Source organism: Endozoicomonas sp. ALD040, from assembly GCF_049275945.1.
Taxonomy (GTDB): Bacteria; Pseudomonadota; Gammaproteobacteria; order Pseudomonadales; family Endozoicomonadaceae; genus Endozoicomonas_A.
Genome location: NZ_CP184829.1, coordinates 6,831,922 through 6,947,264 on the forward strand (window position 1 = coordinate 6,831,922; position 115,343 = coordinate 6,947,264).

The 115,343-nt window shown below is 48.4% G+C and carries 35 protein-coding genes (2 of these 35 only partly in view); all 35 read left to right on the forward strand.

Translation table 11 applies throughout. From position 1 onward, the window contains the following. Nucleotides 1-787, forward strand: the end of a protein-coding gene (locus ACOJUN_RS25230; protein WP_422134585.1) for a hypothetical protein. Its footprint begins 1,349 nt before the window's first position; only the last 787 of its 2,136 coding nucleotides appear in the window; its start codon lies off the left edge, out of view; it ends in the stop codon at nucleotides 785-787. Between the two features lie 56 nt (nucleotides 788-843). After that, complete coding sequence (locus tag ACOJUN_RS25235; protein WP_422134586.1) at nucleotides 844-2,964, forward strand: hypothetical protein; 2,121 nt, start codon at nucleotides 844-846, stop codon at nucleotides 2,962-2,964. 62 nt (nucleotides 2,965-3,026) lie between these two features. Next, complete coding sequence (locus ACOJUN_RS25240) at nucleotides 3,027-5,717, forward strand: tetratricopeptide repeat protein (protein WP_422134587.1); 2,691 nt, start codon at nucleotides 3,027-3,029, stop codon at nucleotides 5,715-5,717. A 67-nt stretch (nucleotides 5,718-5,784) separates the two neighbouring features. Then, nucleotides 5,785-7,776: a hypothetical protein gene (locus ACOJUN_RS25245; protein ID WP_422134588.1), complete on the forward strand. Its 1,992-nt coding sequence runs from the start codon at nucleotides 5,785-5,787 to the stop codon at nucleotides 7,774-7,776. 94 nt (nucleotides 7,777-7,870) lie between these two features. Beyond that, nucleotides 7,871-10,294: a hypothetical protein gene (locus ACOJUN_RS25250; protein WP_422134589.1), complete on the forward strand. Its 2,424-nt coding sequence runs from the start codon at nucleotides 7,871-7,873 to the stop codon at nucleotides 10,292-10,294. Nucleotides 10,295-10,391: 97 nt separating this feature from the next. Beyond that, nucleotides 10,392-11,375 carry a transposase gene (locus ACOJUN_RS25255; protein ID WP_422134590.1) on the forward strand — a complete coding sequence of 328 codons (984 nt, stop codon included), beginning with the start codon at nucleotides 10,392-10,394 and terminating at the stop codon, nucleotides 11,373-11,375. A gap of 525 nt (nucleotides 11,376-11,900) precedes the next feature. Then, a complete protein-coding gene (locus tag ACOJUN_RS25260) occupies nucleotides 11,901-14,198 on the forward strand; it encodes a hypothetical protein (RefSeq protein WP_422134591.1) in 2,298 nt (765 codons plus the stop codon). Nucleotides 14,199-14,306: 108 nt separating this feature from the next. Next, a complete protein-coding gene (locus ACOJUN_RS25265) occupies nucleotides 14,307-16,457 on the forward strand; it encodes a tetratricopeptide repeat protein (protein WP_422134592.1) in 2,151 nt (716 codons plus the stop codon). Nucleotides 16,458-16,523: 66 nt separating this feature from the next. Further along, nucleotides 16,524-18,656 carry a tetratricopeptide repeat protein gene (locus ACOJUN_RS25270; protein ID WP_422134593.1) on the forward strand — a complete coding sequence of 711 codons (2,133 nt, stop codon included), beginning with the start codon at nucleotides 16,524-16,526 and terminating at the stop codon, nucleotides 18,654-18,656. Nucleotides 18,657-18,719: 63 nt separating this feature from the next. Beyond that, the gene (locus tag ACOJUN_RS25275; RefSeq protein ID WP_422134594.1) at nucleotides 18,720-21,020 is read left to right on the forward strand and encodes a hypothetical protein; all 2,301 of its coding nucleotides are present in this window, start codon (nucleotides 18,720-18,722) and stop codon (nucleotides 21,018-21,020) included. A 49-nt stretch (nucleotides 21,021-21,069) separates the two neighbouring features. Beyond that, nucleotides 21,070-23,184: a hypothetical protein gene (locus ACOJUN_RS25280; protein ID WP_422134595.1), complete on the forward strand. Its 2,115-nt coding sequence runs from the start codon at nucleotides 21,070-21,072 to the stop codon at nucleotides 23,182-23,184. Nucleotides 23,185-23,254: 70 nt separating this feature from the next. Further along, nucleotides 23,255-25,171 (forward strand): hypothetical protein, encoded by a 1,917-nt coding sequence (locus tag ACOJUN_RS25285; protein ID WP_422134596.1) that lies wholly within the window; start codon nucleotides 23,255-23,257, stop codon nucleotides 25,169-25,171. Nucleotides 25,172-25,190: 19 nt separating this feature from the next. Continuing rightward, a complete protein-coding gene (locus tag ACOJUN_RS25290; protein WP_422134597.1) occupies nucleotides 25,191-27,314 on the forward strand; it encodes a hypothetical protein in 2,124 nt (707 codons plus the stop codon). 512 nt (nucleotides 27,315-27,826) lie between these two features. After that, nucleotides 27,827-28,828, forward strand: coding sequence for an ornithine carbamoyltransferase (argF, locus tag ACOJUN_RS25295; protein WP_422134598.1), 1,002 nt, complete (start codon nucleotides 27,827-27,829; stop codon nucleotides 28,826-28,828). Nucleotides 28,829-29,365: 537 nt separating this feature from the next. Beyond that, a complete protein-coding gene (locus ACOJUN_RS25300) occupies nucleotides 29,366-30,769 on the forward strand; it encodes a V-type ATP synthase subunit B (RefSeq protein ID WP_422134599.1) in 1,404 nt (467 codons plus the stop codon). 3 nt (nucleotides 30,770-30,772) lie between these two features. Continuing rightward, on the forward strand, nucleotides 30,773-31,429 hold the full coding sequence (locus ACOJUN_RS25305) for a V-type ATP synthase subunit D (protein WP_422134600.1): 657 nt from the start codon (nucleotides 30,773-30,775) through the stop codon (nucleotides 31,427-31,429). After that, the gene (locus ACOJUN_RS25310) at nucleotides 31,419-33,227 is read left to right on the forward strand and encodes a V-type ATP synthase subunit I (protein ID WP_422134601.1); all 1,809 of its coding nucleotides are present in this window, start codon (nucleotides 31,419-31,421) and stop codon (nucleotides 33,225-33,227) included. Before ACOJUN_RS25305 ends, ACOJUN_RS25310 begins: the two co-directional genes overlap by 11 nt. A 2-nt stretch (nucleotides 33,228-33,229) precedes the next feature. Next, a complete protein-coding gene (locus tag ACOJUN_RS25315; RefSeq protein WP_317145793.1) occupies nucleotides 33,230-33,679 on the forward strand; it encodes an ATP synthase subunit C in 450 nt (149 codons plus the stop codon). 51 nt (nucleotides 33,680-33,730) lie between these two features. Next, a complete protein-coding gene (locus ACOJUN_RS25320) occupies nucleotides 33,731-34,417 on the forward strand; it encodes an ATPase (protein ID WP_422134602.1) in 687 nt (228 codons plus the stop codon). Nucleotides 34,418-34,479: 62 nt separating this feature from the next. Next, on the forward strand, nucleotides 34,480-35,181 hold the full coding sequence (locus ACOJUN_RS25325) for a DUF2764 family protein (RefSeq protein ID WP_422134603.1): 702 nt from the start codon (nucleotides 34,480-34,482) through the stop codon (nucleotides 35,179-35,181). A gap of 90 nt (nucleotides 35,182-35,271) precedes the next feature. Continuing rightward, on the forward strand, nucleotides 35,272-37,131 hold the full coding sequence (locus tag ACOJUN_RS25330; RefSeq protein WP_422134604.1) for a V-type ATP synthase subunit A: 1,860 nt from the start codon (nucleotides 35,272-35,274) through the stop codon (nucleotides 37,129-37,131). A gap of 477 nt (nucleotides 37,132-37,608) precedes the next feature. Further along, a complete protein-coding gene (locus ACOJUN_RS25335; RefSeq protein WP_422134605.1) occupies nucleotides 37,609-45,639 on the forward strand; it encodes a hypothetical protein in 8,031 nt (2,676 codons plus the stop codon). A 152-nt stretch (nucleotides 45,640-45,791) separates the two neighbouring features. Continuing rightward, nucleotides 45,792-51,554 carry a hypothetical protein gene (locus tag ACOJUN_RS25340; RefSeq protein WP_422134606.1) on the forward strand — a complete coding sequence of 1,921 codons (5,763 nt, stop codon included), beginning with the start codon at nucleotides 45,792-45,794 and terminating at the stop codon, nucleotides 51,552-51,554. 324 nt (nucleotides 51,555-51,878) lie between these two features. Next, entirely contained in the window at nucleotides 51,879-60,353 is an 8,475-nt protein-coding gene (locus ACOJUN_RS25345) for a hypothetical protein (RefSeq protein WP_422134607.1), read from the forward strand. A 121-nt stretch (nucleotides 60,354-60,474) separates the two neighbouring features. Next, nucleotides 60,475-60,855: a hypothetical protein gene (locus ACOJUN_RS25350; protein WP_422134608.1), complete on the forward strand. Its 381-nt coding sequence runs from the start codon at nucleotides 60,475-60,477 to the stop codon at nucleotides 60,853-60,855. A gap of 180 nt (nucleotides 60,856-61,035) precedes the next feature. After that, entirely contained in the window at nucleotides 61,036-65,832 is a 4,797-nt protein-coding gene (locus ACOJUN_RS25355; protein WP_422134609.1) for a hypothetical protein, read from the forward strand. A 71-nt stretch (nucleotides 65,833-65,903) separates the two neighbouring features. Then, entirely contained in the window at nucleotides 65,904-72,800 is a 6,897-nt protein-coding gene (locus ACOJUN_RS25360; protein WP_422134610.1) for a hypothetical protein, read from the forward strand. 290 nt (nucleotides 72,801-73,090) lie between these two features. Then, complete coding sequence (locus ACOJUN_RS25365; RefSeq protein WP_422134611.1) at nucleotides 73,091-79,327, forward strand: hypothetical protein; 6,237 nt, start codon at nucleotides 73,091-73,093, stop codon at nucleotides 79,325-79,327. An 89-nt stretch (nucleotides 79,328-79,416) separates the two neighbouring features. Continuing rightward, a complete protein-coding gene (locus ACOJUN_RS25370) occupies nucleotides 79,417-85,326 on the forward strand; it encodes a hypothetical protein (protein ID WP_422134612.1) in 5,910 nt (1,969 codons plus the stop codon). A gap of 88 nt (nucleotides 85,327-85,414) precedes the next feature. Then, the gene (locus ACOJUN_RS25375; RefSeq protein WP_422134613.1) at nucleotides 85,415-90,778 is read left to right on the forward strand and encodes a hypothetical protein; all 5,364 of its coding nucleotides are present in this window, start codon (nucleotides 85,415-85,417) and stop codon (nucleotides 90,776-90,778) included. 87 nt (nucleotides 90,779-90,865) lie between these two features. Beyond that, the gene (locus ACOJUN_RS25380) at nucleotides 90,866-97,474 is read left to right on the forward strand and encodes a hypothetical protein (RefSeq protein WP_422134614.1); all 6,609 of its coding nucleotides are present in this window, start codon (nucleotides 90,866-90,868) and stop codon (nucleotides 97,472-97,474) included. Between the two features lie 248 nt (nucleotides 97,475-97,722). Continuing rightward, on the forward strand, nucleotides 97,723-103,053 hold the full coding sequence (locus tag ACOJUN_RS25385; RefSeq protein WP_422134615.1) for a hypothetical protein: 5,331 nt from the start codon (nucleotides 97,723-97,725) through the stop codon (nucleotides 103,051-103,053). Between the two features lie 9 nt (nucleotides 103,054-103,062). Beyond that, nucleotides 103,063-108,327 (forward strand): hypothetical protein, encoded by a 5,265-nt coding sequence (locus ACOJUN_RS25390; protein ID WP_422134616.1) that lies wholly within the window; start codon nucleotides 103,063-103,065, stop codon nucleotides 108,325-108,327. A 9-nt stretch (nucleotides 108,328-108,336) separates the two neighbouring features. Continuing rightward, on the forward strand, nucleotides 108,337-112,737 hold the full coding sequence (locus ACOJUN_RS25395; RefSeq protein ID WP_422134617.1) for a hypothetical protein: 4,401 nt from the start codon (nucleotides 108,337-108,339) through the stop codon (nucleotides 112,735-112,737). Nucleotides 112,738-112,905: 168 nt separating this feature from the next. Further along, nucleotides 112,906-115,343, forward strand: partial view of a hypothetical protein gene (locus ACOJUN_RS25400; protein ID WP_422134619.1) — the beginning only. The gene runs 3,889 nt beyond the window's last position; 2,438 of the gene's 6,327 nt are visible here — the first part of the coding sequence; its start codon is at nucleotides 112,906-112,908; its stop codon lies off the right edge, out of view.

Sequence of the window (115,343 nt, forward strand, 5' to 3'; positions counted from 1 at the left end):
GCCCTGTGGGCATCATGACATTGACCTGACCCTCGCTCGACTCTGGCAGAAGTTGAACAAACATAAACAAGCAGGAATACTGCTGCTAAACATGAGTGGCAAGCGCCCCGATGCCGCTATGGAAGAACTTTGCAGGCCCTGTGGCAACCGTGACATTGACCTGGCTCTGGCGCTGCATTGGGAGATAGTGAATAAACATCATCTAACTGAAGGGCTGCTGCTGAACATGAGCAACAAGGACCTCAACGACAGTGAGGACAGTCTGTGCATGCCTTGCGGGAATCATGATATTGATCTGGCTCTGGTACGCCTCTGGGAGCTAATCGACAAAGGTAAACAGGCTGAAAGACTGATTGAGCGTTGCTGTGAATTATACCATTCGGATGAATGTGAATTATCCTATCTGTCCTCATCTGCCGGGAAAGCAAAGTTTATGGAGGTGATTAACGGGTATTCGGAAAGTGCCAATAAGTTGCTGGTTATCTCAATCCATTATTTTGTAATGGCGTGTAAGCAGATATCAGAAGCCAGTCCGAAGTCAGGAGAGGAAAACCTCATTAAGGCGCTTGAGCATGTGCAATTAGCACTTGAGAGGTACCCCCCGACTGCGGGAGCTTATTCACAAAAAGCGCACTGTCTCAGAATGCTGGGCGCCAATGAGCAAGAATGGAGGAAATGCTTCCAAAAAGCCCAAGCCCTTGACTCCAACCGAAAACAGAAGGGTAAATCGGATACCTGGCGAAGCAACGAATACGCGGCTCTTCAAAAAGTACTGGCTCAGACATAAGCATGAACTTTTATATCCATTGACTGTCCAATGGCACAAGTTTCAGAGGAAGTTTCATGACTATGAATGACGGATTACCACCAACCTACAACTGCGCATCCGGTACGACATCGCAACCGGCGCAAAATCGCTTTACTGACTCCAATGAGGAAGCAAAGCCTCCATTTAAATTAAACCCGAAAGCTCCACCGTTTATTCCTCGTGCTTCTGGTGTTGATCGACTTTCGAACACACCCACAACTATTAATCGCCGACAAACAACTGCGTGCCTGACACTTTCTTCCCAGACATTGCACCCATCGGTGAAGAGGACATCTCCTGAAGCGGCCAGTGAAAAGATCAATAGCGCTTTCGATTTATTGATGAACCAAAATTTCATTGACGCGGAAAACACATTCCGGGCCATCTTGCAAGAATACGCGGACTTACTGAGAACATCCGACTACCAAAGATCAATCATAGGGCTGGCAAGATCACTCAGAGAGCAAACCTGTGAAAAGCAAAAAGAAGCCTGTTTTCATCTGGAAAAACTAAGGTTGACTGGAGAGTTAAACGAATTCGGGGCTTCAACCATTCGTAACCTTGATCTGACCCTGAGTCTCTGTGAACAGACACTTGGGAAGAACCCTGATGCTGAAGCACGACTTTTGAAACTGAGAGACAAAAAGCCCGGTGCTGATGAAGAAACCCTTTGCCAGCATTCTAATTATTTTGATGCTGACATGGCTAATGCACGACTATGGCAGTTTATGAGGAAATACCAGCTGACTGAAAAACTGCTGCACAGCATGAAATACGGGCTCATTGTCAGGCTGCAGTGGAACCTGCACGCAGCGCTTGCAGAAAAACTGCAAGATTTCCTCCATAAAGTCAATATAGCTCTGGCGCGATGCTGGCAAGAGACAGGCCAATATGAATGGGCTGAAGATCTGCTGCTCAACATGAGTGGCAAGTACCCCGGTAACAGTATCGAGCTCCTGTGCAAGCCCTCCCGTCATAATGACGTGAACCTGGCCCTGGTGCGACTCTGGGAAGTAAAGGGTAAACATGAGCTGGCTGAAAGACTAATGCTGGCCATGAGTGGCAAGTGCCTCGATGACAATGAGGAGACCCTGTGCACGCCTTTTGGAAAACATGAAATTGATCTGACTCTGGCACAATTCTGGCAGGTGACAGGCAAACATCAACTGAGTGAAAAACTGTTGCTCAACCTGATTGACAAGCACCCCGATGACGCTGAGGAGATCCTGTTCACGCCCTCTGGAAAACATGATATTGATCTGGCTCTTGCACGACTCTGGGAGGTAACGGGCCAATATCAACGGTCCGAAAAACTGCTGTTGAGCATGAGTGTCAGGCACCCCGATGTGAATGAGGAGACCTTGTGTCAGCCCTGTGGACATAATGACATTGACCTGACTCTGGTTCGACTCTGGCAGAAGTTGAACAAACATAAACAAGCAGAAATACTGCTGCTGAACATGAGTAACAAGCGCCCCGATGCCGCTATAGAAGAACTTTGCAGGCCCTGTGGAAACCATGATATTGACCTGGCTCTGGCGCTGCATTGGGAGATAGAGAACAAACATCATCTAACTGAAGGGCTGCTGCTGAACATGAGCAACAAGCACCTCTTCGACAGTGAGGACAGCCTGTGCATGCCTTGCGGGAATCATGATATTGATCTGGCTCTGGTACGCCTCTGGCAGATGATCGACAAAGATAAACAGGCTGAAAAACTGATTGAGCGTTGCTGTGACTTATACCATTCCGATGAATGTGAATTATCACATTTGTCCTTATCTGTCGGGAAAGCAAGCTTTATGGAGGTGATTAACAGGTATCCGGAAAGTGCCAATCAGTTGTTGGTTATCTCAATCCATTATTTTGCACTGGCGTGTAAGGAGATATCAGAAGCCGGTCCCAAGTCAGGAGAGGAAAACCTCATTAAGGCGCTTGAGCATGTGGAATTAACACTTGAGAGGTACCCCCCGACTGCTGGAGCTTATTCACAAAAAGCGCACTGTCTCAGAATGATGGGGAAAAATGAGCAAGAATGGGGGGAATACTTCCAAAAAGCCAATGCCCTTGACTCCGCCCGAAAATATAAGGGTAAAACGGACGCCTGGCGAAGCAACGAATACGCGGCTCTTCAAAAAGTATTTGCTCAGACATAAGCATGAACTTTTATGTCTATTGACTGTCCAAGAGCGTAAGTTCCCAGGAAGGTCATTTGGCCATGAGCTACGGATTACCCACAAAAATTGCCTCGACCAGTTCTAAAAGCACCACGACATCACAGCCGTCAGAGTATTCTGCATCAGGTTCAGATACCGGTGCGTCAAAAGGGCGAAAATTTACCTTGAATCCGAACGCTGAAACATTTATCCCACGTTCGCAACTTCCTCATGGAGATCATCGTGGTCATCAGCATTCGAACAGACCCTTAAATATTCCAGACCGGTCAGCAACTGCATGCCAGAGACCTACTCCCCGGACGTTTCAACCAGAGGCGAAGACCTACCCTCCTGACGCTCTTAAAAAAGAGATCAGTAGCGCTTACACAATGCTCAACAATAAAAATTTCATAGATGCAGAAAAAGCATTCCGGGTCATCTTACACGGCAAGCATGACATACCGGATCCGTTCGACAAGCATAACGTGATCATAGGACTTGCAAGATCGCTAAAAGAGCAAACCTGCGAAAAACAGCTGGAAGCCTGCTCTATTCTGGAAGAACTCAGGTTAGATGGAAAATTCACCAGGTTTGGGGCTTCGATCATTTATAACCTTGATCTTACCCTGAGCCTCTGTGAAGAGGCACTTGGAAGACTCTTTGATGCCGAAACCCGACTGTTGAGACTGAGAAAAAAAAGCCGCAATGCCGATGAGAAAACCCTGTGCGAACCTACTTGCTATTATAACGCAGATATTAATAATGCCCGACTGTGGCAGTCTATGGGCAAATACACTCTGGCTGAAACACTGTTCCTGAACATAAAAAAAGAACTGATCAAAAAGCTGCAGTCAAATCCCTATTCTCCTGATACATCAAAACTGCGTAAATACCTCGATACCGTCAATTTGGCTCTGGGGCGAATCTGGCAGTTGATGGACAAACATCAAATGGCTGAAGAAGTGCTGCTGGAGATGGTTGGCAAACACTCCGGTGACAGTGAAGACACGCTCTGCAAGCACTCTGGTCATAAAGACATTGACCTGGCTCTGGTGCGAGTCTGGCAAGCAAAGGGTAAATATGAACAGGCTGAGAGACTGCTGCTGAGCATGAGCCAAAAGCATCCCGATGACAGTGAGGAGACTCTGTGCAACTCCACCAGCCACAACGACATTGACTTGGCTCTGGTGCGAATCTGGCAAGTGAGGGGTAACTATCAACGGGCTGAGAGACTGCTGCTGAACATGAGTCGCAAGCGTCCCGATGACAGTGAGGAGATTCTGTGCAACCCCATTGACCATCGTGACATTGACCTGGCTCTGGTGCGACTCTGGGAAGTAATGAACAAACAAGAGCTAGCAGAAAAACTGCTTCTGAACATGAGTGGAAAGCGCCCCGGTGACAGCGAGGAAGAACTGTGCAAGCTCTCTGGGAATCTTGAAATTGATATGGCTCTGGCACGACATTGGGAGCTGACGGGCAAATATAAACTGACTGAAAAGCTGCTGCTGAACATGAGTGGAAAGCGCCCCGGTGACAGCGAGGAAGAACTGTGCAAGCTCTGTGGGAATCGTGAAATTGATATGGCTCTGGTGCGACTCTGGGAAGTAATGAACAAACAAGAGCTGGCAGAAAAACTGCTGCTGAACATGAGTGGAAAGTGCCCCGGTGACAGCGAGGAAGAACTGTGCAAGCTCTCTGGGAATCGTGGAATTGATATGGCTCTGGCACGACATTATGAACTGACGGGCAACTATAAACTGGCTGAAAAGCTGCTGCTGAACATGAGTGGAAAGCGCCCCGGTGACAGCGAGGAAGAACTGTGCAAGTTCTGTGGGAATCGTGAAATTGATTTGACTCTGACACGACATTGGGAGCTGGCGGGCAAATATAAACTGGCTGAAAAGCTGCTGCTGAACATGTCTGGCAAGCACCCCAATGCCAATATACACAGCCTGTGCAGCTCCTGTGGGGACATGGAAATTGACCTGGCTCTGGTGAGACTCTGGGAAATGATGGGCAAACATGAATGGTCTGAAAAGCTGATGCTGAACATGATTGGCATGCCCCCCGGAGCTATTGCAGAAGAGCTGTGCAAACCATTTGGGCATCATGACATTGACCTGACTCGGGCGCGACTCTGGCAGAAAATGAACAAATTTGAACTGTCTGAAAGGCTGCTGCTGAACATGAGTGGCAAGCACTTCAATGCCGATGAAGACAGCCTGTGCAAACCTTCCGGGAATCAACAGATTGACCTGACTTTGGTAAGACTATGGGACACTACGGGCAAATGTGAAGAGGCTGAAAGACTGACCAGGCGTTGCTGTGAGTTATATCATTCGAATGAATGTCAATTAACCCTGTTGTGCTTATCTACCGGGAAAGCGGGATTTCTGGAAATGATCAGCCGCTGTCCGGAAAGTGTCAATACTCTGGTGGCTACCTCGATCCATTATTTCACCCTGGCTTGTGACCAGATAAAAAAAGACGGCCCGGAGTCTGCAAAGGATAACCTTGAAAAGGCGTTTGAGCAGGTTGAATCAGCGTTGCAAAAGTACCCTCCGAATGCCGGAGCTTATTCACAAAAAGCCCATTGTCTCAGGATGCTGGGTCGAAGTAAGCAAGAATGGACAGAATGTTTTGCTAGAGCGCAAGCCCTTGACTACAGCCGAACCCAAAAGGGGAAAGCTGATTTCTGGCGGAGGAATGAATACATTGCTCTTGAGATAGTACGAGGTCTCACAGGTTAGATGGCCTTGTACTTTATTACATCCACTGCCTGTCAAAAAGTGTAAGTTTCAGGGAATTAATGAGGCTATGAATTACGGATTACCAACAACAACCAGTTTCGCGACCCGTTCGTGCACCGCAACCGTTGCCACACCTCAACCGCTGCAATATTGTGCCTCAAGTTCAAATGCCACCACTGAAACAACAAAGCCTCCGTTTAAATTAAACCCGAAAGCGCCAGCGTTTGTTCCACGGATGCAACCTGTTCAGGAAGATCCGGGCGCACCCTCAAATATCCTGGACCGGCGAGCAAAGGCATACCAGAGGCCGTCTCCCGGGACGTTCCACCAAAGGGTGAATAAATCCTGTCCTGAAACGGCTAAAAGGATCAATAGCGCTTTCAAACTATTAAAAAAACAAGATTACATAAATGCAGAAGCAGCATTCCAGACCATCTTGCAAGATGAACCATTGAATGAATTCGACCACCAGAGAACCGTCATAGGGCTTGCAAGATCGCTGAAAGAACAAACCTCGGAAAAGAAGAAAGAAGCCCTTACTCGTCTGGAAGAACTCAGGGTGAATGGTACGTTCACCGAGTCTGGAGCTTCAACCATTCGTAACCTTGATCTGACCATGAGCCTCTGCGAACAGGCACTTGGACGGTTCCATGATGCGCAAGCACGACTTTTAAGGTTGAGAAACAAAGAGCCCGATGCAAACGAGGAGACACTTTGCCAGCACTCTGGCTATTTTGACGCTGATATCGCTAATGCACGACTATGGGAGCATATGAGAAAATACCAGCTGGCAGAAAAACTACTGTTGGGCATGAAAGCAGGACTGATTAATAAGCTGCAGTCGAATCCACACGCTGCCATAGTAGAAAAACTGCATAATTACCTCGATAGCGTAAATATAACCCTGGTACGGCACTGGCAAGAGCAGTGCCAATATGATCGGGCTGAAGATCTGTTGCTGAACATGGGTGGCAAGCACCTCGATGAAAGTATCGAGACCCTTTGCAAACCCTCTGGGCATCATGACATAGACCTGGTACGACACTGGCAGGTGATGGGTAAATATGAATGGGCTGAAAAACTGCTGCTCAACATGAGTGGCAAAGACTCCAAAGACGGTATCGAGAGCCTCTGTACACCCTCTGTGCACCCCGAATTCAATCTGGCTCTGGCGCTTCTCTGGCAGGAGACAGGCAAACATCAACTGAGTGAAAAACTCTTGCTCAATGTCATTTACAAGCACCCCGATGACACTGAGGAGATCCTGTGCAAGCCCTCTGGAAAACATGAGATTGATCTGGCTCTTGCACGACTCTGGGAGCTAATGGGCCAATATCAACGGGCCGAAAAACTGCTGTTGAGCATGAGTAACAAGCGCCCCGATGCCGCTATAGAAGAACTTTGCAGGCCCTGTGGAAACCATGACATTGACCTGGTTCTGGCGCTGCATTGGGAGATAGAGAACAAACATCATCTAACTGAAGGGCTGCTGCTGAACATGAGCAACAAGCACCTCAACGACAGTGAGGACAGTCTGTGCATGCCTTGCGGGAATCATGATATTGACCTGGCTCTGGTACGCCTCTGGCAGATGATCGACAAAGATAAACAGGCTGAAAAACTGATTGAGCGTTGCTGTGACTTATACCATTCCGATGAATGTGAATTATCACATTTGTCCTTATCTGTCGGGAAAGCAAGCTTTATGGAGGTGATTAACAGGTATCCGGAAAGTGCCAATCAGTTGTTGGTTATCTCAATCCATTATTTTGCACTGGCGTGTAAGGAGATATCAGAAGCCAGTCCCAAGTCAGGAGAGGAAAACCTCATTAAGGCGCTTGAGCATGTGGAATTAACACTTGAGAGGTACCCCCCGACTGCTGGAGCTTATTCACAAAAAGCGCACTGTCTCAGAATGATGGGGAAAAATGAGCAAGAATGGGGGGAATACTTCCAAAAAGCCAATGCCCTTGACTCCGCCCGCAAATATAAGGGTAAAACGGACGCCTGGCGAAGCAACGAATACGCGGCTCTTCAAAAGGTACTGGTTCAGACATGAGCGTGAACTTTTATGTCCATTGATTGTCCAACCATTACCCCACTGCCTGAACTTGTTACATTCAGACAGGTGTACCGCTTTCCAGAGAGTTTAAATGGCTATGAATTACGGATTAACAACAACCAGTGCCGCCGCAAGTTCGGGCACCTCGACCACTACGGCATCACAACCGAAACAGGATTGTGCGTCAGGTACTGATACCCCTGCGACAACAGAGACTGGATTTACCTTTAACAGGAGAACTCGAACGTTTATTCCAAGTGCTCCGCATCATCATGGTGTTCACAAACGTTCGAACAGGGCTGCAAATATTTCAGAACGACAAGTAACTGCAAACCGGAAGTCTACTTCCCGTCCGTTTCAACCAGCTGTCAGGGAAGCCTCTTCACAACTGATTGCAAAAGAGATCGATAGTGCTTACGCAATACTCAATAATCAAAATTTCATAGGTGCAGAAAAAGCATTCCGGATCATCTTAACCGACAATTGGGGCGAACTGACTACGTTCGAAAAGGAGAACACAACCGTAGGGCTTGCAAGATCACTAAAAGAGCAAACCCGCGAAAAACAGATAGAAGCCTGCTCTCTTCTGGAAGAACTCAGGTTGGAAGGTAAACTCAGCTGGTTTGGGGCTTCGACCATTTGTAACCTTGACCTGACCCTGAGTCTTTGCGAAGAGGCCCTCGGAAAGCAACTTGAGGCTGAAACACGACTTTTGAAACTGAGAAGAGTAAGTCCCAATGCCGATGAGAGAGCCTTGTGCAAGTCTTCTCGCTATTATCCCGCAGATATTAATAATGCCCGACTGTGGCAGTCTATGGGCAAAAACACTCAGGCTGAAAGGCTCCTGCTGAACGTCAAAGCAGATCTGATCGAAAGGCTGCAGTCAGAACCCTCCGCTGCAATTGCACCAAAGCTGCAGAAATACCTCGACAGCGTAAATATGGCGCTGGTGCGACTCTGGGAAGTGATGAATAAACATGAATCGGCTGAAAAACTGCTGCTGATCATGAGTCGCAAGCATCCCAATGACAGTGAGGAGGCTCTGTGCAAGCCCTGTGGGCATCTTGACACTGACCTGACCCTCGTACGACTGTGGCAGATAAAAGGCAAAAATAACCGTGCTGAAAAGCTGCTGCTGAACATGAGTGGTAAGCGCCCCGGTGCCAGCGAGGAAGAACTGTGCAAACCCTGCCGTAAGCATGACATTGATCTGACTCTGGTAAGGCATTGGGAACTGACAGGCAAAAATAAATTGGCTGAAAAGCTGCTGCTGAAAATGAGTGGCAAACATCCCGATGCCAGTGAAGAGATTCTCTGCAAGCCCTGCTGGCAGCCTAAAATTGACCTGACACTGGTGCGACATTGGGCGGCAAATGGCAAACATAGCCTGAGTGAAAGACTGCTGTTGAACATGATTCACAAGCACCCCGATGACGATGAGGACATCCTGTGTGAGCCCAGCGGACATCATGATATTGACTTGGCTCGGGCGAAAATCTGGCAGGATATGGATAAAACTGAACGAGCTGAAAGACTGCTGCTGAACATGAGTGCCAAGCCCCTCAATGACAGTGAGGAAAGCCTGTGCAAACCCTCTGGTCATCATGACATTGATCTGGCTCTGGCACGACTATGGCAGATAATGGGCAAACATGAACGGGCTGAAAGACTACTGCTGAACATGAGTGGCAAGCAACCCGGTGCCAGTGAAGAGATTCTGTTTCAGCCTTGCTGGAAAAATGTCATTGATCTGACCCTGGTGCGACAATGGGATGTCATGGGCAAATATAAATGGTCTGAAAAACTGCTGTTGAACATGAGTGGCAAGTCCTCCTGTGCCAGTGAACAAGAACTATGCAGGGCCTGTGGCCATAACGACATTGACCTGGCTCTGGTGCTACTCTGGGAAAAACTGGAAAAACATGAGCTGGCTGAAAAACTGCTACTGAACATGAGTGGCAAGTCCGCCAATGACAGTGAAGAAAGCCTTTGCATACCCTTTGGCCAACATGACATTGACCTGGCTCTGGTACGACTCTGGGAGATGATGGGCAAACATGAATGGGCTGGAAGGCTGCTCAGGCGTTGCTGTGACTTGTATCATACGAACGAATGTGAATATACGCTGTTATGTTTTTCTGCGGGGCAAGCAGGATTTATGGAAATGATTGGCAACTATCCAGAAACTGCCAATACCTTGCTGGTCACCTCGATCCACTATTTCAACCTGGCTTGTAAGCAGATAACAAATGACGACCCGGAGTCAGGAAAGGATAGCCTTGAAAAGGCGCTTGAGATTGTTGAGTCAATACTGAAAAAGTACCCTCTATACACGGGAGCTTATTCGCAAAAAGCGCATTGTCTCAGGATGCTGGGCAGAGGTGAGCAAGAATGGAGGGAATGGTTTGAAAAAGCAGCATCCCTTGACCCCGGTCGGCTTTATAAAGAGAAAACTGATTTGTGGCGAAACAACGAAGCCACCGCTCTGCTGAAGTTGCGCAGTCTCAAAGTTTAAAAAAAGAAAAGAAAAAAAGACACCCATAAATTTGCTTTACCATCCACCTGGTCTACTTTTCACCTACAACTGATTTTTTGTCCAGACAGGTGAGTTCATGGCCCAAGCTCGCAGTACCCTGATTGATCCCGGCTCAACGCCTTATTACCACTGCATGGCAAGATGTGTTCGTCAGGCTTACCTCTGTGGAGAGAACCACCTGACTGGCAAGAGTTACGAGCATCGCCGCCAGTGGGTGGTGGATAAACTTCGGGAACTGGTTTCAGTCTTTGCTATCGAAGTCTGCGCTTACGCTGTCATGTCGAATCATTATCATGTGGTTTTGCACATCAATCAGTCATCTGCCAGAGGCTGGTCACGGAATGAAGTGCTTCATCGTTGGACGACCTTGTTCGCAGGCCCGCTTCTGGTGCAAAGGCACCTGGCCGCTGACAAACTGGGCAGCGCTGAATTGGCCCGTATTGATGAATATGCTGAGGAATACCGGCGTCGTTTAACAGATATCAGCTGGTTTATGCGATGTCTGAATGAATACCTTGCTCGTGAGGCCAACAAAGAAGACGAGTGTAAAGGACGCTTCTGGGAAGGACGCTTTAAAAGCCAGGCATTGCTGGACGAAGCAGCGTTACTGACCTGCATGACCTACGTTGACTTGAATCCGATTCGGGCTGGTAAGGTAGAAACACCGGAAGCATTAGACTACACGTCGATTCAGGAACGCGTGGAGCAGGTTACACATTCTGAGACTAAAAAACAGCCGCTGACCCTGAAACCTTTTTGTTCGCAGGGCCAGAATACGGACGTTGCCCTTCCCTACCTTCTTCACGACTATCTGGAACTGGTTGACTGGAGTGGCCGCATTGTCAGAACAGATAAGAAAGGTTCCATCCCGTCGTGTACCCCTCCTATTCTTGAAAGATTGGACATTGATCCGGATGAGTGGCTGAAAACCATGCAATGGAATAATCGTTTTTATCGGGCAGTTGGCCGTCTGGAAGCGATGAAGGCCTTTGCACTTGAAGTTGGACAGAAGTGGCTTCGAGGGTTAAACGCCTGCAGTCGTTTGTACCTGACAGGTTAGCGTAGAAGTCAGTTAAGGAATTAAACACTTTCTCTTTATCCTTCCTCGACTTTAAGTCGGAATAAGTTTGTGTTGTCTGAATCATGGCCTGAGCAGCCTCTGTTCGTGGGATGCTCCTGTGTGGCTCGCTGATAGGCTATTCGAAGATAGGTTTTCAGATCCTTTTTTGGGAATACAGTTTTTAAATATCTTATTTATTGAATGGGTGTCTTATTTTCTTTTTTTTCAGATCCTTTTTTGGGAATACAGTTTTTAAATGTCTTATTTATTTAATGGGTGTCTTATTTTTTTTTTATTTATTTAATGGGTGTCTTATTTTTTTTAACCCCGGACGGGCACACAGGGGTAAAACTGATTTTTGGCGAAGCAACGAAACCACCGCTCTTCAAAAGGTGCAGGCCTCACAGGTTAAATAGATAACCCTGAACTTTTTTGTCCGTTGACTGTCCAAAAACTACCTCTTCTGTCTACAGGCAACACATTCAGGCAAACGGGGTACCCATTTTCCAGAGAGTTTCAATGGCTATGAGTTACGGATTACCAACAACAACCAGTGCTGCCGCGAGTTCGGGCACCACGACCAGTCCGGGCACTGTGACATCGCAACCGTCTCAGTATTGTGCGTCAGGTTCATATGCTGATGCGGTAAAAAAACAACCATCTACCTCAGACCGGGAAGCTAAATCTCTTGCTCCGCGAGCCCAACTTCTAAAAGATGTTCATCAACCGTCGAACAGATCCTCAAATATTTCAGGCCGGCAAGCAACTGCATACCGGGGGCGTACTCCCCGGACGTTTCAACCAGTGGCGAAAAGACCCTCTTCTAAAGCTATTGAGAAAAATATCAATGAGGCTTACGCAATATTCAATAATAAAGATTTCATAGAGGCAGAAAAAGCATTCCGACTCATCTTACACAAATACCAGGGCCTACTGAGTTCATCCGAGAAGCAGGACATAACCATAGGTCTTGCAAAATCGTTAAAAGAGCAAACCTTCGAAAAACGGAAAGAAGCCTGCTCTATTCTGGAAGAACTCCGGCTAGATGGAAGATTCACCAGGTTCGGGGCTTCAACCATTCATAACCTTGATCTGGCCCTGAGCCGCTGTGAAGAGGCACTTGGAAGGAACTTTGCAGCCGAAAGACGACTTTTGAGACTGAGAAGAAAAAATCGCAATGCCGATGAGAACCAGCTGTGCAAGTCTTCTCGCTACTATGCCGCAGATATTTCCAATGCCCGACTCTGGCAGTCTATGGGCAAACACACGCTGGCTGAAACACTCTTACTGAACATAAAGACAGAGCTGATTAACGAGCTGCAGAAAACACTATACGCGCCTAAAGCAGCAAGATTGCGTAAATACCTTGATACCGTCAATTTGGCTCTGGGAAGGATCTGGCCGTTGATGAACAAGCAACAACAATCTGAAGAGCTTCTTCTCGAAATGATTGGCAAGCGCTCCGATGACAATGAGGACAAGCTCTGCAAGCACTCCGATCGTAAAGACATTGACCTGGCTCTGGTTATTATCTGGCTGGATTTTGACAAGCGTGAACGGGCTGAGAGACTGCTGCTGAGCATGAGTCGCAAGCATCCCGATGACAGTGAGGAGATTCTGTGCAGGCCCACTGGCCATCAAGGCATTGACTTGGCTCTGGTGCGAACCTGGGAACAGACAGACAAAAATAAGCTGGCTGAAAAACTGCTGTTAAACATGAGTTGTAAGCACCTCAATGACGATGAGGAGGTCCTGTGTAAGCCCTCTGGGCATCATGACACTGATCTCATTCTGGTGCGACTCTGGCAGAAGTTATACAAACATCAAAGAGCTGAAAAGCTGCTGCTAAACATGAGTAAAAAGCACTCTTGTGCCAGCGAGGATGAACTGTGCAAGCTCACTGGGAATCATGAAATTGACCTGGCTCTGGTTCGACATTGGGAGCTGACGGGCAAATATAAATTAGCTGAAAAGCTGCTGTTGAACATGAGTGGGAAGCATCCCGTTGCCAGTGAAGAGATTCTGTGCAAGCCCTGCTGGAATTATGTCATTGATCTGACTCTGGTGCGATTTTGGGAGGTTGTGGGCAAATATCACCTGAGTGAAAGACTGTTGTTGAACATGATTGGCATGCAACCCAATAACACTGAAGAGATCCTGTGTGAGCCCAGTGGACATAATGATCTTGACCTGACTCGGGCGCGACTCTGGCAGATCATGGATAAACCTGAACGGACTGAAAGGCTATTGCTAAACATGAGTAGCAAGTCCCTCAATGTCAGTGAAGAAAGCCTCTGCAAGCCCACTGGTCATCATGACATTGATCTGGCTCTGGTATGTGTCTGGGCAAAGACAGGCAAACATAAATGGGCTGAAATACTGCTCAGGCGTTGCCGTGATATGTATCAAACGAATGAATGTGAATATACGCTGTTAGCTTTATCTGCAGGGCAGGCAGGATTTATGGAAATGATTAGCAACTATCCGGAAAGTGCCAATACCTTGCTGGTTACCTCGATCCATTATTTCAGCCTGGCGTGTGAACAGATAGCAGAAAAAGGTCCGAAGTCAGGAAACGATAACCTGATGAAGGCACTTGAGATTATTGAATCGGCACTGGAAAAATACCCTTTCAATGCGGGAGCTTATTCACAAAAAGCGCATTGTCTCAGAATGCTGGGAAGCAGTGAGCAAGAATGGAGGGAATGGTTTAACAGAGCAGAAATGATCGACCCCGGCCGGGCATATAAGGTTAAAACTGATTTTTGGCGAAGCAACGAAACCACTGCTCTGCAAAAGTTACTGGCCTCACAGGTTAAGTAGATAGCCATGAACTTTTTTGTCCATTGACTGTCCAACGACTACCCCGTCTGCCTGAAGGTGTCACCTTCAGGCAGACGGGGTAATGTTTTCCAGAGAGTTTAAATGGCTATGAGTTACGGATTACCAACAACCAGTGCTACCACAAGTTCGAACTCAACGACCACTTTGGCATCGCAACGGTCACAGTATGGTGCGTCAGGTTCAGATGCGGCTGCAGCAACAGGGCGCAGGCTTACCTTAAATCCGGAAGCGCCAACGTTTATTCCAGGCAGGCGACTTCATCAAGGTGTACAAGAACGTTCGAACATACTCTCAACTCTTTCAGACCGTCAGGCCTCTGAATACCAGGGGGTTACTCCCCGGACCTTTCACCCGGGCACTAAGAGCTCATCTCCTGAAGCTATTGAGGAAGAGGTCAGTGATGCTTTCGCAATACTCAATAACAAAAATTTCACAGAGGCAGAAAAAGCATTCCGGATCATCTTACACAAAAACCAGGGCATACTGAGTTCATTCGATAAGCAAAACATAACCATCGGTCTTGCAAGATCGCTAAAAGAGCAAACCTTCGAAAAACAGATAGAAGCCTGCTCTATTCTGGAAGAACTGAGGTTAGATGGAACATTCACCAGCTTCGGGGCTTCGACCACTTATCACCTTGATCTGACCCTGAGCCTCTGTGAAGAGGCACTTGGAAGGCACTTTGACGCCGAACTACGACTTTTGAGACTGAGAGAGAAAAGGTGCAATGCCAATGAGGAGGTCCTGTGCAAACCTTCTCGCCATTATGCTGCAGACATTACTAATGCCCGACTATGGCAGTCTATGGGCAAACACAGGCTGGCTGAAGCACTCCTGATGAACATACAAGCAGAGCTGATTAACGAGCTGCAGTCAAAACCATACATTCCTGATACATCAAAACTGCGTAAATACCTCGATACCGTCAATGTGGCTCTGGGACGAATCTGGCAGTTGATGGACAAACATCACCAGTCTGAAGAGCTGCTACTGAAAACAAGTCACAAGCGTCCCGATGACCCTGAGGAGATTCTGTGCAAACCCACTGGCCAGCGAAGCATTGATCTGGCTCTGGTGCGAATCTGGGAAACGATGGACAAAAATGAGCTGGCCGAAAAACTGTTGCTGAATATAAGTGGCAAGAACCCCAATGACAACGAGGAGACCCTCTGCGGGTCGTGTGGAGATCATGACCTTGATCTGACTCTGGCACGGCTCTGGCAGATAATTGGCAGACATAAACGAGCTGAAAGACTGCTGTTGAACATGAGTGGCAAGCATCCAGGTGCCAACAGGGAGACCCTTTGCAAGCCTTGTGGGAATGGTCAAACAGACCTGGCTCTGGTGCGATATTGGGAGCAGATCGGCAAAAATAAATTGGCTGAAAAACTGCTGCTGAACATGAGTGGCAAGCATCCCGATGCCAGAGAAGAGATCCTGTGCGTGCCCTGCTGGCGGCATGTCATTGATCTGAGTCTGGTACGACACTGGCAGAATACAGGCAAATATAAACGAGCTGAAAAACTGCTGTTGAACATGATTGGCACGCACCCCAGTGACATTGAGGAGATCCTGTATGGGCCCAGTGGAAATTATGATATTGACATGGCTCGGGCGCGACTCTGGCAGGTGATGGGTAAACCTGAACAAACTGAAAGACTGTTGCTGAATATTTGTAACAAATCTCTCAATGACAGTGAGGAAAGCCTGTGCAGACCCTGTGGTCATCATGACATTGATCTGGCTCTGGTATGCTCCTGGGAAATGATAGGCAGAAATAAATGGGCTCAAAGGCTGCTCAGGCGTTGCCGTGATTTGTATCAGACGAATGAATGTGAGTATATGCTCTTAACCCTATCTTCCGGGTGGCCCGAATTTATGGAAATGATTAGTCACTATCCGGAAAGTGCCAACACCCTGCTGGCTACCTCAATCCACTATTTCAAACTGGCTTGTGAGCAGATAATAAAAGAAGGTCCGGAGGCAGGAAACGATAACCTTAATAAGTCGCTTGAGATTCTTGAATCGTTACTGGAAAAGTACCCTTCCAATGCGGCAGCTTATTCGCAAAAAGCGCATTGTCTCAGAATGCAGGGCAGAAGTGAGCAAGAATGGCTAGAATGCTTTGGCAGAGCAGAAGCTATTGACCCCGCTCGGGTATATAAGGTTAAAAGTCATTTTTGGCGAAGCAACGAATCTACCGCTCTTCAAAAGGTGCTGGCCTCACAGGTCAGATAGATATCAGTGAACTTTCAGACCCGTTTGCCGTCCAAGAGCATAAGTTTCCAATCATTTTAGATTGCTATGAGTTACGGACTACCTCCAATCACCAACCCTGCGACCAGTGCGACACCGCAACCACCACAGAATGCAGATTCTGTAACAACAGAACGTCGATTTACCTTAAACCCGGAAGCCGCTCCGTTTGTTCCTCGTAATCAGGGTGCTGATCAATGGAACACCCCCTCAAATATCAGAGACCGACAAGCCACTGAACGCAAAACCGATGTACTTCAGAAGTTTCATCGATGGAGAGAGAAACCAACATACCCTGATGATACGGTAAAAAGGATAAATGACGCTTACGATGCACTGAAAACACAAAAATTCAGAAGTGCAGAAGTGGCATTTCAATCCATCTTATGCATAGACCAGGACGTACTGAGCCAATACGACTACCAAAAGATGCACATAGGGCTTGCCAGGTCTCTGAATGAACAAACCCGGGCTAAACAGGAGGAAGCATGTTCCCTTCTGAAAGAGCTCAGATCGAAGGCACCGCTCAATGAGTTCGGGGCCTCGATCATTCATAACCTTGACCTGACCCTGAGCCGAAGTGAACTGGCACTGGGACGATACCTTGATGCAGAAACACGACTTTTAAGAATGAGAAACAAAAAGCCCGATGCCGATGTGAAAGCACTGTGCGAGCCTTCTGACGATTTTGACGCTGATATGACTATTACACGAGTTTGGCAGTTTGTGGAAAAACACACGCTGACTGAAACACTCCTGCTAAATATGAAAACAAGGCTGACTGAAAAGCTGCAGCAGAAGCAATCCGCTGCAGCTGTTGAAAAACTGCATCAAAAACTCCGTACCGTAAATATTGTTTTGGTGCGACAGTGGGAGCAGACGGGCCAATATAAATTGGCTGAAGAGCTGTTGCTGAACGTGAGTGGCAAGAACCCCAATAACAGTGAAGAAGAACTGTGTAAACCCTCTGGGCAGTTCGACCTTGATCTGACCCTGGCGCGACTTTGGCAGACTGTCGGCAAACATAAACGAACTGAAAAACTGCTGCTGAACATGAGTAACAAGCCCCCTGATGCCAACGAGGAGACCCTTTGCACCCCCTGTGGGAATTATCTGACTGACCTGGCTCTGATGCGGTATTGGGAGCAGGTAGGCAACAATCAATTGGCTGAAAAGCTGCTGCTGAAAATGAGTGGCAAGCATCTTGATGCCAGCGAGGAAGAACTTTGCAAGCCTTGCTGGCACCATGAGATTGATCTGACTCTGGTGCGATATTGGGAGGTTGTTGGCAAATATACACTCGCTGAAAAACTCCTGCTGAACATGACTGGCAAGCATCCCGGTGCCAGTATAGACAGCCTGTGCAGCCCCTGTGGGAACCTGGAAATTGACCTGGCTCGGGTGAGACTCTGGCAAATGATGGGCAAATATCAATGGTCTGAACAGCTGATGCTGAAGATGATTGGCAAGCCCCCTGGAGCTATTGCGAAAGAGTTGTGCAAGCCATTCGGGCATCATAACATTGACCTGACCCGGGCACGACTCTGGCAGAATATGAACAAATTTGAACTGTCTGAAAGTCTGCTGCTGAACATGAGTGGCAAGCACCTCAATGCCGATGAAGACAGCCTGTTCAAGCCTTCCGGGAATCAACAGATTGACCTGGCTTTGATAAGACTATGGACCGTTATGGGCAAATTTGAAGAGGCTGAAAGACTATCCAGGCGTTGCTGTGAGTTATATCATTCGGATGAATGTCAATTAACCCTGTTGGGCTTGTCTGCCGGGAAAGCGGGATTTCTGGAAATGATCAGCCGCTATCCGGAAAGTGCCAATACCTTGCTGGTTACCTCAATCCATTATTTCAGTCTGGCTTGTAAGCATATAACAAATGATGACCCAAAGGCAGGCAGCGATCACCTTATGAAGGCGCTTGAGATTGTTGAATCGGCACTGGAAAAATACCCTGTCAATTCGGGAGCTTATTCACAAAAAGGGCATTGTCTCAGAATGCTGGGTAGAAGTGAGCAAGAATGGAGGGAATGGTTTAACAGAGCAGAATCCCTTGACCCCGGACGGGCCTACAGGAGTAAAACTGATTTTTGGCGAGGCAACGAAGCCACTGCTCTTCAGAAGTTAAGGGGTCTCACTAAAAAATTACCTGATCAGGTACCTGGGTAAGCATGAACTTTTTTGTTCGTTTGCTGTCCAAAGGCATAACTTTACAAGTATGTTGTGTGACTTATGAGCTACGGATTAACAGCAACCACCGGCACCACGGACAGTTCGACAATACAACCGCCAGGGTATCGTGCGTCAGGTTCAGATCGGGATGCGACCGAAAAGAGCCAATCTTCCGCACGCACGAACGTTCCAACGTTTATTCCGCGTTGTCCGCATGCTCAACGTGGTCACCAATATCCTGACAGATCAAATATCAGGGACCGGCAAACAAAGGCAAGCCAAAACCCTTCACTACAAACGTTTCAGCAAAGCGATAGTGCGACACCACCCAAGAGTGTTAAAAGAGCAAAAATCAATGACGCCTTTAAAGAGCTGAGCAAACAAAAATTCAGCAATGCAGAAGAAGCATTTCGGACCATCTTGAAGGAAGACAAGAATAAACTGAGTGATCGCGAATGGAAAAACCTGACGATAGGACTTGCAAGGTCGCTCAAAGAGCAAACCCACGAAAAACAGAAAGAAGCCTGCTCTCTTCTGAAAGAGCTCAGGTTGAAGGGAAGGTTCACTGCGCACGGGGCTTCGACCATTCCTGATCTTGATCTGACCCTGAGTCTCTGTGAACAGGCACTTCGACATTACGCTGATGCTGATGCACGACTTACAGCATTGAGAAACATCAAGCCGGATGCCGATGAGGAGACCCTGTGCAAGCCTTCTGACAATTTTAACGCTGACATCGCCAGTACACGACTATGGCAGCTTATGAAAAAACACACACTGGCTGAAACACTCCTGCTGAACATGGAAAAACAGCTGATAACTGAGCTGAAGTTGAGACAATCCACTGTAACTTCCACTGAAACTACCGAAAGACTGGATAAATACCTCCATATCGTAAAAATTGCTCTGGTGCGACTCTGGCAGGGGAAAAGCCATTATGAAAAGGCTGAAGGTCTGCTGCTGAACATGAGTGGCAAACACCCGGGTGCCAGCGTAGAGGTGCTCTGCAAGCCTTGTGAAAATCGCAACGTGAATCTGACTCTGGCAATAGTCTGGCAGGAAATGGGCAAATATCAACTGGTTGAAAAGCTGCTTCTGAACATGAGCGGTAAGCCCCTCAATGCAAGCGAGGACATACTGTGCAAACCCTGCAGGCATCATGACATTAACATGGCTCTGGCTGTGCACTGGGTGGTGTCGGGCAAAAATCACCTGGCTGAAAAACTGCTATTGAACATGAGTAACAAGCCCTCCAATGCCAGTGACAGCGCCCTGTGCAGACCCACTGGACAGCTTGATATTGATCTGACTCAGGCACGAAATTGGGAGGTAACAGGAAAACATCATCTGACTGAAAAACTGCTACTGAACCTGAGTGGCAAGGACCCCAAAGCCAGTGAATATCTCCTTTGCCAGGCTTGTGGGCATTACAAAATTGACATAACTCTGGCGTATCACTGGGAACATGGGGGCAAACACAGATTGGCCGAAAGGCTGCTGTTGAGTATGTGTGGCAGACACCCCAATAACCTTGAGGAAATTCTGTGCAAACCCTCCGGGCACTCTGAGATTGACCTGTCCCTAGTGATACTCTGGCAGGAGTCGGACCAACACGAACGGGCTGGAAAGCTGCTGCTGAACATGAGTAACAAGCATCCCGATGCCAGTGAGGATATTCTGTGCCAACCCTCTGGCCATGATGCTGTCGATCTGGCCCTGGTGAGATATTGGCAGACAACAAAAAAATATCATCTCGCTGAGAAGCTACTGCTGAAGGTGAGTGGCAAGCATCCCGATGCCAGTGAGGACATTCTCTGCAAACCTTGCGGACGTCATGACATTGATCTGGCTCTGGTTCGCGTCTGGGAGATGATTGACAAACATTGGCTGGCAGAGAGGCTGATTAAAAATTGCAGTGAGTTATATCAATCCAAGGAGTGTCAGCTCACACTCCTGGTCTCATCTTGCGAGCAACCGGGATTTATGGAACTGGTTAGCCGCTATCCGGAAGGTGAAAGTAGATTGCTGGCCACTTCAATCCATTATTTCACTCTGGCTTGTGGACAGATAACAAATGATGAACCGGAGTCAGGAAATAAAAACCTGAGTAAAGCCCTTGAGACTGTGGAATCACTCCTGGAAAAGTACCCCACCAGTGCGGCCGGTCTTTCACAAAAAGCGCATTGTCTCAGAATGATGGGTGCCACCGTTGAGGAATGGAAGAAATACTTCAAAAAAGCCACTTCCCTCGCCATCAACCGTGGGCATGTGCGTAAAACTGAATTTTGGCGAAGAAACGAAGCTACTGCTCTTCAGAAGCTGCAGGGGCTCAAAGCGCAAATGGATCACAAGGAACTTTAATATCCGTTAACTGTCCAAGAGCCTAGTTTTCCCGGAAGTTTTGATTGCCATGAGTTACGGATTTACAGCAACAGCCAGCGCCACAAGCAATACGACATCACAACCGTCACAGAATCGTGCGACAGGTTCAGAGCATACCTCTAACCTTAACCCTGAAGCTCCAGTGTTCATTCCACGTGCTGAACGCGTTCAACGTATTGATGATCGTTCCAACAGGCTCCCAACTATTTCTGGCAGGCGGGTCACTGCAGATGAAACCTTTGCTTCCCGGACATTTCAGCAAAGGACGAATGTTTCCTGTCCTGATGCCATTACAGAAGCGATCAACAAGGCTTTCGAAGCACTGACAAATAAAAAATTCATAGATGCAGAAGCAGCTTTCCGGCTCATCCTGGACAAAAACGAGAGCAGCTTAAGTACATTCGAGCACCAGAACTTAGTCATTGGACTTGCAAGGTCTCTAAAAGAGCAAACCTACTCAAAACAGAAAGAGGCCTGCTCTTGTCTGGAAGAACTCAGGTCGAAAGCACCGCTCAATGACTTCGGGGCCTCGACCATTCATAACCTTGACCTGACCTTGAGCCGATGTGAAGAGGCGCTGGGACAGTATATTGATGCTGAAAAACGACTTTCGAGACTGAGAAACAAAAAGCCTGATGCCGATGAGCTGTCCCTGTGTGAACCTTCTGACAATTTTGACGCTGATATTGCTAATGAACGACTATGGCAGCTTATGGAAAAGCACACACTGGCTGAAACACTGCTGATAAAACTGAGAGCAAAGCTGATGTCCCGGTTGCAATTGACCTCACTAGCTCCCACTGTCAAGGCACTGCGTAGAAACCTTCATACCGTAAATCTCGCTCTGGCAAGACACTGGCAGGTAATGGGCAAATACAAATGGGCTGAAAGCATGCTGCTGTGCATGACTCGCAAGCACCCCGATGACAGTGAGGAGATCCTCTGCAGGCCCTCTGGAAAAAATGATATTGATCTGGCTCTGGCACTACTCTGGGAATTGATGGGTCAATACGAACGGGCTGAAAGACTGCTGCTGAACCTGATTGGCAAGCACCCTGATAACGGTGAGGATATCCCGTTAAAGCCCTCTGGAAAATATGATTTTTATCTGGCTCTGGCACGACTCTGGCAGATAATGAGCCAAGATAAACGGACTGAAAGGCTGCTGCTGAAGATGAGTGGCAAGCGTCTCGATAACAGTGAAGAGATCCTGTGCAAGCCTTGTGGGAATTATTACACTGACATGGCTCTGGTGCGACACTGGCAGATATCAGGCCAACATGAACGAGCTGAAAGACTGCTGCTAAACATGACTGGCATGAATCCCGGTGACGACGAGGAGACCCTGTGCGAGCCCAGTGGGCATTGTAATATTGATCTGACTCTGGTGCGACACTGGCAGCTGATCGGCAAACAAGGACTGGCTGAAAAACTGCTGCTGAACATGAGTGGTAAGTGCCCCGCCGACAGTGAGGAGAATCTGTGCAAGACCACTGGCAGAAATGCTATTGATCTGGCGCTGGCAATACTCTGGCAAGTCACGGGTAATCATGAACGGAGTGAAAGACTGCTGCTGAGTATGAGTGGCAAGTCCATCAATGACAGTGAGGACAACTTGTTCAGACCTTCCGGGAATCAAGAGCTCGACCTGGCCCTGGCTCGAACCTGGCAAAAGGCTGGCAACTATGAGTCAGCAGAAAAACTGCTTAGTCGTTGCTTCGCCTTGTATCGTTCGGATGAATGTGCATCAGCACTGTTGTGTTTATCGATTGGACAATCAGTGTTTATAGAAAGGATGGCCCTGTATCCGGACAGCGCCAATAAACTGCTGGCAGCTTCCTTACACTATTTCAATCTGGCTTGTCGGCAAATAATAAAGGATGGCCCGAAGTCAGGAGACGATAACCTTAACAAGGCTCTTGCGCTTGTTGAATCAGCATTGGAGAAGTACCCTCCGAGTGCAGGCGCTTTTTCGCAAAAAGCACACTGCCTGAGAATGATGGGTGCAGCAGAGCCTGTATGGCGGGAGCTGTTCCTAAAATCAACATTCCTTGAACCCTTTCGTGCAGTGAAGGACAAAAACGACTGCTGGCGAATCATGGAATCAGCTGCCCTCCAGAAGATAAGGGACCTCACAGACTGAATGGATCAAGATGAACTTTTATCTCCATTAACTGTCCAAGAGCATAGTTTTTCAGCAGAGTTTGATTGCTATGAGTTACGGATTACCGCCAGTCAGGAGCAACGCAGCCCATTCGAGCGCTGCCGTTGGTTCGGCTGCTGCCGCCAGTTCGACAACAACCTGTTCGACAACAACCCGTTCGACAACAAAAAGCAAATACACCTTAAACCCTGAAGCTTCAGTATTTATTCCGCATGCTCAGCGTGTTCATGAGCATTCGGTCAAACTTTCAGACATTAAAGACCGACAGGCAGCGGCATGCCAAACGCTTTTACCCCAGACACTTTCGCAATGGACGGAGCCAAAAGACTCTGCGGATATTAAAGGCAGAATCAATGATGCATTCAAAGAACTGACAAAACGAAAATTCATCGATGCAGAAACAGCATTCCGGAACATTTTAAACGAAAACCAGCAGATACTAAGTACATTTGACTACCAGAACGCTACCATAGGGCTTGCAAGGTCGCTAAAAGAGCAAACCCGAAAAAAACAGCTGGAAGCCTGCTCTCTTCTGGAAAAACTCAGGTTGACTGGATCGTTTACCGAGTTCAGGGCTTCGACCATCCATCACCTTGATCTGACCCTGAGCCGATGTGAACAGGTACTGGGAAAATACCTTGAAGCTGAAACACGACTTATAGCGCTGAGGAACCTGAAGTCCGATGCCGATGTTCAGGCACTGTGCACGCCTTCTGGCAATTTTGACGCAGATATTACTAATGCCCGACTGTGGCAGTTGATGAAAAAAAACACGCTGACTGAAGCACTTCTGATGAACATGGGAAAAGCACTGTTTACAGAGCTGCATTCAAACCGGTCCGCTGTCACTTCACAAAAACGGCACAGCTATCTCCATACCGTAAACCTGGCTCTGGCTCGAAACTGGCAATTGACGGGTAAATATGAATGGGCTGAAAACCTGCTGCTTAGCATGATTGTTAAACATCCCAATGCCAGTGAGGAGGTACTGTGCAGCCCCTCTGAGCATCGTGACATTGACCTGGCTCTGGCGCGCGTCTGGCAGATGATGGGCAAATCTGAACGCACTGAAAGACTGCTGCTGAACATGAGTGGCAAGCACCCTGATGGCAGCGAAGAAAGCCTGTGTAAGCCCTGTCCACAGCATGAGATTAATTTGGCTCTGGCAATACTCTGGCAAGAGATGGACAAACATGAAATGACCGGAAAGTTGCTGCTGAACATGAGCAACAAGCATCCCGATGACAGTGAAGAAAACCTATGCAAACCTTGTGCGCATCATAACACTGACCTCGCTCTGGCAAGACACTGGGAGGTAATAGGCAAACATACACTGACTGAAAAGCTGCTGCTGAACATCAGTGGCAGGGACCCCCATGACAGTGAAGACATCCTGTGCAAGCCCTCTGGGCAACATGACATTGACCTGGCCCTGGCATGCATCTGGCAGGTGACGGGCAAAAATGAACTGGCTGAAAGACTGCTCTGGCGTTGCAGCAAATTTTATCATTCGGATGAATTTCAATTATCTCTGTTATGTCTGTACGCCGGGCAAACAGGATTTATGGAGATGATTAGCCATTATCCTGAAAGTGCCAACACATTGCTGGTTACCTCGATCCATCATTTCAATCTGGCTTGTGAACAGATCATCAATGATGACCTGAAATCAGGAAAGGATAATCTCAATAAAGCTCTTCAATATGTGGAATCAACTTTGGAGAAGTACCCCCTGAATGCAAGCGCTCATTCACAAAAAGCCCACTGTCTCAGAATGATGGGCGCCAGTGAGGAGGTATGGCGAGCCAGTTTCAATAAAGCCAACTTACTTGACTCCAGCCGGACATATAAGAATAAAAATTCGTCCTGGCGAAGCTGCGAATCTGCTGCTCTTCAGAAAATGTTAAGCCCCACAGAGCAAGCAAATAAACATGAACCTTTATGCCCATCAGATTCAGAGGCATAGCCAGAGAGATTAGATTGCTATGAATTACGGATTACCACCAACAATCAGCGCTGCGACCGGAACAATATCGCAACCTTTACAGCATCGTGCCTCAGGTTCTGACCATAATGCAACAAAGCGTCCATCTGCCATAGACCCGAAAGCTTTAGTGTTTAATCAACCTGCTCAGTGTGCCTGGGAACATTGGAACAGACCCTCCAATATCAGGAACCGGCAAACAACTGTATTCCAATCGCGCTTTCCCCGGGAGTTTCAAACAAGGGCGAATGCCCGTTGTCCTGAAGCTATTCAAAAACAGATCGATAGCGCTTTCGATGAACTAATAAAAGAAAAAAATTTTATCAATGTTGAAAGAATGTTCCGAAGGATCATACAAAATGGCAGGGCCGTACTGGGTGAATTCCACTACCAAAGCTCAGTCATAGGGCTTGCAAGATCGTTGAAAGAACAAACCTACGAAAAGCTGAAAGAGGCCTGTTATCTTCTGGAAGAACTCAGATTGACCGGAACCTTCACTGAGTACGGGGCGTCAACCATTCATAACCTTGATCTAACCCTGAGCCGCTGTGAACAGCTACTTGGAAGAAACCTCCACGCTGAAGCACGACTTTTAGCTCTCAGTAACAAAAAGCCCAATGCTAATGTGCAGACGCTGTGCAAACCTTCCCGCAATTACGAAGTTGATATTTGCCTGACCAGGCAGTGGCAGCTGTTGTACAAATATGAGCTGGTTGAACCGCTACTTCAGAACTTAAAGTCAGAGCTGACTGAAAAGCTGCGGTTATCGACGTTTCCTCGCACCATAAAGAAACTAAGTAAATACCTTCATACCGTCAATATTTCTCTGGTAAGACTCTGGCAGTGTAAGGGTGAGCATAAACCGGCTGAAAGTCTGCTGCTGCAAATGAGTGGCAAGCCCCTCAATGCCTCTGAGGAAATCCTTTGTACTCCCTGTGAGCACCATGACATTAACCTTTGCCTGTCGCGACACTGGCAGATAATGGGCAAACATCAATTGACTGAAAAGCTGCTGTTAAACATGAGCAACAAACGCCCCGATGACACCGAGGATGCCCTGTGTAAGCCCTGTGCTTATCATGATGTCAACCTCTGTCTGGCGCGGCACTGGCAGCTGATGGGCAAATATAAAATGACTGAAAGACTCCTGCTGAACATGAGTGGCAAGCATCCTGATGCCAGTGTCGAGGCCCTCTGCAAGCTCTGTGGGAATTATGACACTGACCTGACTCTGGTGCGACACTGGCAGGTAATGGAGAAGCATGAACTGGCTGAAAGACTGCTGCTGAATATGAGCGGCAAGCACCCCAATGCCAGTGAGCTGTCTCTGTGCCTGCCCTGCGGGCACCACGAAATTGACCTGACTCTGGTACGACACTGGCAGGGAAGAAGCAAATTTGCGTGGGCTGAAAGGCTGCTGCTGAACATGACTGGCAAGCACCCTGATGCCGGTGAAGAAGTCCTTTGCAAGCCCTTTGGGCATTATGAAATTGACCTGGCTCTGGTGCGACTCTGGCAGTCGCTTGGCAAATATGAACTGGCTGAAAGACTGCTGCTGAACATGACTGGCAAACACCCCGATAATAGTGAAGAGAGCCTGTGGCAACCTTCCGGGCATCATGACATTGACCTGGCTCTGGCGCGACTCTGGCAAACGGCTGGCAAAACGGAACCGGCTATAAGACTGCTTCAGCATTGCTATACAAGATATCGTTCGGATGAATGTGAATCGGCACTGTTTAAATTATTCATTGGGCAAGTAGGGTTTATGGAAATGATTGCCGGGTATCCGAAAAGTGCCAACACATTGCTGGCGACCTCGATCCACTATTATGCTCTGGCTTGTAAGCAGATAAGCAAAGATGGCGCGGCGGCAGGAAAAGATAACCTTAACAAGGCGCTTGAGTTTGTGGAATCCGTCATAAAAAATTACCCTCCAAATGCTGGAGCTTATTCGCAAAAAGCCCATTGTCTCAGGATGATGGGGGCCAGTGATCAAGAATGGAATAAATGGTTCTCAAGAGCACGATCTGTCGACCCCTTCCGTGTACCGACAGAAAAAAACGGATACTGGCGATGCATCGAATTTGATGCCCTTGACAAGGTACGAGCTTCCAAAGAGTAACCAAGACTGAAAAAAGCCTGAAGAACTGAGGGTTTAGTTGCGTATATTCTGGTGACGACACGATCTCTGAAGGGGACAATTTCGTAACGAACCTTGATATAAAAGAGTGAGTGTTTACTCGCCAGCAGGTATGACTGCAAGCTTGTTAACTCGAGCTGAATGATTCCCGCCTTTGCGACAGCCTCCTTCGCGGAAATAACGACCTCCTACTCTTTAGCACATAGCGGTAGTTTGCATTTTGTGGTGCGCAATATTGCTCGTGAAGAAATAGAAGCTCTTGGGTTTTAATCCTTTAGATGAAAAACATAACGTAAGTACTTACTGATTACGAGAGCCTTATCTACTTTGAGCAGCAACATTAATAGTAATTCTACGTAGTGTCATCCGGTTTTTGCGCATATACTCTATTGCCTCCCGGAATCGTGTACCTTTACGTCTGGAGTGCCACCGGAAGATACGACCAGTGCATTTAGCATGTAACCATGCGCCTACCAAAAAGCAAGAGTAAAACGATGGATTTCAGACTGCCCAACCACCATTTCCTGAAACTGCTTGATTTCACTAAAGAGGATATTGCTTCGCTGCTCGATCTGTCAGCGCAGCTGAAGCAGGCCAAAAAAAGCGGTAACGAGCCCCGTTTTCTTGAGGGTCGCAACATCGCATTGATTTTTGAAAAAGCGTCCACCCGAACCCGCTGTGCCTTTGAAGTAGCCAGCTTTGATCAGGGTGCCAATGTGACTTACATTTCCGGTGGCTCACAGATGGGCAGTAAAGAATCTGTGAAAGACACTGCCAGGGTTCTGGGAAGAATGTACGACGGCATTGAGTTTCGTGGCCACTCCCAGCAGCATGTTGAAGAACTGGCAGAATACTCAGGCGTCCCGGTTTGGAATGGCCTGACCGATGACTGGCACCCGACTCAGATTCTGGCAGATTTTCTGACCATGCTGGAACATGGCAAAGGGCGCCCCCTGAACAAACTTAAGCTTTGTTATGCAGGCGATGGCCGGAATAATGTGGCGAACTCACTTCTGGTAGGTTGTGCCAAAATGGGCGTTGACTTCAGAATTGCCGCACCAGAAGGTTATACCCCTGCCCAGGAACTGCTCGAACGCTGCCAGTCATTAGCAGAAAAATCAGGAGCCAGAATCACCGTCACACAGTCCGTAGAAGAAGCGGTGCATGAATGTGACTTTATCTATACCGATGTCTGGGTCTCCATGGGTGAACCGGTAGCGGCCTGGGATGAGCGTGTACGTCTGATGACGCCCTATCAGGTGAATGCCTCTATGCTTGAAAAAACGGGCAATCCTGACGCCCGATTCCTGCATTGCCTGCCTGCTTTTCATAACGATGAAACGACTATTGGCCTTGAGATTGCCAGTAAATACGGCATGTCGGGCCTGGAAGTAACGGAAGATGTTTTTGAGTCTGAACACTCCATCGTTTTTGATCAGGCAGAAAACCGTATGCACACCATCAAGGCCGTTATGGTGGCTACACTGGGAGCCTGACCGAGAATAGCGCCCGTAGCGAGGACGGCAGAAAATTGAGGATGAAAATTCGGTTTTGTAAGGAGAATAGCGAGCTATTTGACGAACAAAAGCGGATTTTCAGACCAATTTGCTGCCGCCGCAGTAGGGCAGTCTATTCTCGGTCAGGCTCCTAGGAGCCTGACCGGTCAGAGCAAAACGACGGTAATCGAAGAGAGATATTTATTGTGCCAAGAGTGAACCTGACAAAGTCTCGAGACTGAAACGTCCGGAATTGTCTACTATTGAGTAAATTTTGCAATGCAACCCGGCTGCTGCAGAAACTGCGGAGCTATCACTCCAAAACCTTCTGCAGCCCGGTAGTATCTGATCGCCAGCCCCTCAAGTTTATAGGCGACAGATAACTTATGATTAACCAGAGGCCCTTTGATCCTGACCTGAACCGCCATGACCATGAGTTTCTTTTTTTAGGTTAAGAGAGGCACATGGTGATTAAGTTCCGGCTTTCCGGTCAATCGTCCCGATTTTTCAGTTCCCAAGCCGTATAGAGGAGCAGAAATGCCCCAGAGTCTATTGCGATACACCAACATTCTCAGCATTGTTGGTGACTTGATTCGCGTTCAAGTGCCTAACCTGACGGCAGGCAATGCCCGGGCCAGCTATGGCGATCTGGCGATGATCGAACAAAACGGACAGGTTTATTCCCTGGCCCAGATCATCAAGATTGATCACGAAGAAGTTTCCCTGCAGGTATTTGCCGGCACCAAGGGTCTCTCTACTGATGCCTCCGTCTGCTTCCTGGGCGAGCCTATGAAGGCCACCTATTCTCCCAACATCCTGGGCCGCATTTTTAACGGTGCCGGTGAACCTATTGATGGTGGTCCGGCTCTGGAGCAAGACCCCAAGGTTGAAATTGACGGCCCGTCGGTAAACCCAGTCCGTCGTGTACTGGCGTCAAGAATGGTACGAACCAATGTTCCAATGATTGACGTATTCAACACTCTGGTTGAATCACAGAAGATCCCCATTTTCTCGGTGGCCGGTGAACCTTACAACCGGTTCCTCGCCCGTATTGCTATTCAGGCTGAAGCTGACGTGGTCGTGTTTGCTGGCATGGGCCTGATCTTCGACGATTACCACTTCTTCCGTACAACCTTTGAAGAAGCCGGTGTATCTTCCCGAACCGTCATGTTTACCAACCAGGCCTCTGATCCGACCGTTGAACGTCTTCTGACGCCTGATATGGCGCTGGCAGTGGCAGAGCACTTTGCCGTGAACGAAAGCAAGAAGGTTCTGGTTCTGCTAACCGATATGACCTCCTACGCTGACGCCATGAAAGAGATCGGCGTAGCAATGGACAAGATCCCGGCTAACCGGGGTTACATGGGTGACCTCTACTCCCAGCTGGCCAAGCGTTATGAAAAAGCCTGTGATTACAAGGGTGCAGGCTCTGTCACCATCCTCGCGGTAACCACCATGCCGGGCAACGATGTCACTCACCCGGTGCCGGATAACACCGGTTACATCACCGAAGGTCAGTTCTACCTGCACAATGGCGTCATTGATCCATTCGGTTCTCTGTCCCGTTTGAAACAGATGATTCAGGGCAAAGAAACCCGCGACGACCATGCTCACATCATGAACACCATGATCCGTTTCTACTCCGACTCTGTGAATGCCCAGCAGAAACAGGCCATGGCCTTTGAATTGTCCAGCTACGACCTGAAAGCGATCGCCTTCGGTGAAAAATTCAAAAGTCGCTTCATGGTTCTTGAAGCCCGGATGGGTCTGGAAGAAGCCCTGGATCTTTGCTGGCAGACACTGGCTGAATGTTTTGAACCCGAAGAAACCCTGCTCAAACAGAGCCTGCTGGACAAGTACTGGCCTGGTCTTGACGAAGCCAGAGAATCCGCCGGGGCCACTGAAAAGTCTGGCTCGGAAACAGCTGCGACAGAGGCTTAAACCATGGCCAAGGTAGCCCTCAATAAAAGCTCGCTGAACAAAGAAAAACGCAGCCTCAAAACCTACAACCGTTATCTGCCGGCACTGGAATTGAAGCGCCAACAGTTGATGGTTGAACGGAAAAAGGCTGAAGAGGCGCTGGCAGAAACCCGGTCTCATCTGGCGGACGTTGAGCGTCTGGTCAGGGAACAGCTCCCGATGCTGGCCCGGGAAGACGTGCCTCTGGAAGGATTGGTCAAGGTAACCAGAGTCACATTGATCGATGAGAATATCGTGGGTACAGCAGTACCCAGGGTAGAGAACATCGCCATTAGCCTGAAAGCCTACAGTGACCTGGCCAAGCCGGTCTGGGTCGACTTTCTGGTTGAACTGCTTCAGCAGATGGTGCGTCTGCGCATTGAGTACCAGGTGCGCGAGCTGCGTCATAAAGAGCTGGACAAGGCCACCCGGACAACATCCCAAAGGGTAAATCTGTTTTCCAAGGTACTGATTCCGCAAACCCGCAAGAGTATCCAGAAAATCCAGATCTACCTGTCTGACCAGGATCGTGCCAACGTCATGAACGCCAAGCTCTCCAAGGGTAAAGTGCTGGCTCAGGAAGCCAGGTTGGCCAGAGCCCGTGAACTGGAATCACTGGAGGCAGACGTCAATGGCCATTAAACGGCTGAATAAAATTACCCTATACGGGCCCGGAGAAGACAAAAGCCGGATTCTTCAGGGACTCCAGACTCTGGGATGCATGCACCTGATTCCACTGTCCGATAACAACGTGGATCAGAGCCTGCGCATGCAACCGGCACAGGCCAGTGAAGCTATAGCCTGGCTGGAGCGCTCACCACGAACACGTCGACAGCTCAAAGACAAAAACCATGTCTGCATTGATCAGGTCGTTGCCGAGGTTCTGGACAACAAGACCTCTGTTCGGGAAGTGTCCGATGCCCGTGACAAACTGGTTGAGCGAATCCGTGAAGTTCGTCAGTGGGGAGAGTTCAGCTTGCCCAGCCTGTCCGACCTGAATGGCCAGCGCTTCTGGTTTTATGTCGTTCCTTTGGGTGAAATGGAGGCTCTCTCCGAAGTCCTGAAGGAAGATGACCTGCCCTGGGAGGAAATTCACAGGGACCATCGCCAGGCCTATGTGATTGTCATCTCTACCAGTGAACCGGCAGAAGACCTGCTGCCAGTACCACGCTCCCATGTAGGTATGGTGCCTCTTTCCAGACTTGAAACGGAACTGGAAGAGTCTGAGCATCTGCTGGAAGAACTGCTGGCAGAGCGTGAAGCTCTGACCCGCTGGCACTATCTGCTGGGTCAGACGGTGGCAGCCAGATTGGACCAGGCTGCCCTGGAAGAAGCCAGCAGTGGCACTCAGGATGAGGGAACTTTCTTCCTGGTTCAGGGCTGGGTAGCGGTATCGGAGAAAAAAGCGGTGGAGGCTTTTTGTCTAGAAAACGGCGTTGCGGCGATCTTCGAGGAGCCCTCTGAAGAAGACAATCCGCCTACCCTGCTGGCAAAATCCGACAGCATTGGCGGTGGCTCAGATGCATTGGGCTTCTTCCAGACACCCAACTATCGTACCTGGGACCCGGGCAATCTGGTCTTTTACTCGTTTTCACTGTTCTTCGCCATGATCATGAGTGACGCCATGTACAGCCTGCTGTTTGGTGGCATCGTGTTCATGTTCCGCAAGAACCTGAAAAAAACCGAGGCCGGTTCACGCCTCATGAATCTGGCTTACTTCATGTCAGCGGCCGGCGTTGTCTGGGGTGTTCTGATTGGCAGTTACTTTGGTGTGGCACCAGAATCGGGGGGGATTCTCGGTCATCTGGCCGTCATCAACCTGAACAACTACAGTGCCATGATGAAACTGTCGGTCTTTGTCGGTGTGACACATTTGATCATTGCCAACATCATGACGGCAGTGGTCAACCGGGGTAGCAGTCATGCGCTCGCCCCGGTTGGCTGGGCAATTATTATGGCCTCGGGTTTGTCAATGTGGCTGGGCACGACTGGTACTCTGCCGACTGTTTTTGCCGACAAGGTTGGACCTGCCGGGCTGATCACAGGTGCTTTACTGGTGTTCCTGTTTACCAGCACCCGTCCGGTTCGCTCCATCGGCAGTCTTTGCCTGAGAGGTCTGGACGGCCTGAAAGGTATTTATAACATCACCTCCGCTTTCGGTGACGTGCTGAGTTACATGCGTCTGTTTGCCCTGGGTCTTTCCGGTGCCTCCCTGGCAATGACCTTCAACACCCTGGCTATGGACGCCCTGGATTCCAGTCCGGTCATTGGCGTGCTGTTCAGCGGCCTGATTCTGCTGCTGGGACACATACTCAACTTTTCCCTTTGCATCATGAGCGGTGTCGTACATGGCATGCGTCTCAACGTGATTGAATTCGTTAACTGGGGACTGTCCGACGAGGGCTACCCATTCAAATCTTTTAGAAAACAAGAGGATTAAACATGGAAAATCTGATCTTGGCCCTGGGCTGGATAGGCGTATTTGCACCGGTTGCACTGGGGGCAGTGGGTTCAGCCATTGGCTGTTCAGTCGCTGGTCAGGCGGCCTGTGGTGCCATGCTGGATGTTGAAAGTGGCTACGGTAAATTTATCGGCCTGTCGGCAATGCCTTCATCACAGGTTATATACGGCATTGTAATCATGTTCACCCTCAGCGGTATCGGTGTTTCCGATAACAGCGCCCCGGGCCTGCTGGGTATTGGTCTGCTGACCGGTATTGCCCTGATGTACTCTGCTATCTACCAGGGTCAGGCAGTTGCCGCTTGTATCAATGCCTCCAAGAACAAACCGGAAGTCTTTGGCCTTTCCATTGCGCCTGCTGCAATTGTTGAGGGCTTTTCGGTATTCGCATTCGTATTTGCTCTGGTGCTGGGTCAGCAGATCACGGCCTGATCAGAAGACTGTGAACAATAGACGGTGGACTGTTAACCAGAGGAATAAATTATGACAGCAGCAATGAATCCTGGCGGCCAGAACGTCTCTGTTGGCGTCCAGGAGCTGATCGAAAAACTGCGCAATCAGGGCGTACAGGACGGTCGTGAGCGGGCTGACCGGATTGTCAGCGAGGCCCAGAGCCATGCCGCCGAGCTGGTCCGGGAAGCTCAGGCGAAAGCCGACATGATTGTCAGCAAAGCCCGTGAAGAGGCGGACTTTATCACCCAATCCGGTCAGGAAGCCCTGCAACTCGCGGAGCGTAATGCCGTTCTGGAGCTGAAAGATTACCTGTTGGAAAAATTCTCCGGACAGATCAGCGCCCTGGTCAGCGGCTCCCTCGAGAAAGAAGAAGTGCTCAAGCAGATGATTCTTGAAGTGGCGGGCGAAAATAACCTGCATGGCGAGAAAAACCTGGAAGTGGTCCTGCCTCGCAAGGTCATTGGTCTTGATGAGCTGCGCAAAAACCCGGACCTGGTTAAAAAAGGTCCTCTGTTGGACTTCGTCACTGGTCAGGCTGCTGAAATGCTTCAGGAGGGGGTGACTTTCTCGGTAGGCAAGACCAGTCAGAGCGGTATCAAATTCCGTCTTCAGGACAAGGAGATCGAAGTAGAACTGAGTGACCAAACCGTCACTGCTGTCTTACTGAGGCACCTTCAGCCTCGTTTCCGGGCGCTGCTGGAAGGTATCGTCAAATAATGAGTTAAGAGTCGGAAGTTGACAGTCAAGACTGAAAACGCCGGACTTTTTGGGAGCATGAAATGGCAGAAAACGCCTATTACACCCTGGTGACTTCGCTGCCTCACATCGATTCACTGTTTGACAGCAAGATCACTCCGATCTCCCGTCTGCAACTGGATCGACGCCTCTCCATGTTGAATCAGGAAGACAAGGATACCCTGATCAAGGTCGAGCAGCTTATGCACTGGAGCCACCTGGGTGAAGATGTAGACGAGGCAGCCCTGATCAAGCTGGCTGCCCGTCTGCATGGAGAACTTCCCAGCCAGACTCTGCGTGATCTGATCAACTGGCGGCTGGACATGAGAACGGTCATGGCAGCACTGCGTCGTAAAATGCAGGGCAAGCAGGCACCGGGCGATCCCCAGTGGAGCTTCGGTACCCGCTATGCTTACATTCGTCGCAACTGGAGCAACCCGACACTGGGCCTTCAGCATGCCTTCCCATGGATTCCACAGGCTATTGATTGCCTGAACAAGCAGGACTATCTGACACTGGAGAAAACCCTGCTGGAAGCCGTGTGGCGCCGACTGGACGACGCTGGCAGACAACACAGCTTCGACTTTGAAGCGGTTGTGATCTATCTTCTGCGCTGGAACCTGGTCGCCCGCTGGACAGCCTACGACGGTGACCAGGCAGTGGAACGTTTTAACGAATTGACCGACCTGGCGCTGGGCGAATTTGTCCACCCACTATCTGGAACCAGTACCTGGGGGACAGCCTGATATAAGCAGCCATGAAAAGATACAGCATCCCTCTGATGCCTGAGGACTCTATCGTCATGGCAAGCAGTAAACAGCTTTTGGAAAACGCCAATGAGTGAACAGACAAACACAGAACCGGAACAGCAGGCACTGGCCCACGGAGCCTCTGCCCAAGTCGTTGCCGTAATGGGTGATATCATCACCATCAAGAGTCTGGGCAGTAAGCCACTGACCAAAAACGAAGTCGTTTATGTGATGCCCGGCCGTCGTTCCAATGAACAGGTTGAAGAGCAACTGATGGCGGAAGTCCTGAGGGTTCGCGGTGATATCGCAGATATTCAGGTTTACGAAGACACCCGGGGTGTCGCGGTAGGTGATGCTATCATCCAAACGGGGCAGCTGCTCTCACTGGAACTGGGTCCCGGCATTCTTTCCATGATCTACGATGGTCTGCAGAACCCTCTGGAAAGACTGGCGTCTCTGCACGGCAAGTTCTTGCAGCGTGGTGTTCAGATTGATGCGCTTGATCGCAGTCAGACATGGGCATTCACAGCTGTGGCCAAGATTGGCGACAAACTTCACGCGGGTGAAACCTTTGGTACGGTCCCGGAAGGTCGCTTTACCCACAAAATCATGATTCCTTTCAACACCGAAGGTGAAGTGGAAGTGATCTGGATTCAGGAAGGCTCCTTCAGCGTTGATACCGTTGTTGCCAAAGTGCGCAATCAGATGGGAGACGAGGTTGCCCTGACCATGGTTCAAAAGTGGCCAGTGCGTCACTCCATTTCTGAAACCCTGTCCAGAAAAGGTAAAACTGAACGTCAGTATCCTGATACTCCCCTGGTCACCACCCAGAGAATCGTGGACACTTTCTTCCCCATTGCCCGTGGTGGCACCGGTTGTATCCCCGGTCCATTCGGTTCCGGAAAAACGGTACTCCAGCACTCTTTCTCCCGTTACTGCGATGCCGACATCGTCATTGTAACAGCCTGTGGTGAACGTGCCGGTGAGGTGGTGGAAACCATTGAAGAATTCCCGCACCTGCAAGATCCAACAACAGGCGGCTCTCTCATCGACCGCACCGTCATCATCTGTAATACCTCATCCATGCCGGTAGCTGCCCGTGAGGCTTCTATCTACACGGGTCTGACACTGGGTGAGTACTATCGTCAGATGGGATACAACGTCCTCGCTCTGGCAGACTCAACTTCCCGCTGGGCCCAGGCCATGCGTGAGACCTCCAACCGTCTGGAAGAAATTCCGGGTGAAGAAGGCTTCCCTGCTTACATGGACTCCGCCATTAAAGGTGTATACGAGCGTTGTGGTGTGATTCGTAACGAAGAAGGAAACGAAGGTTCCCTGACTCTGGTAGGCTCCGTATCTCCTGCCGGTGGTAACTTCGAGGAGCCTGTCACCCAGGCCACTCTGAGTACGGTCAAAACTTTTCTGGGGCTGTCTTACGACCGCGCCTACAAGCGTTTCTACCCTGCCATAGATCCACTGATCTCCTGGTCCCGTTATCTTGATCAGTTGTCCGATTGGTACAGCAAAAACCTGTCCCCTGACTGGGTCGATACCGTCAAGGCAATGCAGGCTCTGCTTGTCAAAGGTGACAGCATTAACCAGATGATGCAGGTGACCGGTGAAGAAGGTATTACTCTGGAAGATTACGTTACTTTCCAGAAGTCTTTCTTCCTGGATATGGTTTACCTCCAGCAGGACGCCTTTGATGACGTCGACAGCAGTTGCCCACTGAGTCGCCAGCAGGCCTGCTTCGAGCTGGTTGTGAGCCTGATCAGTCAGCAGTACGCCTTCAAGGATAAAGAAGTTGCCCGTGACTACTTCGTCAAGCTGACCGGCCTGCTCAAGAACCTGAACTATTCACACGACGGTTCCCCTGAATACAACGGCTATCTGCAGAAGATCGAAGAGTTAAGGAGTCAGTACATTAGTACCGCAGCCGCAGCCTGATTCTGAGTGGCTCACCAGTTAGGCTGAGGCTACCGCCTCAGCCCACTTTCCCTTTTGACACTTTCCCTTTTGACACCCACCAGACGACGGGGATTACTGTTAGTCACCTGACAGGTTCCTGTTTCGCAGTTCGTTGCTCAGAGAACACAACAAACCGTGACTGGCTCCCATCAGACCTTCCCAATAATGATCTTCTGAAACAGCTGAAACAGGTCTCATATCTTTACCTGCTCATTGGCCAGAATTTGGATATTTAGACACTTGAACTTGCAGCTCTCCATTTAACTGCTAAAAGTTTTGGGTACTTACAAATTCTCTCAACCGCTTACCGGGACAGCCATGAGCGATTGACAGCCATGAGCGATTAACAGCCATACGCGATTAACAGCCATGAGCTACTGACCGGAATCTGCATCCTTGGCTGGTATGGAAATCACTTTTCGCAGTATCAGAAGTACTCCGCTCTGAGGTATTAGAATGACAAATACTCACCCCAATGCACTAAGCCTTGCTGTGACCTTTGCAATCTGCTCTTCCATCACTGGCACACAGGCACTGGCCGATCGCAAGCTGCAGACAAAATCTGCCGATATTCTGGGCAATGGACATGTGGAGTTCACTCAGAGTGTGGTCAGGGTTCAGCCAACTTCAGGTGATGACCAACAGCCAATACCCAAATCCATTACAACCACCTACCCTTATGAGCCTGCAGTAAATGAGGACCTTCTCTATCCTTCTATAAGCTTTTCAGAAATTTTTTATAATACTCGTTGCACAGTTTCCAGTGTTGATCAGTTTGAGACAGACGAGAATAATGTTGCCAGGAAATACACCAAAGTCCTGAAGGCGGGTAATGAGGGCGTATTCAGGATCACCCATAACCTTGAAGAAAACGAACTGCTCATTGAAGTCAGAGGCGGAATGACCGATCAGGATTCAATTGAGGTTATTCGTAAAGGATGGCAATCGCATGGCATCAAATCACTGGAACCGTCAACAAAAATCGCCACCCCCATACAACTGGCTGATGTGCTGGACGCCGCCAACGACAGAGCAGGAAACCTCGGCTCAAGTGATCACTATGTTGCCCTTGCCACCATAGAAGTAGAAAAAGTTGAGGTCAATGGGCGCACCTTCATGCGTCTTGTCGCTTCGGGCGTTCAGCCCCCTGAACTGGATCGTCTGGGGCAATCGCTCTTTGTCAATGACGATGCTCTCCTGGCAGCCGCCGCCTCTGCCTATATTCAGGTTCATGTTCTGGAAGAGGATTTACAACAGCAGGCTCTTAATGAACTCCTGGCACACAGCAAACCCGTCGGCTACGTTGTAAAGGCCGAAGATGACACAGAGGTTTATCCTGTGCCTGCGGGCTATCCGAAGCTGGAAGTATCAGAAGCTTCGGAGGGAGTGATTGTTTTCCATGGCCAGAGGCTGAATCCGCAAGATGTCGCTTTTGTAGAAAACCTCCATAAACTCTGGGTAGAAACAGAGGCAAACAAACCCGCTCCAGCAACAGTGGTCAATAAACATAAGGTCGGAAGCTACCAGTTCGCCATTCGATGCAGGCAGATGGCACTGCTGGAGGAGCTTGTAGCGACGCACTCTACCGGAGCTGACAAAGATCAACCGGTGACGTATACAGAGGAAGATCTGCAGGCGTTTCGTGCGCTTTCACACTACGAATATCTCCAGCAGGCATTGGCCAGTGCTGCTGCAGCAGCTCCAGCAGATGAATTTGAATTCTCAATGGAACAGGTCAGAGTTGCTTCGTCTGTCATCACGCCAACCTGGATGCAGATTCAACTCGCCAGACACTTCAGTTTCAAACCCGCACTAAGACACCATCTAATCATTAAGAGTTTTGCTAAGGGTATTTTGAGTAATCTACTCACCGCCGACTCATTAATGCTCGATGCTTTAGCTCACAACGAAGAGTTTGCTTCCAGAGTCTTGAGCGACATCGCCAACCAAATGGTTCAGATGGAAATGAAGCTGACAAAGCATATGGCCTTAGAGGGTAAGCTGGCTCAGATTACAAACGAGCTGAAACTCCTGTCGGAGAAAGCCGCTATCAGTGAGGAAGAAAAACTCTATGCAGTTCAACTCAAGCAAAAAGTTGAGAGTCAGCTTGCAGAGAATCGTGAAGTGATTGAACAGCTGCAAGAGCATTCAGATCAACTTAAGCAGGAAGTCAAACGAATTCCAGAGCTGGAACAACAAGTTAGTCATGCCAGAGAAGAGGCCATAAAAAATTACAACACTCAACTGGCAGCAGAACTGGGTATTGACAACTGGGATAATACCCAGCCATCCGAAGAACAAATCAGACTCATTATAAAAAAAATTCATAAAATGAACCTGGCGGTGGCCGCAACATTCGCTGCAACAGGAGAGTCTTATGAAGAAGCTCCAGAGGCAAAACTGGCGGCGATTGAAAGCGTGTTAGGAATTACTCCGGACGATGAAAGCGATCTGGGTTCCCGCTTTGCGTTTATTCAAGAGTATATGGAGCAACGGGCAGAACTCGCCGAAGAAGAAGCGCTGGCTGTTATAGAAGATCAACTCGGGCTGATGCCGATTAACAAAGATGACCTGAAGGCCCGTCACCAGGCCATTCAGAAACATCTTGAGCATCAGCAGGGGCTGGAAATACAGAAAAAACAGTTGACAGATCTTCGGAAGGAAGTCGATCAAACTCTGAATAAGAGAAAAGACTATCACATAACATTAACAGCACACATAGACAAATATAACATCCAGCTGGCAGAAGAGCTTGGTATTGATAGCACGCCATCAGAAGAGCAAGCCAGACTCATCAGAGAGAAAATTAACGAAATCGAGAGTTCAGCTGCCGCAACAGAACAACAGCGGGCTGAAGCTTTAAAAGTAAAAATGGCGGAGATTGAAAAAGGGCTCAAACTGACTCCAGACAATGAAAACGATCTGATTAGCCGCTTTGATTCCATTCACAAGGCCGCCCAATACTTCAAGCAACTGCAGATAGAAGTAACCGATGATGTCGTAAAAAACAGGCTGACAGACATTGAAATACAGCTCGGCCTTTTCCCGGTTGACGATAAAAATCTGGAAGCCCGTTTCCAGACTGTTCAGCTGCACCTGAAACAGCAGGCAGCTCAGATAGATCGAGAACGCTTTCTGCAGCAGAACATCAGAAAAGATTCGAAAGTAGTCGCTGAAATCAAACCTCGCTATGCAACCATTGCCGCACATCTGAACATTCAGAATTTTGATAGCGATGCAGATATTGATGAACAGCAAGAAAGCCTGCTTAAAAAAATCAAGATGATGGAGAATTCAAAACAGTACCTGATTCAAAGACTTTCGGCACTGGAAGACCATCCGGAACGGCTGCATCATAAAGTTGAGGCTGATCGACAGGATGCAGAGAATTCTTACACCGAGGCCAGAAAAGGCGCTTTAGAAGCGGTTCTTGGTATTAAGCTGAATGAGGAAGACCCCGTCACTCTGGAGTCAACCGTCCATGAGAAGCTCTCCAGACTTGCAGAACTGGAACAAGAACTGGAAGACGTCAGAACTCCGGGCCATCCCAAAGCCAAGCCTGAAGTAATTGAGAAACTGAGTGCCGTGGAAAATGCCATGGAGATGACTCTCCCCGGTGGAGAAGAAGACGTTTATCTCCGGCGCGAGGCTATTTCTGATGACATAAAGACATACATCACGGAAGCCGAAAAAAGGTCAGAGGAAGAGGCTCTGAACATACTGGAAGCACTGGAAGAAATATTCCACCTCGAAATCGACAAATATGCTGGCAAAGAAGCAAGACTTGAAACAGTTCGTTCAAAGTTTAACGGCGATGATATATCAGAATACCAGCTGGACGAGATGGTTAAGATCCTCACGGACGACATAACGCTGGTGGATCCGGAGAAAGGAGATATACGGCTCGACAGGCTTCGTGAGCATCTGACCTCTCGAGTCGAAGAATCCGATCTGCGAGCCAGAGAACACCAGCTTAACTATCTTACTGCTATTGAGAAAAAGCTGGGTATCAACCCTCAGAAAAACCCTGCTGCCAATAAAAGACACGAGGCTTTCACTGACAAGCTGGCCAGTGATATGAAGTTAGAGTTTGAAAAGGATCTCAGCCTGTCTGACCGGATGTATGCTCTGGGTGCCGTACTTCGCAAAATGATGGATGAATTACACAAAAGCTATTGGAATGATGCTGCCAAAAGAATCTGGAACAATAATTTGGCTCATCAACTCAACGTTAAGGAGTATAAAGATGATGCCGCTATCCACGACCAGATCGAGCTGATTAACGGCAAACTCCAGCAACTGACCCAGCAACTGGATCAAGAAGCGATGAATGCAGGCCAGCCTGAAGTTGAAGAGCGTGTCGCAGCCATTGAAGATGAGCTTGACAGGCAATTGGGCCGCCTTGGACCTAAACCCCGATTCGTTCTTGAACGTGATGTCGCCACAGCCAGGCAAGTCATAGAAAGAGCTAACACTGAGCTGGCAGGTGCTCATCGCAAGCTGAATGATCTTCGTCGCAAACAATTAGTGCTGGTAAATCGCGATGGCATTGAACCTATCTCGGATGAAGATAACAGCGCTCTCAATCAGGCAATGGAAAAAATACAGACCGAACTGGGTCTGCCTGCAGGTGACGAACAAACCCCTGAAGAACGAGTAGACGACATCAACCGCTTTATGCAGAGAGACGGTGCAGAGAGACGAGATGAAATCATTGATAAACTGGAGGCTGCCACAAAAAACCTGAACATCCAGATAAAAGATCACCTCCGATTACCGAAACAAGCTGATTATTTTGCCATTACAGCCTTCGCAAAAATTCATGGCCGGGACGAAATCAATGAAGTCGATGAGACATTAGGTGAACTGCCTTTAACCAGAAAAAAATACACTCAGGTCACGGAATTCCTGAGTGTACACGACAGAAAAGGCATGGACATAGAATCTGCACGGCATCAAAAGGCGCTTGCACAAGAGAATCTGGATCGTAAAAAAGAGGAGATTAACAAAGCCGGAGGCATCGAACAAAAAGTTAAAACCGAACATGAGAACGAATTTGAATCGCAGAGTACAGACCCTGAGCAGACCGACCTGAAGCAAACCCCGGAGCAGAAAAGTGACGCTGAATCAGAAGCATCGAAAGTTCCGGAGGCTCATAAAGCGAATATTGAAGCCACTGAGAAAGCCACAGGCTCTGAATCAGACTCTACTGATATTGAGAAACGGGATTCCCTGAGATGTTTGATCGCCAACGATGCATCGGTAGTGGCTCGTCGGCTTGCTGTGCAAGAGAACCTGGATCGAAGAAAAGAGGCTATTGCAGCCACTGAGAAAGCCACAGGTCCTGAACCAGACTCTACCGATATCGAGAAACGGGATGCCCTGAGATGTTTGATCGCCAACGATGAATCGGAAGTGGTTCGTCGGCTTGCTGTGCAAGAGAACCTGGATCGAAGAAAAGAGGCTATTGCAGCCACTGAGAAAGCCACAGGTCCTGAACCAGACTCTACTGATATTGAGAAACGGGATTCCCTGAGATGTTTGGTCGAGAACGATGTATCGGCAGTGGCTCGCGGGCTAGCTGTCCAAGAGGATATGGATCGAAAAAAAGAGGCGATTGAGAACGAGATAGAGCTGCTGGATCTGGCCCTGAAGCAGAAAAGTGATGCTTTATCAAAAGCAGAAATCGCTCTGGCGGAACATCACAAAACGGCTCTTGAGGCCATTGAAGAAGCTGTGGGTCTTAAACCAGACTCTTCTGAGACCAGTGAACAGCGGATCAGTGCCCTGAGAAAAAAACAGCTGCAACTGGGCGGGGAAGATGGCACTGGCGGCAGGATCGAGCGACTGATTCAGGAACAGGGCCGCCTGGAAGGTGAGATAGAAACCAGAAAAGCAGACATTGAGAGAATGAAGGAGAACCTGAAGACTGCAGAGCAAACCGCCGAAAACGACGGCGGCCCCTTCCAGTACACACCGAGACAGGTAAAAGTTCTGGCTGATATTTACGATTTCACGCAGCAGCACTCTCTCTGGAAACAAGCTCTGGAAGCCGCAATAGGTCTGGCAGCCTCTTCAGAAAAGAGCAGAAAGGCAATACCTTGCCTTGCGACCTTCGATTTTGACGATGAGTTTGCGCCCATTCGCTTACAGGCAATGGCCGGACAAGATCTGACGTTTGATCAGGCCGGTCGGATGCTGGAAGTTTTCAGAAGCCTCAAGGCAGACTTCCCCTCCCCCCCTCCTCCTTTCGAGCCTGAGAGAGATCAGCCCCAGACCCTCATTGAACAAGTCCAGATTCTGGCGCACCGAGCCAGGAATGAGATAGGAAGAGGTGCTAAATATTACGACGAAATCATTAACGGCATGGGTGAAACAGCCATTTACTTCGTCGAACATGAATCAGGGCACCTGAAAAGCTTCTCGGAATACTTCGAGATCCATTCTGCCAGTGGTAACAAGATCATAACACTGCTGCGTGAAGGTCTGATCAGCAAGGTTGAACTTGAGAACTACATAAAGGCCGTCAGAGGTGTCGACGGTTATCAGACAGTGGATGAGTTTGAACACTTCCTTGGCTACAACCAGGGCGTCAAGGTGCCTGAGTTCAGGAAGGTTGTTCAGATGCTGTCCGACAAGGGGGCTGAGGAACTTATGCGCAGTGCCTTTACTCCTGTGGCCGTCACCGGCTCTGGCCCAGCCGGTATGAAAGAGTCTGTTGCCGGCATGAAAGACTACGCAGCTGCGGTCATCGCCAATTACGTTCTTGACGATATTGCCTTTGAAAACGGCCGCAAGACGGCGGCATTTCTGGCTAATGTTCAGGATACCCTGACACCTTATGCCCACATTGCTGGCCTGCCTGAATCCGACCTGATCAAGATTATCAACAGCACATTGATGCAGGCTCATGCTGCAGCGGTTGAGCAACAGCTCAATGAGTACTGGGTCAGACCTTCAGCCTTCCTGGTACAGGCTGTCACCTGGTACTTCTCAAGCTACAAACCACTACTGGTGGCCCATACCGCCTGCCAGGCTGCCAGGCTGTCACTCTCAAACATGTCATTCCTCTATCTGCTGGACCTGACCAACAGGGGTGATTACGCACACAGAATGATCACACCTTTCGAGCACTGGCTGGAACGCTATGGTGTTGATTCTCAACGAGCCGGCCAATACGCCTACCATAATCAAATTGAGCAAGTCTCCGAAGTGGGCGGGCTGGCCATGCCATTGGGTAAAGCTGCTTCCTCCGTCATTCTGCTGAAAACCGGCTCCATGCTGTTTGCCCGGCAGCACAATGCCAACCCCCATATGTATCGCAGTATTTCCCGTCTGGTGCCCGAAATAGTGAAATCCATGGGTTCCGCGCAAGGGGTTCAGGTACCGCTGCTGCGCCGGGTGACACCACAAAAAGTGAAAAGTCTGGCCTCTGCCACCGCCGGCCTCATGCTAGGTCCGGTAGCTACTGTTGGAGCCTACGCCCATGGGCTGATCTCCGGTTTTACCTATGCTCAAACATTTGGATTTGCCCTGGCGTCGAGCCTCACTTTCGACTTCTTTATGAACGACAATAAAATACTCACTCAGTGGCTCGGTGGCCCCCTGGGCCGAAGTCTTGACAAAATTAATCGCTGGCGAGGCGTGGGCGAATCGGATCATGAATATGTGAGACGTACGGCCATTGCCACACCTCAACGCTCCGGTGAAAGCGACGGGGAGTATGCAAATCGTGTTAAAACGGGCAACATGATGCTTGGCTGGACAAGACATGAAAATTATCTGCAGTTCCGCGAACGCCGTGATCGCACCATAAAACTCTTTGAGCATGGCTGGGAGAAATACTTCAAAGAAAATGTGCCCAAATGGTCATTCTCCCATTCAGAGAGTGTGCCCTACTCTTACACTCTGGGTACCTTCTTCGAAGGGCAAAAGCGCGATGATAAGCAACTTTCTGCCCACGATAGCCCCTCCTCTCAATCAAGCTTTCTGCCCGGAGCCGTGGGCGATCAGCTTGATGGTAATGAGGAGTGGTATATGACTCCCGATGCAGAGCTGCTTTCTGAGCCCACAGAGACCAGTTCGGTGAAAGAGCCTGATCAAGCTGCTGAAATGGACGACCTCGAAAAAGACGATACATGGAAAAATACTGAATCTGCACTGGTAACTCCTGCAGCCACAACTACAACCACAACCGCTGAAGTACCAATAATGCCGACCACTACAACATCACCAACCAGTGCGACGCTGGTGGTCACTGCGGGTGTAACGGTTGCTTCTGACACCGTGGAGGCAACTCCCCTGCCAGAGCCTGAAGCAACTCCAGCTGCTTCCTCCACACCGGCCACCACAGGGACTTTAGCGCCTGATGACACCTTGGCAGCCAAGGCTGATCCTGAAGACAATCTTGATATTGAGGCTGTGATTAAGGATTTCGAACTTGATGAAGATTGGGGTGACAATAAAAATCCCCGCGACGAACTTTAATATCAGAAACCAGTGGATGACCTCTTCATAGCCACCCAAAAGAAACCGGCATAAAAGGATACATACCGGTTTCTTTCTGATTGGGCTACCGATTAACACCTGTAAGAAACCACTTTCCACACTAATCGGGTACTCATCTCCGAGGAAGTAGAATGACAAATGCTTGCCCCAATGCTTTAAGCCTTGCTGTAATCGCTGTGATCGGCTCGTCCTTCACTGGCACACAGGCACTGGCTAATCGATGGCTGCATACCAAATCTATCCATATTCAGGCCAGTGGACATGAGGAGTTTCCCCACAGTGACGTTATGATTCGACCAACTCCAGGTCCTGACCAGCAGCCAATACCCAACTCCTTTACAACCACCTACCCTTATACTATCGACAGAGAACACTACTATCACCTTCCCTCTGCAAGCTTTACACAAAGAATTTCTAATGTTGGTGGCAAAGTTTCCAGTGTTGACCTGTTTCAAACAGGCGACAATGGCGTTGCTCAAAAATACACCAAAGTCCTGAAGTTAGATGATGAGGAAGTCTTCAGGTTCACCCATAACCTTGAAGAAACGAAACTGTTCATTGAAGTCAGAGCCGGAATGACCGATGAGGATTCAATTAATGCTTTTCGTGCATTTCATGACGAGAAGCCATTAGAACCATTGACGAAAATCGCCGCCCCCCAGCAACTGGATGAGTTACTGGCAGCTGTCTACGACAGAAAAGGAAAGCTGGGCGCCAATGATCACTTTATTGCCCTTGCCACCCTTGAAGTAGAAAAAGTTGAAGTGGATGGACGTACTTTCATGCGTCTTATCGCTTCGGGGGATCAGCCCCCTGAACTGCAGCGTCTGGGTCAATCACTCTTTATCAATGAGGAGGCTCTTCTGGCAGCAGCCACCTCTGCCTATATCCAGGTTCATGTCCTGGGAGAGGACTTACAACAGCAGGCTCTTAATGAACTCATGGCCCACAGCAAACCCGTCGGTTACGTTGTACACGTCGACGATGACACAAAGTTTTATCCTGTGCCTGCGGGTTATCCAAAACTTGAAGTAGCAGAAGCTTCGGGGAAAGAGATTGTTTTCCATGGTCAGAGGCTGAGTCCGAATGATATAGCCTTTGTAGAAAAGCTCTCTAACCTCTATTACCTCTGGGAAGAAGTTGAGGGTAATAACCCCGTCCCTGCAGTGTTAGCAAAGGTTGAAAAACATAAGGTCAAAAACTACCAGCACGTCATTCGAAGCAGGCAGATGGCAATACTTGAGGAGTATGTTGCGCGGCACGATGCTGTCGTTCACGAAGATCAACCGACGACGCTCACAAACGAAGATAAACTGGCAATAGATGCACTTGCTCACTATGAATATCTCCAGCAGGCGTTGGCCAGTAATGCTCCAGCTCGTTCGATTCAGGTCCCTGAATTTGAATTCACCCTGGAACACATCAGGGTTGCTTCGTCGGTCATCACGCCAGAATGGCTGCATTCTCAACTCATAGAACACTTCAATTTCAAACCCGTATTCAGAAATCTTCTGATTAACCCGCATTTTGTCCAGGATATTCAGAATGTTATACCCATTAACAACCATGACAGCCAGGTGCAAACCGGTCATCATGAGAAGGACAAAAAGTTTGCTGCCAGAGTCATAGGAGACATGAACAGACAGCTGCTTAAAAAACTGGACAAGCTGTATGCAAAAGAAAGTGACCTCTTAGGACTTCATGACTACTTAAAGTCCAGAATCGGAGTAGCCAGTCCCAGTCGCAAGGAAAAGCTGGGTGAGCTGCAACAACGCTATTGGGAAGTTAAGGATGAGCTTGTAAAGATTCATGTCGAACTGGAATACCTGGAAAATATGGAACTGAAACTTCTGCTGGATGCTCAACGAATCCCGGAGCTGGAAACACAAGTTCGTACTATCAGAACAGATGTCACAAAAGCCCTTAACGCTGAAAGAGAAGCAGAAGTCAAAGCACACCATGCAACCATTGCCAGTCATTTAAACACCATGAATTTTGATAGCAATAAAGATGGAGTGCTTGGGAAACTGACCGCCGTGGAAAGAACCCTGTACATGGATGACCCCGATAGCGTTGATGACGTGTATCACCGTCGTCAAGCCATTTCTGATGAAATTCAGACATACATCATAAAAATCAGACAGCAGGCAGAGGAAGATGCTCTAAAAATACTGCAAACAGTAGAAGAAATATTCAAAATCCAAGTCAACAAAGACGATCACAAAGTGGCAAGGCTTGAAAGGGTTCGTACAAAACTTGACAGCAATAATGTCTCAGAAGACATGCTGAATACGATAAAAGATGCTCTCTCAAAAGGAAAGATGATACCAGCGAGCGTAAAAAAGGCATCAAAACTCAGGAAGATTCAAGGGTATCTTACCTACTATGTCGAAAACACGGATGCGCGAGTCTTTGATCATCAGAAAGACCTGCTTGAAGTGATAGAGCACGTTCTGCTTATCTCCTCCGATATAAACTATAGGGCTATAGAAAGAGGCAAAGCTTTCGTTGCCAAGCTGGCCAATGAGCTGGGATTAACTATTGAAAACGATGACTACCTGTACAACAGCAAGTATGTTGTTGGAGACAAAATTCAGGCATTAATAACAGAAGTAAACGAAGCCAATGGCGATGAAGATGTCAGAAGACGCAGAAACAATGAAATGGCTTCTCAACTCAACATTGCGGCCTATAAAGATGATGCCAGCATTGACGACCAGAACTTTCTAATTAAAAGAACACTCCAACAGCTGAATGAAGAAGTTTCCAAAGCAGGTATTGTCAGCATTAATGAGCATATCACAGCCATTGATACAGAGCTTGACAGGCAATTGGCCTGCCTGGGACCCAAACCCCGATACGTTCTTGATCGTGAGCTAGCCAGAGCCAGACAAGCAATACAAAAAGCTGAAACAGAGCTAACAGATGTTCATCGAAAACTGAACAGGCTTAGTGGCAAAAACGTGTTATTTGCCGGGAGTCGTGCTGACCTCCGACATATCTCAGATAAATACGACACAGCAATCAATCAGGTAATGAAAGAATCTCAGACCGACTTGGCGCTGGATGCAGGTAACGAACAACACCCTCAAGAGATAATGGAGGATGTCAAAGATTTCCTGTCGGGACACAGCAAAGAGAAGCAGGATTTAATCGTTGAGCAACGGGTAGGCAAAACAAATACCAACATCCAGATAAAAGAAAATGACGAAATTTTACCGGAAGAGGCTGATTACTTTATTGTCATTCGGAGCAGAAGAGATAATCACGATCAAGACAAAACCCATGAATTCGATGAACTATTGGGTGAACTGCCTTCAGTCAGGAAAAAGTACTTTCGGGTCAGGCAACTACTGCGTATTCACGACAAGAAAAATAGGGAGTTGACCAATGCACGGCTTGAAGAGAGGAACGCACAAGAGAGCCTTGATCTTAAAAAAGAGGAGATCAAGCGTTTTGGAAACACCGGTGAAAAGGCCGAAACCGAACAGAAGAACGAAATAACCCGCCTGAACACAGCCCTGGAGCAGAGAAGTGAAGCGGTATCAAAAGCAGAAGAGGACCTGATCGATTTTCATAAAACGTTTCTTGACCCCATGGAAAAAACCATGGGTCTTGAACCAGACGCCACTGACACCAATGAACACCGGGTTAATGCCCTGAGAAACAGGCTGGTAAAACTGGGCGGTGATGATGGTTCTGGCGGCAGGATTCAGCAACTGAGTCAGGAGCAGGCCCGTCTGGAAAGAGAGATTGAAGTCAGGAAAGCAAACATTGAGAGAATGAAGGAAGTCCTGAGGGCCGCAGAGGAAGCCGTCGAAAATGACGGCGGTCCCTTCCAGTTCACACCTAGACAGGCAAAAGTTCTGACCGATATGGACACCTTCACAGAGCAGCACCCTCTCAGGCAACAGGCTCTGGATGCCGCACTGGACCTGGCAGAATCAGCCGTCAAAAACGGTAAAACAATACCCGGCCTTGCGACGTTTGATTTTAACGATGAATTTGCACCGATTCGCCTGCAGGCAATGGTCGGAGACGATCTGCCCTTTGATCAGGCCAGTCGGATGGTGGAGGTCTTCAAGAGCCTGAAGACGAGCTTGCCTTTCGGGCATTCAGAAGATCAATCTCAGAATGTCATTGAGGAAGTCCAGAATCTGGCGCTAAGGGCCAGGAATGAGATAGAAACCGGGGCTCAACAATACGACGATGGAATACGCGGCATGGGCAAAAGAGCCACTCACTTCGTCGAGCATAAACCAGGGGACCTGAAAGACTTTTCGGAATACTTCGCTGCCCACTCTGTCAGTGGTGGCAGGATCATTGCTTTGCTGCGGGAAGGACTGATCAGCAAGATCGAGCTTGGAAACTACATGAAGGCCATCAGAGGTGTCGATGGTTATCAGACTGTGGATGAATTTGAACACTTCCTCGGCTACAAACACGACGTCCATATACCCAACTTCAAGAAGGTTGCCCGGATGCTGTCCGACAAGGCTGTTGAGGAATTCATGCAAAGTGCCTTTGATCCAGTAGCTGTCACAGCCACTGGCCCGACGGGTATGAAAGAGTCTGTTACTGGCATGAAAGAGTACGCAGCTGCGGTCATCGCCAACTACGTTCTTGATGATATTGCCTTTGACAATGGTCGCAGGACAGCAGCATTCCTGGCCAATGTTCAGGATACCCTGGCACCTTATGCCCGTGCTGCCGGAATATCTGAATCAGACCTGATCGAAACTGTTCATGGCACATTAATGCAGGCTCATGCCGCAGCGGTTGAACGACAGCTACTGGATTACTGGGTCAAGCCTTCAGCCTCTCTGGTACAGGCTGTCACCTGGTACTTCTCCAGCTACAAACCTCTGCTGGCTACCCACACCACCTGGCAGGCTGCTGAGCTATCCCTCTCGAACCTGTCGTTCCTCTATCTTCTGGATCTGACCAGCAGAGGAGATTACCTGCATCGGATGCTGATACCTTTCCAGCACTGGCTGGAATCTTATGGTGTTGATCCTGATCGAACCGGGCAATATGCTTATCACCGTGGCATTGAACAAATCTCCGAATTGGGCGGGCTGGCCATGCCATGGGGTAAAGCCGCTTCCTCGGTCATTCTGCTGAAAACCGGCTCTATGCTGTTTGCCCGACAGTACAACGCCAACCCGCAGATGTATCGCAGCATTTCCCGTCTGGTGCCGGAAATAGTACAATCCATGGGCTCCGGACAGGGAGTTCAGATACCGCTGCTGCACAGGGTGACACCACAAAAAGTGAAAACCCTGGCCTCTACCACAACCGGTCTGCTGCTGGGCCCGGTAGCCACCTTCGGAACATACGCCCACGGTCTTTTATCCGGGTTTACCTACGCCCAAACATTCGGATTCGCGCTGGCGTCCAGCCTCACTTACGACTTCTTTATGAACGACAACAGGATGCTCACTCAATGGCTGGGTGGACCTTTGGGCCGTAGTCTTGACAAAATTAATCGCTGGCTGGGCGTGGGTGAAACGCAAGATAACTATGTGAAACGTACGACTGTTGCTTCACCTCAACGCGTCAGTGAAACCGATAAAGACTATACAAACCGTGTTAAAGCCAACGGCACCCTGTATGGCTGGACACGACACGAAAATTACCTTCAGTTCCGTGAGCGTCGGGATCGCACCATGAAGCTATTCGAGAATGGCTGGGAGAAATACTTCAGGGAAAATGTGCCTAGATGGTCATTCTCCCACGCAGAAAGCATTCCTTACTCTTACACTCTGGGTGCCTTCTATGCATTGCAACAGGACGATAGCAAGACAGCTACTTTTTATGATAAGAGAAATGCTCTTCAAGCCACATCAACTCCCGAAAGTAGTGCAGCGTCTGGAAAAAAACTGCAGCCGTGAAACCTTCAGCTGAACCCTTCATAGCCATCCAAAAGAAACCAGTATAAAGCGATACGTACTGGTTTCTTTGACACCCGTCTGTCGATTAAGTTCTGCTAAAAGGTATTAATGCATTCCTTCCCTGAAAAATCACTCAATTATACTGCCACTGCCTTTTATCACTGTGAACTAAATTTGCTCAGCAGCTAACCGGATTAGCCACTGTGAACTAAATTCTCTCAACAGCTTACCGAAACTGCCATGAGCGATTGAAAGTTGCCCCCCTCGCCCGGTTTGGCAGTCAATTTTCACGGTAATCAAAGCATTCAACTTTGAGGTAGTAGAATGACAAAGACTCGCCCCAATGCATTAAGCCTTGCAGTGGCCGTTGCGATCGGTTCTTCCATCGTTGGTACACAGGCACTCGCCGAACGCAAGCTACAGACGAAATCGATCGATATACCAGACAATGGACATGCGGAATTCACGCGTAGCGAGGTTATAGTTCAGCCAACGTTAGATGATGACCTGCAGCCAATCCCCAATTCCTTTACTACCACCTACCCTGATCAGGCTCAGGTCAGAGGAGGCTTCGACGTTCCTTCTGAAGGCTTCACAGAGGTTCTTTCCGGCATCGAGGGTGGCGTTTCCAATATTGATCTGTTTGAAACAGACGAGAATGACATTGCCCAAAAATACACAAAAGTCCTCAAGGTTGGCAATGAAGGAGTCTTCAGATTCACCCATAATCTTGCAGAAAAGGAGCTGCTCATTGAAGTCAGAGAAGGAATGACTGATCAGAATTCAATTGCAGCTGTTCGAACTCAATTAGACGACACCCAACCATTAGAACCATTAACGAAAGTTGCAGGCCCAGAACAGTTAACCGCAATACTGAAAGGCGCCAATGAAAGATCGGGAAACCTTGGCGAAGTTGATAACTTCGTTGCCCTTGCCACCATTGAAGTAGACGAAGTGGACGTAGAAGGGCGCACCTTCATGCGACTTATCGCAGCAGGCGATCAGCCTACTAAGCTTCAGCGCCTGGGTCTATCGCTCTTTGTTAATGATGAGGCGCTTTTTGCAGCAGCCACCTCTGCCTATACCCAGGTTCATGTTCTGGGGGAAGACTTACAAAAGGAAGCCCTGAATGATCTGTTGTCATACCATCAACCCGTCGGCTACGTTCTCCATTTTGAGGACGAATCACAGTCTTATCGTTTGCCAGCCGGTTATCCAAAGCTGGAAGTGGAAGAGGTCCGGGGGGGCGTTATTGTTTTCCGATCTCAGAAACAAAATCCGGCCGACATCGCTTTTGTGGAAAGCCTCTACAACCTCTGGCGAGAAGATGACGCTAACAACCCCACTCCAGTAACAGCAAAGGTAAAAAAAGATAAGGTCAAAAGCTACCAGTACGTCATCCGAAACAGGCAAATGGAACTGCTGGAGGAGTTGGCTGAACAGTACGATACTGTAGTTGGCAGAGCTGAACTGATTACGCTTACATACTATGAATCTCTCCAGCAGGCGTTGACCAATGCCAGCCCGGATCAAGCCGATGACTTTGAATTAACGATAGAAGACATCAGACAGGCTTCGTCAGGGGTGACGACAACCTGGGTGCAGAATCAACTCGAAAAACACTTCGGCTTTAAACCCATAGTTAAAGATCTTCTGGCTAATCAGCTCTTTATTCAGGATATTCAGAAAGTGGTAACCGCTATCAACCAGGCCCACAACGGTGCTCCCGGGGTCGAGGGAAAGTTTGCCAGCAGCATTTCCAAACAGCTGGTTAAGATAGAAAGCATGCAGGAAGAGCTGCAAACAGAAGCAAGGAGACTCACCCGGCTTAGAGACCAGTTAAAGCTCACATTGAAGGCCACTACCAGTGTAGAGAAACAACTCAGAGCACTTCAACTCAAGCGACAAGTTGAGGATGCGCTTGCAGAAAATCGTAAATTGAGGGATGAACTGCAAAACCCGTCAGGAGAAATTCAGCAGGAGGTCAAAGGAGTTCTCAGCCTGGAGCAACAAATTCGTAATGCCAGAGCAGGTGCCCTGCCAATAGAAGAACGACTCATTAAAGAAAAAATTCGCGCAATCTACAGACCGTTCGCTGCAACAGCAAAGTCTTACGAAGAAGCTTTAAAAGCAGAACCGGGGGCCATTGGTGGCGAGCCCAATATAGCTTCAGTGGATGAGGACAATCTGAGTGCCCTGCAATTCGTTCAACAGCAGCTGAAAAAAAACAGTGAGGAATTCCGAAAAAATCTGGCAATCTTTGAAGTTCAACTCGGTCTGGTTACGAACAATGAAGATGACCTTCAAGCCCGCTACCAGGCCATTCTACAGCACCTTCAGGAGCAGAGACTTGAGGCCGTAAAACAACATGGTCAGAATCAACAAGAGCAGGAAGAACTGAAAAACTGGTTAGAGAAACTTCAGCAGGAAGCCAAACGAATTCAGCAGCTGGAAAAAAATGTTGGTATTGCCAGAGCCATTGTAGAAGAACACAACACTAAAGAGGCAGCAAAGCCTGGTATTGATAACCGGGACAATAGCCAGCCACTGGAAGAACAAGTATATGATGCCAGAGCAGACGCCACAAAAGATCGCAACGCTCAAACGGCAGCAGAACTTGGTATTGATAACTGGGACGATACTCTGCCACTCGAACAACAAGCCAGACTCATCAGAAAAAAAATTCAGGAAATCAAACCACCGGACTTCGTAACAGAACAGACTGATGAAAAAACGGTCAAAGCACAACTGGCGGGCATTGGAAACAAGCGTCGTCTTATTTCGGCCAATGAAGACCAGCTGGAAACCCGTCAGCAGAGCATTCCTGAACACTTCGAGCAGAATGAACAGAAAGACTGGATAGAGAAACTTCAGAAGAAAGCCGATCTGGTTCCATTGCTGAAAAAGCTGGTTCATACTCTCAGTAGAAATGGCAGAAAAGCTAAGTACGCTCTTTCAGCATTAAATCTTGGTATTGATGACTGGGATGATAACCTGCCACTCGATAAACAATTCGGACTCATAGTAAAAAAATTTAGTGAAATATACGCATCGATGGCGGCAGCAGGGCAGTCTGATGAAGGAGCTCTAACAGCAGAACCAGCCGCCATTGGTGGCTGGCGCGGTATTGCTTCGGTCAATCAATACAATCCGAACACCCTTCTGTTCATTCAACAACGGCTACAACAAAATGAAATAACACTACCCAAATCGGAAGTACGGAAAAAGCTGACTATCTTTGAGAATTATCTTGGTCTGGTTCCGGAAAACAAAGATGATCTTGAAGCCCGACATCAGGCCATTCACCAGCACCTTAAGCAGCAGGCAGCCGAGATCGCTCGACAGCCTGTTCAAAATCAACTTGAGCATGAAACCGATCGAATTCAAGAGCTGGAACAACAAGTTCGTGATGCCAGAGCAGATGCCACAAAAGCTCGTAACGCTCAACTGGCAGCGGAGCTTGCCATTGATGACTGGGATGATTCTCAGCCACCCGAAGAACAAGCCAGACTTATTAGAAAAAAAATTGCTGAAATGAAACCATCGGTTGCGGCAACAGGAAAGCCTGATGAAGCAGCTGCAACAGCAAAACCGGCCGCTATTGGCGGCAAACGCAGTATGACTACGATCAATGGAGACGATCTGGATACCCTTGAGTTCGTTCAACAGCGAGAGCTACTGCCACAAAACGAAGGACTAACCGATCAGGAAATACGGGAAAACCTCTCTTTTTGTGAAGGCAAGCTCGGCCTGGTTCCGGACAATGAAGATGACCTTGAAACCCGTCACCGGGGTCTTCAGCAGCGCATTCAGGAGCAGTCACTTGAGATCGAACAACAATTTATGAACTTTCTAGATGAGCACGATGGACGCAAAACATGGTTACAGCTTATTAAGAAGCAAGTCGATCGAATTCCAATTCTGAAAAAAGAAGCTCGTGCAGCAGTTCCAATAAAAACTCAAAAATACAACGCTCAACTGGCAGCAGTGCTTGGTATCGATGGCTGGGATGATACCCAGCCAATCGAAGAACAATTCAGGCTCATCAGAGAGAAAATTCAAGAAATCAAGCAACCGGTTACCGCAACATCAATTGCCCCAACACCGGTTACTGGTGATACCGGCGAAGAGGTCGGAAAAACTGACAACACCCGACGGGCATCAGAACCAGGTACCGATGATCGGGATGATACCCAGGCACTAGAAAAAAAAACCAGACTTATCAGCCATAAAATTCATAAAATCAAGCAATCGGTTAGCGCAATATCCATTGCCACTACACCGCTTAGCGCAACGCCTCTTGCAACAGCATCAATTGCCCCAACACCGGTTAGCGCAACGCCTCTTGCCACAACACCGGTTATCGCAACAGGAGCCGCAGCACTACATTCTCGGGAAGAAACTTTAAAGGAAAAACCAGCGGCCATTGAAAGAAAGCAAGCTATGACTCCAGAGGATGAAAACGATCCGGATGCCCGCTATCGGCTCCTTCAACCGCACCTGCAGAATATGCTGAAACTAACCGATCAGGCAATCCTGAATAAAGACACCGCACTGGAAAATCGTGCCAAACCGCAGTCAACATTACAAGACCGGCTCTTAAGGCTTTCAGAGTTGGAAAAAGAACTGCAAACAGAGCTGGAAGACATCAGAACACCAGGCCACCCCAGAGCCATGCCTGAAGTATTTGGGACACTTCGCGCCGTGGAAAGAGTCCTGGAGCAGGAGGTGATTTACCGTAAAGAGGACGATGTATACTTCCATCGTCTGGCTGTTTCTGAAGGTATACGGATGTTCATCACAGAAGCCAAAGAGCGGTCAGAGGAAAATGCCCTGATATCACTGTATTTCCTGGAAAAAATATTAGACCTCCAAAGCAATGAAGGTGATGACAAAGCAGCAAGACTGGAAAGGGTTCGTACAAGGCTTGATGGCGGTGATATATCAAATTACAAGCTGGTTGAAATGATCGAGCTCCTCTGGTGTGAGCTGGACAGACATGACCTGGAGGCACTGAAGGGGGATCTGCCAGAGACGAATCTCAAACTCTTCACAATTCGTGAGCGTCTTGCCTTTGCAATCGAAGAGTCTGATCAGCGAGCCATAGAAAAGCAGGCAGAATACCTTTTGGCTATAGAAGACCAGCTGGCGATCAACCCTCATAAAAACCCTGCTGCTATAGAAAGAGGCAAAGCTTTCACGGCTAAACTGGCCGGTGATCTGCAGTTAGAGTTTGAACAGGATGACAACCTGTCTGACCAGAAGGATGCTCTAAAAGACAAAATTCAGGCATTAAGAGAAGAAGTAAACGAAATCTATCACGATGAAGGCGGCAAAAGAATCAGTAACAATCAAATTGCTGATCGACTTAACATTGAGAACTATGGATATCACGCCAGTATAAACGAACAAAAGAGTCTAATTGGCGCAAAACTTGATCAGCTGGATGAAGAAGTTTTCAAAGCGGGTCAGTCTGGCGTTAATGAGCGTATCGCAACTATTGAAAATGAGCTTGACAAGCAAATGGCTCGTCTGGGACCTAAACCCCGATACGTTCTTGATCGTGATGTTGCCAGGGCCAGATGGGCAATAAAGTTAGCCGAGAATGACCTGGACTCAGCTCATCGCAAGCTACATAAGATTGGTGACAAACACCTGGTATTTGCGTGGAGCCTTGCCAGCCAGCAACACCTTTCGGATGAAGAAAAAACGGTTATAAACCGGGCAATGAAAGAATTCCATACCCATCTGGGTCTGGATTCGGGTGACTCACAGCCCCCTCAAGAACGAATGGAGAACGTCAAACATTACCTGCGGGGATGCAGTCAGGAACAACGGGATAACATCGTTAAGGAACTGAGAGCCAAAACAAACAGGAACATTGAGATAAAAGGAAATGTCCTCAGTTTTACGGAAGAACATGAAGAGTTTATTGTCGATCTGCACAAAAAAATTCCTGGTTTGTACGGGACCGGTAAATTCGGTGGATCATTGGGTGAACTGGCTTCAACCCGGATAAAGAACTCTCTGGTCAGGCAATTTCTGGTTGATCACGACAGGAAAAACTTAAAAGTGACCAATGCGTGGTTTGAAAAGAGGAATGCACAACAGAAGCTGGACCTTAAAAAAGAGGAGATCAAGCGTTGTAGAAACACTGATGACATGGCTGAAACCATACATAAGAACGAAATAGCGCGGCTGAATTTGGCCCTGAAACTGAAAAGTAAAGAGGTATCAAAAGCAGAAGAGGACCTGACGGATTTTCATAAAACGTCTCTTGCCCCCTTGGAAAAAACGGTGGGACTTAAACCAGACGCCACTGACACCAGTGAACACCGGGTTAATGCCCTGAGACACAAACAGGTACAACTTGGCGGGCACGACGGCACCGGCGGCAGGATCCGGCAACTGATTCAGGAACAGGCCCGTCTCAAAGGCGAGATTAAAGCCGGGAAGGCAAAAATTGAGAGAAGGAAGGAAATCCTGAAGACTGCAGAGAAAGCCGTCGAAGAAGAGGACGGTCCCTTCCAGTACACGCCGAGACAGGTAAAGGCTCTGGACGCTATCCACAAATTCTCGAAGGAACACCCTCTCAAAAAACAAGCTATTCAGGCCGCCATTGGCCTGCAGGAAGCAGCAGCCTATAGCGGTAAGACCCCCCCCGACTTTATAGGTTTCGATTATGACGATGAATTTGCACCGATTCGCTTGCGGGCAAAAGTCGGAAACAAACTGAGGATTCAACAGGCCGGTCAGATTGTGGAAATGTTCAGAAGCCTGAAAACAGCTTTCCCGCTCCCCCTGCTTTCAGAAGATCGATCTCGAAATGTTCTCAGGGAAATCCAAACACTCACGACCAGGGCATGGATTGAGAGAAACATTGGAGCAAAAGAATTCGGCGACGAAATTCGTAGCATAGGCTCAGCGGTTATTCACTGCATCGAACACCAGCAAAGGGACTTGAAAGACTTCTCGGAATACTTCGCTGCCCACTCTGCCAGTGGTGGCAAGATCATAGCTTTGCTGCGTGATGGTCTGATCAACAAGGTTGAACTTGAGAACTACATGAAAGCTGTCAGAGGTATCGATGGCTGTCTGCCAGCAGATGAATTTGAACACGCTCTTGGCTACAGGCACAAAGTCAATGTGCCCCGCTTCAGAGCTGTTGTCCAAAGGCTGGACAATGAGGTTGCTGAGGAATTCATGCAGAGTGCCTTTGCTAATGTGGCTGTGACTGCCGCTGGCCCGACAGGTATGACAGAGTCTGTTGTCGGCATGAAAGAGTACGCCGCTGCAGTTATCGCCAACTATGTTCTTGACGATATTGCCTTTGAAAACGGCCGCAAAACGACCGCATTCCTGGCCAATGTTCAGGATACCCTGACACCTTATGCCAATGCAGCTGGCCTGGCTGAATCAGAGCTGATCAAGATTATCAATAGCACATTGGTGCTGGCACATGCTGCAGCGGTTGAACAGCAGCTAAATGAATACTGGCTCAAACCTTCAGCCTATCTGGTTCAGGCTGTCACCTGGTACTACACCAGCTACAAACCTCTACTGATGACCTACACTGCCTGGCATGCAGCCGACCTGGCCCTCTCAAGTATTTCGTTCCTCTATCTTATGGATCTGACCAACAGAGGTGATTACACGCACAGGATGCTCACCCCTTTCCAGCACTGGTTGGAACGCTACGGTGTTGATCTTGACCGAATCGGGCAATATGCCTACCACAGAGAAATTGAAAAATTCTCTGAAGTAGGCGGGCTGGCAATGCCATTGGGCAAGGCCACTTCCTCAGCCATTCTGCTCAGAACCGGCTCCATGCTCTTTGCCAGACAGTACAACGCCAACCCCCATAGGTATCGCAGCATTCATCGCCTGATGCCTGAGATAGTAAAATCCATGGGTTCCGGACAAGGCGTTCAGGTGCCGCTGCTGCACCGGGTGACACCACAAGCAGTGAAAGGTCTGGCCTCTGTCACAGCCGGCCTCGTGCTGGGGCCGATTTCCACTGCCGGAGCATACGCCCAGGGTCTGTTATCAGGATTTACCTATGCTCAAACCTTTGGGTTCGCTCTGGCATCGAGCCTTGCTTTCGACTTCTTCATGAACGACAACAAGATGCTCACTCAATGGCTGGGTGGTCCTCTGGGGCGTGGTATTGACAGGATTAATCGCTGGCGAGGTGTGGGTGAAACGGACGCTGAATATGTGAAACGCACGGCTGTTGCCACGCCACAACGCTTCAATGAAACCGGTGAGGATTATGTAAACCGTGTTAAGGCAAGCAACAGCATGCCTGGCTGGACGCGTCATGAAAATTATCTGCATTTCCGTGAACGCCGGGATCGCACCATGAAGATGTTTGAGAATGGCTGGGAGAAATACTTCAGGGAAAATGTACCTAAATGGTCATTCTCCCATGCAGAAAGTGTTCCTTACTCTTACACTTTAGGTGTCTTCTATGAATGGCAAAAGGTCGGTGAATCAACCAGGCAACAAGCAACCACCGGCAGTGCCACGCCAGTGCCCCGTGAAACACCGGTGATGACTTCAGTGGAAGCGCTTCTTTCCGAGTCCACGAAGACTTCTCCGGTGACAAAGACTGAAGTTATTCCACCCATTATACTGGATGAATTCAGGGAAAGCTCTGAACCTGTGCCGATAACAACCGCGACACCCACTGCAGCGCCTGAGAAATCCCCGGCAGCTGTAAATCCAGCAATGGCTGGTCTTGCGTTCAATCTTGATGAAGATCGGGGAGACGATAAAAATCCCCGCGACGAACTCTGATATCAGAAACCAGCAGATGCTCACTTCATAGCCATCAAGAAGAAGCCGGTATAAAGAAATTCATACTGCTTTCTCTCTCTGATTGGGCTACCGATTCACCCCTATGAAGAGGTACGAAACAATGTATTCCATTCCTGAAAAAACAGCTCAAATGAATGCCCCCCGGGTCAATTCAGAAAAAGAGACATTTAATTGCAAGGCTTATGCTTCCTTCGCTCCCGGGAAACCCGAGCCAATAAACTGGCTTTCTGTCAAAAGGCTCCGGGCTTTTGCAATTTCGGGGGCCTCGTTCCTGACCATTCTATTGGCATTGGGCTTTGCCTCTGTGAACCATGCAGACTTGAGCGGACTAGAGGACGACGATGATCAACCCGACACTGAACAGTTCATGCTTGATGATGATGACTCCGGTACTCCGGAACCGGCTCCCTATGAACCGAATCTTGATGAAATGGAAGATCAGGGAGAGTTGGAAGGTTATGATCCCGATGAGGCAGATTAGCTCGTGCTCTGACTCGGAGATTTTTAAAAGAACTAAAAACCACCATTTATCCCGACGAGGGTAGAAACACATTGTCGCTTTCTGGAAAACGACAGCCACGAGCGATTAAAAGTCGCTTCCTTGCCACATGTGGCAAACACTTTTCACGGTAATTAAAGTAATCAGTCCTGAGGTAACAGAATGACAAATGCTCGTCCCAATGCATTGCACCTTGCTGTGGCCGTTGCAATCGGTTCTTCCATCTTTGGTACACAGGCGTTGGCCGATCGCAGGCTGCAGACAAAATCTGTCGATATTCTGGGCAGTGGACACGTGGAGTTTATCCAGAGTGAGATCATAGTTCAGCCAACTTTAGGTGATGACCAGCAACCCATACCTAAATCCTTTACAACCACCTACCCTGATCAGACTGAAGTCAGAGCGGGCTATGACGTTCCTTCTGAAGGCTTCACAGACGTACTTTCTGGCATAGAGGGTGGCGTTGCCAGTGTAGATCTGTTTGAAACAGACGAGAATGACGTTGCTCAGAAATATACCAGAGTCCTGAAGGTAGGTGATGAAGGAGTCTTCAAGTTCACCCATAATCTTGCAGAAAAAAAACTGGTCATTGAAGTCAGAAAAGGGATGACCGATCAGAACTCAATTGACGCCGTTCGAGCTCAGTCAGGTGACATCCAACCAATAGATCCGTTAACAAAAGTCGCCGGCCCCGAACAGCTGGCCGCAACACTGAAAGGTGCCCAACTAAGAGCGGGAAACCTTGGTGCAAGGGATGACTATGTTGCCCTTGCCACCATTAGAGTAAAAAAAGTTGAAGTGAACGGACGCACTTTTATGCGTCCAGTGGTTGCGGGCGATCAACTCCCTGAATTGCAGCGCCTGGGGCAATCGCTCTTTGTTAATGATGAAGCTCTTTTAGCAGCAGCCAACTCTGCCTATGCCCAGGTTCATGTTCTGGGGGAAAAACTACAACGGAGAGTTCTCCACAAACTACTGTCGTACCATAGACCTGTTGGCTATGTTGTCCACGTCGAGGATGACACACAGGCTTATCCTGTGCCCGAGGGTTATCCAAAGCTGGAAGTGGATCAGGCCTCGGAGGAGATAATTGTTTTTCGTGGTCAGAAACAGAACCCGACCGATATTGCTTTTGTGAAAAGCCAGCTTGACATCTGGGAAGAATATACAGTTAAAGAACTCACTGCAGAGGTTAAAAAAGACAAGATCAAAAGCTACCAGTACATTATTAGAAGCAGGCAGATGGCACTGCTGGAGGAGTTGGCTGCAGAGTTGGCTGAAAACTACGATGCCAAACTTAACGAAGATAACCTGTCAGAGCTTACCTATTATGAGTCTTTTCAACAGGCATTAAACAGTGCTATTGCCGATGGAACCGATGAATTTGAGTTCACAACAGGACACATCAGAATCGCTTCATTGGTCATCACGCCAATCTGGATGCAGTTTCAACTCATAAAAAACTTCAGCTTCAAACCCGTACTTAAAAATCTTCTGATTAGCCATAATTTTAATCACAATATTCAAAAATTTATATCCTCTATTAACACAGCGATGAAGCGCTTTGCTGATGGCGAAGGCAAAAAGTTTTCCTCCTTTTCCCCCAAAGTTATGGGTGACATTAACCAACAGATGCTCGAGATGGCAAGCACGACGGAAGTGCTGCGGGCAGGAGAGGCCGAACTCGCCGGGCAACTCGCCGGTACAGCCAAAACATTAGGCCACGGCACAATGGCAATGGCCGCTGCCAACGGTGAGGAAAAAATGAAACCAGAACGACTCAGTGAGAAATTTGAGGCTGGGCTTAAAGAGCTTCGTCAAACGTTCGAGGTGATCAAAAACACGGTTTATGAACTTCGGGAGGATGCCAAACGAATCCCGGAGCTGGAAAAAAAAGCCGATGATGTCGCAGCAGAAGCCACAAAAGTTCGCAACGCTCAAATGGCAGCAGGGCTTGGTATTGATGACTGGGATGATACCCGGCCACCCGAAGAACAAACCAGACTCATCATAGATAAAATTGATGAGATCAAGCAACGGATTACCGTAACAAGACAGCCTGATGAAGAAGCTGAAAAAGCAAAACCGGAGGTCATTGGCCGCAAGCGAGATATTACTTCGGTTAATGAAGAGGATCTGGGTATCCTTCAGTCCATTAAACAGCACCTGCAACGAAAGAGAGAGCTAACTGATCGGATAATCCAGAATAATCTGGCTTACATTGATTGTCAGCAAGGTGTGCTCCCGGAAGAATTAACCGATCGGATAATCCTGAATAATATGGCTTACATTGAAGGTCAGCTCGGCCTTATCCCGGTTGAAGGCAGGGATCTGGAAGTCCGTTGCCAGACCATTCAGCAACACATCTGGGAGCAGGACGCTGAGATCGAAAAAGAGCTGGCAGAACGGAATAACTGGATTCAGAATCTTCAGGAGGAAGTCGATCGAATTCCAATCCTGAAAAAAAAAGTTCTTGAAGCAACAGCAGCAGCCAGGCGAGATTACAACATTCAAATAGCAGCAGAACTTGGTATTGATAACTGGGATGATACCCAGCCACCAGAAAAACAAGCCAGACTCATCAGTCAGAAAATTCATGAAATCAAGCAACCGGTTATCACAACATTGATTACCCCAACATCGGTTGCCGCAACATCGATTACCCCAACAACGATTTCCGCAGCATCAATTACACCATCATCAATTGCACCAACATCAATTGCACCATCATCAATTGCACCATCATCAATTGCACCATCATCAATTGCACCAACATCAATTGCACCAACATCAATTGCACCAACATCGACTGCTGCGGCATCAATGGCCTCAACATCGGTTGCTGCAACGGGACAGCCTCGGGAAGAAGCTTTAAAAGAAAAACTGGCGGCCATTGAAAGCAAACACGATATTACTCCAGACAATGAAAACGATCTGAATGACCGCTATCAGTCTCTTCAACAGCACCTGGAGCGACTAAAAGCAGAACAGGCCGATCGGGTACAGGCAGCTGAGAATCATTTGGCTGACATTGAAGGTCAGCTGGGTCTGATCCCGGATAACGAAAAGGACCCGGAAATCCGTTGTCAGGCCATCAGGCAACACCTTAATGAGCAGGTCGCTCAGATCACTGAACAAAAGCAACAGCTTCAGCAAGAGAGCACCAGAACATTGGGTCTGCCTGCAGGCGATGCCCCTGCCCCTGCCCCTGAAGAGCAATTTGACACTGTAGAAATCGGTCAGGCGCTTGAAAAACTCGAAGCTGTCATAAAAGCTATGGACACCTGGGTGGAAAATGGCAACGATTTATCGTCTTTCTCTACTGCACTTAAAGCCTATTTAGATGCTTATGGCCGTGACAAAACCAATGAAGTCGAGGGCGAGCTGACTTTAACCTGGAAAAAGTACACTCCGGTCGCAAAACTTCTGGCTGAGCACGACAGAGAAAGTACGGAACTGACCAAGGCAGTGGTCGAAGAAAATATTGCACAAAATAATCTGGATCTCAGAAAAAAGGAGATTCCTGATTCTGGAGAGATCGATGAAAAGACTAAAACCTTCCATGAGCACGAAGTATCTCGACTGAATTTAGACCTGAAAGATAAAAAAGCAGCTGTGGCGGTGACTGGCCCGACGGGTATGAAAGAGTCTGTTGCCGGCATGAAAGAGTACGCAATTGCTGTCATCGCAAATTATGCTCTAGACGATATTGCCTTTGACAATGGCCGCAGGACAGTTGCGTTTCTGGCCAACGTTCAGGATACCCTGACACCTTACGCCAATGCTGCCGGACTCTCTGAATCAGAACTGATCAAGGCTATCCATGACACAGTGATGCTGGCTCATGCCGCAGCGGTTGAGCAGCAGCTCAATGATTACTGGGTCAAACCTTCAGCCTGTCTGGTACAGGCTGTCACCTGGTACTTCTCCAGCTACAAACCCCTGCTGGTAGTCCTTAGCACCTTTCAGGCTGCCAAACTGTCCCTCTCAAACATGGCATTCCTCTATCTTCTGGATCTGACCAACAGAGGTGATTACACCCACAGGATGCTGATACCTTTCCAGCATTGGTTGGGGCACTATGGTGTTGATCTTGACCGAACCGGTCAATATGCCTACCACAGTGGAATTGAACAAATCTCTGAACTGGGTGGGTTGGCCATGCCATTGGGTAAAGCCGCTTCCTCCGTCATTTTGCTGAAAACCGGCTCCATGCTGTTTACCCGACAGCACAACGCCAACCTGCAGATGTATCGCGGCATGTCCCGCCTGGTACCCGAAATAGTCAAATCCATGGGTTCCGGGCAAGGGGTTCAGGTACCCCTGCTGCACAGGGTGACACCACAAAAAGTAAAAACTCTGGCCTCTGCCACAGCCGGTCTGGTGCTGGGTCCGGTAGCCAACTTCGGAACATACGCCCACGGTCTTTTATCCGGTTTTACCTACGCTCAAACCCTCGGATTCGCCCTGGCATCGAGTCTCACTTTCGACTTCTTTATGAACGACAACAAGATGCTAACTCAATGGCTGGGTGGACCTCTGGGTCGAAGCCTTGACAGGATTAATCGCTGGCTGGGCATGGGTGAAACCCAGGATGAATATTTCAAACGTACGGCCATTGCTACGCCTCAGCGCTTCAGTGAAAACGATGAAGCCTATGCAAACCGTATTAAAGCAAGTGACATGATGCATGGCTGGACGCGGCACGAAAATTACCTGCATTTCCGTGAACGCCGTGATCGCACCATGAAGATGTCTGCGAATGGCTGGGAGAAATACTTTAAGGAAAATGTACCTAAATGGTCGTTTTCCCATGCAGAAAGCATTCCATACTCCTACACTCTTGGAGCCTTTTACAAATGGCAAAAGGGTGGTGATCAGACAATTCACGGTCATGAAAAGAGGTATGCCCCCCAATCGAGTTTTCGACCTGCAGCTTCAGCAGACAGCCTTAAATAAAAGCTACTTCCTCGCCTGGTGCTGCAGTCACTTCTCACGGTAATACAAGTACCCTGCTCTGAGGTAGTAGAATGACAAATGTCCGCCACAATGCATTAAGCCTTGCAGTGACCGTTGCGATCGGTTCTTCCATCATCAGTACACAGGCACTGGCCGACCGCAGGCTGCAGATAAAATCTTTCGATATTCATGACAGTGGACATGCGGAGTTTACCCATAGTGAAGTCATCGTTCAGCCAACTTTAGGTGATGACCAGCAGCCAATACCCAAATCCTTCACAACCATCTACCCTGATGAGGCTCATGACAGGGCAAGCTACCGCGTTCATTCAGCAGGCTTTACAGAAATTCTTTCTGATGTTGATGGTGGCGCTTCCAGTGTTGATGTATTTGAAACCGACGAGAGTAATGTTGCTCAGAGGTACACAAAAGTACTGAAGGCAGGTGATGAGGGAGTCTTCAGGTTCACCCATAACCTTGCAGAAAAGCAAATGGTCATTGAAGTCAGAAAAGGAATGACCGATCAGGATTCTATCAGGGCTGTTCGCGCCCGGCCTGAAGGCACTGAATCACAATCATTACAACAGTTGACGAAAGTTGCCTGTCCCGAACAACTGGCTGCAATACTGAACGGTGCGAATAAAAGAGCAGGCAACCTCGGCGAAGTTGATGACTACGTTGCCCTTGCCACCATTAAAGTAGACAAAGTTGAAGTGAACGGGCGCACCTTCATGCGTCTTATCGCAGCGAGCGATCAGCCTCCTGAACTGCAAAGTCTGGGTCAATCGCTCTTTATCAATGATGAGGCTCTTTTTGCAGCAGCCACCTCTGCCTATGCTCAGGTCCATATCCAGGGAGAGAGTTTAAAACAGGAGGCGCTGAATAAACTCTTATCACATCAGAAGCCCATCGGATATGTTGTCTACGTTGAGGATGATACACAAGCCCGTCCTGTACCTGATGGTTATCCGAGAATGGAAGTGACACAGGCTCCGGGGGAGACGATTGTTTTTCATGGTCAGATACAGAATCCAGCCGACAGCGCTTTTGTGGAAGGCCTTTATAGTCTCTATGCAGGCGGTGACGCCGATTACCCCAACCTTGAATTAACCATACCGGTAAAAAAAGATAAGCTAAAAAGCTACCAGTACATCATTCAAAGCAGGCAAATGGCACTATTGCAGGAGTTAGCCGAACAGCAGGATGCTGAACCTGACCAGGATAAAATGGTTATGCTTGCGTATTATGAATCTCTGCAGCAGGCATTGACCAGCTCCACTCCGGATCAGGCAGAGGAATTCGAATTCGTGATAGGACACATCCGGAGTGCTTTGTCGGTCGCCACACCAACCTGGGTGCATGAGCAACTCATAAAACACTTCAGCTTCAAACCCATAATCAGAAATCTTCTGACTAACGAGCTGTTTATTCAGAAGATTCAGAAAACGACAATCATTTTAAGCAGTATCAACGGGGCGCAGGGCGCTGCTCTTGGGGACAACGAACAGTTTGCTTCCAAGGTCAAGAGCGACATCATCACACAGCTCATTGAGGTGTATAGCAAACTGGACAAGCTGCAGAGAAAAGAATTCGAACTCATCCGGGTTATAAACCATTTACAGATCACATCGAATAAAGCTATCACCAGCGAAAAGGAAAAAAAACTCAGAGCACTTCAACTCAAACAAGAGGCTGAGGATGAACTTTCAAAGGCTCTTAAAGAGCTGTTCAGACTGCAAGACCAGTCACGGAAACTGCAACAGGAAGTCGATCGAATTCCGGCGCTAAAACAACAATTTCGTGACGCCAGAGAAGAAGCCAGAAAAGCTTACAACACTGAACTGGCAAAGGATCTGGGTATTGATCACTGGGATGATACCCGGCCACCAGAAGAACAGGTCAGACTCATCCGACAGAAAATTCATGAAATGAACAAAGCGGTTGTCGAAACAGGACGGCTCAGGGTTGCGACTGCACAGGCAAAGCTAGCGACTACTGAACGTCAGTTCGTTCTGGCTTCCGATGAAAAAGATAACCAGGAAGTCCCTCAACAGCTCAAGAAACTGGAGACTCTGATCGGCGAACATCGTCTTCAGCAGAATAAAGAGCGGGAAGTGGAGCTGCAAAAACACAAAAACTATGTGCGAAGAGTTAGGTATAACATCGCTCAAATGCCAATGCTTAAAAAAGAGGTTCTTGAATCCGTAGATGCAGCCAGAAGGGATCACAACGCTCAACTGGCAGAATACCTTGGCATTGATAACTGGGATAACACCAGACCAATGGAAGAACAGGTCAGACTCATCAGAGACAAACTTCTTGAAATCAACAGCCTGGATGCCGGAACAGAACAGCCTCCGGTAGAAGCTATAAAAGAAAAGCTGGCGGCCATTGAAAAAAAGCTCGATATCACTCCATACAATGAAAACGATCTGGATTTCCGCTTTCAGTCTATTCAACAGTACCTGTATCAAGAGCTGGAACGGGCTAATCAGATAAGACTGAACCAACTGACCCACTATGAAGAAGAATTTGGCCTGGTCGTACATAATAAAAACGACCTGGAAGCCCGTTGCAAGGCCGTTCAACAACACCTTAAGAGTCATGAAGCTCAGATTGCTCTGAAACAGTTTCAAAAACAAGACATCAGAATGGATGCTAAACAAGAAGCTGAAATCAGATCCATCTATGCAACCATTGCCACCTATTTAAACATCCGGGATTTTGACAGTCATGAAGACATTGGCGTTCAACAAGGACGCCTAATTCAAAAGCTCAGGGAAATAAGTACGCATCAAGAAAGTCTTCGTCAACAACTCAAGGCAATGAGTCGTCAGATCGATATGGAAGATTCTTACACCAGGGCCAGAAAAGAAGCTCTGGCATTGGTTCTTGGTATTGACCTGAGCGAAAACCCCGGTCCTGATAACCGCGCCAGACTGGAATCAACGGTATATGACAAACTGTTCGAGCTTTCAAAGCTGGAACAGGAACTGGAAGACATCAGAACACCGGGCCACCCCATGACCGGGCCTGTAGTATTTGTGAAACTGACCAACGTGGAAAAAGCTCTGAAGATGGCTACCTGTCCTGGAGAGCACGATGAGTATCTCCGTCGCCAGCACATTTCCACGCACATGCAGAAATACATCACACAAGCCAGACAACGTTCAGAGGAAGAGGCCCTGAAAATACTGAAAACCCTGGAAGGATTACTGAAACTCGAAATCAATGAAGAGGACGACAAAGCAGCAAGACTTGACAGGGTCCTCACAAGACTTGACAGGGTTACTATACAGCGTGATGGCGAGGATATCTCGGAATACCTGCTCAATGAGATGGATAAGTTCCTCTGGAAAGATGAAAGTGCATCTCTGGAGACCCCAGAGGGGAGTGATATCAGACGCGACAGAATCCGTGCCCGTCTTGCCCTGATAGTCGAAGAATCGGATCAGCGAGCCAGGGAAAAACAGGCAGAATATCTTTTAGCTGTAGAACACGAGATGAATATTGACCCTCATAAAAACCCTGCAGCCATGGAAAAGCGCAAAGCTTTCATAGCTAAACTGGCCAGTGATCTGCAGGTTAGGTTTGAAGACGATGTCAGCCTTTCTGACCGGCAGCATACTCTAGGAGACATAATTCAGGAATTACGGGTTAAAGAAGCAGGCGAAATTTATGAAGATGAAGATCACAGGAGAGCGTGGAACAATAAAATTGCTCATCAACTCAACGTTGAAGATTATAAAGACGACGCCACTTTAGACGTCCAAAGCCGTCTGATTAAAGCAAAACTCGAACAGCTGGATGAAGAAGTTTTCAAAGTGCCTCAGCCTGACGTTGCTGAGCGTATTGCAGCCATTGAGAATGCGCTTGACAGGCAAATGGCTCGGCTGGGACCCAAACCCCGATACGTTCTTGATCGTGAGCTAGCCATAGCCAGGCAGGCGGTAAAAGACGCTGAAGGTGAGCTGGAGATGACTAATCACAACCTGGATGCTATCCGTCACAAACAACCGTTATTTTTGCGCACAACTGACAATACCCCTGTTGCCATGGAAGAACACGAAAAGGTTTTCAATCAGGCAATAAAAAAAATTCAGATCAGGTTTGGTCTTACCACAGATGATGAGCAAACCCCTGAAGAGCGATTAGACGACATCAGACATTTCCTGCGCCGGAACTCTGCAGTAACAGAGGATGAAGCCCTTGAGAAACTGAGAGCTGCCACAAAAACTCTCAGCACCGCGAACATTGATTCTATGGAAGAAGCTCTTGATGAAATGGGAGCTGCCACGAAAGCTTTCCGGATCGCGACGTTTAGTGACCTCAATTTACTGGAAGCATCGGATTACTTTACTCGCATTGCAATCTATGCAATCACTCGTGGTCGTTACGAAACCGATAAAGTCGAGGGTGAACTGCCTTTAACCAGGAAAAAGTACAATCTGGTCACAAGATTTCTGCGTGAGCACGACAGAAAAAGTTTGGAACTGAGCAATGCAGTGGTCCAAGAGGACATTGCACAAATTAATCTGTATGTCAGAGAAGAGGAGATTCTTGAATCTGGAGAGATCGATGAAAAGACTAAAACCTTACATGAGCACGAAATAGCTCGGCTGAATTCAGAGCTTATGGATAAAAAAGCAGCTTTATCGGAAGCAGCAGACGCTCTCGGCATTCATCACCAATCGATTCTTGACGCCACTGAAGATGCCCTGGGTCTCAAACCAGAACCTGCTGATACCGATAAACAACGGGTTAACGCCCTGAGAAACCATAAGCTACTACTGGGCGGGGAAGATGGGACTGGCGGCAAGATCCGGCAACTGCTTCAGGAACAGGCTCGTCTGGAAGCTGAGGTTGAAACCAGACAAGCAAACCTTGAGAGAAGGAAGGAAGCCCTGCAGACTGCCCGGAAAGCCGTCGAAATGGACGATGGTCCCTTCCAGTACACGCCGATACAGGCGGAGGTTCGGGCCGCAATCGAAGACTTCGTGCAGCAGCACTCTCTCAAGAAACAAGCTCTTGAAGCGGCACTGGGTCTGGCACAATCAGCAGTAGAAAACGGTAAGGAAATACCCTGCCTTCCCCATTTCGATTTTGACGATGAATTTGCACCGATTCGCCTGCAGGCAATGGTTGGAGACGAACTGACGTCTGCTCAGGCCAGTCGGATTGTAGAAATCTTCAAAAACCTTAAAGCGAACTTCCCGCCCCTCCGGCCTGAAGAATATGACCCTATGACTGTCGTGGAAGAACTCCATTTTCTGGTGCTCATAGCCAGAGATGGGATGAAAACCGGTGCACAACAATACGACAACGAAATTCACACCATGGGCAAAACAGCCATTCACTTCGTCGAGCATCAACCAGGGGACCTGAAAAGCTTCTCGGATTACTTCGCTGCCCACTCTGCCAGTGGTAACAAGATCATGGCTCTGCTGCGTGAAGGTTTGATCAGCCAGGTTGAACTTGAGAACTACATGAAGGCCGTCAGAGGTGTCAATGGTTATCAGACAGTGGCTGAATTTGAACACTTCCTTGGCTACAAAAACGGTGTCAATCCTGACCTCAAAGCCCTTGTCCGGATGCTGTCCGACAAGGGTGCCGAGGAATTCATAAAGAGTGCTTTTACTCCTGTGACCGTCACCGCAACTGGCCCGGCAGGTATGAAAGAGTCGGTTGCCGGCATGAAAGAGTACTCAGCTGCGGTCGTCGCCAACTATGTTCTTGACGATATTGCCTTTGACAATGGCCGCAGGACGGCAGCGTTTCTGGCCAATATTAACGAAACCCTGACACCTTATGCCAATGTTGCCGGACTATCCGAATCAGAACTGATCAGGGCTATCCATGACACATTGATGCAGGCTCATGCCGCTATGGTTGAGCAGCAGCTACAGGATTACTGGCTGAAACCTTCCGCCTTTCTGGTACAAGCTGTCACCTGGTACTACTCCAGTTACAAACCTCTTCTGGTCGCTCATACCCACTGGCAGGCTGCCAAACTGTCCCTTGCAAACATGTCATTCCTCTATCTTCTGGATCTGACCAACAGAGGTGATTACCTGCATAGAATGCTCACACCTTTCCAGCACTGGTTGGAACGCTACGCTGTTGATCTTGACCGAACCGGCCAATATGCCTACCACAGCGGCATTGAACAAATCTCTGAAGTGGGCGGACTGGCCATGCCACTGGGCAAAGCCGCCTCATCGGTCATTCTGTTAAGAACCGGCTCTGCGCTGTTTGCCAGACAGTACAATGCCAACCCACAGAGCTATCGCAGCCTTTCCCGTCTGATGCCCGAAATAGTGAAATCCATGGGTTCCCGCCAGGGGGTTCAGGTTCCGTTGCTGCACAGGGTGACGCCACAAAAAGTAAAAACGCTGGCCTCAGCCACAGCCGGTCTCGTATTGGGTCCGGTAGCCACAGCCGGATCATACGCCCATGGCCTTTTATCCGGGTTTACTTACGCTCAAACTTTCGGATTCGCTCTGGCGTCGAGTCTCACTTTCGACTTCTTTATGAATGACAACAAGATGCTCACTCAATGGCTGGGTGGACCTCTGGGCCGCAGCCTGGACAAAATTAATCGCTGGATAGGCATGGGTGAAACGGACGGTGAATATGTGAAACGTACTGCTGTTGCTTTGCCTCAACGCTTGACCGAAACCGATGAAGCCTATGCGAACCGTATTAAAGCAGACGACACGATGTATGGCTGGACCCGACACGAAAATTACCTGCAGTTTCGTGAACGCCGGGATCGCACCATGAAGCTGTTCGAGAATAGCTGGGAGAAATACTTCAGGGAAAATGTGCCTAAATGGTCATTTTCCCACGCAGATAGTATTCCTTACTCTTATACCCTGGGTGCCCTTTTCGAGTCAGGGGCTGCAGCGCCTGAGCCCCCTTCCACAGCCGTGAAAACAGCATCAGCTGGTCTCAAGGTCAGGAAATGACACCTTCATAGCCAACCAAAAGAAATCAGCACAAAGAAATACAGACTGGATTGTTTCGGATCAAACTATCGAGTAAACCCTGTCAGAAAGTATGGAGGTATTCCTTCCCTGAAAAAACCAATCAATTCTACCAAGCAGCTTACCAGATTTGCCACTGTGAACTAGATTCTCTCAACGGCTTATCGAAACAGCGATGAGCGACTGACCATAAGCGATTAGAAAAGGTTTCCCCGCTCCGGGTGTGCGTCACCTTTCACGGCGATAAAAGTACTCAGCTCTGAGGTAGTAGAATGGCAAATACTCGCCCCAATGCATTAAGCTTTGCAGTGGCCGTTGCAATCAGCTCTTCCATCATGGCCACAGACGCAATGGCCGAGCGCAAACTGCAGACAAAATCCGCTGATATTCTGAACAAAGGACATACAGAGTATACCCGGAGCGAAGTCATAGTTAAGCAAACTTTGGACAATGACCAGCAGCCAATACCCAAATCCTGCACAACCACCTACCCTGATCAGACTCAGGTCAGAGCAGACTACGAACTGCCTTCTGAAGGCTTCACAGACACTCTGTCTGGCATTGGCGGCGCTTCCAGTGTTGATCTGTTTGAAACAGACGAGAAGGACGTTGCTCAGAAATACACCAAAGTTCTCAAGATAGGTAATGAGGGGATATTCAGGTTCACCCATAACCTGGCAGAAAAGGCACTGGTCATTGAAGTCAGAAACGGAATGACCGATCAGGATTCAATTGCAGCAGTTCGAAATCAAGTAGGCGACCTCCAGTCATTAGAACCCTTAACGAAAGTTGCCAGCCCCGAACAACTGACCAGAGTGCTGAAAGGTGCACACGAAAGAGCGGGACAACTTGGCGAAATGGATAACTATGTTGCCCTTGCCACTATTGAAGTAGATGAAGTGAATGTGAAAGGGCGTACTTTCATGCGTCTTATCGCTGCCAACGATCAGCCTCCTGATTTAGTGCGCCTGGGTCAATCGCTCTTTGTCAATGATGAAGTGCTTTTCGCAGCAGCTACCTCTGCCTATACCCAGGTTCATGTAATGGAGGAAGATTTACAACAGGAAGCCCTGAACGATCTATTGCACTGTCATCAACCCGTTGGCTATGTTGTCCACGTCGAGGATGATGCACAAGCTTATCCTGTGCCTGTAGGCTACCCAAGACTGGAAGTGACTGAGACTCCGGGAGAAGTTATTGTTTTTCGTGGTCAGAAGCAAAACCCGGCCGATGTCGCTTTTGTGGAGGGGCTCTATAACATGTGGGCGGAAGAGGCCCGTAATCCCCCCTCTGCAGCAAAAACACAAATCAAAAAAGATAAGGTCAAAGGCTACCAGCACACCATCCGAAGCAGGCAGATGGCACTGCTGGAGAATTTGGCTGTAGAGCTACATACTGAAGAAGATAGCCAAGCGACGCTTCAATACGAAGAGGATCTGTGGACACTGATACACTATGAATATCTTGAGCAGGCATTGACCAGTGCAACTTCAGATGGAGCAGATGAATTTGAACTCACAGTAGAACAGATCGAAGACGCTTTCCCGGTCCTCACATCGACCTGGGTGCTTAATCGGCTCGAAAAACGCTTCAGCTTCAAACCTGCACTTAGAAATCTTCTGACTAACCCACTCTTTATTCAGACTATTCAGGAAGAGATAGTGGATGACAGTTATCTTAATCAGCTGCAGGACGATACTCTTGAGGTCATAGAAAAGCTTACTTCCAAACCCATAAGCGACATATCCAGACAGATGAATGAGATGGATGATAAGCAGGTATTCTTGCTAATAAAAGAACTCAGTCTCAGGCATCTTAGAAAAGAGATAAATCTCGAAACGCAGAAAGACACTATCAGTGAAAGAGGGAGACTCAGAGCAGATCAACTCAAACAACAAATTAACAAGGAGCTTATACAACTTCGTCAGGAGCGGGCACAAGAGAAAGAATTGATGCAGAAGCTTGAACAGGAAGTCGAATGTAATCCAGAGCAGTCAATAAAAACTCATGGCGCCAGAATAAGAGCCAGAATAGCTCGCAGTGCTCAAATGGCAAAAGAACTTGGTATCGATAACTGGGATGATACCAAGCCAAACGAAGAACAACTCAGGATCATTGCAAAAGAAATTGGTAAAATCAATCGATTGGTTGTCGCAATATTTACCGCAACAGGTCAGTCTGATGACAAAACTGTAAAAGCAAAACCGGCGGTCACTGAACGTGAGCGAGGTGTTGATTCGGTCAAAGAATTCAGTCTGGGTTACCTTCAGTACATTCAACAGCTGCTGCGACAAAACAGAGAAGTCACCGATGAACAAGTCCGGAAAAGACTGGCTATCGTTGAAAGTAAACAACAGAGCACCACTGCGAAACTTCAGCGGGAAGCACAGAAAAGCTGGTTACAGAAAGACTGGTTACGGAAACTTCAGCAGGAAGCAGAACAAGTTCCAGCGCTGGCACAACAAGTCCATGATGCCAGAACAGGTTCCATAAAGGTTCGCAATGCTCAAATGGCAGCAGAGCTTGGTATTGACAACTGGGATGATGCCCAGCCAGTCGAAGAACAAGCCAGACTCATCAGAAATAAAATTGTTGAACTCAAGCAATGGGTAGCAGCAACAGAGCAGCCTGATAAAGAAGCTGCAAACGTAAAACCGACGGCCATTACAGGCAAGCGAGATATTATTTCCGTTAATGAAGACGATCCGGTTATCCTTCAGTCCATTCAACAACACCTGCAACAAAAAGAAGAACGAACCGACCGGGAATTCCAGAATAGTCTGAGCGACATTGAACGTCGGCTCGGTCTGGTCCCGGATAGTGAAAAGACCCTGGAATTTCGTTGCCGGGCTGTTCGTGAACACATCAGGATGCAGGACGCTCAGACCGAAATAGAGCTGGCAAAACGGAAAAAATCGATACGGAGCCTTCAGAAGGAGATTGAACGAGCTCAAGTTGAGAGAAAAGAAGAACGAACCGATCAGGAAATCCAGGATAGTCTGAGTGGCATTGAACGTCAGCTCGGTCTGGTCCCGGATAGTGAAAAGACCCTGAAATTTCGTTGCCGGGCTGTTCGTGAACACATCAGGATGCAGGACGCTCGGACCGAATTAGAGCTGAAAAAACGGGAAAACTCGATACTGCGCCTTGAGATTGAGATTGAACGAGCTCAAGTTGTGAGAAAAGAAGTTCGTGAAGTCATAGCCGCCGCCAGACAGGATTACAACACTCGAATGACAGCGGTGCCTGGTATTGTCGCAACAGGACAGCCCGAAGAAGAAGCTTTCAAAGAAAAACTTGCGGCCATAGAAAAAGCCCTGGAGTTGGATCACCTGGATCGCGAGGACGATGTCTATTACCGCCGTAACGCCATTTCTGAAGAAATTCACACATACATTGCAGAAGCCGGGAAGAATGCAGAGAAGGAGGCTCTTGAAATACTGGAAACAGTAGAAGAAATATTCAAACTCGAAGTCAACCAGGATGATCACAAAACAACGAGGCTTGAGAGGGTTCGCAGAAAGCTAAAAAGCGGTGATGTCTCAGAATCCATGCTGAATGAGATAGACGCTGTTATCTGGAAAATTGAAAGCTCACTTGGATACCAAATCGCAAAAAAAATTCAGATACTTCAAAAATTTATTACCTTTCATGTCGAAACCCCGGATGTCGATTGGCAGGTCACAAAGCAACAGAGAAAGATGCTTGAAGCTGTAGAAGACGAGCTGAACATCGACACCAGTGAAAACCCTTCTGCGAAAGAAAGAGGCAAGGGTTTTGCCGCTGAACTGGCATTGGATCTGGAAGTAGAATTTGAAAAAGGCGCCAGTCTGAATGACCAGAAGTATGCTCTGAGTAACAAAATTCAAGCATTAAGGGAAAAAGTAAACGACCATTATGACACTGAAGAGCTCACCAGAGATGCAAACAATGAAATGGCTCGGCAACTTAACATTGAGGGCTATAAGAACGATGCCCCTTTGGAGGATCAGATCAGTCTTATTGAAAAAACACTTCAGGAGCTGGATGAAGAAGTTGACATAGTGGGTCGGCCTAAAATTTATGACCGTATCGCAGCCATTGAAAATGAACTTGACAGGCAAATGGCTTGCCTGGGTAAAACCCAATACGTTCCTGATCATGGCTTAGCCACAGCCAGACGAGTAGTAAAAGAAACTGAAAGTGAGCTGGCAGATGTTCATCACAAACTCAATACCCTTCCTGACAATGAAGACGACACGGCTCTCTATCAGGTAATGAACGGTGACATTGATGAGAAGAGTAAAACCTTATATGAGTACGAAATAGCCCGTCAGGCAGGTGAGATTGAATCCGGAAAAGCAGATATTGAGGGAATGGAGGAAGCGCTGAAGGCCGACGAGAAAGCCGCCGAAAATGATGGCTGTCCCTTCCGGTACAGTCCCTTCCAGTACACGCCAGGTCAGGCAGAAGCTCTGGAAGCTCTCCACAAATTCAGTCGGCAGCACCCTCTCAAAAAACAAGCGCTGGAAGCCGCATTGAGTCTGGAACAATCAGCATTAGCAAGAGGTAAGCCAATCCCCTGCCTGTCGGGTTTCATGTTGTACGATGAATTTGCACCGATTCGCTTGTACGCAATGTTCGGATACGATCTGAATCAGGCTCGTCGTATTGCGGAAGTCTTCAAGAGTCTGAAGACAACCTTGTTGGAATACCCTCACGATTCTTTGTTCGCAAATCAACTTCAACTTCTGAATACCCTGAAAGAAATTCAGACTCTGACGCAGAAGGTCACCAATGAGATGGGAAAAGGGTCCCAACAATACGACGACGTAATTCACGCCTTAGGCTCAACGGTTACTCACTTCGTTGAGCATTCAGCAGAGGACCAGAAAAGCATCTCGGAGTACTTCTCAACCGACACCGCCAGTGGCAAAAAGATGATAAGTCTGCTGCGTGAAGGACTGATCAGCAAGATTGAATTAGAGAATTATATCAAAGCCGCCAGAGGTGTTGATGGTTATCAGACAGTGGCTGAATTTGAACATTTCCTTGGTTATAAACACGGCGTTGAAGCAAGAGAATTCCGGAAGACTATCCGGATGCTGCCCGACAAGGATGCTGAAGAACTTATACAAAGTGTCTTTACTCCTGTGGTTGTGGCTGCAACGGGCCCGACAGGTATAAAAGAGTCAGTTGCCGGCGTAACAGATTACACTGCAGCTGTTATCGCCAACTATGTTCTTGACGATATTGCTTTTGAAAATGGCCGAAAGACGGCAGCATTCCTGACCTATGTTCAGGATACCCTGACACCTTATGCCAATGCTGCCGACCTGTCTGAATCAGACCTGATCAAGGTTGTCCATGACACATTGATGCAGGCTCATGCCGCTGCGGTTGAGCAGCAGCTAAAGGATTACTGGATCAAACCTTCAGCCTCCCTGGCGCAGGTTGTCACATGGTACTACTCCAGCTATAAACCCTTACTGGTTGCCAATACTGCCTGGCAGGCTGTCGGGCTGTCACTCTCAAACATGTCGTACCTTTATCTTCTGGATCTGACCAACAGGGGAGATTACCTGCACCGGATGCTGACACCTTTTCAAAACTGGATAGAAGGCTACGGTATTGATCCTGACCGGACCGGCCAATCTGCCTACCACAATGGAATTGAACAAATCTCTGAAGTAGGCGGACTGGCCATGCCATTGGGCAAGGCCGCTTCCTCAGTCATTCTGCTGAGAACCAGCTCCATGCTGTTTGCCAGACAGTACAACGCCAATCCTCATAGCTATCGCAGCATTAACCGCCTGGTGCCTGAAATGCTGAAATCCATGGATTCCGGAGGGATACAGGTACCACTGTTGCACCGGGTAACACCACAAAAAGTGAAAACTCTGGCCTCTGCCACCGCCGGTCTGGTGTTGGGTCCGGTAGCCACTGTCGGATCATACGCCCACGGCCTTATATCTGGATTTACCTATGCCCAGACATTCGGTTTCGCTCTGGTAACCAGTCTCACTTACGACTTTTTTATGAACGACAACAAGATGCTCACCCAATGGCTGGCTGGCCCCCTGGGACGTAGTCTTGACAAAATTAATCGCTGGCAAGGCGTGGGTGAAACAGACGATGAATATGTGAAAAGGACCGCTGTCGTTTCACCTCAGGGCTTCAGTGAATCCGATGAAGAGTATGCAACCCGTGTTAAAGCAAGCAACAATATGTTGGGCTGGACGCGACACGAAAATTATCTGCAATTCCGTGAACGCCGTGATCGCACCATGAAGATGTTCGAGAACAGCTGGGAGAAATACTTCAGGGAATATGTGCCTAAATGGTCATTCTCCCATGCAGAAAGTTTTCCTTACTTCTACACTCTTGGAGCCTTGTACGAATGGCAACGGGGCGATAATCAGAAGTTGGCACCGGATGCAACCTTTTCTTCTCAGCCCACAAAGACCTCAAAGAGCCTGAAGCAAATCAAGGCAATTGACACAAGGCAATTGACATCCATTAGCGACTGAGAGCAATGAGCGTTTGTAACTTGCTCCCTCGCCTGGTGTGGCAATCATTTTTCGCGCTAATAAAAAGTACTCACCTCTGAGGTAGCAGAATGACAAATGCTCATCACAATGCGTTAAGCCTTGCAGTGGCCGTTGCAATCAGCTCGTCTCTCGTTGGTCCACAGGTACTGGCCGATCGCAGGCTGCTGACAAAATCTGTCGATGTTACGGGTAATGGTCATGTGGAGTTTACCCAGAGTGAGGTTATTGTTCTGCCAACTATAGGTCATGACGAACAGCCAATACCCAAATCTTTTACCACCATCTATCCTTATCAGCCTCAGGAAAGTGAAGACTATGTCCATCCCTGCTTAAGCTTAACAACAGTTCTTTCTGGCATTGGTAGTGGCGTCTACAGTGTTGATCAGTTTGAAACAGACGAGAATAATGTTGCTCAGAAATACACCAAAGTCCTGGAGGTAGGTGATGAAGGAGTCTTCAGGTTCACCCATAACCTTGAAGGAAGGAAGCTGGTCATTGAAGTCAGAGCCGGAATGACCGATCAGGGTTCAGTCAAGGCTGTTCGTGATCAATTGGGCGGCCTGCGATCATTAGAACCGTTAACGAAAATCGCCAGCCCCATACAGCTGGCTCTTTTACTGGAAGGTGTCGACGACAGAGAAGGAAGCCTCGGCACCAGTGATCACTATGTTGCCCTTGCCACCATCGAAGTAGAAAAAGTTGAAGTAAATGGGCGTACCTTCATGCGTCTTATCGCTTCGGGCGACCGCCCCCCTGAACTGCAAAGTATGGGTCAATCACTCTTTGTCAACGACGATGTTCTCCTGACAGCAGCCGCTTCTGCCTATATCCAGGTTCATATCCTGGGAGAGAACTTACAACAGCAGGCTCTTAATGAACTATTAGCACACAACAAACCCGTCGGCTATGTTGTACACGTCGAGGAAGACACACAGGCTTATCCTGTGCCTGAGAATTATCCAATACTGGAAGTGACTGAGGCCACGGGAGACACTATTGTTTTCCGTGGTCAGAAGCAGAACCCGGCCGATGTCACTTTTGTGAAAGCTCTCTCTGACATCTGGAAGAGAGAATTTAATAACAATGCCCCCCCTCCTGAAGCAACAGCGCAGGTTAAAAAAGACAGGATCGAAAGCTACCGGTACATCATTCGGAGCAAGCAGATGGCTCTCCTTGAGGAGCTGGCTGCACAGCACAATTACGGACCTGACAATGCCGGACAAACGACGTTTGAATACGATGGTAAGCTGTCGATGCTTGCATACTATGAATATCTTCAGCAGGCTTTGACCTCTGCTACTTTGGACGGAGCAGATGAATTTGAATTGACAATACCCCACCTCAGATTCGCTTCGTCGTTTATCACGCCAACCTGGATCCATCTTCAACTCGCAGAATACTTCGGCTTCAAACCCGTACTTAGAAATCTCCTGACTAACCGGCATTTTGTTCAGAATCTTCACCAGGTTATACCCATTGTCACCAAAACGTTTAGCGATACTTTTAGCAAAGACAAAAGCTTTACTTCCAAAGTCGTTGCTGACCTTACCGGGAAGCTGCTTGAGATAGAAAGCCTGCGGGAAAAGCTACAGCATAAAGAGGCCGAACTCACCGGGATAAGCAGATCATCAGATCGCGCAACCGCAGCTGCGATCAAAGCCCGCTATGCAACCATTGCCTCATATTTAAACATTCAGGATTTTGATAGCAATGATGATATCAATAATCAGGAAAAACATTTGCTTCAGAAAATTAAGGCATTGGATGATCAAAAAAAACAACTGATTCGTGAACAGGAAAGTCTTTTTCAGAAGCCTCAGACGGTGGATGTTGAACTTAATACAGAGAATGCTCACGCCAGGGCCAAAAAAGGTGCTCTGGCAGCAGTTCTTGGTATTGAGCCAGGTGACGGCAGCATACCAGAAGACGATGTCCTGGAAAAAATGGTATACACCAGGCTCTTCAGGCTTGCAGAGCTGGAAGAAGAACTGGCTGACATCAAAACACCCGGCCACCCCAAAATCAGGCCTGAAGTAATTAAGACTCTGAATGCCGTACTAAAAGTTCTGCGGCAAAGTCAAAATAATCGGAACGAAGACCTGTACCAACAACGCTGGTACATTTCTGATCACATGCGGGCATTCATCAGAGACGCCAGAGAGTATGCAGAGTTTGTAGCATATAGGATACTGGAAGACGTAGAAGCAGAACTCAGTATCAACCTCAATGAAGAGGATAACAAAACAACAAGACTCACCCGGATTCTTAAAATACTTAACAACGCTGATCTTTCAGATAACACACTGACTGAGATACTGGGTGAGTTAGATGGCACCCTCTGGGCCTATGAAAGCAGGGCTCTGGATTGGGATGATCTCATACGCATCAAGCTTCATGCTTACCTTCATCATAAATTCGAAGACTCCGACCCGGATAACCCGACCGGAAAACAACAGCTCGATCTGCTGAAAGAAGTAGAAACAATACTCCGCATCCCATGGGAAGAAGAGAAAGACCTGGCAGCAAGACTTGCCTGGGTTCGAACAGTCATTGACGACGACTATATCTACAAAGATATTCTGCAAGAAATAGCAGATACTCTCTGGCAAGAAGACAGCATAGATCTGAGCGAGAGGGACCTGAAACTCAAGAAGTTTAGTGCGATTCTTACCTATAAAACCAAAGATTCGTGCCTGGATAAGCAAGCCAGAGATCAACAGGCAAGTATGCTTGATGCTATAGAGTTCAAGCTGAGTATCAATCCTCATGAAAACCTTGCTGCCAAAGAAAGAGGCAAGGCTTTCACTACTAAACTGGCCAGTGATCTGAAGGTAGCATTTGCAGAGGATGACAACCTGCCTGCCCGGAAGGATGCTCTGAGAGGCAAAATTCAGGCATTAATGGATGAGCTACATGAAGCCTGCGACGATGAAGCTGTCAGAAGAGCCAGAAACAATGAAGTGGCTCATCAACTCAACATTGAGGATTATAAAGAAGATGCCACTATCGACGACCAGAACAGTCTGATTGAAACAACACTCCAACAGCTTGATGAAGACGTTTTCAATGCCGATCAGCCCGACATTATTGAGCGCATTGCAGACATTGAGAATGAACTTGACAGGCAAATGGCTCGCCTGGGTCCCAAACCCCGATTCGTTCTTGATCGTGAGCTAGCCACTGCCAGGGAAGAGCTGAAAGAAGCTGAAATTGGGCTGACGGGTCTTTATAAGCAACTGAATATGCTTCGTGGCAAACCTGTGGCATTTGCGGGGAACCGTGCTGACCTCCAGCCTACCTCGGAGGATGACAACAGGGTCCTCAATCAGGCGATTAAGGGTCTGGACGAAAGCGATATCACCGAGGGAACACAGGGTGAACTGCCTCTGGCAAGGAAAAATTATAATCAGGTCACAGAATTCCTGCGTGAGCATGACAGGAAAAGTAAAGATGTAGCCAATGTAAAACAAGACCCGGAGCATGAGGCGCTTCTTGAAGCCGCTGAAGAAGCCATGGGTCTGACACCAGACTCCTCTGACACCTGTCAAGACCGGGTTGATGCCCTGAGAAACAGGCAGCTAAAACTGGGCGGGAATGATGGTACTGGCGGCAAGATTGGGCAACTGGTTCAGGAAAGAGACCATCTGGAAGCTCAGATTGAAACCAGGAAAGCTGACATTGAGTCAATGAAGAAAGCCCTGAAGACGGCAGAGACAGCCGTCGAAAATGACGGCGGTCCCTTCCAGTACACGCCGGAACAGGCAAGAGTACGGGCCTTCATAGACGACTTCACGCAGCATAACGCTCTCAAACAACAAGCTCTGGAAGCCGCGCTGGGTTTGGCAGAACTGGCAGTGAAGAGCGGTAATGAAATCTTCTGGATTACGACTTTCGATTTTGACGATGAAATGGCACCCATTCATTTGCAGATGCTGATTGGCGACAATCTGTCTTTTAATCAGGCCAGTCGGATTCTGGAAGTCTTCAAGAGCCTGAAGACGAGCTTCCCGGAACCCCCTTTCTGGTCTGAAGAAGACCGGCCTCTGAATATCGTAGAACAAATCCACGCACTTGTTTACGTGGTCAGGAATCAGTTGGGAAAAGGGGCCCAAGAGTACGACGACGAAGTGCATGGCATGGGCCAAAGAGCCATTCACTACGTCGAGCACATACCAGGTGACCTGAAAGACTTTTCGCAATACATGGCTGCCCATTCCGCCAATTGTAACAAGATCATAACTCTGCTGCGTGAAGGTCTGATCAGCAAGGTTGAACTTGAAAACTACGTAAAGGCCGTCAGAAGTGCCGATATGGGGGCCGCCAGAGGTTTTCAGAGAGTGGCTGAGTTTGAATTCTTCCTTTACTACAGACACCGTGTCAATTTGCCTCGGTTCAACAGCATTGTCCATATGCTGTCCGACAAGGGTGCAGAGGAATTCATGCAAAGCGTCTTGACCCCTGTGACCGTGACCAGGACTGGCCCGACGGGCATTAAAGAGTCTGTTGACGGCATGAAAGAGTATGCCGCTGCTGTCATCGCCAACTATGTTCTTGACGATATTGCCTTTGACAATGGCCGCAGAACGGCAGCCTTTCTGACCAATGTTCAGGATACCCTGACTCCTTATGCCAATGCTGCCGGACTCTCTGAAACCGAATTGATCAAGGCTATCCATGGCACATTGAAGGAGGCTCATGCCGCAGCGGTTGAGTATCAGCTCAACAAGTACTGGGGCAAACCTTCAGCCTTTCTGGTACAGGCCGTCACCTGGTACTACTCCAGCTTCAAACCTCTGCTGGTGACCCATACCACAGTGCAGGCTGCCGAGCAGTCTCTCTTGAACATGTCATTCCTCTATCTTCTGGATCTGACCAACCGGGGTGATTATCTGCACCGGATGCTCATACCTTTCCAGCACTGGCTGGAACGCGTCGGTGTTGATTCTGACCGAACCGTGCAATATGCCTACCACAGCGGAATTGAAAAAGTTTCTGAAGTGGGCGGGCTGGCCATGCCATTGGGTAAGGCCGCTTCTTCAGTCATTCTGCTGAGAACCGGCTCCATGCTCTTTGCCAGACAGTACAACGCTAACCCGCAAATGTATCGCAGCATTTCCCGTCTGTTGCCAGAAATGGTCAAATCCATGAGTTCCGGACAAAGGATTCAGTTGCCGCAGCTGCACAGGGTGACACCACAAGCAGTGAAAACTCTGACCTCAACAGCCGGCCTGGTGCTCGGCCCGGCAGCCACCTTGGGAATGCAAGCCCACGGCCTTTTATCCAGGTTTACCCATGCCCAAACATTCGAAATAATCAAATCCATGATTACCGAACCAGGGATTCAGGTGCCACTGCTGCCCAGGGTGACACCACAAAAAGTGAAAACTCTGGCCTCTGCCACAGCGGGACTGGTGCTGGGCCCGGTAGCCACGGTCGGAGCATACGCCTATGGCCTTATATCCGGATTCACTTATGGCCAGACCTTCGGATTCGCTCTGGCGTCGAGTCTCACTTTCGACTTTTTTATGAACGACAACAAAATGCTCACTCAATGGCTGGGTGGCCCTCTGGGTCGAAGTCTTGACAGGATTAATCGCTGGCTGAGCGTGGGTGAAACGGACGATGAATATATAAAAAGGTCGGCTATTGCCTCACCTCAGCGCTTCAATGAAAACGATGAAGCCTACGCAAAACGAGTTAAAGCAAACAACGCCTTGTATGGCTGGACTCGACACGAAAACTATCTGCAGTTCCGTGAACGCCGGGATCGCACCATGAAACTATTCGAGAATGGCTGGGAGAAATACTTCAGAGAAAATGTACCTAAATGGTCGTTTTCCCATGCAGAAAGTATTCCTTACTCCTACACTCTGGGAGCCTTCTATGAGTTGCGACAGGGCGATGATCCAAAAATTCAGGGTCATGATAAGAGCAATGCCCCCCAATCAAAATCTCTATCTGTAACCATGAGCCACTGAAGGCTATGGGTCATTAAAAGCTGCTTCCCTGTCCGGCGTAGCCATCACTTTTTCAGGGTAATAAAGTACTCTGCTCTGAGGTAGTAGAATGACAAGAGTCCGCCCCAATGCCTTGAGCCTGACAGTGGCCGCTGCAATCAGCTCTTCCATCTCTGTCACGGACGCACTGGCCGATCGCAGGCTGCAGATAAAATCTATCGATATTCCGGGCAATGAACAGGTGGAGTTCGTCCAGAGCGAGGTCATCGTTAAGCCAACTTTAGGTCATGACCAGCAGCCATTACCCAAATCCTTTACAACCACCTACCCTGATCAGACTCAGATCAGAAGGGGCTATAAGGTTCCTTCCGAAGGCTTCACAGATGTTCTCTCAGGTATCAGCGGTGGCGTTTCCAGCGTTGACCTGTTTACAACAGACAACAACAACGCTGCTCAGAAATACACCAAAGTCCTGAAGGTCGGTGATGAAGGGGTCTTCAGGTTCACCCATAACCTTGCAGAAGAGAAACTGGTCATTGAGGTAAGGGAGGGAATGACTCATCAGGATTCAATTACGGCTGTTCGTGCTCAATCAGATGACCTCCCATCATTGGAACCGTTAACAAAAATCGCCAGCCCCTCACACCTGGCCGGAGTGCTCAAGGGTGCGTACGAAAGAGCAGGCAACCTTGGCGAGGCTGATCACTATGTTGACCTGGTCACCATTGATGTGGACGAATTTGAAGTGAACGGGCGCACCTTCATGCGTCTTATCGCTGCAGGCGATCAACCTCCGGAACTGCAGCGCCTGGGGCAGTCGATCTTTGTCAATGATGAGGTTCTTTTAGCTGCAGCCACCTCTGCCTATATCCAGGTTCATATTCTTGGGGAACATTTACAGCAGGATATTCTGGAGGATTTGCTGTCATACCAGCAGCCCGTCGGCTATGTTGTCCACGCTGAGGACAACACACAGGTATACTCTGTGCCTGAGGGTTATCTGAAACTGGAGGTGACTGAAGCTACGGCGGACAGGATTGTTTTCCGTGGTCAGAAGCAAAATCCGGCCGATGTCGCTTTTGTGGAATGTCTCTATAACCTCTTTGAACAATCTGACGCTAATGACAATGACAAGATTGCACGGGTTAAAAAAGACAAGGTCAAAAGCTACCAGTACGTCATTCGAAGTACGCAGATGGCGCTGCTGGAGGAGTTTGCTGACAATTTAGCTGTACAACAGGATGCTGAAGTGGACCAGGATAAACTTGCGATACTTGCATACTATGAATCTATACAGCAGGTATTAACCATTGTTAGTCAGGATGCAACCGATGAATTCGAATTGACAGCAGGACAGATCGTAGTCACGACATCGGTCATCACGCCGGGCTGGATGCTGGTTCAACTCGAAAAAATCTTCAGCTTTAAACCCCTACTCAGAGACCTCCTGAACAGTCGGCATTTTTTTATCAATGTTCAAAGAGGTACAGACATTCTCAACGAACTGCTGATGAGGGGCTTTGCCCTTGTCGAAGACACAAACTTAGTTAAAAAAGTCATTGCTAACATGGTCCGTAAGGACCTTGAGTTGGACAACACGCAGGCAGAGCTGCAGGCAAAAATCAAAGCCCACTATGCAACCATTGCCGCACATTTAAACATTCAGAATTTTGATAGCAATGCAGATGTTGATGCTCAGCAAGAAAGCCTGCTTGAAGAAATCAATACATTGAATGCTCAAAAGCAACGCCTGCTTCAGGAAGTTCAGACAATGCACGATCAAGAGTTTGCTGAGGATTCTTACACCAGGGTCAAAACCAGCGCTCTCACTACGGTCCTTGGCACTGAGCTGAGCGAATACAGCCCACCAGGCACACCCGATGACACTGCCCTGGAAGCAATGTTATATACCAAACACTTCAGGCTCAAGGCACTGGAAGAAGCACTGGAAGACATCAGAACACCGGGCCACCCCAAAGCCTGGCCTGAAGTACTTGAGAAGCTGAGTGCCTTAGAAAAAGTCCTTCACCGGGGTGACCCTGATCAAGACGACGATGTGTATCTCCGTCGCCAGGACATTTCTAAAGGCATACAGGAATACATCAGAAATACCAGACGGCTGGCTGAGAAAATGGCCCGGAACATACTGGAAGTCGTAGAAAAAGAACTCAACCTCAAAGTCAGCGAAGAGGATGACAAAGCAACAAGACTCAACAGAGTTTTTATAATACTTAACAGTGATCTTCTCTCAGATGAGATACTGGATAAGATAGAGAATGAGATAAGTGACATCTCGTGGGCCTGGGGGTGGGTCTATAAACTCGAAGCCCCTGACCCGAATAAGCAAGCCACTGAACAACAGACCGACCGGCTGGAAGCCTCAGAAGAAACACTCAACATCAAATTCAATAAAGAGAATGACAAAGCAGCAGGACTTGCCCGGGTTTATACAACACCTGACGGCGATGATATCTATGAAAATGCCCTGGATCAGATACATCAAACCTTCTGTAAAGAAGACAGCGCAGCTCTGGACGAGAGCAGTCTCAAATCCACCAAGATTCGTGCGATTCTCAACTATAAAATCGGCGATCCGTACCTGGATATGCAAGTCAAAAAACAACAGACAGCCCTGCTTGGAGCCATAGAGAACGAGCTGAGCATCTACCCTGATGACAACGATGCGGCTAAAGAGAGAGGCAAGGCTTTCACTGTCAAACTGGCCAAAGAGCTTGATATTGCCTTTGATCAGGATGACGACCTGTCTGATCAGAAAGCTACCCTGAGAACCAAAATTCAGGAATTAATCGAAGAATTAGCGGCACTCTATGATGATGAAGCTGCCAGAAGAGTCTGGAACAATGAAATAGCTCATCAACTCAACATCCGGGATTATAAAGAAGACGCCACTATCGACGACCAGAACCGTCTGATTGGAAAAAAACTCCAAAAGCTGGATAAAGAAGTTTTCAATGTCGGTCAGCCTGACGTTAATGAGCGTATTGCAGCCATAGAGAATGAGCTTGACCGGCAAATCACTCGTCTGGGGCCCAGGCCCCGATACGTTCTTGATCGTGAGGTGGCTCAGGCCAGACAGGCAATACAAAAAGCTGAAAGTGAGCTCGAGACTGCTAATCAAAGACTGAATGCTATTAGTAACAAACAAGTGGCAGCGGATCTTGATGCCACTGAAGAAGCTGAGGGGCTTACACCTGACTCTACTCAGACCTGTGAAGACCGAATTAATGCCCTGAGAAACAGACAGGTACAACTGGGCGGACATGATGGAACTGGCGGCAAGATCCAGCAACTGAATCGGGAAAGGGTCCAACTGACAGCTGAGATAGCAAACAGGAAAGTCGACATTGAAAGAATGAAGGAAGTCCTGAAGACTGCAGAGAAAGCCGTCGAAAATGACGGCGGCCCCTTCCAGTACACGCCGAAGCAGGTAAAACTTCTGAGCGATATGCAAAACTACATGAAACATCACTCTGTCAATAAACAAGCTCTGGAAGCTGCAATAGGTCTGACAGAATTAGCCCTGGAAAACGGTAAGGCAAGCCCCTCGCTTGTGGATTTCGATTTTGACAATGAATTTGCACCGATTCGCCTGAGGGCAATGGTCGGAGACGGCCTGACGTTTGCCCGGGCCAGTCGGATAGTGAAAGTCTTCAAGAGCCTGATGACGAACTGCGCGCACCTGTCTCCCGGGCGAATAAAATTAATGCCTATGATTGCCCTGGCAGAAGTTCAGCTGCTGGTGAACTGGGTCAGGGGTGAGCTGCAAACCGGGGCTCAACAATACGACGAAGCCATTCACAGCATGGGCAAAACAGCCATTCACTTCGTCGAGTATGAGACAGAGGACCTGAAAAGCTTCTCGGAATACTTCGCCAGCCATTCTGCCAGTGGTAACAAGATCATAACTCTGCTGCGTGAAGGATTGATCAGCAAGGTTGAACTTGAGAACTACATGAAGGCCGTCAGAGACGTCGATGGTCATCAGACAGTGGCTGACTTTGAACACTTTCTTGGCTACAAACACGGGGTCAATGTGCCTGACTTCAAAGCCGATGTCCGGATGCTGTCCGAGAAGGGTGTTGAGGAATTCATGCAAAGTGCCTTTACGCCCGTGACCGTCACTGCGTCTGGCCCGGCAGGTATGAAAGAATCTGTTGACGGCATGAAAGAGTACGCTGCCGCTGTCATCGCCAACTATGTTCTTGACGATATTGCCTTTGACAATGGCCACAGGACGGCAGCCTTCCTGACCCATCTCCAGGATACCCTGACGCCTTATGCCAATGCTGTCGGCCTGTCTGAATCAGACCTGATCAAGGCTATCCATAACACATTAATGCAGGCTCATATCGCAGCGGTTGAGCAGCAGCTCAATGATCACTGGGTCAAACCTTCAGCCTTCCTGGTACAGGCTGTCACCTGGTACTACTCCAGTTACAAACCCCTGCTGGCGACCCACAGCGCCTGGCAGGCTGCCGATCTGTCCCTGTCAAACATGGCGTTTCTCTATCTTCTGGATCTGACCAACCGGGGTGATTACCTGCACAGAATACTCACACCTTTCCGGCACTGGCTGGAAAACTGCGGTGATGATCCTGACAGAACCGGGCAATATACCTACCACACTGGCATTGAACAAATCTCTGAAGTGGGCGGGCTGACCATGCCATTGGGCAAGGCCGCTTCTGCAGTCATTCTACTCAGAACCGGCTCCATGTTGTTTGCCAGACAGTACCACGCCAATCCTCAGATGTATCGCAGCATTTCCCGCCTGGTGCCCGAAATAGTGAAATCCATGGGTTCCGGGCAGGGGGTTCAGGTACCGCTGCTGCACAGGGTAACACCACAAAAAGTGAAAACTCTGGCCTCGGCCACAGCCGGTCTGGTGCTGGGTCCGGTAGCCACTGTCGGAGCATACGCTCATGGTCTTATATCAGGGTTTACCTACGCTCAAACCTTCGGATTCGCTCTGGCATCCAGCCTCACTTTCGACTTTTTCATGAACGACAACAAACTGCTTACTCAGTGGTTGGGTGGGCCTCTGGGTCGCAGTCTTGACAAGATTAATCGCTGGATTGGTGTGGGTGAAACGCAAGATGAATATGTGAAACGTACAACTGTTGCCACACCTCAACGCTTCAGTGAAAACGATGAAGACTACTCAAGCCGTGTTAAAGCAAACAACACGATGTATGGCTGGACTCGACACGAACATTATCTGCAGTTCCGTGAACGCCGGGATCGCACTATGAAACTGTTTGAGAATGGCTGGGAGAAATACTTCAGGGAAAATGTACCGAAATGGTCGTTTTCCCACGCAAAAAGTATTCCTTACTCCTACACTCTGGGTGCCTTTTATAAGTTGCAACAGGGCGATAATCAGAAAGTTCACGGTCCTGATAAGAGCAATGCCCCTCAATCAGGATTTCAATCTGCAACCATGACCCACTGACAGCCATAAGTAATTAAAAGCTGCTTCCCGCCGGGTGTGGCCATCGCTTTTCATAGTCATAAAAGTACTCAGCTCTGAGGTAGTAGAATGACAAATGCTCGCCCGAATGCATTACGCCTTGCGGTGGCCGTTGCAATCTGCTCTTCCATCCTTGGCACACAGGCTGTGACAGATCGCAAACTGCAGACAAAATCTATCGATATTCGTTGCAGTGGACAAGTGGAATTTACCCAGAGTGAAGTCATAGTTCAGCCAACGTTAGGCGATGACCAGCAGCCAGTACCCAATTCCTTTACAACCACCTACCCTGATCAGACAGTCAAAATGAGTTCTTTCGCTCATACCAGGGGCTTTACTAACTCTCTTGCTGGTGTTGATGGTGGCGTTTCCAGTGTTGAGCTGTTTGAAACAGGTGAGAAGGACGTTGCTGTGAAATACACCAAAGTCCTGAAGGTGGCAGATGAGGGTGTTTTCAGGTTCACTCATAACCTTGAAGAAAAGGAACTGGTCATTGAAATCAGAGGCGGAATGACCGATCAGGATTCAGTTGCGGCTGTTCGTGATCAATTAGTTGGCATTCAATCACTGGAACCGTTAACGAAAGTCGCCAGCCCCCGACAACTGGCTGGAGTACTGAAAGCTGCCAGTAACAGAGCAGGAAACCTCGGAACAAGTGATCACTATGTAGCCCTTGCCACCATTGAAATAGAAAAAGTTGAAGTGAATGGACGTACCTTCATGAGCCTTATCGCTTCAAGCGAACAGCCCCCTGAACTGCAACGTCTGGGTCAATCACTCTTTGTCAATGATGAGGCTCTCCTGGCAGCAGCCACCTCTGCCTATATTCAGGTTCATATCCTGGGACAAGATGTACAACAGCAGGCTCTTAATGAGCTATTGGCATACAGCAAACCCGTCGGATATGTTGTCAATGTCGAGGATAACAAACAGGTTTATCCTGTGCCTGCGGGTTATCCAATGCTGAAAGTAAAGGAAGCTCCGGGAGAGATTATTGTTTTCTATGGTCAGGTGCAGAATCCCCATGATATTGCTTTTGTAGAGAGCCTCCATAAACGCTGGTTAGAAATTAAGAGCCCCGCCCCGGCATTAACAACACAAGTTAAAAAAGATAATTTCAAAAGCTACCTGTACATCATTCGAAGCAGGCAGATGGAACTGCTGGAGAAGTTTATTGCGCGGCTCGATTCCGGCGTTAACACGGATCAACCGACGACCATTTCAATTGAAGATAAAATGTCGACGTTTGCGCTTTTATATTATGAATCTCTGCAACAGGCATTGAACACTGTCATTACAAATAGAGCACATGGAACAGACGAAGTTGAGTTCACCCTGAAACACATCAGAATCGTTTCGTCAGTCATCACGCCGACCTGGATGCATAATCAACTGGTAAAAAACTTCGGTTTCCAACCCGTATTCAGGAACCTTCTGATTAACGCGCAATTTATGCAGAACATTCATAATGTGATACCCACTATCAGCAATATCAACCAGGCGCAGATCGATACTTCTGAGGGAAACGAAAAGTTTGCTTCCAAAGTCATGAGCGATATGATGACCAGACAGCTGCTTGAGTTTTACAACAATCTGGCGAAGCTGCGGGCAAAAGAGGCTAAACTCGGCGAGCTAAATGAAAAATTACTTCGCGCAAATGAACAAGTCAAAGAAACAATGGCTATTGCTGTTCATAATGGTCAGGAAAAGCTGAGAGAAAAGCACCGTTTTGACGACAGGCTTGAACTGCTCAGAATACGGCTGAAACATCTGGAAAATCAGAATCAGATAATTCGGCGTGAAGTCAGTCAAGTTATATGGCTGAAACAAGAGGTTGATGTTGCCAAAACAGAAGGAGAAAAAGCCAGAGTCAACGTAAAAGAATTTTATGAACTGCTGCAGGCAGTGGTAACGTCATCCGGGACAAGAGAAGAGTCAAATATAGACGTCGTAAAAGCAAAACTGACCACCATTGAAGACCAGCTCGGTATTACTCCGGTCAATGAAAACGATCTGTTTGACCGCTTTAAGTCCATTCAAAAGCATCTGCAAGAAAAAGCAGAATCATCCGCTGTGTTGGACCAGCACAGAGCTGAACAGATCAGTCAGGACCCCGTCAACGAAGCTGATCTGGAAGCCCCTGACCAAGCCATTCAACAACACCCTGCGGAAGAAGAAGCTCAGGTCGCCCAACAAAATTTTCAGCAACGAAGCTTCAGAACAGATACTACAAAAGAAGCTGAAATCAAATCCCAGCATGGGATCATTGCCGCACGTTTACACATTCAGGATTTTGACAAGGATGCGGATGTTTTCGTTCAACATGAAAGCCTGATTCAAAAAATCAAGACGATGAATGATGAAAAAGCACGTCTGCGTCAACAACTTGAGACAATGAATGCTCAGCAGGAACAGCCGCCTCAGAGAGTTCAGAGAAGCAGCGATCATCGCAACATCTATAACTCTGGCGATGAAGATGTTCTGGTAGCTACTCTTGGTGTTGAGCTGAATGATAACACCACAGCTGAAGAGCTCGACGCCATGGAACTGGCAATAAATATGACGCTTTACGAGCTTACAAGGCTGAAAAAAATAATGGATCGAACACTGGCTCCCAAAACCAGGCCAGAAATACTCAGCTTACTGAAAAAAGTGGAAAGAGTCCTTGAGGACGACCGCCTCAATGAGGAGGACGACGTTTGTCTTCATCGCCAGATCATCTCCGAAGGCATTCAGAAATACATCATAGCAGCCAGAGAACGCCTGGAGGAAAACGCGCTGATGGTACTGGAAGCCTCAGAAAAATTATTCAACATCGACAGCAATGAAGGTGATGGCAAAGCAGCAAGACTTGAGAGGATTCATAAAAGACTTGATGGCGATGATATCTCAGCTTACGACCTGGATGAGATGGAGAAGATCCTCTGGGGGGATTACGGCACAACCCGGGATGACCAGAGAGGAAGGGATTTCAGACTCAAATCGATCCATCCGCGCCTCAGGTCTCTGGTTGAGGTATCGGAAGAGCGAGTCAAGGAATTACAGTCATCTTATCTTGCGAACGTAGAATGGGAGCTGGAGATCGACCCTCGTAGAAGCCTTGCCGCTATAGAAAAAAGCAAAGCTTTTACTACTGAACTGGCCAATGATCTGCAGGTAGAGTTTGAAAAAGATATCAGCCTGTCTGAGAAGCAGCAAATTCTGAAAACCGTAGCCTGGGAATTATTGGCTGTAGTACGCGGAACCTATGAAGATGAAAGTATCAAAAGAGAAATAAACAATGAAATAGCCCGTCGATTCAAAATTGAGGGCTATCAGAATGATGCCACTGTTGACGAACAGGTCCGTCTACTTATAGATAAACTCATACGGGTCGGTTCTGAGATTTACAAAGCAGGCCAGCTTGATGTTAGTGGGCGTATCCAAGCCATCGAGGATGAGCTTGACAGGCAAATGGCACCCCTGGGACCAAAAAAAGCTGCGGATCTGAAGCCAGAACCCACCGACACTGATGAACAACGGGTTGATGCCCTGAGAAACAGACAGTTACAAATGGGCAGTCATGATGATACTGGCGGCAAGGTCCAGCCACTGATTCAGGAAAAGTACCGTCTGGAAGGTGAGATTGAAGACAGGAAAGCAGACACTGACGTTCAGCAAAACGACCGTCTTGCAGATTTGAAAGAATTACTGGAAGACATCAGAACACCCGGCCACCCCAAAGCCATGCCTGTGGTGCTTCAAAGACTGGCTGCCGTGGAAAAAGCCCTGAAGATGTTTAACCTCTACCTCTATCACAAGATGCAAAAACACTACCGCTGTAAGAGGATGGACGATATTTATAGAGAGGACGACGTGTATTACCTTCGTCACGCAACTTCTGAAAGAATTCAAATATACATCACAGAAGTGAGGCTGAATGAAGAGGAAGAAGCGCTGCATATGTTGCAAACCGTAGAAGAAATAATCAAGATCAAGGTCAATGAAGGTGATGGCAACGCAGAAAGACTTGACAGGGTTCGTAGCAAACTTGAGGGCGATGATGTCACCGAAAAAATGCTGCATGATATAGACTATTGCCTCTGGAAACATGATATCTCACCTACGTACGAAAGTAGGGAATTAAAACTTGAGAGGCTTCAGGAGCGTCTAACTTTTTACGTCGAAGATGTAGATGAGCGAGCCATAGAACAACAAAAAGCGGTGCTAAAATTTGTAAGGCACAAGCTGAACATTGGCATGAGCGAAAGCTCTACTGCTGATGAAGAAGTTTTCAATACGGATCAGCCTGACGTTAGTGAGCATATTGCAGTCATTGAGAATGAGCTGGACAAGCTACTGGCACGCCTGGGACCTAAACCCCGATACGTTCTTGATCGTGAGCTGGCCAGGGCCAGACAAGCATTGGCAGAAGCTGAAAGTGAGCTGACAGGTTTTCATCGCAAACTGAATAGGCTTCAAGGCCAACACTTGTTGTTTACGGAAAGACGCGCTGACCTCCAACATAGCCCGGATGAACAGGGCACGGCTCTCAATGAGGTAATGGAAGAGTGTCAGACCAGCCTCGGCGGGGATGATGGTAATGGCGGCAAGATCCAGCAACTGCTTCAGGAGCGGACCCGACTGGAAGGTGAAATTGAAACCAGGGAAGCAGGCATTGAGAGGATAAAGCTGGTCCTGGATGCTGCAGAGCAAGCTGTAAAAAATGACGGAGGTCCCTTCCAGTACACACCGAGACAGGCAATAGTCAGGGAAGAGATGGTCGCCTTCGTTCAGCAGCACTCTCTCAAAAAACAAGCTCTGGAAGTCACGCTGGGTCTGGCAGAATTGGCAGTAGAAAGCGGTAACACAATCTCCTGCCTTCCGGGTTTGGATTTTGACGATGAATTTGCATCGATTCGCATGCAGGCAATGGTCGGAGACACACTGACGTTTAAACAGGCCAGTCCGGTTGTGGAGGTTTTCAAGAGACTCAGAAAGACCTTCCCGGAACCCCCTTTCGAGCCTCCAGAAGGTCTGCCTCGGAGCAACCTGAAAAAAATCCTCAGGCTTGTGCACAAGGCCAGGAATGAGATGAAAAAAGGGGCACTTCAATACGACGACGAAATTCTCAGCATGGGCAAAACAGCCATGCACTTCGTCGAGCTTGAATCGAGGGACCTGAAAAGCTTCCCGGAATACTTCGCTAGCCGTTCTGCCAGTGGTAACAAGATCATCGCTTTGCTGCGTGAAGATCTGGTCAGCAAGATTGAACTTGAGAATTACATAAAAGTCTTCAGAGATGTCGACGGTTATCAGACAGTAGATCAATTTGAACATTTCCTTGGCTACAAACACGGCGTCAATGTGCCTCATTTCAAAGCTGTTGTAAGGATGCTGTCTGACAAGGGTGTTGAGGAATTCTTCCAGAGTGCCTTTGCACCAGTGTCCGTGACTGCAACTGGCCCGACAGCTATGAAGGAGTCCATTGTCGGCATGAAAGAGTATGGAGCTGCGGTCATTGCCAACTTCGTTCTTGACGATATTGCCTTTGACAATGGCCACAGGACGGCAGCCTTTCTGACCAATGTTCAGGATACCCTGACACCTTATACCGTCGCTGCCGGACTCTCTGAATCAGAACTGATCAGGGCTATCCATGGCACATTGATGCAGGCTCATGCTGCAGTGGTTGAGTATCAGCTCAATGCATACTGGGTCAAGCCTTCAGCCTTTCTGGCACAGGCTGTCACTTGGTACTTCTCCAGTTACAAACCTCTGCTGACGACCCATACCGCCGCACAGGCTGCCGGGCTTTCCCTCACCAACATGTCATTTCTCTATCTCCTGGATCTGACCAACAGGGGTGATTATCTACACAGAATGCTCACACCTTTCCAGCACTGGCTGGAACGCTTTGGTCCTGATCCTGACCGAACCCGGCAATATGCCTACCACAGGGGAATTGAAAAAGTTTCTGAAGTGGGCGGGCTGGCCATGCCATTGGGTAAAGCCGCTTCCTCCGTCATTCTGCTGAGAACCGGCTGCATGTTGTTTGCCAGACAGTACAACGCCAATCCTCAGATGTATCGCAGCATTTCCCGTCTGCTGCCCGAAATGGTGAAATCCATGGGTTCCGGGCAAGGGATTCAGGTACCGCTGCTGCACCGGGCGACACCACAAAAAGTGAAAACGCTGGCCTCGGCCACAGCCGGTCTGGTGCTGGGTCCGGTAGCCACCGCCGGAGCATACGCCCATGGCCTTATATCTGGGTTTACCTATGCCCAAAGCTTCGGATTCGCTCTGGCATCGGGTCTCACTTTCGACTTCTTCATGAACGACAACAAGCTGCTCACTCAATGGCTGGGTGGGCCTCTGGGTCGTAATCTTGACAAGATGAATCGCTGGATTGGTGCGGGTGAAAAGCAAGATGAATATCTAAAACGTACGACTATTGCCACACCTCAAGGTTTCAGTGAAAACGATGAAGACTACTCAAGCCGTGTTAAGGCAAACAACACAATCTATGGCTGGACTCGACACGAACATTATCTGCAGTTTCGTGAACGTCGTGATCGCACCATGAAACTATTTGAGAATAGCTGGGAGAAATACTTCAGGGAAAATGTGCCGAAATGGTCGTTTTCCCATGCAGAAAGCATTCCTTACTCCTACACTCTGGGAGCCTTCTACAAATAACAAATGAGCGACAATGGAAAAGTTAAGAGTCACTAAGTACCTGGCCAGTTGGTTTCGCATATTCTGGCGAGTGGATTTTTTCATCCTTCAAGGCGCAACGGCGGGCGCGTAGTCATAGCTACGCAACCAGAGTTGGAACGCAGAAGGATGGAAAAAGCCGCCGTCCAGAATATGCGAAACCAACTGGTTAGGTACTTATAAGAGAAAACCCCTTAATCAGGCTTTCTACCCAGCTCTGAGGCAGTAGAATGACAAATGCCCGTCCCAATGCATTAAGCCTCGCAGTGGCTGTTGCAATCAGCTCTACCCTTATTGGTGCTCAGGCACTAGCCGATCGCAAGTTGCAGATAAAAGCTGCCGATATTCCGGGCAATGGACATGTGGAGATTACCCTGAGTGAGGTCAACGTCCAGCCAACATTAGGGAATGATCAGCAACCCATACCCAAATCCTTCACGACCACCTACCCTGCTCAGCCTCGTGACAGATTGAGCCATCACTTTAATTCTGTAGGCTTTTCGGAAGCTCTTGCTGATGCCGATGGTGACGTTTCCATTGTTGATGTGTTTGAAACAGGCAAAAATGGCGTTGCCCGAAAATACACCAAAGTCCTGAAAGTGGGTGATGAGGGACTCTTCAGGTTCACCCACAACCTTAAAGAAGAGAACCTGGTCATTGAAGTCAGAGGCAGAATGACCGATCAGGATTCCATTGAGGTGGTTCGCAGTCAATCATCTTGCAGCCTGTCATTAGAACCGCTGACGAAAATCGCCAGCTCCAGAGAACTGGCTGAGGTGCTGAACAGTGTCGATACCCTGAAAGGACAGCTCGGCGAAAGTGATCACTATGTTCCCCTTGCCACCGTTGAAGTAGAAAAAGTTGCAGTGGAAGGACGTACCTTCATGCGTCTTATCGCTGCAGGCGACCAGCCCCCTGACTTGCAACGTCTGGGTCAAACAGTCTTTGTCAATGATGATGTTCTCCTGGCAGCAGCCACCTCTGCCTATATCCGGGTTCATGTCCTGGGAGAGGAGTTACAACAGCAGGCGCTTAATGAACTCTTGGCACTCAGCAAACCCGTCGGGTTTGTTGTCCACGTCGAGGATGACAAACAGATTTTTCATGTGCCTCCGGGTTATTCAAGGCTGGAAGTTAAAGAAACTCCTGGAGAGGTTATTGTTTTTCATGGTCAGATGCAGGATCCGCAAGATGTCGTTTTTGTAGAAAGCCTCCATAACCTCTGGAAAAAAGCTGAGCTTAATAACCCCACGCCGGCGGCGGCAGCGGCAGCAACAACAAAGGTTATGAAACATAAAGTCAAAAGCTACCAGTACGTCCTTCGAAGCAAACAGATGACAGTGCTGGAGGGGCTTATTGTGAGGTACCCTGGCACCAGCAAATACCCATCAACGATACTGGCAGACAAAGATAGACGGGAGATGCATGCGCTTTCATACTATGAATATCTCATGCAGGCATTGGCCAGTGCTACTCCTGATGAAATGTATGGAAGCGATACCTTTGAACTCACACTGGAACACATCAGAATCGCTTCGTACGCCATCACGCCAACCTGGCAGCAGATTCAGCTGGCAAAACACTTCAGTTTCAAACCCGTACTGAGACATTTTCTGACTAAACAGCTTTATGTTCAGGGTATGCTGAATCTTGTACCCAATCTCGCTGAACCACTGACCAAAATGTTTCACGATGACCCGTTTATGGCCAAAATTCTGAGCGACATGGCCGGGCAGTTGGTTGAAAGGGAACTCCTGCTGGAAAAGCATCTGGCAACAGAAGGCAAACTCATTGAGGTTCGAGACCAGTTAAAGCTCAATCTGGCAACAGAAGGCAAACTCATTGAGGTTCGAGACCAGTTAAAGCTCAAAGTCGAGAGAGCTTATACCGATAGCCTTCAACTCAAACAACGGTTTGAGGATGAGATTGCCCAGATGCGTACAATGACGAAAACACTGCAAGACCAGTCACAGAAACTTCAGCGGGAACTTGCACGAATTTCAGAGCTGGAGCAAGAAGTTATTGATGCCGGAGAAAACGCCAGAAAAGCTTACAACGCTCAACTGGCAGAAGATCTTGGTATTGATAACCGGGATGATGACCAGCCAACAGAAGAACAATTCAGACTCATTAGACAGAAAATTCATGAAATCGGCACAGCGGCTGCCCAAGCAGGAACAGGCCATCCCAAAGCCATGCGTGAAGCCCTGGTCCTGAAGACAGTGAGTGACGTGGAAGAAGCTCTGGAATTAGAGATAGCTTTCCCCTGTAATAAAAAAGAGTTCGATATCTATCTCCGTCGCAGTGATATTTCTCAAGACATGGACAGACTTATCAGAAAAGCCAGATATCAGGCAGAGAAAGAAGCCCTGGATCTACTGGAATTCGCAGAACAAACACTCAACCTCAACGTCAACAAAGACGATGACAAAATGGCAAGATTCATCAGGGTTTTCAGGAAACTTGACACCGAAAATCACTCAGATGACATTCTGAATGATATAGACATTAGCCTTTGGACGTACAATGGCAAAGCTCGTGACGAGAGGGATATCAAACTCAGAAGAGTCCTTGCACATCTTCATTATAAAATCGAAGCCCCGGCTCCGAATAAGCTAGCCACAGAGCAACAGATCCAGCTGCTGGAAGCTGTAGAATCAATACTGACCCTCACATTGAATGAAGGGCACGGCAGAGCAGCAAGAGTGGCACTGGTTCATAGCATACTTGAGGGCGGTGATCCCTCAGAGGAGACTCTGGATCTGATAGATCAAACCCTCTGGAAACAAGACAGCGCAGTGCTGGACGAGAGGGCTCTCAAACTCAGGAAGCTCGGTGCGAGTCTGGCCTATAAAGTTGAAGATTGGTATCTGGATATACATAGCAATGAACAACAGAAAAAACTGCTTGCAGCCATAGAGCATGAGCTGAATATCTTCTTCCGTTGTGAAAGCCATGCTGCCAACAAAAGGGGCAAGGCCTTCACTGCCAGACTGGCCAGTGATCTGGATGTGGCATTTGAAGAAGATGCCTTCCTGCTTGAACAGAAGGATGCCCTGACAGGCAAAATTTGGGGATTAATTGATGAACTCAACGAAGTCTATCAGGATGAAAGTATCAAAAGAGCCAGGAACAATGAAATGGCCTGTCAGCTCGCTATTAAGGATTACAAAGAAGATGCCACTATCCGCGACCAGAACAGTTTGATTGAAGCAAAACTCCTGCAGCTGGATGAAGAAGTTTTCAAGGCGGGCAGCTCTACCGTTAATGAGCGTATCACAGCTATTGAAAATGAGCTTGACAGGCACATGGCTCTGCTCCCGAAACCTAAGCCCCGATACGCTCTTGACCGTGAGGTAGCCATAGCCAGGCGAAAAATAAAAGAAGCTGAAAGTGAACTGTTGGCGGCTAAGGAACAGGTCAGTCCTGAGGCTCAGGATGAAGGCAGTAAAGCAGACATTAAGAAAATGAAAACAGCCCTGAAGGCTGCCGAAAAAGCCGTCGAAGATGATGGCGGTCCCTTCCAGTACACGCCGATACAGGCAGAAACTCTCAACGATCTTCACATATTCGCGCAACAGCACCCTCTCAAACAACTGGCTCTGCAAGTCGCAAATGGCCTGGCAGAATTAGCATTAGAAAACGGTAAGGAAATACCCTACTTTCCAATTATCGATTTTGACGACGAATTTGCCCCCATTGGCTTGCGAGCAATGGTCGGGGACAAGCTGACGTTTGCACAGGCCAGTTGGGTTGTGGAAGTTTTCAAAAATCTGAAAACGACCTTTCCTGAACCTCCTTTCGAGCCTCCGGAAAATCATCTGCCTCTGAGTGTCACTTATAAAGTCCTGCGGCTGACTTGCTGGGCCAGTCACGGGATAGGAAGAGGGGCAAAAGAATACGACAACAGAATTCGCAGCATGGGCTCAGCAGGCATTGACTTTGTCGAGCATCTGCGAGGCGTTCTGAAAAGCTTCCCGGAATACTTCGCCAGCCATTCTGCCAGTGGCAACAAGATCATCGCTTTGCTGCGTGAAGGACTGATCAGCAAGGCTGAACTTGGGAACTACATGAAGGCCGTCAGAGGTGTCGACGGTTATCAAACAGTGGATGAATTTGAGCACTTTCTTGGCTACAAACAGGGTGTCAATGTGCCTCACTTCAAGAGTGCTGTCCGGATGCTGTCCGACAAGGGAGCTGAGGAATTCATGCAGAGTGCCTTTACTCCTGTGACCGTGACTGCGACCGACCCGGCAGCTATGAAAGAGTCGCTTGCCGGCATGAAGGAGTACGCAGCAGCGGTCATCGCCAACTATGTTCTTGACGATATTGCCTTTGACAATGGCCACAGGACGGCAGCCTTCCTGGCCAATGCTCAGGAGACCCTGACACCTTATGCCAATGCTGCCGGACTCTCTGAATCAGAACTGCTCAAGGCTGTCCATGGCACTTTGATGCAGGCGCATGCTGCAGTGGTTGAGTATCAGTTCAATGAATACTGGGGCAAACCTTCAGCCTTTCTCGTACAGGCCGTCACCTGGTATTACTCCAGCTACAAACCTCTGCTGGTGACCCACACTTCACTGCAGGCCGCCGAGCAGTCTCTCTTGAACATGTCGTTCCTCTATCTTCTGGATCTGACCAACCGGGGTGATTACCTGCACCGGATGCTCACACCTTTCCAGCACTGGTTGGAAGGCTACGGTGTTGATCCTGACCGAACCGGGCAATATGCCTACCACAGCGGAATTGAAAAAGTTTCTGAAGTGGGCGGGCTGGCCATGCCATTAGGTAAAGCCGCTTCCTCTGTCATTCTGCTGAGAACCGGCTCCATGCTGTTTGCCAGACAGTACAACGCCAACCCGCAGATGTATCGCAGCATTTCCCGTCTGGTGCCCGAAATAGTGAAATCCATGGGTTCCGGGCAAGGGGTTCAGGTACCGCTGCTGCACCGGGCGACACCACAAAAAGTGAAAACGCTGGCCTCGGCCACAGCCGGTCTGGTGCTGGGACCGGTAGCCACGTTCGGAGCGTACGCCCACGGCCTTATATCCGGATTTACTTATGCCCAAAGCTTCGGATTCGCTCTGGCGTCGGGTCTCACTTTCGACTTCTTGATGAACGACAACAAGCTGCTCACTCAATGGCTGGGTGGACCTCTGGGTCGCAGTCTTGACAAGATGAATCGCTGGATTGGTGCCGGTGAAACGCAAGATGAATATCTGAAACGTACGACGATTGCCACACCTCAAGGTTTCAGTGAAAACGATGAAGCCTACACAAACCGTGTTAAAGCAAACAACACAATGTATGGCTGGACTCGACACGAACATTATCTGCAGTTCCGTGAACGCCGTGATCGCACCATGAAACTATTTGACAATGGCTGGGAGAAATACTTCAGGGAAAATGTGCCGAAATGGTCGTTTTCCCATGCAGAAAGTATCCCATACTCCTACACTTTGGGAGCTTTTTACAAATGGCGACAGGGTGATGATAAAAAATCTCACGTTCATGATAAAAGAAGCGCCTCCCCAATCAGGCTTTCCAGCCAGCTCTGAGGCAGTAGAATGAAAAATGCCTGTCCCAATGCATTGAGCCTTGCAGTGGCCTTTGCAATCAGCGCTTCCATCATGAGTACACAGGCACTGGCCGATCGCAGGCTGCTGACAAGATCTATTGATATTCCGGGCAATGGACAAACAGGGTTTACCCAGACTGAGGTCATAGTTCAGCCAACTTCAGGTCATGACCGGCAACCCATACCCAAATCCTGTACAACCACTTACCTTGACCAGATTGAGGTTCAGATCAGGGATGGCATCAAGGTTATTCACGAAGGCTTCACCGACGTTATTGCCGACATTGGTGGCAGCGTTTACAGTGTTGATATTTTTGAAACAGACGACAATGGCGTTGCTCAAAAATACACCAAAATCCTGAAAGTGGGTGATGAGAGCGTCTTCAGGTTCATCCATAACCTTGCAGAAAGTAAGCTGGTCATTGAAGTCAGGGAAGGAATGACCGATCAGGCTTCAATTGAAGCTGTTCGTGCCCAATCAGGTGACATCCAACCATTAGAACCTGCAACGAAAATTGCCACTACCAAACAATTCGTCGTAATAATGAAAGCTGCATATAAAAAAGCAGGAAACCTTGGTGAAACTGATGACTATGTTGACCTCGTTACTATTGAAGTAGACCCGGTTGAAGTGAAAGGGCGCACCTTTATGCGTCTTATCGCTGCAGGCGATCAACCTCCTGATCTCCAGCGCCTGGGGCAATCGCTCTTTGTCAATGATGAGGTGCTTCTGGCAGCAGCCACCTCTGCCTACACCCAGGTTCATGTTCTGGGGAAAAAAGCACACCACGCAGCCCTGGCCAGTCTGTTGTCATACCATAGACCCGTCGGCTACGTTGTACACGTCGAAGATGACACACTGGCTTATCCTGTGCCTACTGATTATCCAAAGCTGGAAGTGGAACAGGCTTCGGAAGAGATTATTGTTTTCCGTGGTCAGAAACAGAATCCAACCGATATCGCTTTTGTGGAAGGCCACTACTCTGGCATCCGGGAAGAATATCGATTTAAAGAACTCCCTGCAAAGGTGATAACATACAAGGTCAAAGACTACCAGCACATCATCAGAAGCAGGCAGATGGCGCTGCTGGAGGAGTTCGCTGCTGACCTGGCTGCACAGCACGATGCCAGGCTTGGTGATGATAAGCTGCTGAAACTTGGCTACTATGAATCTCTTCTGCAGGCATTAACCAGTGCTGCTCCAGATAAAACCTGTGAATTTGAGTTCACAACAGATCACATCAGAGCCGCTGCATCAGTCATCACGCCCACCTGGCTGCAGTTTCAACTGATAAAAAACTTCAGCTTTAAACCCTTACTTAATAATCTTCTGACTAACCATAATTTTGTTCAGAGTATTCGGAATATTCAGAAACTCATACCCTACGACACCGACGTGATAGATGACTTTGGTGCTGGCGAAAAAACAAAGTTTTCCTCCAAAGTCAAGGATGACATCAGCGAACAGTTGCTTGAGATGGTTCATACGCAGGAAAAACGGCTGGCAAACGTGCCCGAATTCGCCAGAGCAGTCAAAACATCAGATGACATTACAATGGCAAGTGCCACTGACAGTGGTGAGGATAAACTGAAAGTAGAACTGATCAGACAGAAATTTGCGGCTGAGTTTAAAGAGCTTCGTAAATTGTTCCGGGTGTTGAAAAACACGGTTCATGAATTTCGGCAGGATATCAAGCAAATCCCGTGGCTGGAAGAACAGTTCAGTGATGCCATAGCAGATACCACAAAAGCACGCCACGCCCTTGCCGCAGCAATACTGGATACTGATATCTGGGATGATACCCGGCGAATGGAAGAAAAAGTCAGACTGTTCAGCAAGAGATGGTTTGAGCTCCATTCGGTGGCGGCAAAAAAACCGTTTCGGGAACAGCCTTATAAAGAAACGCTGGCAGCGATTGAGAGCCAGCTCGACATTGTTCCATACGATGAAAACGACCTGAGTGGCCGCTCTGAGTTCATTCTAAAGCATCTGCAACAACAGGTAGGCCAGAGCGATGAGATATTTCGGGATAAACTGGCTGTCGTTGAAGGTCAGCTCGGTCTGGTTCCAGATGAAAAAGATGGACCCCTGGCCCGCCAGGGTAACATTCGGAAGCTCCTTTGGCTGAAATGTGCCTGGGCCCAAGAACAAGATCTCGAGCATCAACTTCAACATCTACACATTAAACAACAAAAAACTGAGATCGCCGAACAACCTCTTCAGCAACAGAGCACCAGCGCAGATGCTGAAAGAGATCGAACACCAGCCCCCCCCAGGGTCAGGCCTGAAGTACTCATGAAACTGAGAGCCGTGGAAAAAACCCTGAAGATGGACGACCTGAAGGGCGAGGACAACAGCGAGGAGAATGTGTATCAGCGTCGTAACGCCATTTCTGAGAAAATTCACTCATACACAACAAAAGCCATAGAGGTGGCAGAGGAGGAGGCTCTGCATATAGTGGAAACACTGGAAGAAATATTAAAAATCAAAGCCAACAGAGAGGATAACAAAGCAACAAGACTTGCCGAAGTTCAGAGTGTGCTTCGTAGCTGCATCCCAAAATACTTGCTGCGTGAGGTGGAAGGTTTCATCTGGAAAATACGCATGACCTGGAGCAAAGTAGAGAAAGTAAGAGTCTGGAACCTTGTAGATTTTCTTGACATTAATGTCGAAACCCCGGATCCGGATGAGCGTGTCTTAAAACAACAGATAAGGATGCTTGAAGCTTTAGAGAACGAGCTGAACATCGACAAGAGTGAAAACCCTGCTGCTATAAAAAGAGGCAGGGAGGCTGCTGCTGAGCTGGCTTTGCCTCTAAAAGTAGAATTTGAAAAAGGTGCCAGCCTGAATGACCAGAAGAATGCTCTAAAAGCCAGTATTCGGGCATTAGAGGAAGAAGTATACCACCTCGACCACTATTGTCACGATGAAGATCTCGCGAGAGAGGGATACGATAAAATTGCTCGTCAACTCGACATTAAGAACACCAAGTACTACTTTGGTGATGAAATCATAAAGCCCATTGAAACAGAACTCCGGTGGCTGGATAGAAATGTTGATCTGCTGGGTCAGCCTGAGGTTGAGGAGCGTATTGCCGTCATTGAGAATGAGCTTGACAGACAAATCGCTCCGGGAGCTGAACCCCGATACATTCCTGATCCAGAGGTAGCCACTGAAGAACGAGCCCCGAAGGCTGCAGTGGAAGAGGTCAAAAATGACGATGGTTCCTTCCAGTACACGTCGGCACAGGCAGAAGTTTTGCACGCTATCCAAACATTCATGCAGCAGCACCCTCTCAAACGACAGGCCCTGCAAATCGCAAATGGTCTGGCCGAATTGGCCGTAATGAACGGTAAGGCAATACTCAACCTTCCGACTTACGATTTTGACGATGCATTTGCAGCGATTCGCTTGCAGTTAATGGTCGAAGACAAACTGACGTTTGATCAGACCAGTCAGATCGTACAAATCTTCAGGGACCTGAAGACGACTTTCCCGGAATATCCCGCTTCACAAGACGAGCCTCGCTGCCCTCTGGAAGAAGTCCAGAAACTGGTGCACAGGGCCAGAAATGAGATGGGATCCGGGGCTCGAGAATACGACAAAGAAATTTTCGGCATGGGCAAATCAGCGCTTCACTTCCTCGGGCGTGAAACGGATGACCTGGAAACCTTCCCAAAATACTTCGCTAGCCATTCTGCCAGTGGTAACAAGATCATGACTCTGCTGCATGAAGGACTGATCAGCAAGATTGAACTTTGGAACTACATAAAGGCCGTCAGAGGAATTGATGGTTATCAGACAGTGGACGAATTTGAACATTTCCTTGGCTACAAACACGACGTCAATCTGCCTCACTTCAAGGCCGTTGTCCAGATGCTTTCCGACAAGGGTATTGATGAATTCGCACTAATTGCCTTAGCTCCTGTGCATGCAACTGGTCCGGCAGGTGTGAAAGAGACGGTTGCCGGCATGAAAGAGTACGCAGCTGCGGTCATCGCCAACTATGTTCTTGACGATATTGCCTTTGACAATGGCCGCAGGACGACAGCTTTCCTGAGCAATGTTCAGGATACCCTGACACCTTATGTCAATGCTGCCGGACTCTCTGAAACAGAACTGATCAAGGCTATCCATGGCACATTGATGCAGGTTTATACCGCAGCGGTTGAGCATCAGATCGATGATTACTGGGTCAAACCTTCAGCCTTTCTGGTACAGGCTGTCACCTGGTACTTCTCCAGCTACAAACCTCTGCTGGCGACCCAAACCGCCGGGCAGGCTACCGCGCTGTCCCTGTCAAACATGGCGTTCCTCTATCTTCTGGATCTGACCAACCGGGGGGATTACCCGCACAGAATGCTCATACCTTTCCAGCACTGGCTGGAACACCATGGTGTTGATCTCGACCGAACCGGGCAACATGCCTACCACAGCGAAATTGAAAAAATTTCTGAAGTGGGCGGGCTGGCCATGCCATTGGGTAAAGCCGCTTCCTCCGTCATTCTGCTGAGAACCGGCTCCATGTTGTTTGCCCGTCAGTACAACGCCAACCCGCAGATGTATCGCGGCATTTCTCGTCTGGTGCCCGAACTAGTCAATTCTATGGGTTCCGGACAAGGGGTTCGGGTACCGCTGCTACAAACTGTGACACCGCAAAAAGTGAAAACTCTGGCCTCTGCCGCTTCCGGACTCGTACTGGGTCCGGTAGCCACTGTCGGAGCATACGCCCATGGTCTGGTATACGGATTCACCTATGCCCAAACCTTCGGATTCGCGCTGGCGTCGAGTCTCACTTTCGACTTCTTTATGAACGACAACAAGATGCTCACTCAATGGCTGGGTGGGCCTCTGGGACGTAGTCTTGACAGGATTAATCGCTGGCGAGGCGTGGGTGAAACGACAGATGAATATGTAAAACGTACAGCTATTGCCAAGCCTCAACGCTTTAATGAAACCGATGAAGAATATGCAAATCGTTTTAAGACAAGTGACATGATTTATGGCTGGACGCGACACGAAAATTATCTGCAGTTCCGTGAACGCCGTGATCGCACCATGAAGCTGTTCGAGAATGGCTGGGAGAAATACTTCAGGAAGAATGTGCCGAAATGGTCGTTCTCCCATGCAGAGAGTATTCCTTACTCCTACACTCTGGGTGCCTTCTACAAATGGCGACAGGGCGATGACAAAAAAGTTCACCTTCATGAGAAAAGAAACACCTCCCCAATCAGGCTTTCCAGCCAGCTCTGAGGCAGTAGAATGAAAAATGCCTGCCCCAGTGCATTCAGCCTTCTGGTGGCCGTTGCCGTCAGCTCCTCCATCATTGCTCCAAAGGCACTGGCCGATCGCAGGCTGCAAATAAGGTCTGTCGATATTCAAGCCAATGAACAGGTGGAGTTTATCCAGAGTGAGGTCATGGTCCGGCCAACTTTAGGTGATGACCAGCAGCCAATACCCGGATCTTTTACCACCACCTACCCTGACCAGTTTGGAGTCAGCGCAGGCTATATTGTTCCTGCTATAGGCTTTACAGACGTTCTTTCTGATTTCGACGGGCGCGTTTCCAGCGTTGACCAGTTTGAAACAGATGAAAATAACGCTGCCCTGAAATACACCAAAGTCCTGAAGCTGGTTGATGAGGGAATCTTCAGGTTCACCCATAACCTCCAGGAAAAGGAACTGGTCATTGAAGTCAGAGGCGGAATGACCGATCGGGATTCAGTCAGGGCCGTTCGTTCTCAATGGACTGACATGGAATCATTGGAACCGATAACGAAAATCGCCAGCCCCAGACAACTGTTCGCACTGCTGAAAGCTGTCGAAGAGAGAGCAGGAAACCTCGGCACCAGTGATGACTATACTACCCTTGCCACCATTGAAGTAGACAAGGTTGAAGTCAATGGGCGTACCTTTATGCGTCTTGTCTCAGGGGGTGATCAGCCTCCTGAACTGGAGCGCCTGAGTCAGTCACTCTTTGTCAATGATGATGTTCTCCTGGCAGCAGCCACCTCTGCTTATATCAAAGTTCATGTCCTGGGAGGAGAGTTACAGCAGCAGGCTCTTAATAAACTGTTGGCAGACAGCAAACCCGTCGGATATGTTGTACACGTCGAGGGTCACTCACGGGCTTATCCTGTGCCTGCGGGTTATCCGAAACTGGAAGTAGCGGAAGCCCCGGGAGAGGTGATAGTTTTCCATACTCAGAGGCTGAATCCCGATGATATCGCTTTTGTAGAAAACCTCTATGACCTGTGGCAAGAAGCTAAGGGTACTCCCCCCTCCTCTGCAATATTAACAGCAGTTAAAACCTATAAGGTCAAAAGCTACCAGTACGTCATTCGAAGCAGGCAAATGGCGATGCTGGAGGAGTTTGCTGCGCAGCACGATGCTGGAGAAAGCGAGGATCAACCGACGACGTTTTCAAAAAAAGATAAACGGGCGATGCATGCGCTTGCATACTATGAATCTCTCCATCTGGCATTAGCCACCGCTACTCCAGATGAAATACATGGAATCAACGAATTTCAAGTCACGCAGGAACACATCAGGGTCGCTCTGTCAGTCGTCACACCAAACTGGATGCACAATGAACTCGCAAAACACTTCAGCTTCAAACCCGCACTTGGAGATCTTCTGATTAACAAGCATTTTGTTCGGAAGATTATGAATTATATACCCGTTGGCGCCAAATTAAAGTTCAACACTTTATACGACGACGCACATTTTTTTTCCAAACTCCTGGGCGAAAGAAACAGACAGATGATTAAGTTGTTCAGCAAGCTGGATGAACTAGATAGCGAGAAAGCCATACTCTTGCGTTTCAAACGTAAGTTGGAGATTGAATCGAATAAAGCTGATGCCAGTGATGAGAAAAAACTGGAAGTGGGACGACTCTACCAGGAAATCAAGGATAAATATGCAAGGGTTCTTGATGAGCAGAGAGATCAGGGAAACCTCCATCGGGAACTTATGCAGGATGTCAGACGGATTCCTCCGTTGGAGAAAAGAGTTATTAAGGCCAGAATAAAGACCATAAATGCTCGCCACTCTAAAATGGCAATAGAACCTGGCATAGACGACCTGGATGAAACCCAGCCACTGGATGAGCAAATCAGGCGTCTCCTGGAGAAAACTGATGACACATGCAGACAGGCAGTCGTTAAAACTCAGCTCGTTCAACCACATCTTCAGCAAGAGCACACCAGAACAGAGGCTGAAATAAAAGCCCGCTATGCAACCCTTGCCGCACATTTAGAGATTCAGGATTTTGATAGCAGTGCAGACATTGACGTTCAACAGGAATGCCTGGTTCAAAAAATCAAGACAATAACTGCCGAGAAAAAAGGTCTGCATCAACAACTTAAGGCAATTGCAGACCTGGAAGAAGAAATTGATCGAAGACCAGCCCATCCTGAAATCATGTCTGAAGCCCTTGAGAAACTCACTGCCGTAGAAAAAAACCTGAAAATGGATGGACTTAAGAGCGAGGACGATGTGTATCATCGTCGTAACGCCATTTCTGAGAAAATTCATTCATACACAACAAAAGCCGTAGAGGAGGCAGAGCAGGAGGCTCTGGATGTACTGGAAACACTGGAAGAAATATTAAAAATCGAAGTCAACAAAGAGGATAACAAAGCAACAAGACTGGCCAGAGTTCGCGATAGATTTCACTGTGACATCCCAAAATACATGCTGCTTGAAGATGGTTCCTTCCAGTACACGCCGGAACAGGCCGAAGTTTTGCACGCTATCCAAACATTCATGCAGCAGCACCCTCTCAAACGACAGGCCCTGCAAGTTGCAACTGGTCTGGCCGAATTAGCCGTAATGAACGGTAAGGCAATACCCAACCTTCCGACTTACGATTTTGACGAGGAATTTGCAGCGCTTCGATTGCAGGTACTGGTCGGAGACAAACTGACGTTTGATCAGACCAGTCGGATCGTGCAAATCTTCAGGGACATGAAGGCGACCTTCCCGGAATGCCCCGCTTCAGAAGACGAGCCTCGCTGCCCTCTGGAAGAAGTCCAGAAGCTGGTGCACAGGGCCAGAAATGAGATGGGATCCGGGGCTCGAGAATACGACAAAGAAATTTTCGGCATGGGCAAATCAGCGATTCACTACCTCGGGCGTGATCCGGATGACCTGAAAACCTTCCCGGAAGACTTCACTACCCATTCTGCCAGCGTTAACAGGATCATAACTCTGCTGCATGAAGGCCTGATCAATAAGGTTGAACTTTGGAACTACATAAAGACCGTCAGAGGAATTGATGGTTATCAGACAGTGGCTGAATTTGAACACTTCCTTGGCTACAAACAGGGTGTCAATGTGCCTCACTTCAGGGCCGCTGTCCGGCTGCTGTCCGACAAGGGTGTTGAGAAATTCATTCTGAGTGCTTTTCCTGCTGTGACTGCAACTGGCCCGGTGGCTATGAAAGAGTCTGTTGTCGGCATGAAAGAGTACGCAGCTGCTGTTATCGCCAACTATGTTCTTGACGATATTGCCTTTGACAATGGCCGCAGGACGGCAGCATTTCTGGCCAATATTCAGAATACCCTGACGTCTTATGCGCATGCTGCCGGACTCTCTGAATCAGAACTGATCAAGGCTGTCCATGGCACATTGATGCAGGTTCATACCACAGCGGTTGAGCAGCAGATCAATGAGTACTGGGTCAAACCTTCAGCCTTTCTGGTACAGGCTGTCACCTGGTACTTCTCCAGCTACAAACCCATGCTGGCGACCCGTACCGCCGGACAGGCTGCTGAGCAGTCTCTCTTGAACATGTCATTCCTTTATCTTCTGGATCTGACCAACCGGGGTGATTACCTGCACCGGATGCTCGCACCTTTCCAGCACTGGTTGGAAGGCTACAGTGTTGATCTTGACCGAACCGGGCAATATGTCTACCACAGCGGAATTGAAAAAGTTTCTGAAGTGGGCGGGCTGGCCATGCCATTGGGTAAAGCCGCTTCCTCTGTCATTCTGCTGAGAACCGGCTCTATGCTGTTTGCCAGACAGTACAACGCCAATCCTCAGATGTATCGCAGCATTTCCCGTCTGGTGCCCGAAATAATGAAATCCACAGGTTCCGGACAAGGGGTTCAGGTACCACTGCTGCACCGGGCGACACCACAAAAAGTGAAAACGCTGGCCTCGGCCACCGCAGGTCTGGTGCTGGGTCCGGTAGCCACGGTCGGAGCATACGTCCACGGTCTTATTTCAGGGTTTAGCTATGCCCAAACCTTCGGATTCGCGCTGGCGTCGAGCCTCACTTTCGACTTCTTTATGAACGACAACAAGATGCTCACTCAATGGCTGGGTGGGCCTCTGGGTCGCAGTCTTGACAGGATTAATCGCTGGATTGGTGTGGGTGAAACACAAGATGAATATCTGAAACGTACTGCTATTACCTCACCTCAACGTTTCAGTGAAAACGATGAAGAGTACGCAAGCCGTGTTAAAGCAAACAACACCCTGTATGGCTGGACTCGATACGAAAATTACCTGCAGTTCCGTGAACGCCGTGATCGCACCATGAAACTATTTGAGAATGGCTGGGAGAAATACTTTAGGGAAAATGTGCCGAAATGGTCGTTCTCCCATGCAGAAAGTATTCCTTACTTCTACACTCTTGGAGTCTTTTACAAATAGCAAAGGGGCGATGATCAGAAAGACGGTCATGATAAGCGAAATTACCATCAATCAAGCTTTCCATCTGAAACCTCAAGATCACCATGAGCAATTTTAAAAGTTGCTTGCTCACTCTTTACGGCAATCACTTTTCACGGTAATAAAAGTACTCAGCGCTGAGGTAGTGGAATGACAAATGCTCACCCCAAGGTATTAAGTCTTGCAGTGGTCATTGCAATCAGCTCTTCCATTATTGGCACACAGGCGCTGGCCGATCGTAAGCTGCAGACAAAATCTGTCAATATTCTGGCCAATGAACCAGCCGAGTATATCCATAGTGAAGTCATGGTTCGACCAACTCCCGGGCCTGACGGGCAGCCAATACCGAAATGCTTCACAACCACCTACCCTTATCACCCTTATCAGGTTCCAGGTAAGGTGGTCTTTGCTCTTCCCACTGTAAGTTTTACAGAAGTTCTTTGTATGATTGATGGTAGCGTTGCCACTGTTGATCTGTTCGAAACAGACGAAAACAACATTGCTCAGAAATACACCAAAGTTCTTAAGATGGGTGATGAGGGCATCTTCAGATTTACCCATAGCCTTGATGAAAAGGAATTATTCATTGAAGTCAGAGCCGGAATGACCGATCAGGATTCAGTTAAGGCTGTTCAAGCACAATATCCCGGGCTATCTGGCATGGAGCCGTTAACGAAAATCGTCACCCCTCATCAACTGGCTGACTTGCTGATAGTGGCTAATGACATGGCAGGAAACCTCGGCACCAGTGACCACTACGTCGCCCTTGCCACCATTGAAGTAGAAAAAGTTGAAGTGAACGGGCGCACCTTCATGCGTCTTATCGCATCAGGCGACCAGCCCCCTGAACTGCATAGTCTGGGTCAATCACTGTTTGTCAATGACGAGGCTCTTCTGGCAGCGGCCACCTCTGCCTATTTCCAGGTTCATGTTTTCGGAAAGGATATACAACAGCAGGCTCTTAATGAACTGATGGCACACAGCAAGCCCGTCGGCTATGTTGCACTCGTCGGGGATGGCGCACAGGTTTCTCCTGTACCTGCGGGTTATCCAAAGCTGGAAGTCGCAGAAGCTCCGGGGGAGGTTATTGTTTTTCGTGGTCAGAAGCTGAATCCCCATGATACCGCCTTTGTAGAAAAGCTCCACAGCCTCTGGCAAGAAGCCGAGGGCAATAACCTGGCTCCTGCATTGGCAACAAAGATTAATGTATTTAAGGTCACAAGCTTCCAGCACGTTATTCGAAGCAGGCAGATGGCAGTGTTAGAGGAGTTTGCTGCACGGCACGGTGCTGAAGTGACCGAAAGTCAACCGCCGACGCTGACAAACGAAGATAAACTGTCGGCATCTGCGCTTGCATTCTACGAATATTTCCAGCAGGCATTGCACAGTGACAGTAAAGATCGGGCAATCACGGAAATAGAATTTGAGTTCACACTTGAAAAGATCAGAGCCGCCTCGTCCGTCATCACACCAACCTGGCTGCAGATTCAACTGACAAAACACTTCAGCTTCAAACCCGTACTGAGAGACCTTCTGAGTAATCAGAATATTGTTCAGGATATTATGGGTCTTGTACCCGTTGTCGACGAATCACCGCCCGATGTTTCTTACGACAACGACCGCTTTGCTTTCAAAGTTCTGAGCAACATGGCCAGGCAGCTGATTGAGAGGGAAAGCCTACTGACTGACCAGCTGAAAAGGGAACGCAAACTCACCCGGATTAACAACCACTTAAGGATCATGTTGGGCAAAGCCACTGCCATTGAAAAGCAAAAGCTCATAGTACTTCAGCTTAAATATCAGTCTGAGCATGATATTCGAGAGCATCATGACGCAACGGACAAAGAGCGAAGCCTGTTATGGGAACTCAGGCAGAAAGTCGACGAAATCCCGGAGCTGGAAAAACAAATTCGAACTGCCAGAGCGGAAGCCACAAAAGCCCGCAACACCCGGCTGGCAAAAGAGCTTGGCATTAAAAATTGGGATGATAGCCAGCTGCCAGAAAAACAAACCAGACTCATCAGTATAAAAATTCATGAAATCAACCAGGCATTGTTGGCAAGAGGACCGGCAACAGGAAGGCCTGAGGGAGACTCTATAGAAACAACACCGTTGGCTCTTCAGCACCAGAACACCAGAACAGAGGCTGAAATCAAAGCCAGCTATGCAACCCTTGCCGCACATTTAAACCTTCAGAATTTTGATAGCAATGCAGATATTGATGTTCAACTCGATCACCTGCTTCGGAGAATTGAGGTACTGAACGCTCAATTACAAGGTGAACATATACTGAACCTTCAACAAAAAAGCCTGTTTGACAGATTTCAGTCACTGAATACCCAGGGCAATACCCGCAACGAAGATCAACAACATTTGCTTCAGAAAATCCGGGCACTGAATGCTCAATGCTGTGCGGAAGAACCTGACGTCAAAGTTGAGCAAGATGGTCTGGCACTGATTTTAGGTATCAGGCTGGATGACGGCGCGATGGAAGAACACCCGGCCCTGAAAACAGCCATGTATAAGAGGTTCCGCAGTCTTGAATATTTGGATGAAGAACTGAAAGACATCAGAACACCAGGCCACCC

What these genes read in the sequence shown, in the direction of transcription:
- ACOJUN_RS25335 (WP_422134605.1), top strand. Translation starts at nt 37,609, where the DNA reads ATGACAAATACTCACCCCAATGCACTAAGCCTTGCTGTGACCTTTGCA.
- ACOJUN_RS25365 (WP_422134611.1), top strand. Translation starts at nt 73,091, where the DNA reads ATGGCAAATACTCGCCCCAATGCATTAAGCTTTGCAGTGGCCGTTGCA.
- argF (WP_422134598.1), top strand. Translation starts at nt 27,827, where the DNA reads ATGGATTTCAGACTGCCCAACCACCATTTCCTGAAACTGCTTGATTTC.
- ACOJUN_RS25280 (WP_422134595.1), top strand. Translation starts at nt 21,070, where the DNA reads ATGAGTTACGGATTTACAGCAACAGCCAGCGCCACAAGCAATACGACA.
- ACOJUN_RS25245 (WP_422134588.1), top strand. Translation starts at nt 5,785, where the DNA reads ATGAATTACGGATTACCAACAACAACCAGTTTCGCGACCCGTTCGTGC.
- ACOJUN_RS25270 (WP_422134593.1), top strand. Translation starts at nt 16,524, where the DNA reads ATGAGTTACGGACTACCTCCAATCACCAACCCTGCGACCAGTGCGACA.
- ACOJUN_RS25250 (WP_422134589.1), top strand. Translation starts at nt 7,871, where the DNA reads ATGGCTATGAATTACGGATTAACAACAACCAGTGCCGCCGCAAGTTCG.
- ACOJUN_RS25340 (WP_422134606.1), top strand. Translation starts at nt 45,792, where the DNA reads ATGACAAATGCTTGCCCCAATGCTTTAAGCCTTGCTGTAATCGCTGTG.
- ACOJUN_RS25305 (WP_422134600.1), top strand. Translation starts at nt 30,773, where the DNA reads ATGGCCAAGGTAGCCCTCAATAAAAGCTCGCTGAACAAAGAAAAACGC.
- ACOJUN_RS25315 (WP_317145793.1), top strand. Translation starts at nt 33,230, where the DNA reads ATGGAAAATCTGATCTTGGCCCTGGGCTGGATAGGCGTATTTGCACCG.
- ACOJUN_RS25360 (WP_422134610.1), top strand. Translation starts at nt 65,904, where the DNA reads ATGACAAATGTCCGCCACAATGCATTAAGCCTTGCAGTGACCGTTGCG.
- ACOJUN_RS25285 (WP_422134596.1), top strand. Translation starts at nt 23,255, where the DNA reads ATGAGTTACGGATTACCGCCAGTCAGGAGCAACGCAGCCCATTCGAGC.
- ACOJUN_RS25290 (WP_422134597.1), top strand. Translation starts at nt 25,191, where the DNA reads ATGAATTACGGATTACCACCAACAATCAGCGCTGCGACCGGAACAATA.
- ACOJUN_RS25235 (WP_422134586.1), top strand. Translation starts at nt 844, where the DNA reads ATGACTATGAATGACGGATTACCACCAACCTACAACTGCGCATCCGGT.
- ACOJUN_RS25375 (WP_422134613.1), top strand. Translation starts at nt 85,415, where the DNA reads ATGACAAGAGTCCGCCCCAATGCCTTGAGCCTGACAGTGGCCGCTGCA.
- ACOJUN_RS25355 (WP_422134609.1), top strand. Translation starts at nt 61,036, where the DNA reads ATGACAAATGCTCGTCCCAATGCATTGCACCTTGCTGTGGCCGTTGCA.
- ACOJUN_RS25255 (WP_422134590.1), top strand. Translation starts at nt 10,392, where the DNA reads ATGGCCCAAGCTCGCAGTACCCTGATTGATCCCGGCTCAACGCCTTAT.
- ACOJUN_RS25265 (WP_422134592.1), top strand. Translation starts at nt 14,307, where the DNA reads ATGAGTTACGGATTACCAACAACCAGTGCTACCACAAGTTCGAACTCA.
- ACOJUN_RS25260 (WP_422134591.1), top strand. Translation starts at nt 11,901, where the DNA reads ATGAGTTACGGATTACCAACAACAACCAGTGCTGCCGCGAGTTCGGGC.
- ACOJUN_RS25345 (WP_422134607.1), top strand. Translation starts at nt 51,879, where the DNA reads ATGACAAAGACTCGCCCCAATGCATTAAGCCTTGCAGTGGCCGTTGCG.
- ACOJUN_RS25395 (WP_422134617.1), top strand. Translation starts at nt 108,337, where the DNA reads ATGAAAAATGCCTGCCCCAGTGCATTCAGCCTTCTGGTGGCCGTTGCC.
- ACOJUN_RS25385 (WP_422134615.1), top strand. Translation starts at nt 97,723, where the DNA reads ATGACAAATGCCCGTCCCAATGCATTAAGCCTCGCAGTGGCTGTTGCA.
- ACOJUN_RS25320 (WP_422134602.1), top strand. Translation starts at nt 33,731, where the DNA reads ATGACAGCAGCAATGAATCCTGGCGGCCAGAACGTCTCTGTTGGCGTC.
- ACOJUN_RS25300 (WP_422134599.1), top strand. Translation starts at nt 29,366, where the DNA reads ATGCCCCAGAGTCTATTGCGATACACCAACATTCTCAGCATTGTTGGT.
- ACOJUN_RS25240 (WP_422134587.1), top strand. Translation starts at nt 3,027, where the DNA reads ATGAGCTACGGATTACCCACAAAAATTGCCTCGACCAGTTCTAAAAGC.
- ACOJUN_RS25325 (WP_422134603.1), top strand. Translation starts at nt 34,480, where the DNA reads ATGGCAGAAAACGCCTATTACACCCTGGTGACTTCGCTGCCTCACATC.
- ACOJUN_RS25390 (WP_422134616.1), top strand. Translation starts at nt 103,063, where the DNA reads ATGAAAAATGCCTGTCCCAATGCATTGAGCCTTGCAGTGGCCTTTGCA.
- ACOJUN_RS25275 (WP_422134594.1), top strand. Translation starts at nt 18,720, where the DNA reads ATGAGCTACGGATTAACAGCAACCACCGGCACCACGGACAGTTCGACA.
- ACOJUN_RS25310 (WP_422134601.1), top strand. Translation starts at nt 31,419, where the DNA reads ATGGCCATTAAACGGCTGAATAAAATTACCCTATACGGGCCCGGAGAA.
- ACOJUN_RS25350 (WP_422134608.1), top strand. Translation starts at nt 60,475, where the DNA reads ATGTATTCCATTCCTGAAAAAACAGCTCAAATGAATGCCCCCCGGGTC.
- ACOJUN_RS25380 (WP_422134614.1), top strand. Translation starts at nt 90,866, where the DNA reads ATGACAAATGCTCGCCCGAATGCATTACGCCTTGCGGTGGCCGTTGCA.
- ACOJUN_RS25370 (WP_422134612.1), top strand. Translation starts at nt 79,417, where the DNA reads ATGACAAATGCTCATCACAATGCGTTAAGCCTTGCAGTGGCCGTTGCA.
- ACOJUN_RS25330 (WP_422134604.1), top strand. Translation starts at nt 35,272, where the DNA reads ATGAGTGAACAGACAAACACAGAACCGGAACAGCAGGCACTGGCCCAC.